Annotated in this window: 105 protein-coding genes and 3 pseudogenes (1 of these 108 only partly in view); 51 read left to right on the top strand and 57 right to left on the bottom strand. The window is 65.0% G+C overall.

Going from position 1 to position 112,578, the window contains the following annotated elements:
• Positions 1 to 37, bottom strand: partial view of a hypothetical protein gene (locus tag ACZ5ZX_RS36290; RefSeq protein ID WP_465506504.1) — the 5' portion only. It extends 830 nt beyond the left edge of the window; 37 of the gene's 867 nt are visible here — the first part of the coding sequence; its start codon is at positions 35 to 37; its stop codon lies off the left edge, out of view.
• A 600-nt stretch (positions 38 to 637) separates the two neighbouring features.
• Here ACZ5ZX_RS36290 and ACZ5ZX_RS36285 point away from each other — a divergent pair.
• Complete coding sequence (locus ACZ5ZX_RS36285) at positions 638 to 1,189, top strand: GNAT family N-acetyltransferase (protein ID WP_465506503.1); 552 nt, start codon at positions 638 to 640, stop codon at positions 1,187 to 1,189.
• 73 nt (positions 1,190 to 1,262) lie between these two features.
• Here the strand turns inward: ACZ5ZX_RS36285 and ACZ5ZX_RS36280 are convergent, their stop codons facing one another.
• Complete coding sequence (locus ACZ5ZX_RS36280; RefSeq protein ID WP_465506502.1) at positions 1,263 to 1,421, bottom strand: hypothetical protein; 159 nt, start codon at positions 1,419 to 1,421, stop codon at positions 1,263 to 1,265.
• A 434-nt stretch (positions 1,422 to 1,855) separates the two neighbouring features.
• Between ACZ5ZX_RS36280 and ACZ5ZX_RS36275 the strand changes: the two genes are divergently transcribed.
• Entirely contained in the window at positions 1,856 to 2,395 is a 540-nt protein-coding gene (locus ACZ5ZX_RS36275; protein WP_465506501.1) for an HAD domain-containing protein, read from the top strand.
• A gap of 436 nt (positions 2,396 to 2,831) precedes the next feature.
• Here ACZ5ZX_RS36275 and ACZ5ZX_RS36270 read toward each other — a convergent pair whose 3' ends face one another.
• From ACZ5ZX_RS36270 to ACZ5ZX_RS36250, 5 genes are all read right to left on the bottom strand, one after another.
• Positions 2,832 to 3,977: a cytochrome P450 gene (locus ACZ5ZX_RS36270; RefSeq protein ID WP_465506500.1), complete on the bottom strand. Its 1,146-nt coding sequence runs from the start codon at positions 3,975 to 3,977 to the stop codon at positions 2,832 to 2,834.
• A 14-nt stretch (positions 3,978 to 3,991) separates the two neighbouring features.
• Entirely contained in the window at positions 3,992 to 5,584 is a 1,593-nt protein-coding gene (locus ACZ5ZX_RS36265) for a hypothetical protein (RefSeq protein WP_465506499.1), read from the bottom strand.
• A gap of 297 nt (positions 5,585 to 5,881) precedes the next feature.
• On the bottom strand, positions 5,882 to 6,223 hold the full coding sequence (locus ACZ5ZX_RS36260) for a hypothetical protein (protein ID WP_465506498.1): 342 nt from the start codon (positions 6,221 to 6,223) through the stop codon (positions 5,882 to 5,884).
• 190 nt (positions 6,224 to 6,413) lie between these two features.
• Positions 6,414 to 7,775, bottom strand: coding sequence for a tetratricopeptide repeat protein (locus ACZ5ZX_RS36255; protein ID WP_465506497.1), 1,362 nt, complete (start codon positions 7,773 to 7,775; stop codon positions 6,414 to 6,416).
• Between the two features lie 104 nt (positions 7,776 to 7,879).
• Positions 7,880 to 8,899, bottom strand: coding sequence for a terpene synthase family protein (locus tag ACZ5ZX_RS36250; protein WP_465506496.1), 1,020 nt, complete (start codon positions 8,897 to 8,899; stop codon positions 7,880 to 7,882).
• 675 nt (positions 8,900 to 9,574) lie between these two features.
• Here ACZ5ZX_RS36250 and ACZ5ZX_RS36245 point away from each other — a divergent pair.
• Genes ACZ5ZX_RS36245 through ispG form a run of 4 tightly spaced genes read left to right on the top strand, consistent with a single transcriptional unit; the run spans position 9,575 to position 14,456 of the window.
• Positions 9,575 to 10,615, top strand: coding sequence for a family 2 encapsulin nanocompartment cargo protein polyprenyl transferase (locus tag ACZ5ZX_RS36245; RefSeq protein WP_465506495.1), 1,041 nt, complete (start codon positions 9,575 to 9,577; stop codon positions 10,613 to 10,615).
• 18 nt (positions 10,616 to 10,633) lie between these two features.
• On the top strand, positions 10,634 to 11,605 hold the full coding sequence (gene ispH, locus ACZ5ZX_RS36240; protein ID WP_465506494.1) for a 4-hydroxy-3-methylbut-2-enyl diphosphate reductase: 972 nt from the start codon (positions 10,634 to 10,636) through the stop codon (positions 11,603 to 11,605).
• A complete protein-coding gene (locus tag ACZ5ZX_RS36235) occupies positions 11,602 to 13,341 on the top strand; it encodes a 1-deoxy-D-xylulose-5-phosphate synthase (protein ID WP_465506493.1) in 1,740 nt (579 codons plus the stop codon). Before ispH ends, ACZ5ZX_RS36235 begins: the two co-directional genes overlap by 4 nt.
• On the top strand, positions 13,341 to 14,456 hold the full coding sequence (ispG, locus tag ACZ5ZX_RS36230) for a flavodoxin-dependent (E)-4-hydroxy-3-methylbut-2-enyl-diphosphate synthase (protein ID WP_465506492.1): 1,116 nt from the start codon (positions 13,341 to 13,343) through the stop codon (positions 14,454 to 14,456). The genes ACZ5ZX_RS36235 and ispG overlap by 1 nt, the downstream gene beginning before the upstream one ends.
• Before the next feature lie 398 nt (positions 14,457 to 14,854).
• Here the strand turns inward: ispG and ACZ5ZX_RS36225 are convergent, their stop codons facing one another.
• Positions 14,855 to 14,983, bottom strand: coding sequence for a hypothetical protein (locus tag ACZ5ZX_RS36225; RefSeq protein ID WP_465506491.1), 129 nt, complete (start codon positions 14,981 to 14,983; stop codon positions 14,855 to 14,857).
• Positions 14,984 to 15,116: 133 nt separating this feature from the next.
• A complete protein-coding gene (locus ACZ5ZX_RS36220) occupies positions 15,117 to 15,419 on the bottom strand; it encodes a DUF6355 family natural product biosynthesis protein (RefSeq protein ID WP_465506490.1) in 303 nt (100 codons plus the stop codon).
• A 458-nt stretch (positions 15,420 to 15,877) separates the two neighbouring features.
• Here ACZ5ZX_RS36220 and ACZ5ZX_RS36215 point away from each other — a divergent pair, with 458 nt between their 5' ends.
• From ACZ5ZX_RS36215 to ACZ5ZX_RS36205, 3 genes are read left to right on the top strand one after another with little or no spacing between them, the layout of a single operon-like run.
• Positions 15,878 to 19,693 carry an nSTAND1 domain-containing NTPase gene (locus ACZ5ZX_RS36215; protein WP_465506489.1) on the top strand — a complete coding sequence of 1,272 codons (3,816 nt, stop codon included), beginning with the start codon at positions 15,878 to 15,880 and terminating at the stop codon, positions 19,691 to 19,693.
• 50 nt (positions 19,694 to 19,743) lie between these two features.
• Positions 19,744 to 20,289 (top strand): phosphatidylglycerol lysyltransferase domain-containing protein, encoded by a 546-nt coding sequence (locus ACZ5ZX_RS36210; protein WP_465506488.1) that lies wholly within the window; start codon positions 19,744 to 19,746, stop codon positions 20,287 to 20,289.
• Positions 20,290 to 20,310: 21 nt separating this feature from the next.
• Entirely contained in the window at positions 20,311 to 22,029 is a 1,719-nt protein-coding gene (locus tag ACZ5ZX_RS36205; protein ID WP_465506487.1) for a hypothetical protein, read from the top strand.
• Here ACZ5ZX_RS36205 and ACZ5ZX_RS36200 read toward each other — a convergent pair.
• On the bottom strand, positions 22,004 to 23,992 hold the full coding sequence (locus tag ACZ5ZX_RS36200; protein ID WP_465506486.1) for a tetratricopeptide repeat protein: 1,989 nt from the start codon (positions 23,990 to 23,992) through the stop codon (positions 22,004 to 22,006). The genes ACZ5ZX_RS36205 and ACZ5ZX_RS36200 overlap by 26 nt on opposite strands.
• Positions 23,993 to 25,080: 1,088 nt before the next feature.
• On the opposite strand from ACZ5ZX_RS36200, the gene ACZ5ZX_RS36195 reads away from it, so the two are divergent.
• The 3 genes from ACZ5ZX_RS36195 to ACZ5ZX_RS36185 are packed head-to-tail and all read left to right on the top strand — an operon-like array spanning position 25,081 to position 27,718.
• A complete protein-coding gene (locus ACZ5ZX_RS36195) occupies positions 25,081 to 25,389 on the top strand; it encodes a type VII secretion target (protein ID WP_465506485.1) in 309 nt (102 codons plus the stop codon).
• The gene (locus tag ACZ5ZX_RS36190; protein WP_465506484.1) at positions 25,389 to 27,113 is read left to right on the top strand and encodes an alpha/beta hydrolase; all 1,725 of its coding nucleotides are present in this window, start codon (positions 25,389 to 25,391) and stop codon (positions 27,111 to 27,113) included. The genes ACZ5ZX_RS36195 and ACZ5ZX_RS36190 overlap by 1 nt, the downstream gene beginning before the upstream one ends.
• A gap of 38 nt (positions 27,114 to 27,151) precedes the next feature.
• On the top strand, positions 27,152 to 27,718 hold the full coding sequence (locus tag ACZ5ZX_RS36185) for an LppA family lipoprotein (RefSeq protein WP_465506483.1): 567 nt from the start codon (positions 27,152 to 27,154) through the stop codon (positions 27,716 to 27,718).
• Positions 27,719 to 28,234: 516 nt separating this feature from the next.
• Here the strand turns inward: ACZ5ZX_RS36185 and ACZ5ZX_RS36180 are convergent.
• Together ACZ5ZX_RS36180 and ACZ5ZX_RS36175 are read right to left on the bottom strand one after the other, a co-directional pair.
• Positions 28,235 to 28,681 (bottom strand): CBS domain-containing protein, encoded by a 447-nt coding sequence (locus tag ACZ5ZX_RS36180; protein WP_465506482.1) that lies wholly within the window; start codon positions 28,679 to 28,681, stop codon positions 28,235 to 28,237.
• A 38-nt stretch (positions 28,682 to 28,719) separates the two neighbouring features.
• Positions 28,720 to 29,925 (bottom strand): cation:proton antiporter, encoded by a 1,206-nt coding sequence (locus ACZ5ZX_RS36175; RefSeq protein WP_465506481.1) that lies wholly within the window; start codon positions 29,923 to 29,925, stop codon positions 28,720 to 28,722.
• A gap of 172 nt (positions 29,926 to 30,097) precedes the next feature.
• Between ACZ5ZX_RS36175 and ACZ5ZX_RS36170 the strand changes: the two genes are divergently transcribed.
• Positions 30,098 to 30,985 carry an SAM-dependent methyltransferase gene (locus ACZ5ZX_RS36170; protein WP_465506480.1) on the top strand — a complete coding sequence of 296 codons (888 nt, stop codon included), beginning with the start codon at positions 30,098 to 30,100 and terminating at the stop codon, positions 30,983 to 30,985.
• Positions 30,986 to 32,023: 1,038 nt separating this feature from the next.
• The gene (locus ACZ5ZX_RS36165; protein ID WP_465506479.1) at positions 32,024 to 33,316 is read left to right on the top strand and encodes an ArsB/NhaD family transporter; all 1,293 of its coding nucleotides are present in this window, start codon (positions 32,024 to 32,026) and stop codon (positions 33,314 to 33,316) included.
• Positions 33,317 to 33,327: 11 nt separating this feature from the next.
• Here ACZ5ZX_RS36165 and ACZ5ZX_RS36160 read toward each other — a convergent pair whose 3' ends face one another.
• From ACZ5ZX_RS36160 to ACZ5ZX_RS36150, 3 genes are all read right to left on the bottom strand, one after another.
• A complete protein-coding gene (locus tag ACZ5ZX_RS36160) occupies positions 33,328 to 33,492 on the bottom strand; it encodes a helix-turn-helix domain-containing protein (protein WP_465506478.1) in 165 nt (54 codons plus the stop codon).
• A gap of 207 nt (positions 33,493 to 33,699) precedes the next feature.
• Positions 33,700 to 35,202, bottom strand: a complete 1,503-nt coding sequence (locus ACZ5ZX_RS36155; RefSeq protein WP_465506477.1) for a polyketide antibiotic transporter — start codon at positions 35,200 to 35,202, stop codon at positions 33,700 to 33,702.
• A gap of 140 nt (positions 35,203 to 35,342) precedes the next feature.
• Positions 35,343 to 36,248, bottom strand: coding sequence for an ABC transporter ATP-binding protein (locus ACZ5ZX_RS36150; protein ID WP_465506476.1), 906 nt, complete (start codon positions 36,246 to 36,248; stop codon positions 35,343 to 35,345).
• Between the two features lie 348 nt (positions 36,249 to 36,596).
• On the opposite strand from ACZ5ZX_RS36150, the gene ACZ5ZX_RS36145 reads away from it, so the two are divergent.
• Complete coding sequence (locus ACZ5ZX_RS36145) at positions 36,597 to 37,001, top strand: hypothetical protein (protein ID WP_465506475.1); 405 nt, start codon at positions 36,597 to 36,599, stop codon at positions 36,999 to 37,001.
• A gap of 387 nt (positions 37,002 to 37,388) precedes the next feature.
• Here the strand turns inward: ACZ5ZX_RS36145 and ACZ5ZX_RS36140 are convergent, their stop codons facing one another.
• A complete protein-coding gene (locus tag ACZ5ZX_RS36140; RefSeq protein ID WP_465506474.1) occupies positions 37,389 to 37,553 on the bottom strand; it encodes a hypothetical protein in 165 nt (54 codons plus the stop codon).
• A 368-nt stretch (positions 37,554 to 37,921) separates the two neighbouring features.
• Entirely contained in the window at positions 37,922 to 38,356 is a 435-nt protein-coding gene (locus ACZ5ZX_RS36135; RefSeq protein ID WP_465506473.1) for a hypothetical protein, read from the bottom strand.
• A gap of 505 nt (positions 38,357 to 38,861) precedes the next feature.
• On the opposite strand from ACZ5ZX_RS36135, the gene ACZ5ZX_RS36130 reads away from it, so the two are divergent.
• On the top strand, positions 38,862 to 39,713 hold the full coding sequence (locus ACZ5ZX_RS36130; protein ID WP_465506472.1) for a hypothetical protein: 852 nt from the start codon (positions 38,862 to 38,864) through the stop codon (positions 39,711 to 39,713).
• 238 nt (positions 39,714 to 39,951) lie between these two features.
• Here the strand turns inward: ACZ5ZX_RS36130 and ACZ5ZX_RS36125 are convergent, their stop codons facing one another.
• Complete coding sequence (locus tag ACZ5ZX_RS36125) at positions 39,952 to 40,470, bottom strand: hypothetical protein (protein WP_465506471.1); 519 nt, start codon at positions 40,468 to 40,470, stop codon at positions 39,952 to 39,954.
• Positions 40,471 to 40,874: 404 nt separating this feature from the next.
• On the opposite strand from ACZ5ZX_RS36125, the gene ACZ5ZX_RS36120 reads away from it, so the two are divergent.
• Complete coding sequence (locus tag ACZ5ZX_RS36120) at positions 40,875 to 41,153, top strand: VOC family protein (protein ID WP_465506470.1); 279 nt, start codon at positions 40,875 to 40,877, stop codon at positions 41,151 to 41,153.
• Positions 41,154 to 41,180: 27 nt separating this feature from the next.
• On the opposite strand, the gene ACZ5ZX_RS36115 is transcribed toward ACZ5ZX_RS36120, so the two are convergent.
• Complete coding sequence (locus ACZ5ZX_RS36115) at positions 41,181 to 42,368, bottom strand: MFS transporter (protein WP_465506469.1); 1,188 nt, start codon at positions 42,366 to 42,368, stop codon at positions 41,181 to 41,183.
• 78 nt (positions 42,369 to 42,446) lie between these two features.
• On the opposite strand from ACZ5ZX_RS36115, the gene ACZ5ZX_RS36110 reads away from it, so the two are divergent.
• A complete protein-coding gene (locus ACZ5ZX_RS36110; protein ID WP_465506468.1) occupies positions 42,447 to 43,421 on the top strand; it encodes a LysR family transcriptional regulator in 975 nt (324 codons plus the stop codon).
• A 293-nt stretch (positions 43,422 to 43,714) separates the two neighbouring features.
• Here the strand turns inward: ACZ5ZX_RS36110 and ACZ5ZX_RS36105 are convergent, their stop codons facing one another.
• The 3 genes from ACZ5ZX_RS36105 to ACZ5ZX_RS36095 form a co-directional block, all read right to left on the bottom strand.
• Positions 43,715 to 44,095, bottom strand: coding sequence for a hypothetical protein (locus ACZ5ZX_RS36105; protein ID WP_465506467.1), 381 nt, complete (start codon positions 44,093 to 44,095; stop codon positions 43,715 to 43,717).
• A 107-nt stretch (positions 44,096 to 44,202) separates the two neighbouring features.
• Entirely contained in the window at positions 44,203 to 44,523 is a 321-nt protein-coding gene (locus ACZ5ZX_RS36100) for a hypothetical protein (RefSeq protein ID WP_465506466.1), read from the bottom strand.
• Positions 44,524 to 44,848: 325 nt separating this feature from the next.
• Positions 44,849 to 45,544 carry a hypothetical protein gene (locus ACZ5ZX_RS36095; RefSeq protein WP_465506465.1) on the bottom strand — a complete coding sequence of 232 codons (696 nt, stop codon included), beginning with the start codon at positions 45,542 to 45,544 and terminating at the stop codon, positions 44,849 to 44,851.
• A 576-nt stretch (positions 45,545 to 46,120) separates the two neighbouring features.
• Here ACZ5ZX_RS36095 and ACZ5ZX_RS36090 point away from each other — a divergent pair.
• From ACZ5ZX_RS36090 to ACZ5ZX_RS36075, 4 genes are all read left to right on the top strand, one after another.
• On the top strand, positions 46,121 to 46,741 hold the full coding sequence (locus ACZ5ZX_RS36090) for a (2Fe-2S)-binding protein (RefSeq protein WP_465506464.1): 621 nt from the start codon (positions 46,121 to 46,123) through the stop codon (positions 46,739 to 46,741).
• Complete coding sequence (locus ACZ5ZX_RS36085; protein WP_465506463.1) at positions 46,738 to 47,727, top strand: FAD binding domain-containing protein; 990 nt, start codon at positions 46,738 to 46,740, stop codon at positions 47,725 to 47,727. Before ACZ5ZX_RS36090 ends, ACZ5ZX_RS36085 begins: the two co-directional genes overlap by 4 nt.
• Positions 47,724 to 49,835, top strand: coding sequence for a xanthine dehydrogenase family protein molybdopterin-binding subunit (locus ACZ5ZX_RS36080; protein WP_465506462.1), 2,112 nt, complete (start codon positions 47,724 to 47,726; stop codon positions 49,833 to 49,835). Before ACZ5ZX_RS36085 ends, ACZ5ZX_RS36080 begins: the two co-directional genes overlap by 4 nt.
• 191 nt (positions 49,836 to 50,026) lie before the next feature.
• On the top strand, positions 50,027 to 50,491 hold the full coding sequence (locus tag ACZ5ZX_RS36075) for a hypothetical protein (RefSeq protein WP_465506461.1): 465 nt from the start codon (positions 50,027 to 50,029) through the stop codon (positions 50,489 to 50,491).
• A gap of 256 nt (positions 50,492 to 50,747) precedes the next feature.
• Here ACZ5ZX_RS36075 and ACZ5ZX_RS36070 read toward each other — a convergent pair whose 3' ends face one another.
• Positions 50,748 to 51,212: a hypothetical protein gene (locus ACZ5ZX_RS36070; RefSeq protein ID WP_465506460.1), complete on the bottom strand. Its 465-nt coding sequence runs from the start codon at positions 51,210 to 51,212 to the stop codon at positions 50,748 to 50,750.
• Positions 51,213 to 51,693: 481 nt separating this feature from the next.
• Between ACZ5ZX_RS36070 and ACZ5ZX_RS36065 the strand changes: the two genes are divergently transcribed.
• Entirely contained in the window at positions 51,694 to 52,080 is a 387-nt protein-coding gene (locus ACZ5ZX_RS36065; RefSeq protein ID WP_465506459.1) for a hypothetical protein, read from the top strand.
• 151 nt (positions 52,081 to 52,231) lie between these two features.
• On the opposite strand, the gene ACZ5ZX_RS36060 is transcribed toward ACZ5ZX_RS36065, so the two are convergent.
• Both ACZ5ZX_RS36060 and ACZ5ZX_RS36055 read right to left on the bottom strand, forming a co-directional pair.
• The gene (locus ACZ5ZX_RS36060) at positions 52,232 to 52,837 is read right to left on the bottom strand and encodes a DUF6801 domain-containing protein (RefSeq protein ID WP_465506458.1); all 606 of its coding nucleotides are present in this window, start codon (positions 52,835 to 52,837) and stop codon (positions 52,232 to 52,234) included.
• Positions 52,838 to 52,883: 46 nt separating this feature from the next.
• Positions 52,884 to 54,917, bottom strand: coding sequence for an oxygenase MpaB family protein (locus ACZ5ZX_RS36055; protein WP_465506457.1), 2,034 nt, complete (start codon positions 54,915 to 54,917; stop codon positions 52,884 to 52,886).
• 330 nt (positions 54,918 to 55,247) lie between these two features.
• On the opposite strand from ACZ5ZX_RS36055, the gene ACZ5ZX_RS36050 reads away from it, so the two are divergent.
• Entirely contained in the window at positions 55,248 to 55,952 is a 705-nt protein-coding gene (locus ACZ5ZX_RS36050; RefSeq protein ID WP_465506456.1) for a TetR/AcrR family transcriptional regulator, read from the top strand.
• A 29-nt stretch (positions 55,953 to 55,981) separates the two neighbouring features.
• Here ACZ5ZX_RS36050 and ACZ5ZX_RS36045 read toward each other — a convergent pair.
• Positions 55,982 to 56,234, bottom strand: a pseudogene (locus ACZ5ZX_RS36045) (organomercurial lyase); the annotation flags it as partial.
• Between the two features lie 198 nt (positions 56,235 to 56,432).
• Here ACZ5ZX_RS36045 and ACZ5ZX_RS36040 point away from each other — a divergent pair.
• From ACZ5ZX_RS36040 to ACZ5ZX_RS36015, 6 genes are all read left to right on the top strand, one after another.
• Positions 56,433 to 56,876, top strand: a complete 444-nt coding sequence (locus ACZ5ZX_RS36040; protein WP_465506455.1) for a hypothetical protein — start codon at positions 56,433 to 56,435, stop codon at positions 56,874 to 56,876.
• 1,007 nt (positions 56,877 to 57,883) lie between these two features.
• Positions 57,884 to 58,252, top strand: coding sequence for a hypothetical protein (locus ACZ5ZX_RS36035; RefSeq protein ID WP_465506454.1), 369 nt, complete (start codon positions 57,884 to 57,886; stop codon positions 58,250 to 58,252).
• 411 nt (positions 58,253 to 58,663) lie between these two features.
• Complete coding sequence (locus tag ACZ5ZX_RS36030; protein ID WP_465506453.1) at positions 58,664 to 59,653, top strand: S8/S53 family peptidase; 990 nt, start codon at positions 58,664 to 58,666, stop codon at positions 59,651 to 59,653.
• A 314-nt stretch (positions 59,654 to 59,967) separates the two neighbouring features.
• The gene (locus ACZ5ZX_RS36025) at positions 59,968 to 61,443 is read left to right on the top strand and encodes a S8 family peptidase (RefSeq protein WP_465506452.1); all 1,476 of its coding nucleotides are present in this window, start codon (positions 59,968 to 59,970) and stop codon (positions 61,441 to 61,443) included.
• A 101-nt stretch (positions 61,444 to 61,544) separates the two neighbouring features.
• Positions 61,545 to 61,898, top strand: coding sequence for a hypothetical protein (locus ACZ5ZX_RS36020; RefSeq protein ID WP_465506451.1), 354 nt, complete (start codon positions 61,545 to 61,547; stop codon positions 61,896 to 61,898).
• Positions 61,899 to 62,136: 238 nt separating this feature from the next.
• Positions 62,137 to 62,577, top strand: coding sequence for an MFS transporter (locus ACZ5ZX_RS36015; protein WP_465506450.1), 441 nt, complete (start codon positions 62,137 to 62,139; stop codon positions 62,575 to 62,577).
• Between the two features lie 10 nt (positions 62,578 to 62,587).
• Here the strand turns inward: ACZ5ZX_RS36015 and ACZ5ZX_RS36010 are convergent, their stop codons facing one another.
• The 4 genes from ACZ5ZX_RS36010 to ACZ5ZX_RS35995 form a co-directional block, all read right to left on the bottom strand.
• Positions 62,588 to 63,499, bottom strand: a complete 912-nt coding sequence (locus ACZ5ZX_RS36010; RefSeq protein WP_465506449.1) for a LysR family transcriptional regulator — start codon at positions 63,497 to 63,499, stop codon at positions 62,588 to 62,590.
• Between the two features lie 207 nt (positions 63,500 to 63,706).
• Positions 63,707 to 64,264: a hypothetical protein gene (locus ACZ5ZX_RS36005; protein WP_465506448.1), complete on the bottom strand. Its 558-nt coding sequence runs from the start codon at positions 64,262 to 64,264 to the stop codon at positions 63,707 to 63,709.
• A 516-nt stretch (positions 64,265 to 64,780) separates the two neighbouring features.
• Positions 64,781 to 65,653, bottom strand: coding sequence for a LysR family transcriptional regulator (locus ACZ5ZX_RS36000; RefSeq protein ID WP_465506447.1), 873 nt, complete (start codon positions 65,651 to 65,653; stop codon positions 64,781 to 64,783).
• 593 nt (positions 65,654 to 66,246) lie between these two features.
• Positions 66,247 to 66,636 (bottom strand): DUF3224 domain-containing protein, encoded by a 390-nt coding sequence (locus ACZ5ZX_RS35995; protein WP_465506446.1) that lies wholly within the window; start codon positions 66,634 to 66,636, stop codon positions 66,247 to 66,249.
• Positions 66,637 to 66,958: 322 nt separating this feature from the next.
• Between ACZ5ZX_RS35995 and ACZ5ZX_RS35990 the strand changes: the two genes are divergently transcribed.
• The gene (locus ACZ5ZX_RS35990) at positions 66,959 to 69,265 is read left to right on the top strand and encodes a helix-turn-helix transcriptional regulator (RefSeq protein WP_465506445.1); all 2,307 of its coding nucleotides are present in this window, start codon (positions 66,959 to 66,961) and stop codon (positions 69,263 to 69,265) included.
• A gap of 31 nt (positions 69,266 to 69,296) precedes the next feature.
• On the opposite strand, the gene ACZ5ZX_RS35985 is transcribed toward ACZ5ZX_RS35990, so the two are convergent.
• Complete coding sequence (locus tag ACZ5ZX_RS35985) at positions 69,297 to 70,178, bottom strand: SDR family oxidoreductase (RefSeq protein ID WP_465506444.1); 882 nt, start codon at positions 70,176 to 70,178, stop codon at positions 69,297 to 69,299.
• A gap of 60 nt (positions 70,179 to 70,238) precedes the next feature.
• On the opposite strand from ACZ5ZX_RS35985, the gene ACZ5ZX_RS35980 reads away from it, so the two are divergent.
• The gene (locus ACZ5ZX_RS35980; RefSeq protein WP_465506443.1) at positions 70,239 to 70,802 is read left to right on the top strand and encodes a TetR/AcrR family transcriptional regulator; all 564 of its coding nucleotides are present in this window, start codon (positions 70,239 to 70,241) and stop codon (positions 70,800 to 70,802) included.
• Here ACZ5ZX_RS35980 and ACZ5ZX_RS35975 read toward each other — a convergent pair.
• From ACZ5ZX_RS35975 to ACZ5ZX_RS35965, 3 genes are all read right to left on the bottom strand, one after another.
• A complete protein-coding gene (locus ACZ5ZX_RS35975; protein ID WP_465506442.1) occupies positions 70,771 to 71,127 on the bottom strand; it encodes a hypothetical protein in 357 nt (118 codons plus the stop codon). The genes ACZ5ZX_RS35980 and ACZ5ZX_RS35975 overlap by 32 nt on opposite strands.
• 918 nt (positions 71,128 to 72,045) lie before the next feature.
• Positions 72,046 to 72,915: an SDR family NAD(P)-dependent oxidoreductase gene (locus ACZ5ZX_RS35970; RefSeq protein WP_465506441.1), complete on the bottom strand. Its 870-nt coding sequence runs from the start codon at positions 72,913 to 72,915 to the stop codon at positions 72,046 to 72,048.
• Positions 72,916 to 72,918: 3 nt separating this feature from the next.
• Entirely contained in the window at positions 72,919 to 73,464 is a 546-nt protein-coding gene (locus tag ACZ5ZX_RS35965; RefSeq protein WP_465506440.1) for a nuclear transport factor 2 family protein, read from the bottom strand.
• 603 nt (positions 73,465 to 74,067) lie between these two features.
• On the opposite strand from ACZ5ZX_RS35965, the gene ACZ5ZX_RS35960 reads away from it, so the two are divergent.
• Positions 74,068 to 75,591 carry an AfsR/SARP family transcriptional regulator gene (locus ACZ5ZX_RS35960; protein ID WP_465506439.1) on the top strand — a complete coding sequence of 508 codons (1,524 nt, stop codon included), beginning with the start codon at positions 74,068 to 74,070 and terminating at the stop codon, positions 75,589 to 75,591.
• A 218-nt stretch (positions 75,592 to 75,809) separates the two neighbouring features.
• Here ACZ5ZX_RS35960 and ACZ5ZX_RS35955 read toward each other — a convergent pair whose 3' ends face one another.
• The 3 genes from ACZ5ZX_RS35955 to ACZ5ZX_RS35945 all read right to left on the bottom strand — a co-directional run bounded on the left by ACZ5ZX_RS35955 (position 75,810) and on the right by ACZ5ZX_RS35945 (position 78,004).
• A complete protein-coding gene (locus ACZ5ZX_RS35955) occupies positions 75,810 to 76,115 on the bottom strand; it encodes a DUF1330 domain-containing protein (RefSeq protein ID WP_465506438.1) in 306 nt (101 codons plus the stop codon).
• A 72-nt stretch (positions 76,116 to 76,187) separates the two neighbouring features.
• The gene (locus ACZ5ZX_RS35950; protein ID WP_465506437.1) at positions 76,188 to 77,075 is read right to left on the bottom strand and encodes an NAD(P)-dependent oxidoreductase; all 888 of its coding nucleotides are present in this window, start codon (positions 77,073 to 77,075) and stop codon (positions 76,188 to 76,190) included.
• 464 nt (positions 77,076 to 77,539) lie between these two features.
• A complete protein-coding gene (locus ACZ5ZX_RS35945) occupies positions 77,540 to 78,004 on the bottom strand; it encodes a DUF2000 family protein (protein WP_465506436.1) in 465 nt (154 codons plus the stop codon).
• Positions 78,005 to 78,011: 7 nt separating this feature from the next.
• Here ACZ5ZX_RS35945 and ACZ5ZX_RS35940 point away from each other — a divergent pair, with 7 nt between their 5' ends.
• Positions 78,012 to 78,806 (top strand): helix-turn-helix transcriptional regulator, encoded by a 795-nt coding sequence (locus tag ACZ5ZX_RS35940; RefSeq protein ID WP_465506435.1) that lies wholly within the window; start codon positions 78,012 to 78,014, stop codon positions 78,804 to 78,806.
• Positions 78,807 to 79,267: 461 nt separating this feature from the next.
• Here the strand turns inward: ACZ5ZX_RS35940 and ACZ5ZX_RS35935 are convergent, their stop codons facing one another.
• Positions 79,268 to 79,744, bottom strand: a complete 477-nt coding sequence (locus tag ACZ5ZX_RS35935; RefSeq protein WP_465506434.1) for a cupin domain-containing protein — start codon at positions 79,742 to 79,744, stop codon at positions 79,268 to 79,270.
• Between the two features lie 339 nt (positions 79,745 to 80,083).
• Here ACZ5ZX_RS35935 and ACZ5ZX_RS35930 point away from each other — a divergent pair, with 339 nt between their 5' ends.
• The gene (locus ACZ5ZX_RS35930; RefSeq protein ID WP_465506531.1) at positions 80,084 to 80,368 is read left to right on the top strand and encodes a winged helix-turn-helix transcriptional regulator; all 285 of its coding nucleotides are present in this window, start codon (positions 80,084 to 80,086) and stop codon (positions 80,366 to 80,368) included.
• Positions 80,369 to 80,991: 623 nt separating this feature from the next.
• On the opposite strand, the gene ACZ5ZX_RS35925 is transcribed toward ACZ5ZX_RS35930, so the two are convergent.
• Positions 80,992 to 81,318: a WhiB family transcriptional regulator gene (locus ACZ5ZX_RS35925; protein ID WP_465506433.1), complete on the bottom strand. Its 327-nt coding sequence runs from the start codon at positions 81,316 to 81,318 to the stop codon at positions 80,992 to 80,994.
• Positions 81,319 to 82,240: 922 nt separating this feature from the next.
• Here ACZ5ZX_RS35925 and ACZ5ZX_RS35920 point away from each other — a divergent pair.
• Both ACZ5ZX_RS35920 and ACZ5ZX_RS35915 read left to right on the top strand, forming a co-directional pair.
• Positions 82,241 to 82,657, top strand: coding sequence for a hypothetical protein (locus ACZ5ZX_RS35920; RefSeq protein WP_465506432.1), 417 nt, complete (start codon positions 82,241 to 82,243; stop codon positions 82,655 to 82,657).
• 73 nt (positions 82,658 to 82,730) lie between these two features.
• A complete protein-coding gene (locus ACZ5ZX_RS35915) occupies positions 82,731 to 83,048 on the top strand; it encodes a cytochrome P450 (protein ID WP_465506431.1) in 318 nt (105 codons plus the stop codon).
• A gap of 37 nt (positions 83,049 to 83,085) precedes the next feature.
• Here ACZ5ZX_RS35915 and ACZ5ZX_RS35910 read toward each other — a convergent pair whose 3' ends face one another.
• A complete protein-coding gene (locus ACZ5ZX_RS35910) occupies positions 83,086 to 84,498 on the bottom strand; it encodes an MFS transporter (protein ID WP_465506430.1) in 1,413 nt (470 codons plus the stop codon).
• A gap of 199 nt (positions 84,499 to 84,697) precedes the next feature.
• On the opposite strand from ACZ5ZX_RS35910, the gene ACZ5ZX_RS35905 reads away from it, so the two are divergent.
• The gene (locus ACZ5ZX_RS35905; RefSeq protein ID WP_465506429.1) at positions 84,698 to 85,582 is read left to right on the top strand and encodes a LysR family transcriptional regulator; all 885 of its coding nucleotides are present in this window, start codon (positions 84,698 to 84,700) and stop codon (positions 85,580 to 85,582) included.
• A 71-nt stretch (positions 85,583 to 85,653) separates the two neighbouring features.
• Here the strand turns inward: ACZ5ZX_RS35905 and ACZ5ZX_RS35900 are convergent, their stop codons facing one another.
• Both ACZ5ZX_RS35900 and ACZ5ZX_RS35895 read right to left on the bottom strand, forming a co-directional pair.
• Positions 85,654 to 86,115, bottom strand: a complete 462-nt coding sequence (locus tag ACZ5ZX_RS35900) for a nuclear transport factor 2 family protein (protein WP_465506428.1) — start codon at positions 86,113 to 86,115, stop codon at positions 85,654 to 85,656.
• 89 nt (positions 86,116 to 86,204) lie between these two features.
• On the bottom strand, positions 86,205 to 86,648 hold the full coding sequence (locus ACZ5ZX_RS35895; RefSeq protein WP_465506427.1) for a carboxymuconolactone decarboxylase family protein: 444 nt from the start codon (positions 86,646 to 86,648) through the stop codon (positions 86,205 to 86,207).
• A 127-nt stretch (positions 86,649 to 86,775) separates the two neighbouring features.
• On the opposite strand from ACZ5ZX_RS35895, the gene ACZ5ZX_RS35890 reads away from it, so the two are divergent.
• Entirely contained in the window at positions 86,776 to 87,408 is a 633-nt protein-coding gene (locus ACZ5ZX_RS35890) for a CGNR zinc finger domain-containing protein (RefSeq protein WP_465506426.1), read from the top strand.
• Positions 87,409 to 87,436: 28 nt separating this feature from the next.
• Here the strand turns inward: ACZ5ZX_RS35890 and ACZ5ZX_RS35885 are convergent, their stop codons facing one another.
• Together ACZ5ZX_RS35885 and ACZ5ZX_RS35880 are read right to left on the bottom strand one after the other, a co-directional pair.
• Complete coding sequence (locus ACZ5ZX_RS35885; protein ID WP_465506425.1) at positions 87,437 to 87,937, bottom strand: hypothetical protein; 501 nt, start codon at positions 87,935 to 87,937, stop codon at positions 87,437 to 87,439.
• Between the two features lie 77 nt (positions 87,938 to 88,014).
• The gene (locus ACZ5ZX_RS35880; protein WP_465506424.1) at positions 88,015 to 88,527 is read right to left on the bottom strand and encodes a hypothetical protein; all 513 of its coding nucleotides are present in this window, start codon (positions 88,525 to 88,527) and stop codon (positions 88,015 to 88,017) included.
• 203 nt (positions 88,528 to 88,730) lie between these two features.
• Between ACZ5ZX_RS35880 and ACZ5ZX_RS35875 the strand changes: the two genes are divergently transcribed.
• Positions 88,731 to 89,930 carry a vanadium-dependent haloperoxidase gene (locus tag ACZ5ZX_RS35875; RefSeq protein ID WP_465506423.1) on the top strand — a complete coding sequence of 400 codons (1,200 nt, stop codon included), beginning with the start codon at positions 88,731 to 88,733 and terminating at the stop codon, positions 89,928 to 89,930.
• A 63-nt stretch (positions 89,931 to 89,993) separates the two neighbouring features.
• Here the strand turns inward: ACZ5ZX_RS35875 and ACZ5ZX_RS35870 are convergent, their stop codons facing one another.
• The 4 genes from ACZ5ZX_RS35870 to ACZ5ZX_RS35855 all read right to left on the bottom strand — a co-directional run bounded on the left by ACZ5ZX_RS35870 (position 89,994) and on the right by ACZ5ZX_RS35855 (position 92,275).
• Positions 89,994 to 90,212 (bottom strand): hypothetical protein, encoded by a 219-nt coding sequence (locus ACZ5ZX_RS35870; protein ID WP_465506422.1) that lies wholly within the window; start codon positions 90,210 to 90,212, stop codon positions 89,994 to 89,996.
• Between the two features lie 850 nt (positions 90,213 to 91,062).
• Positions 91,063 to 91,464: a GNAT family N-acetyltransferase gene (locus tag ACZ5ZX_RS35865; RefSeq protein WP_465506421.1), complete on the bottom strand. Its 402-nt coding sequence runs from the start codon at positions 91,462 to 91,464 to the stop codon at positions 91,063 to 91,065.
• Between the two features lie 65 nt (positions 91,465 to 91,529).
• The gene (locus ACZ5ZX_RS35860) at positions 91,530 to 92,036 is read right to left on the bottom strand and encodes a SitI3 family protein (protein ID WP_465506420.1); all 507 of its coding nucleotides are present in this window, start codon (positions 92,034 to 92,036) and stop codon (positions 91,530 to 91,532) included.
• A 35-nt stretch (positions 92,037 to 92,071) separates the two neighbouring features.
• Positions 92,072 to 92,275, bottom strand: a complete 204-nt coding sequence (locus tag ACZ5ZX_RS35855) for a hypothetical protein (RefSeq protein ID WP_465506419.1) — start codon at positions 92,273 to 92,275, stop codon at positions 92,072 to 92,074.
• A 635-nt stretch (positions 92,276 to 92,910) separates the two neighbouring features.
• Here ACZ5ZX_RS35855 and ACZ5ZX_RS35850 point away from each other — a divergent pair.
• Complete coding sequence (locus ACZ5ZX_RS35850) at positions 92,911 to 93,675, top strand: hypothetical protein (RefSeq protein ID WP_465506418.1); 765 nt, start codon at positions 92,911 to 92,913, stop codon at positions 93,673 to 93,675.
• 38 nt (positions 93,676 to 93,713) lie between these two features.
• Here ACZ5ZX_RS35850 and ACZ5ZX_RS35845 read toward each other — a convergent pair whose 3' ends face one another.
• Positions 93,714 to 94,376 carry a cutinase family protein gene (locus ACZ5ZX_RS35845; RefSeq protein WP_465506417.1) on the bottom strand — a complete coding sequence of 221 codons (663 nt, stop codon included), beginning with the start codon at positions 94,374 to 94,376 and terminating at the stop codon, positions 93,714 to 93,716.
• Positions 94,377 to 94,491: 115 nt separating this feature from the next.
• A complete protein-coding gene (locus tag ACZ5ZX_RS35840) occupies positions 94,492 to 96,789 on the bottom strand; it encodes an ATP-binding protein (protein ID WP_465506416.1) in 2,298 nt (765 codons plus the stop codon).
• Between the two features lie 984 nt (positions 96,790 to 97,773).
• Between ACZ5ZX_RS35840 and ACZ5ZX_RS35835 the strand changes: the two genes are divergently transcribed.
• Positions 97,774 to 98,688, top strand: a complete 915-nt coding sequence (locus tag ACZ5ZX_RS35835; RefSeq protein ID WP_465506415.1) for an SDR family NAD(P)-dependent oxidoreductase — start codon at positions 97,774 to 97,776, stop codon at positions 98,686 to 98,688.
• A 629-nt stretch (positions 98,689 to 99,317) separates the two neighbouring features.
• Here the strand turns inward: ACZ5ZX_RS35835 and ACZ5ZX_RS35830 are convergent.
• Complete coding sequence (locus ACZ5ZX_RS35830) at positions 99,318 to 99,650, bottom strand: peptidase inhibitor family I36 protein (protein WP_465506414.1); 333 nt, start codon at positions 99,648 to 99,650, stop codon at positions 99,318 to 99,320.
• 176 nt (positions 99,651 to 99,826) lie between these two features.
• Positions 99,827 to 100,171 carry a hypothetical protein gene (locus ACZ5ZX_RS35825; RefSeq protein WP_465506413.1) on the bottom strand — a complete coding sequence of 115 codons (345 nt, stop codon included), beginning with the start codon at positions 100,169 to 100,171 and terminating at the stop codon, positions 99,827 to 99,829.
• Between the two features lie 1,427 nt (positions 100,172 to 101,598).
• Between ACZ5ZX_RS35825 and ACZ5ZX_RS35820 the strand changes: the two genes are divergently transcribed.
• From ACZ5ZX_RS35820 to ACZ5ZX_RS35805, 4 genes are all read left to right on the top strand, one after another.
• Complete coding sequence (locus tag ACZ5ZX_RS35820; protein ID WP_465506412.1) at positions 101,599 to 101,838, top strand: LuxR C-terminal-related transcriptional regulator; 240 nt, start codon at positions 101,599 to 101,601, stop codon at positions 101,836 to 101,838.
• A 195-nt stretch (positions 101,839 to 102,033) separates the two neighbouring features.
• A complete protein-coding gene (locus ACZ5ZX_RS35815; RefSeq protein WP_465506530.1) occupies positions 102,034 to 102,681 on the top strand; it encodes a class I tRNA ligase family protein in 648 nt (215 codons plus the stop codon).
• Between the two features lie 352 nt (positions 102,682 to 103,033).
• Complete coding sequence (locus ACZ5ZX_RS35810) at positions 103,034 to 103,441, top strand: class I tRNA ligase family protein (protein WP_465506411.1); 408 nt, start codon at positions 103,034 to 103,036, stop codon at positions 103,439 to 103,441.
• 74 nt (positions 103,442 to 103,515) lie between these two features.
• Positions 103,516 to 103,812, top strand: a complete 297-nt coding sequence (locus ACZ5ZX_RS35805) for a hypothetical protein (RefSeq protein WP_465506410.1) — start codon at positions 103,516 to 103,518, stop codon at positions 103,810 to 103,812.
• 164 nt (positions 103,813 to 103,976) lie between these two features.
• On the opposite strand, the gene ACZ5ZX_RS35800 is transcribed toward ACZ5ZX_RS35805, so the two are convergent.
• Both ACZ5ZX_RS35800 and ACZ5ZX_RS35795 read right to left on the bottom strand, forming a co-directional pair.
• Positions 103,977 to 104,222, bottom strand: coding sequence for a DUF397 domain-containing protein (locus tag ACZ5ZX_RS35800; protein WP_465506529.1), 246 nt, complete (start codon positions 104,220 to 104,222; stop codon positions 103,977 to 103,979).
• A gap of 153 nt (positions 104,223 to 104,375) precedes the next feature.
• The gene (locus ACZ5ZX_RS35795; RefSeq protein WP_465506409.1) at positions 104,376 to 105,251 is read right to left on the bottom strand and encodes a helix-turn-helix domain-containing protein; all 876 of its coding nucleotides are present in this window, start codon (positions 105,249 to 105,251) and stop codon (positions 104,376 to 104,378) included.
• 263 nt (positions 105,252 to 105,514) lie between these two features.
• On the opposite strand from ACZ5ZX_RS35795, the gene ACZ5ZX_RS35790 reads away from it, so the two are divergent.
• Entirely contained in the window at positions 105,515 to 107,086 is a 1,572-nt protein-coding gene (locus tag ACZ5ZX_RS35790) for a hypothetical protein (protein WP_465506408.1), read from the top strand.
• A 4-nt stretch (positions 107,087 to 107,090) separates the two neighbouring features.
• Here the strand turns inward: ACZ5ZX_RS35790 and ACZ5ZX_RS35785 are convergent, their stop codons facing one another.
• Positions 107,091 to 109,190, bottom strand: coding sequence for a hypothetical protein (locus tag ACZ5ZX_RS35785; RefSeq protein WP_465506407.1), 2,100 nt, complete (start codon positions 109,188 to 109,190; stop codon positions 107,091 to 107,093).
• Between the two features lie 762 nt (positions 109,191 to 109,952).
• Between ACZ5ZX_RS35785 and ACZ5ZX_RS35780 the strand changes: the two genes are divergently transcribed.
• From ACZ5ZX_RS35780 to ACZ5ZX_RS35770, 3 genes and pseudogenes are all read left to right on the top strand, one after another.
• Positions 109,953 to 110,420 carry a MarR family winged helix-turn-helix transcriptional regulator gene (locus ACZ5ZX_RS35780; RefSeq protein WP_465506406.1) on the top strand — a complete coding sequence of 156 codons (468 nt, stop codon included), beginning with the start codon at positions 109,953 to 109,955 and terminating at the stop codon, positions 110,418 to 110,420.
• Positions 110,407 to 110,840: pseudogene (locus ACZ5ZX_RS35775) on the top strand (OsmC family peroxiredoxin). The gene ACZ5ZX_RS35780 and the pseudogene ACZ5ZX_RS35775 overlap by 14 nt, the downstream one beginning before the upstream one ends.
• Positions 110,841 to 111,008: 168 nt before the next feature.
• Positions 111,009 to 111,560 (top strand): hypothetical protein, encoded by a 552-nt coding sequence (locus ACZ5ZX_RS35770; protein WP_465506405.1) that lies wholly within the window; start codon positions 111,009 to 111,011, stop codon positions 111,558 to 111,560.
• A gap of 7 nt (positions 111,561 to 111,567) precedes the next feature.
• Here the strand turns inward: ACZ5ZX_RS35770 and ACZ5ZX_RS35765 are convergent, their stop codons facing one another.
• Both ACZ5ZX_RS35765 and ACZ5ZX_RS35760 read right to left on the bottom strand, forming a co-directional pair.
• Positions 111,568 to 111,840 (bottom strand): hypothetical protein, encoded by a 273-nt coding sequence (locus tag ACZ5ZX_RS35765; RefSeq protein ID WP_465506528.1) that lies wholly within the window; start codon positions 111,838 to 111,840, stop codon positions 111,568 to 111,570.
• On the bottom strand, positions 111,809 to 112,117 hold the full coding sequence (locus tag ACZ5ZX_RS35760; RefSeq protein WP_465506404.1) for a GGDEF domain-containing protein: 309 nt from the start codon (positions 112,115 to 112,117) through the stop codon (positions 111,809 to 111,811). Before ACZ5ZX_RS35760 ends, ACZ5ZX_RS35765 begins: the two co-directional genes overlap by 32 nt.
• Before the next feature lie 90 nt (positions 112,118 to 112,207).
• On the opposite strand from ACZ5ZX_RS35760, the pseudogene ACZ5ZX_RS35755 reads away from it, so the two are divergent.
• A pseudogene (locus ACZ5ZX_RS35755) lies at positions 112,208 to 112,578 on the top strand (transposase); the annotation flags it as partial.

Below are 112,578 nucleotides of genomic sequence, written 5' to 3'. Positions count from 1 at the left end.
ACTTCGACGTGGAGATTTGCCTGCGATGCGTCCTCATCGAGCACGACCTTCCCCTGCGTGCTTGCCGGCCACTGCGACCGGATAGGTGCAAGACAGGTTAGCGCCAGCGTTGCGCAGCCGCGATTCAGGGCTGACGTAACAGCGAGACGAGGGGTACCCCCGGCAAGCCGGCGCTGTAGCGGGTCGACTCACTGGACGGCCCAGCCTCCCGAGTGACTCTCTGATAGCCGAGCGGGGGGCCAAAGGAATTCACCTGTTCGCAGTGCACGGGGAGACGCCGCGCCAGCACGCCATATGGCCGTCCGCTCGAAGAGTATGGCCGAGCAACCAAGCCAACCCTCGTGGCTAAGTAATGCACCATACCTATCGCGGAGGATTCGTTTGAGTGCAACGTAATTCGCTGGCGAGCCTGCCTTCACAAGGACGGAGCAGGGTGCCCACGAGCGCGGCGGTTTCCTCGTCGAGTGCGGAAGTGAGACCGGCTAGCTTATCGGCGGCGGCTTTCACCGCGGCAAGGTTTCCCGCCTGGTGCTCCACAGGGAGAAGGTTTCGATGGAGGAGTCGCTAACAGTTCGGCGAGGCACTCGACGACCTTCATGCTGTCCCTGTGAGTCCTCGACGCGTCATGATCTGACCTATGCCGATCCTGTCCCGACCGGAGCATCTGCTCGACAATCTCGTCATCCGGCCCGCGCGCCCCGGCGAAGAGGGCACTGTGCTCGACCTGCTGACCGAGGCCGCTGCCTGGCTACGGACCCGCGGCATCGAACAATGGCCGTCACGCTTCCCAGCCACCTCGGTTCAGCATCAGATCGCCGCCGCGGAAGCACTCCTGGTAACTCAAGAACACGACATCATCGCCACACTCGTCGTCGCCGAACAAGACACGGAATTGTGGGGAATCCAGGCCGAACCGGCCTACTACATCTCCCGATTGGCGGTGGCACGGCGTGTCAGCGGCGCAAACCTCGGACTCAAGATCATCGACTGGGTTGCCGTGAAGGCGGCGCGACGCGGTTGGCGCTATGTGCGGCTGGCCACCGCAAGCACCAATCCAGCACTCCGCCGCTACTACGAACAGGCCGGCTTCCAGCACGTCACCGACCCATCACACGCACGATGGCCAACGAGTCTCTACCAACGTCAAGTCAGCGCCACAGGACGCGAGCCACTGGACAGAAAGAAGTGACGTCGCGGTGGCCGACGTCCCGATGGACCGGCCGATCCGCATCACCGTCCCCTACGGCGAAGCCCGCGAGAGATCACCCCGTGCCGCCAGACGGGTCACGTTCGACCGAGCCGATACCGGCCCCGTGCGGACCGCCCGGCAGCTCGCCGAAACCGAACAGATCGCCGTGGCCCCGGAACTGGTGCTCTGGATCGAACGAGTACCTCACCGAGCGGCCCCTGAGCTTGGTCACACCTCGCTGCGCTCGGTCGCTCGCAATCTCTGTCGCCTGTTCTGCCGCGACTTGGAGGTCCACCATCCTGGTATCGACTCGTTGCGACTGACGCCCGACGTTGCACAGGCGCGGAAGGAACGGCTCGCTCAATTCAGGACGCCGACGACCCGGCCCGGTGGGGCCGTGGGTTGTGCCCTGCCCGATCACACCGTCCGAGGTGACTCGCAAGAAAGGCGCAGGCGCGGGTCAAAGCACGAATGGACCAGCGGACCAGGACACAGTTGCCATTGCTGCCGGTGTTGCTGCGAGCCGCCGCCCACGACGCGTCCACCTCAGCATGCCCGACATTCACTCAACGACTGGACGGTCGAGCGCGGGCTGACCACCCCAGCGGTGTTCCCGAGCGACACGCCCGGGAACACCGGCCCAGAATCGGCGGCTATCGTGCGGTCGTGACTGGATCCGGAGCACGGCCGCTGCTCTTCCTTGACGTCGACGGGCCGCTGATCCCATTCGGCATTCCGTCAGGGCAGTACGCGACATATCTCTCCGACCCGGGCTCCCCTGCCCCTGGCTCGAACCCGCTCCTGGAGAGGGTCGATCCCGGACACGGGCCCCGGCTGGCCGCGTTGCCCTGCGATCTGGTCTGGGCCACGACGTGGGCCGCCGACGCGAACGAGTGCCTGTCACCGCGGCTGGGCCTTCCGCAGTTGCCGGTGGTCGACTGGCCGGAGCCTTCCGAATTCGAGGAGCAGGACGGGCGAGACGGACTGCACTGGAAAACCCGCGCCCTCGTCGACTGGGCGGCGGGACTTCCCTTCGTCTGGGTCGACGACGAGATCACCGGCACCGACCGGGAGTGGGTGCGCGCACACCACCGGGCACCTGCGCTGCTGCACCGCGTCGACCCCCGGCACGGCCTCGTCGACGCCGACTACACCGCACTTGCCGAATGGCTGCGGAGGGCATTGGGGACGCCCAACGAGGCTTGAACTGCCCGAAGGGCCGGGCCGGCGGGACACGTCGAGGAACAGAATAACGAACCATTTTCTCGGTCACCCTCAGCAATGACACTGGCGGCGAGTGCCTATGGCTCGATTCAAGATCATTTCGGTTGAACCTTGCGTGCGCCGCCCGAGGTTACGCTTCTCACCCACCCAGCGACATCAGCGATCGGATCACCGAAGCCCACCTCAACGACTGGCTCGGCGAGGTCACTGGCCTACAGCGGCCCGCCATGCCGGTGAGAGTGCGTTTCGCCCTGCAAGAAATGATCGGTGATTTGTTTTTTGTGACGCGATTGTGGTCGACGGACGGCTACGCAACGCGCTGCGGCCCGGTTCTGGAGCAACGCGGGAGCATGAGCCAGGCGCCCCTGTGCTCGAGCGTTTGATCACCAAGTCTCAGCCGGGAGAACCGCCTCCCTTCTCAATCCGAAAAAACCAGCTCCAGTTTCGTGAGGCCTCGCAGCACCAGGGTTTCGCGGTACTCGGATGGATTGGGCGCCAGCACTGGAGCGCGCTTGAACAGCTTCGTGAGTGCGATCTGGCCCTCGAGCCTGGCCAACATGGCACCTAGGCAGAAGTGGATGCCCAGGCTGAAAGTGAGATGTCCCTTGCCTGACCGGGTCAGGTCGAGCCGGTCCGGGTCGGGGAAGACACTCGGATCCCGGTTCGCGGCGGCGAGCAGCAGCACGATCTGCTGGCCTGCTTCGATCTCCATGCCGGACAAGACGACGTCCTCCAGCGCGGTGCGCAGGGTCAGCTGCACCGGCGGGTCATAGCGCAGCAGCTCCTCGACCGCGCCGGCCGGATCAGCGTGCAGGTGCGGGATCTGATCGGGGTGTGTGAGCAGGGCGTGGGTGCCGTTGCCGATCAGGCTCACGACGGTCTCGTGGCCCGCGACCAGCAGGACCGAGCAGATGGAAAGCAGCTCTTGGATCGTCAGGCCCTCCACCCCGACCAGCGCGCTGAGCAGGTCGGAGGCGGGTTTGGCCCGGCGCCGTTCGGCCAAGTCGGTGAAGTAGTTCGCGAACTCTTCGCGCGCCCTGGTCCTGGCCTCCCGCTCCTCGGCCGAGAGGATGACGTCCGGGTCCTGTCCGCGGGCCAGCGCGCTGGACCAGCTGCGAAAGCTCGCCTGATCCTCGGCAGGGACTCCCAGGAGCTCACTGATGATGAGCACAGGGAGCGGGTACGCCAAGGCGGCAATGATGTCCACGGTGCCACTTAGACCGCTCAGGAGTTCGTCGGTCATCTCGGCGATACCGGGGCGGAGACGTTCGATGAAGGGGGCGGTGAAGGCTCCGCTCACCAGCCGCCGTAGCCGGGTGTGGTCAGGCGGATTCATCGTGGCGAATGATCGCTTGCTCCCTCCGGTGTCCCGCCAGCTCCGGTCGCCGTGACCGAACCGGGAGTCGCGTAGCACCTGCGCGCACAGCTGGTGGGAGGTCGTCACCCAGAGCCCTGCGGGCGTGCGGGCGAGCTGGTCCATCTCGCGGTACTGCCGGTACGGATCGGTGCGGAAGTCCGCGGAGAACGGATCGAATCCCAAAAGGTCGAACGCGGGTGAGGTCATGGCAGCACTCCCCCTCACCGGGTCGCCAGATCGACGTCGTCGCCGCCGGCTCCCAGCCCCAGGTTGCAGTAGGTCAGTGCTCCCCAGATGGTCACGGTGAGCACGCCGGTAGAGGGACGGTTGTCCACCAGCCCCTTGAACAGCTGGTCACCCACACACACCATGCAGTCGGTACTGACGTGGTTCTTCCCGACATCCACACCGGGGATCCGGCGGTGCTCGGTCAGCGCGTGGAACAGGCGGACGGTCAATTCGCGCATGTCTTCGGGCACCTCCCGACTCCCGTGCCGGGCGTAGACCACGCCCAAGGAGGCCAGACCCCAGACACCGTCGGTGTAGCGCCGTGGGCCCACTCCGTCGCTGCCGAGTGGGACTCCCGGCAGCCGTCCGCGGATCCGCGCTGTGGCCGTGACCTCGTTCAGGATCTCCTGCTGTCCCTCGGGCCGCAGGTGTCCGGTGCGGGCACGGCTCCACTGGGTGAGGCGGTCCACCAGTTCGGGGGTGATGTGCGGGCGGGTTTCCCGCAGCACGCCCAGCATGGCCCCCAACAAGCTGATTTCCACCACGCGGTCGTTGATGTCTCCCCGGCCACGCCACACGGAAGTGTGCGTGGACAACCATGATCCGACGCGGGAACGGGCCTCGGTGATCTCCTGTGGCGTCATGTCGCCCGCCAGTTCGACCAGCTCGTCGACCACGTGGTTCAGCCGGGCGTTCAGGCGCGGGGTGTGCGCTCCGAGAGCCAGACCGCGCATGCGGGCCTGGTGGGTCGATGGAGCTTGCGGGTTCACCCACGTGTTCACGTGCTGGGCCGAGCGGACGAGCAGTTCGGTCATTTCCTTCGGCCAGCGGCGCCAAGCGGCGAACTGCCGGATCGCGTGCTCTGTGGGAGCTTTGCCTCGCACAGCCCGGTCCCACCACTGATGCGGGTGTGGGCCTCGGTACGTCGTCCATACAGTGCCTGCCATGTGATGGGCAGCCACGACCGTGTGGATCCGATACAGCGCCTCGTCGTTGTCGGCGTCATCACCCGCGGCGTCGACAGCCAGGTACACACCGACAAGGCCCCACATGACCACGCCCTTGCACCAAGCTTCTCCCAGGGCCGGCAGCTCCCAGTCGTCCACACTGGCCGAACGCAGCCACTTGAAGCCCTGGTGCACCATCACAGCGCAGAGTTCCCCCAGTACTCCGATCCATTCAGCTCCACCGGGAGTGCGGCACAGCCCTCGGAACGCTCCGTGCCGATACGCGGCCTCGATGACCGCGAGCGCCGCGAAGTCGTCGCCGAGTCCCAGAATGTGCAGCGGTGCACGGCCGTGCGCCATCCGGTCCTGCTCGAAGGACAGGAAATCGCGAACACCCAGTACCCAGTCCCGCTCACTGCCCTCGATCACGTTTCCCAGCGTGGCCATCTTCTCGCCTTTGACCTTGGCGTCCGGCTCACGGTCGATCGCCGCACACGCGTCATAGACGTCGATCATGAACGCGTCCTTCCCCGCGCCGTACAACCAGTCCGACCAGATGTAGCCATATGTCGCCGTCGCCGCTCCTTTGCCTTGTCCGTGACCCCTGGTGCGACCGGAGGTAGGAGCGTTCGACGCCATAAGGACTCCTTTTTTGTTGTACGTCCGCTGCGCGGATCGACAGGGCACACTAGAGAGCGGGCGGGAATCAGCTGGCTCGCGTGTTCTCCGTCCTGTGTCACCGGCATAGCCGCCGGAGCGCAGCCGCCTGGGGGGCAAACAAGGAAAACGAAATCAGACTCACGATAGCGGAGTCACGGACCCGCGCCTGCGAAACGATTCAAGAATCCCCTGAACGCCGAGGTGCGTTCTCATACACACACCCTCGACCCGGTGGGAGCGCCGAGAAACCGGCCGACGGTCCTGGCCCGGCTCGACCTAAAGGAACGCCACCGAGCGGAAGGTGACCCGATCCGAGCCTTTGCCGCCTGGACGAAGACTGAAGGCAGGCGGCCCATCACAACCGCTCTTCTCATACACCTTCGCGATATGCCCTGTCCGGTTCACCGGGCGGAAGGCGGACCCGGTACCCGCCGCGACTTCCGGGATCTCGAAACACTCGGCGTCGGGCGGATCGACCAGAGAGCCCCTCCGTAGCTCCTGCTCCTCGTTGTAGTAGCGATAGATGAATTCGTCCTCGTCGGCGGCAGCGGTACCGGCCAGCATCAAGGCCAGCGCGAAGACACTCGCGAGTGCGACGGGAACTGTGTGTGAGCGCACGGTATATCCATTCTTACGGTGGCTTGGACGCGATCAAGACTGCTCGGTTTCCGACCGGCACGAATCGATCTCCACCCGTTTGCGTACCTTTGCGCCCTGCTCCGGGTGATTGTGCTCAGTGCCTGCGACGCGACCCGGTATCGTGTTCGCGCGCCCCGCACCTTTCGCCGCCCTGCGTTTCGGGGCGAGTTCACCTGACCGGCCCAAGACTCTCGGGGCCAGGGCCGTGTAGCGCGGCGCATCGCTGGATCAGGGCCCTGGCTTCCGGATGCCGTCCGAACGATTGGAGGCGCTTCCTCAACTCCTCCAACGCGGCCGTGACGCGGCCGGAACGCAGGCCCGGATACACATCGAGAAAACGGTGCGCCACGGTGCAGGCTCGGCTGAGCAGGCCGAGGTCCAGTTGCCGTTCGGCGAGTTCGGCCAAGGTCAATGCCAGTGAGCGACACTCGCCGGAGGGATAGTGGCGCAGCGCTCGCTGGAGTGCCGTGACCGCTCCTGCGGTATCGCCGTCGAACACGCGAATCGACGCGGCGTGATAGTTCAGCTCGCCTCGGTTGTACGAGCCGAAGACCGGTCTCGGCCCTGTCGCCCGGCCGAGGGTCTCGCGAGCACGCTGGTGAGCGGTCAGCGCGGCCTGACTTCGGCCGAGAACGGCGTAGCTCAGCGACACCTGCGCGTGCAGAAAGGCGCTGGTGTGGGGCACGACATGCCGATCCCCCACCGTGAGCGCCGCGAGTGCCAAGCCCAGTGCGGCGGTCCCGTGCCCGAGATGACATGCCTGCAGACTGAGCGCCCGGAGCACGATCGCGTACCGGACCGGGTCGAAGGTCAAAACCGCGAGATCGAGCGCGATCCGGTAGTACTGCTGCCCCAGTCCGTGCTCATTGCTGTCGAAACAAGCGAATCCCAACAGCAGCGTCAGGTCGAGAACAGCTCCCACGAGTTCGCGGCGATCTGCGTCGCTGTTCCCGGCCGCCAGCTGCGGGAGAATGTCGTCGGCGAGGTAGGTGGTCAGCGCGGTCCTGGCGTGGCCACTGCCGAACCGGTGGCTGGCCGCGGCGAAAACGCGCACCATGTGCTGCGCCATCCCGACCGTGCCGGATGTTGGCCGAACGGGGCTGCGGTGGCAGTGGACTTCCAACGTTCGCTCTGGCCACGTCGGTATCGCCAGCACATCGAGCCGGTACACAGAGCGCGCGAGCCGGCCACGGCCCGCGACGCTCAGATCGGTCCGGACGAGATCGGTCAGCACAGTCAGTGCACTGGCCGGCCTGACGGCCTTCTCCTCGATCATGGTCACGGCAAAACCGAGTTCGGCGACGGTGACCGCCCGGCCGAGCCTTCGCGTCAGCACCTCAGCGATCAACATCGGCACCTCGGCCCGCGGACAACTCCCCGAGAGCCAGTGCGCGACGGCGGTGCGGTCATAGCGCAGCCGTAAGCCGGACTCTGCGCCCGCGATGTTCACCGTGCGGGCCAGGTTGTCGTAGCTCCACTCAGCGGTGATCAGCAGTGCGCGTAACCGCTCATTCCGGGTGCGGCGCGGCATGTTTCACCTCACGGGGTCCGGGTGGGGCACTGCCGACGTTCAGTCTCGTCACCGACCAGAGTGCCACGGTCCCCCTCCGTTCTCGACCGCTCCGCCGGAAGACCTCAGTAACGTGCCGCTTTGACGTGCCACGCGAGTATTCCTGACAAGTAGTCACTCGCACCTTCGACCCAGACAGCGAGATCGGCACGTTCGGCGTCATTCAGGTTCAGCCGTGCGGCGGCCTCGGGAAGTTCCACGTCCATCGTGTAGGCGAACTGGCGCAAGCGCGCACTGACGAGGTCGTTGGCGATACTCACGGCCCGCGGCAAGGGAACGCCCAGGAAATCCTGGACGCTCAAGACCAGGTTGGTCATACATCCCTCGTCGTCGTTTTCCCGTTCGTACGAGAAGATGTCGTTGATCAAGGCCATGTAATCCATAAACGCGTCGAGCAGGACCTGGATCTCCCGGCTGTCCCTGATCTTCTCGGGAATCGTCACACCGGTGGAGATGTCCACGTAGAGCGCCGCGGTGTACGAGCCGAAGGTTTCCCTCCTGAGCTGTACATATTCCACGAGGTCGAGGATTCTGCCGGTCGAAAGGTGGACCAGCTCCTGGATCGCGCCGGCGCAGAACCGGGTTATCCCGGCTTTCCAGTCTCTACGCCAGCGCGCCGGTCGTGAGTCGATGAGCCGAGGCCACAGATCTGCCAGTCCTTCCTCCACGGCGTTCCTCGATGAGGGAACGGGCTCGTCCGGTGTCAACGGCATGAAGGCCGTCAGGCGTTCGACATGCTCTCGTGCGCCTTCGATATCCCTCGTGACCTTGTACTGGCGCTGGAAGTGATCGTCGAACGCGAAGTACCAGACCATGGTGTCGTGGAGCAGCGCGGCTTCATGAGGCGGCGCGACAGGCCAGCAATAGGCAGCCAGCTCAGGGGCGGCGATCATGTGGAACGTCGGCAAGCCGTCCCAGATCGCCCAGTGGCCGGGATGCGCGCCGCCGCTGAGCATTCCCATGGCACGGGCCCAGGATTCCGAGCGCTGGAGCAAACTGTCCAAGTGGGGATTCACCCGCGCCTGGAACGGCATCGGGAATTCGAGGGGTCCGGAGACGCCTTGATCATCCTGGCTCAGCCTCACAAGCCCTCCACGTTTCTCGGCCGTCGCAGGTTTCGGCAGGTGCCTCGACTGTTTCGCTCGGAGCACCGGCCTCCCGCCGAACCGCCTTTGCCACGAAACTACCTTCCGCTATCCTCCTCCGCGCCGAGGCCAACGACCTTTGACGTTAAGCCACTCTCACCGGATTCACGGGGAAGAATTCTTGGCTTCACCCGAATGAACCGTGCATGAACCGGTCCGCGGCAATGCCTTCCCCTCGTGCCGTCACTCCGCTCGGGTCCAACACGACGGGAAAACCGTCGAATCGGTCAATTCTCAAGTATCCAGCCGTTCAACATAATCAACACCCAGGTGAGCCCTACACCTATGCCACCAGACACGGTGGGGCGAGCGATCAGCACATTTTCGGTTGACGCCAACGCCAGGTCTCGGCGATCCCATCTCAGCCGACCTCGCCTGGCAACACCCCTTCCCAGGGAGGCAGGCGGTTCAACACGTTCAACACCCCAGGGTGCCGAAACCGCTGCGCCACCGGAAGCCTCGACGATGTACTGGGGAATCACACCGCACTGGGCTGGAGGTAGGTTGTGGCCGACCGTGCGCTTCGGCAAGCCAAGATCACCGAGATGGTCGGATCCTTACTCGATCAGGGCAGCGACACCGCGGTCGAACGCGATGTCGAGATCGGCCGTTGACATGACGCAACTCGAACCACGCACGACCGGATCGGCTCGCGACGCGCTGGCGTCCGGCCGGGCCACGATCGTCCCGGCGCTGCGGACGGCAGTGGACGCTTTGCCCGGTCCGATCCGGCGTATCGCCGGGTACCACTTCGGGTGGTGGGACGAAGACGGCCGCCCGGCCAAGGTCGGCAGGGGAGGCAAGGCGATCCGTCCCACGCTGACCCTGCTCTCGGCCGAAGCCGCCGGTTGCCGGCCGGCCGAGGCGCTCCCGGCCGCCGTCGCTGTCGAGTTGGTACACAACTTTTCCTTGCTGCACGACGACGTCATGGACTGCGACACCACCCGCCACCACCGCCGGACCGCGTGGAGCGTGTTCGGGGTCGGCGCCGCGATCCTCACCGGGGACGCCCTGCTGACGTTGGCCTTCGAAGTGCTGGCCGGGAGCAGGCATCCGGCCGCACCCGCAGGACTGAAAATGCTCGCCGCGACGGTCCAGCAGCTGGTGCACGGACAAAGTGTCGACATGACCTTCGAACACCGCGCGGTGGTGACACCGACCGAGTGCCTGCGCATGTCCGAGGACAAGACCGCCTCCCTGCTCGGGTGCGCCTGCGCACTCGGCGCCTCGTTCGGCGGAGACACTGCCGAGAACATCGAGCGGATGCGGCAGTTCGGCAGCCGTCTTGGCCTGGCCTTCCAGCACGTGGACGACCTACTGGGCATCTGGGGTGAGCCGGACAAGACCGGCAAACCGGCGTACTCCGACCTGCAGAACCGCAAGAAGTCCCTACCGGTGGTCGCCGCGCTGACCTCCGGTACGCCCGCGGGGCGGGAACTGGCCGACCTGTACGCGGGCGCCGCACCCCTCTCCGCGAACGAGCTGGCGAGGGCCGCCGAGCTCATCGATCTGGCCGGTGGCCGAGCCTGGAGCGAGCAGCAGGCCGAGCAACTGCTGACGCAAGCGCTGCGAAATCTACCGAGCGTGGCGTCGACCCAGCGCGCGGTGACGAGCATGACCGCGCTCGCCCAGTTGGTCACACGACGCGATCATTGACACTTCGCAGGAGGACGCATGATCGACATCCGTGACCCTGCCTGGCAGGCCGCCTTCGGACCGCGGACGGTCCTGCTCGCCTCTCCGCGCTCGTTCTGTGCCGGGGTCGAACGTGCCATCGAGGTCGTCGAGAATCTCCTCCGGCTGCGGCCACCGCCCCTCTACGTGCGCAAACAGATCGTGCACAACACCCACGTCGTGGCCGGCCTGCGGACTCGAGGCGCGGTCTTCGTCGACGAACTGGACGAGGTTCCCGCCGGCGCCACGGTGGTGTTCTCCGCACACGGGGTGTCCCCTGCGGTGCACGCCCAGGCCGCCGAACGAGGGCTGGAAGTGATCGACGCGACCTGCCCGCTGGTCGTCAAGGTACACACCGAAGCCCGCCGGTTCGCCGCTCGCGGCGACACCGTGATCCTGATCGGACACGCCGGACACGAGGAGGTCGACGGAACCCTCGGACAGGCTCCCGGCAACACGCTCCTCGTCCAGGACGTGGCCGACGTCGCGCGCCTGGACGTGCCAAACCCGGCCCGCGTGTCGTACCTGACCCAGACCACCCTGGCCGCCGGGGAGACCACCGAGATCATCGAAGCCCTGCGACGACGCTATCCCGCGTTGCGGAGCGCGGCATCCGATGACATCTGCTACGCCACCACCAACCGGCAGGACGCGCTGAGCGCGATCACGGCGGAGGCGGACCTGGTACTCGTGGTCGGCTCGGCCAACTCGTCCAATTCGGTGCGACTGGTGGAACTCGCCCATCAGCACGGCACCCCGGCCCACCTCATCGACGACGCCGGCGGCCTCCGCCCGCACTGGCTGGCGAAGACGACGTGCGTCGCCGTCACCGCGGGCGCGTCCGCCCCGCAACGGCTGGTCGACGAGGTGCTCGACGCGTTGCGGCTGCTCGGTCCGGTCACGGTGGCCGAACGGGAAGCCACCCGCGAGACCATCCGCTTCACCCTGCCCGTGCCCGCGAGGCTCTCATGACCGGTCCCGTCGAGCAGGCCGAGCGGATCCGCCACTTCCTGATCGAGAAGGTCTGCCAAACCGGCGGTCACCTGGGGCCGAACCTCGGGGTGGTGGAGCTGACACTGGCCATGCACCGGGTCTTCGAATCCCACCGCGACATCCTGCTCTTCGACACCGGGCACCAGGCCTACGTCCACAAGATCCTCACCGGCCGCGGCGACGGTTTCGACTCCCTGCGCCAGCCTGGTGGCCTGTCCGGTTATCCGTCGCGCGCGGAGTCTCCGTGCGACGTCGTCGAAAACTCCCACGCGTCCACCGCACTGTCCTATGCGGACGGTTTCGCGAAGGCGTTCGCCTTACGCGGCGACGATCGCCGGATCGTGGTGCTCGTCGGCGACGGCGCGCTGACCGGCGGCATGTGCTGGGAGGCGCTCAACAACATCGCCGCGGCCCCACACCGGCCGGTGATCATCGTGCTCAACGACAACGGCCGCTCCTACGCGCCGACTGTCGGCGGGCTGCCCCTGCATCTGGCCCGGCTGCGCCACGCCACGCAAGACAACCTGTTCACCGACCTCGGGCTGGCCTACCTCGGCCCGGTCGACGGCCACGACGTCGCGGCGGTGGAACAAGCGTTGCGGCGCGCGGAGTCCATGCACCGCCCGGTCGTGGTGCACTGTGTCACCCGCAAAGGCAAGGGATACCCGCCCGCCGAGCAGGACGACGCGGACTGCCTGCACGCGGTCGGGGTCGTCGATCCCGAGACCGCGCAGCCCAGGTCCCCGGGTGCGGCGACGTGGACGTCGGTGTTCGGCCAGGAGATCACCTCGATCGGCGCCGAGCGCGACGACGTGGTGTGCGTGACCGCGGCGATGCTGCGTCCCTGCGGGCTCGGCGAGTTCGCCGCGGCGTTCCCCGACCGGGTGTTCGACGTCGGCATCGCCGAACAGCACGCGGTCACCTCCGCCGCAGGCATGGCCTTCGGTGGGCTGCATCCGGTGGTCACGATCTATTCGACCTTCCTGAGCCGGGCATTCGACCAGGTCCTGATGGATGTCGCGCTGCACCGCCTGCCCGTCACCTTCGTGCTGGACCGCGCCGGGATCACCGGACCGGACGGCCCCAGTCACCACGGCATGTGGGACGCCTCCGTGCTGCCGATCGTGCCGGGACTGCGCCTCGCCGCACCCCGCGACGCCACCCGGCTGCGGGATCTGTTGCGGGAAGCCGTCGACGCCACCGACACCCCGACCGCGATCCGCTACCCCAAGTCCACTGTCGCGCCGGACATTCCGGCGCTGCGCCGGGTCGGCCACGGCGACGTTCTCCGCGAGGACGCGGAATCACGGGTGCTGCTGGTCGCGGTCGGCCCGCTGGCCACGGCCTGCCTGGCCGCCGCCGACGAACTCGCCGCGCACGGCGTGCCGACCACCGTGTACGACCCACGCTGGATCGCGCCGCTCGACCCGGCCCTGCTCGCATTGGCCCGCGTCCACGACGTGGTACTCGCGGTCGAGGACACCACCACGACCGGCGCGCTCGGCACCCGGATCGCCCAAGCCCTCGCCACGACGGCCACGGCCGCCGAGCCACCCCCGCGGGCCGCGGCTTTCGCCTTGCCGCCGAATTTCCTGCCGCACGGTCCCCGAGACCAGATCTTGCGCGCCCACGGCCTCGACGCCGCCGGGATCGCGGCCACCATCCTCAAACGCCTCACCAACGCCACCGGCTCACCGCTGCCCGAGGAACGCTGATGACCTCCGTCCTGCTGGGTACACCGGTCCCGGCGCCGCGTCGCCGGGCTTCCCGCCCGCTGATGATCGGGTCCGTGCCGGTCGGGGGCGACGCGCCCGTCTCCGTGCAGTCGATGACCACCACCCGCACCTCCGACATCGACGCCACACTGCGGCAAATCGCCGAGCTCACCGCTGCGGGCTGCCAGATCGTGCGGGTCGCCGTCCCCGCACAGGACGACGCCGACGCGCTCCCGACCATCGCGGCGAAGTCACAGATCCCGGTCATCGCGGACATCCATTTCCAGCCGCGGTACGTCTTCGCCGCCATCGACGCCGGCTGCGCCGCGGTCCGGGTGAACCCCGGCAACATCAAGAAATTCGACGACCGGATCGCCGAGATCGCGGCCGCCGCCACAGCCGCCGCGACGCCGATCCGGATCGGCGTCAACGCCGGTTCGCTGGACCAGCGGCTGCTGGCCAAACACGGCAGCGCGACCCCGGAGGCACTGGTGGAATCCGCGTTGTGGGAATGCTCGTTGTTCGAGGAACACGGATTCCGTGACCTGAAGATCTCGGTGAAACACCACGACCCGTTGGTGATGGTCTCGGCGTACCGGCTCCTCGCGCGCCGCTGCGACTACCCGCTGCACCTCGGCGTCACAGAAGCGGGACCACGGTTCCAAGGGACCGTCAAGTCCGCCGTCGCCTTCGGCATCCTGCTCAACGAAGGCATCGGCGACACCATCCGGGTGTCACTGTCCGCGCCACCGGTCGAGGAGGTCAAGGTCGGCGCCCAGATCCTCGAATCACTCGGTCTGCGCCCCCGCCGACTGGAGATCGTGTCCTGCCCGTCCTGCGGTCGTGCCCAGGTAGACGTCTACACCCTCGCCGAAAAAGTCACCGCGGCCTTCGAAGACTTCCCGATCCCGTTGCGGGTCGCCGTCATGGGCTGCGTCGTCAACGGCCCCGGTGAAGCACGCGAAGCCGACCTCGGCGTCTCCTCCGGCAACGGCAAAGGCCAGATCTTCGTCCGCGGCGAAGTCGTCAAAACCGTCCCGGAAAGCGCCATCGTGGAAACCCTGCTCGAAGAGGCGCTTCGGCTCACCGAGCACATGACCGCGGACGGGAATTAACAGTTTTCCCTGCTCGAGTTCTGGGCCTTGAGTTCGGCGGCACGTTCAGACGTGCCTGGTTGCCGAGCTCGGGTGTGCGGGTCCTCTGCACGCGAGCGCGGTGCCGCACGACCAGGTTTGCCTTGCCCCTCAATAACCCGAATCCCGCTCACCACCCCGTTCCTCTCCCCCAAGAAATGCCTGAGTTCTGTTCGCTGCCGAACATTTCGCCTGTTCGGAGCGGTGCCACCCGACAACCTGCCCGAACCAGTGGTCGGGGTCGTCCGCGACGGCGCGGCTCGCCGCCGACGAGGCATCCGAACGGTCCGGCGGTGCTAGGGCGACACCCCCGCCCGGCCAGTCGTCACGTATACAGACGGCAATCCGCTCCTCACCGCTTCCGGAATGACCCACCACTATCACGGGCATTTCCCCAGCTGCCGCTGAGCGATCACGTGCGCGTGCTGGTCTCGACGTCCTCGAACGGGAACGGATTCGTGCGGACCCAGTCGCGGACCGGCCGTACCGCCGTCGAACGAGCTCGGCATCCGAGAATGCTATCGCCGGATGCCGAGCTCGCCTGATCAGTGGATTGCGCTGGTTCGCTGTCGCGAAGCCGCAGGTGTCACCGGCGGCCGCTTGGCGCGGGCCGTGACGAGGGTCCTGCGGCCGTGCGCGGAATCAGCACAGATGGCCGGTGAACACCGACTCGAGAACGCGGTCAGCCGGCCCGACAGGGATGTCGACGAACGGCTGCGTGTCGCAGAAGTTGTAGCCGCCACCGCCGTAGTAGTTCACGCGAACCTCAACGTGGGTGTTCCAGTCGCAGTGCTTGTAGTAAGCCGTGTTGGCGTCCTTCCATTGACCGCAGGGTGAGGCGATCAGGCTCGCCTCGTCGAGCGGTGCCGCCTGGGCGACGGCGGGCGATACGATCGTCGCGAGGGCGATTCCGCCAGCCGCCAATACGCCGGTCAAGGATCTCATTACTGCACCTTTCGATTGAATTTGCAGGAAATTTCACTGAAACCGCATTTGATACTCTTCTTCGCCTGGCCGGCAGGCGGCGAATAAAAGACCACCTCCTCATGCGCCGCGACCAAGCATTGCCCGCAGACGATGCGGTGAACTCGAGCGGTAACCCTGAGTCACAAGATCCAGTCTCGGGTCGCCGCACTGGCCCACACTTTCTCGGCGGGCCTGATTGTGGATTCTGACTGAAAAGCGACCATTGGCAGGCTGGAATGCGCCTCCATGAGCACCTATGCGCTCCTCTCGTCGAAGGCAGGCCGAGTGCTCCGATCACCGTTGGATGAAATTCGCGCCGTCTGCGATCCGTGATTGCCACCGGTGCTTGTCTAGTGCGGATGGGTTGTTTCGTGTCGGCCCCTGGACGGTGAACAATCAATTCCTTAACAATATTGAGGCGGGAGGGGGACGGCGTCATGGCACGACGGGAGCGGCCGCTCGACGCAGGGGACAGTTCACTTCTGCGGTTTGCGGCGGATCTGCGCGGCCTCCGGGAGAAGGCTGGTAGTCCGACCTATCGGCAACTCGCCCTGCGCGCGCACTACTCGACGGCTACGTTGTCCGGCGCCGCGGCAGGCCGGAAGCTGCCGAGCCTGGCAGTGACCCGGGCCTACGTGCGCGCCTGCGATGGCGACGTCGCCGAGTGGGAGCGGCGCTGGCATGACCTGGCGGCCGAGCTTGCGGCGGCCGACACGGCCGGTTCGCCGACCGCCGCCGAGGAAGCCTCCTCGTCGCCCTACGTCGGCCTTGCCGCATTCCAACCTGAAGACGCCGATCACTTTTTCGGCCGCGACAACCTGGTGGCCGAGACCGCGGAATGCTTGAACCGGCACCGGATGATCACCGTGTTCGGGGCGTCAGGCGCCGGCAAGTCCTCGCTGCTGCGGGCCGGGCTGATCCCCCTGCTGCGGGACGCCGGACATCTGGTCGTGCTCCTGACACCGGGGCCGTCCCCACTGGAGGAGTGCGCGATTCACCTCGCGCGACTCATCAGCACCACACCGGGGCCTGTCAACGCAGACCTGCGCACAGACGTGCGTGCCCTGCACCTGCTGGCCAAGCAGATACTGGCGGACCAGTCGGACGGCGCCGAACTGGTGCTGGTGATAGACCAGTTCGAGGAAGTGTTCACGCTGTGCCGCGACAACGCAGAGCGGACCCGATTCATCCACGAGCTGACAACGGCCGCCGCTACGCCGGACAGTCATTGCCGGATCGTGCTGGGGATTCGCGCCGATTTCTATACTCACTGCACCGGCTACCCCGACCTGTTGACCGCGCTGCGGGACGCGCAGATCGTGGTCGGTCCGCTGAGCACCGAGGAGTTGCGGCAGGCGATCACCCAGCCCGCGATCCGCAACGGTGGCGCGATCGAGAGCCCGCTCCTGGCCGAACTGGTGGCACAGACCGACGACCGGGCCGGGGTACTGCCGTTGCTGTCGCACGCACTGCGGGAAACCTGGCAACGGCGGCGCGGAAACACCCTCACGCTCAGCGGTTACCAAGCCGCGGGCGGCATCCACGGGGCGTTGGCGCAGACCGCCGAGTCCATCTACACCGATCTGGCCGAACTCCAGCGGCACCGGGTCAAGGCCCTGTTCCTCCGTCTCGTCGCGCTGGGCGAAGGAACCGAGGACACCAAGCGGCGCATCACCATGGGCGAACTGGACACCACCGACCCGGATACGACAGTGGTGCTGGAACGCCTGGTCAGTGCCAGACTGCTCACCCTTGGCGAGAGCAGCGTGGAGATCGCCCATGAGGCGCTGATCGCGTGCTGGCCGAGGTTGCGTAGCTGGATTTCCGAGGACCGTGAAGGACTCCGGGTGCACCGCAGGCTTACCGAGGCTGCTGGGACATGGACGACGCTCGGACGCGACCCCGGCGCGTTGTACCGAGGCGCCCGGCTGGAGCAGGCACGTGACTGGGCGACAACCGCCGATGTGGTGCTCGGCCCAGCGGAACGCGAGTTCCTCGACGCCAGTCTGGCCGCCGAGGCCGCTGAACAGGTAGCCGCCAGACGCCGGGCCCGCGGGCTACGGCAATTGGTGGCGCTGCTCAGCGTGCTGCTCGTGGTCGCCGCCGCGACAACGGTCGCCGCGGTGCGGGCGCAGCGCACGGTGGTCGACGGGCGCAACGTTCTGTTGTCGCAGCAGGTGGCGGCCGGGTCGGTCGCGCTGCGCGCCACCGATCCGGCGCTGGCCGCCCAACTCGGCCTGGCCGCCTACCGGCTGGCGCCCACCAGCCAGGCACGCAACAGTGTGCTCAGTACCTTCGGCACCAACTACGCCACACGGCTGACCGGCCACACCGGTGCCGTGGAGTCGGTGGTCGTCAGTCAGAACGGCCGGACCGTCGCCACCGCGAGCGACGACCACACCGTTCGGCTGTGGGACATCACCGATCGGCACCATCCCGCGATGACGGCGGTGCTCACCGCGCATACCGACCGGCTGTGGTCAGCAACGTTCAGCCCGACCGGCACCGTACTGGCAACCGGCGGTAACGACCGGACCGTACGGCTGTGGGACGTGTCCGATCCGCGACGGCCGGGCGAGCTCGCCACGCTGAGCGGGCATACCGACAGCGTCATCGGGATCGCGTTCAGCCCGACCGAGCCGGTACTGGCCACCACGGGCAAAGACCGCACCACGCGACTGTGGAACATCAGCGACCCCCGTCATCCACGAGAGCTGGCCGTGCTGACCGGGCACAACGATCTGGTGAACACGCTCGCGTTCAGCCCAAACGGCCGCACTCTGGTCACCGGCAGCTGGGACCACACCCTCCGGCTCTGGCAGGTAACAGACCCCACGCGGCCCAGCCTCCCGGTAGTGGTGACCACGGACGACGGAATAGACCGAGTCGTATTCAACCCCGGCGGTACGGTCCTGGCCACGCTGAACCATGACCATGTCATCCGATTGTGGAACCTCACGAGTACCGGGTCGCTGGAAAACCTGGTCACCCTGACCGACAACTCGGACGCGCATTCACTCTCGTTCAGCCCACGCGGCGACACGCTGGCCATCGTCGGCCTGGACCGCACGGTCTCCTTGGTGGATGTCACCGATCCTCGGAACGCCAAGCAGCTCACGGTGCTCGGCGGGCACACGGGCCCGGTGGTCGCGGTGGCGTTCACCCCCGATGGCCGCACCCTGATCACCGGTGCGGTGGACCGTTCGGTCCGGCTATGGGATCTGGCAAGGCAGGTACTCGCGGGGCACTCCGACTCGATCTACGCTGTGGCCTACAGCCCCGACGGCCATACCCTGAGCAGCGCCGGCTACGACGGCACCGTCCGGCTGTGGGACCTCACCGACGCCCAAAACGCCTGGGAACTACCGACGCTGACCGGGCACCGCGGCGCGGTGAATGCGGTGACCTTCAGCCCGAACGGCCACACCGTGGCGACTGCGGGCTACGACCACACCGTGCGTTTGTGGGACCTGACCGACCCTCGACGCCCCGCCGAGCGGTCGGTATTGACCGGCCACACCGACTCGGTGAACTCGGTGGCGTTCAGTCCGGACGGCCGCGTCCTGGCCACCGGAAGCGCGGACCACTCCCTACGACTGTGGAACGTGGCCGACGGCAGGCAACTGACCACGCTCACCACCGAAAGGGACGTCGAGAGCGTCAACTCGGTGGCATTCAGCCCCGACGGACTCACCTTGGCCTCCGCGGACTCCGGACTCAAGGTGCGGCTGTGGGACCTGCACGACTCCCAGCGGCCGGTGGAACTTCCACCACTGACCGGACACACCGACAACGTCAAGTCGGTGGCGTTCAGTCCCGACGGTCGCACGCTGGCCAGCGGAAGCGCAGACCACGAGGTGCGGCTGTGGGACATCACCACGCCGGGACGGGTCAGCCCGCCCCGCATCCTGTCCGGTCACACCGACATCGTGTACACGGTCGCCTTCAGCCCCGACGGCCGCACCCTCGCCTCAGCCAGCGCAGATCGCACCGTGCGACTGTGGAACACAACAGATCCGCATACGCCACAGGAACTCGCGACCCTGGCCGCACATACCGACCGCGTCTACGCGACGGCGTTCGCCCCCGACGGCCACACACTGGCCACCGGCGGACAAGACCACCTGGTGCGCCTGCTGGAATCCGACATCGAACAAGCAGCCGGCCGCATCTGCGCAATGACATCCCCGCCGATCAGCGACGAGGAATGGCACCGGTACTTCCCCGACCTCACCCGCGATCTCCCCTGCTGACCCAGCAGGCAGCCATCCTCGCGACGATCCCGCACGCCCGGCTTGGCCCTTTGGCGCTGCATCAGCCGCAGTCCGTTCCCACAGGCCGTCCGGAACTGCGCCTGCGGATCCTGGGCCCGGCCGACGACCTTCCGTCGTGGAATTCGGCACAGGTCGCCGAAGAGACCCTCATTCCACTGGAAGGCCTGGAGTTCAAGGGAAAGAAGTGGCAGGACATCCGGACCGCGATGAACAAGGCGAAGAAGCCCGGCGTCACCGCCGAATGGGCATCCTATGTGGACACACCGCCATGGATGTCCAGATCAAGGCGCTGTCCTTTCGGCGCTGTCGATCGATCGCGAGAGCACAGGTCACAACATCACGACTCGACCGTGTGCACTCCCGCCCTGCATGTCTACAATGGACAAAAGGTTCGCTCGCGCCGGCACATCCAAGGCGTCGAAGTCCGTAGTCGCGGTCAGGCAGGCCACGCGACGACTGATCAGAAGTGTGGACGGTCGACCGACTGGAAGATCACATCTACTCATCCCCTGGCTGTCAGGGTCAACCGCCGGGCAGAGGGGTCGAAATCACTTCGACGCCAGCCCAAGATCTGATCGCCGGTGGCTATGCTCCCGATGACCGACAGCGATCAGAACGGAGAATCGCCCAGGCCTTCAACACTCTGGGTAACCGAAATGCTACAATCAGACAATGGCCGGGAGCCGGGGCCCTGGGGCACTTTTCAGTGTGATCGCACTGTTCTTGTCGTCGCCCGAACTCTGACCTCGGCCTATCGCCTGCTCGATGCTTGGACACTGTTCCGGGACGACTTCCGCGTCAGGCTGTTGTTCACGGTCAACGACACCTCGGCGTTCAGCGACGGCGTCGAGGACGTGCTTCGCCAGGCCGGAGTCCGGCTGGTCCCCTGGCAAGCCGTCCAGAAGAAACGGATCGCCTACGATCTCGTTCTGTCCGCGAGCGAGAACATCGATTTCCAGGACGTCACGAAACATACCGTTGTGCTTCCGCATGGACTGGGATTCAACAAGTACGTGCCTGACAGCAACGGCGGCGGGACACGGCTTGCCGGGCTCCCGCCGGAGGCTGTTCTGCGCGCGGGCGATGCGACCGTGGTTCTCTCACACCCGGAACAACGGCGGCAGCTGTCGGAGGTTTGCCCGGCCAGTGAAGGGCGAACGGAGGTTGTCGGCGACCCCACTCTGGCCCGGTTGTCGGCAAGCCAGGGCTTGCGAGACCGATATCGGGAGGCGTTCGGGACCGAGGGCCGTACGTTGGTGGTGCTGGCCTCGACCTGGAGGCCGGATTCACTGCTGGGCCGGTGGCAATCCCTGCCGTCCCGGTTGCTGGCAGAGCTACCGGCTGATCTGTACCAAGTGGTCGCCGCACTCCACCCGAATGTGTGGTCCTTTTACGGCAGGGCCCAGATTTCGTGGTGGTTCTCGTCCGCGCTGGATGCCGGGCTGCTCCTGCTGCCGCCGGACTCCGGATGGCAAGCCGCCCTGATAGCCGCGGATCAAGTGATCACAGATCATGGGTCTCTCGGTTTGTTCGCTGCCGCACTGGACAAGCCGATCCTCCATGCCGGCTCTTCCACGGAGATGGTCGAGGGCTCCCCTCCCGACGAGTTACTGAGTGAAGCGACGGAACTCGATGGGAACACGGCGCTTCGAGAGCAACTGGATCACTGTCGGCGCGATCATCGGCCCGGCCGGTTCTCCCCCATCACCGACCGCGTGTTCGCCCGAACATCGGAGGCGGATGCCAACCTCCGAAACCTGATCTACCGGAAGCTCGGGCTCACCGCACCGCCGGCTTCATCATCGCCGCGCAGATTTCCCCTCCCGGAGCCCGAACTTCGGCCTGTCCTGTCGTATGTGGTGGACACGGTGGAGATCGAGGACGGCACACTGCACCTGACCCGGTATCCGGTTGCCGTTCAGCCGGACAGGACCGGCAGGGAGACCCACCTGGTGGCCGACGAGACCGAACCCGATCTGAAGATCCTCGAACGGGCTGCCGTGATCGTGAGAGACCGGACGCTCGACGCCTCCGAAGCCCACCGGTGGACCGCCTCCGCGTTGGCAGCCAACCCGGGTGCCCGGGTCGCGATCACGGCGACAGCACAGGGAGCACTCGCAGCAGTGCGCAGCGGCGGAGTTGTTCGGATCGACATGGCCGACGGTCGACGATGGGTCTCGTCCGTGGGCTCAGCCGTCTACTGCTGCTGGCTTTCCGGTGACCTCCGCGAACGCCAGGTGCTCGTACACGCGGGTCCGCGATCGACCTCTGTCACCCTGACGTGGAGTTTCAACGCCGGCGAAGCAGCTCCCTGAATTCGTCGGAACGCCCGCTACCCAGGCGCTGGTGAACGTCCATCAAGGCCCGCAGGCAAGACCGCGTTCGGTCGTCGTCGGCATCAAGGAGTGGGAGAAGGCTCTCCCGCGCGGCCGCCTCATAATACGGCTGGCCGTCGCGGTACAGCGTCTCGATCGCCTCGTCCAGCGCCTGATACGCCTCTTCCGTTCGCCCCCTGGCTCGCAGAACGTTCCCGAGCTCGGTGAGACATCTTCCGAGCATGCGCGCGTCGCCGACTTCGCGGATCTGCTCCAGTGCGTTCCGCAGGATGTCTTCAGCCTGCTCGTACAGGCCGGCACGATGGTGTGAGCATCCGAGGAAGAACGACGTGAAGGCGACACCCCGGGTGTCCGATTCCTGTGAGAACAAGGCAATCGCACGCTGATACGCCTCGGCGGCGTTATCCGGATCTGTGTGGTCGCGGAATCTGCCCAGCATTTCCCAGATCGAGGCGATCAACCGTGTGTCAGTCGTTTCTTCTGCCAAGGTCCGGGCTCGGTCGAGTTCTTCGCCCGCCCGATCGAGGTCGCCCAGGTCGGTCCATGCGCGGGACACGAAGCTGCGAAGCCGCGCCTCGGCTCGCACGTTTCCGGCGACGCGGGCAGACGTCGCTCCCAGGGCACTCGACTCGGTCCAATCGACCAGATAGCGTCGGGTGACGTACAAGGCGGACAGGGCTTCAGCCAGCCTCCACGACTCGTCGTGCATTTCGAGTTCCGCGGCGGCACGTTGGACCGCCAGCAGATTCGCCCGTTCACGATCAAGCCAGGCCAGTGCTTCCGTTTTCGCGGCATCACCGACAAAGGGCGACTTCGACCGGCCGGTCACCGTGTCCGGATCGACCCGGTAGCGGCGGGGTCCCAGCACCGCAAGGTCCGCGAAGGCCGCGGTGGTCACCAGATAGGTGACCACTCGCCGCACCGCGGTCTCACTTTCCTCGGCTCCGTCCTCGGCGAAGGCCAGCTGCCGGGCGTGTCGTCGTACCATGGCGTGCAGCGAGAGCCGGTTGTCCGAGTCCTCGTTGAGCAATCCGGATTCGATCAAGGTCTCCACCGCGGCGCTCAACGCGTCCCCGCGAACGTCGACAAGTCGCGCCAGCGTGTCCAGTGTCAGGTCGCGGCCGGCGAACATCCCGAGCAACCGATAGATCCGGGCGGACGCAGAATCCAACGCGTCATACGCCACGGCGAAAACGGCCGAGACCTTGTCTTTGCCTCCAACCGCGAAACCCGAGCGGCCGCCTTCGATCTCAGCTACCAGATCCCCTACACGCAGGCGAGGCCGAGCCAGAAGTCGTGATGCCGCCACCTTCAAAGCCACGGGCAGGCCGGAGCACAGCTCCACGAGCCGACCGACCGCCTCCGGTTCGGCCTCTGCCCGTTCCCCCACCAAGGTGACCACCAGGTGGGCTCCGCTGGCATCGTCAAGAGGCTCGAGGCGAATCGCCTCGGCACCGTCGGCCAGCAGTTCACTGAGCTGAGCGCTGCTTGTCACCAGAACGGCGCTGTCCGCGCCGTTGGGCACAAAAGGGAGCACTTGCGCGGCGTCGGTCACGTCCTCCAGGACGATCAGCACCGGTTTCTGCGCCGTGATACTCCTCAGATGGTTCGCTCGCCCGGCCAGCGTGGACGGCATCACGTCCTTCGCCACACCCAAGGCGAGCAGGCACGAGGCGAGAGCGTCCGCGACCGAAGGCACGATCCCGTCGACCGACGCGAATTCGACATGCAGGTCTCCACCGGAGAACACCTTGGTGTCACGAAACCGCTGGACGCAACGCCGGATGAAGGCGGTCTTCCCCACCCCCGGCAAGCCCGTGCAGACTCCGAGCTGGGCCACTCCAGGCGAACGCGAAGCCCAGAACCTGTCCATCCGGGCGAGATCCGCCTCGCGGTTCACGAAATCGCGCGGCCCCAGCGGAACCTCCTGCGGCACGACCATACAGCTCTCCCCACCCAACAGCCGACCAGCGACAAACTCATGCCAGGCATCTGACGGCATGAGCCTATCGTGATCAACGACCGGACAAGCGATTCGCGAACCGCGCCTGAAGAAGTTCGTCGAACCCGTCAAGCGGTACCCACTGAGACCGCGTCACCCGTCGAGCCGAGTCATGATCCCGTCCCGTTCGATCTCGGCACCGTCGCCGGGTCCTCCACTTCATCGTGATCCTGAGGGGCCCTGTCGGTACCCTTCACCGCCTGTCGCGCTCCAGTACGGGGCGGCTGGGCGAATCGGAGGAATCGCCGGGGCGGCCCTGTGGCTGCGCAGTCCGGCTTCGAGCTACATCACCGGTGTCACCTGCCTGTCGACGGCGGCTTCACCCCGAGCGTCATCTCTCCCACGTTCGGGTGATCGAAAGGGTGCGCAGGATGGAGACGACGACGCCTCGCAGTCCGGATAGAACTCATGGCGCGTTCATCGAGGACGGTGAACCGGTCGATGTTCGGCGTCTCAACCGGAACAAGCCGAGCCACTCGATCAACAATTGTGATCAAATGCGAAGGCAACCGAATTCGCCGGCATGATCTATGAACCACCGACCCCATTGGTGCCGCGATGCGCGCCCGACACCGGCACAGCTGACGCCGGGGCCCCTGACGCCGCCAGTACGTTGTGTTCGGTAGCGAACACAACGCACCGCAACACTCGACGTGTCGATTCTTGGCAGGCAAGAAGCTCCACATTGAGCGGTTCCTTAAAATGCCCTACACCACGCATCCCCGAACGGTTTCCGCTGTTTTCCCAGTGCGGCCAAGCAAATTTCACACTGCACCCGCCGGCAACGCGGCCACACTGGAGCCACGCCAGGAAGTATGGAGGTGAACTCGAAGATCAGAAAGCGGCGTCCACCGTCGGCTCGTTGCGTGAATGCAAATGCGTTTTAATGAACATCGAAATCTTCCGTCAAACGGATTAATTCGCCAGTACTGAATCGATCATGACGGCCATTGCCGTTGCCGCACCCACCCTCGATGCTTAGCGTTATCCCACGGTCACGTACGGCACACTTGGGGAGGGTGTTCGCCATGTCCGGATACCAGGTTGTCATCGACAGAGTGGCTGCGGTCGCCGACGCGGCTGACCGCGTCTCCGAACGAATGCTGACTTTGGAGGTAGCCGCGGCGCTGCCCTCAGGAGACGCCGGAATGCCAGGCGGTGGCAGCCCCGCCAAGTTGTCGGAGGTGCGGGCCTCGTGGCAGGAGTGCCGCGACGCCCTGATCGCCAAGCTCGACCAGCTGGCGGAAGGTACCCGTGCCGCGGCGCGCCGCTATCAGGACAACGACGCCGACGCCGCACGGGCACTGACCACGTTGCCGCGTCCTCGGGCAATCTGATGGTGACCTGGGGCCAACTCCGTCAGTGGCGGTCCATTCCGCTGGCGGACTCCGTCAGTCCATTGAACAATCACTACAACTCGATCGTCGCGGCATCCGACGATGTCCGCGACCTCAACACCCCATATGGGTGGTATGGCGACGCCGCAACGGCGGCCACCGTCACAGCCAACCAGCTCATCGACGGATTCGAGGAATGGGCGGCGGAAGTCGCCGCCGGCCGTCGGATCCTCGCTGAGGCGAGTGACGCTCTCACGGGCGTCCAGCACGCCGTGCGCGAGGCCGAGAATCTCGCTGCCGCGCACAATTTCGCCATCGGCGACAACGGCGAACTCCACGATCACGGTCTCCCACCGGACATACCGCAGGAACAGCGTCAGGACGCCACTCGCGAGCGGACGCGTGTCGCCGATGAACTCCGGGATCGGATCGCTCAGGCGCTACGCCAGGGGCACGACATCGACACCGACATCTGCACTGTCCTCGACCGTATCCTCGCCCACGACATCATTTCCGCTGCCGGCAACGACAACGAGACGACCAATCTGGCGTGGGCGGGGTCTCTCGGTCAGTCCCGCGCGGGCCTGAGCATCGTGGAGCCACCCGCCGGTCAAGCCACCACCGCACAGAACGCCGGATGGTGGTCGGCTCTGTCCCCCGCCCAGCAACAACGCCTGATCCGGGAGAAACCGGAACTCATCGGCAATCGCGACGGCATCGCCGGCTGGGCGCGCAACCAGGCGAACCTGGCGCTGATCGACCGCGAACGCACCCAGTTGCGACAGCTGGCGGACGACCTGCGCCGCGACCCCCGCTCGCAGCACAACAGCATCAACGTTCCCAGCCTCAAGTACGCCGAACTGCAACGCGTCGAAGCAAAACTCGCCTCGCTCGACACGATCGACCGGATCATGCACTCCAGTGACGGAAGCGCCAGATCCGACCGTCAGCTCCTGCTGCTGGACATGTCCGGTGACAGGGCCAAGGCCGCGGTCGCGGTAGGGAATGTCGACACAGCAGATCACGTCGCGATCTTCACGCCTGGGATGAACTCCGCGGTGGACAAGAACTTCGCCGGATACGTCAACGACATGGAGCAGGTGGCGACGACCGCGCACAACCTCCACGTCCGCAGCGGCGAGCCCCACGCCACAGTCGCCACCGTGACCTGGCTGGGCTACGAACCGCCCACCACGGGTAATCCCCGGGACTACGGTGATCTCGTCACCGGCGACAGCGCCGAGTCCGGAGCCCGGAAGCTCGCGCAATTCGATCAGGGTCTCAACGCCTCCCGGCCGGTCGACCCGCACATGACAGCCCTCGGCCATTCGTGGGGATCCCTCACCACGGGCATCTCGCTGCAGCACAACGCCGGCGTCGATGACGCCGCCTTCTTCGGCTCACCCGGCATCTTCGACAAGCCAGGAGACCCCAGCGAGCAGCTCAAGCAGCTCCAGCTCCCTACAGGCCACGCCTACGCGCTCGCCGCTCCCGACGACCTCGTCACCGAGGTCGGCCCCCTCAGCGGCGGCCGCTACGGCACAAGTCCCACCGACATACCCGGTATCAGCACGCTGTCCACCGACCCTGTCACCCAGCCAGGAGCTCGCCCGTTACTCGGATCCAACGGACACAGTGAATACCTCAAACCCGACACCACCAGTCTTCGCAACATAGCGGCCATTGTCGGCGGGACGCCTCAGTTCGCCATCGCGGGCAAATGACCACTTCCAGCAGGAGATCCAGCTCCGCAATCCGCGTGATGGTCATCCTCGCCGCGCTTGCATCGATCAACGCCTGCGGCGCCCGGCCTGCCGACACCCAGCCGACCTCGGAAACCACCATGACATCGCAGCAACACCAATTCGCCACACTGGCACAGAGACCTGACATCGAGCAGATCACCCAGCGTTACAGCGACCTGCTGACCCAGATCCGCGACGCGCTCAGCTCTACTCTCAATATCCGGGCATGGCAAGAACAACCCGAGACCCGGACCACAAGCAACTGTCTACCGGAGTTCGCCGAACTCGACTCCTACGACACCGCGAAAGCACACCTGCCCCTCTGGTTCGCCGAAAAAACCTTGGCCCCAGAAGATTGGGCGACGACGCGCAGCACCGTCAACGATCTTGCCGGCCGAGCCGGTTTCACCCGCATAGCATTCTCCAGTGACACCCCAGGCAATTACGAGATCACCCTTACCGACGCGTTCGGCGCCACGCTCAGCGTTGGAGCCGCCACAAACCTGGTACTCGACATCACCACCGGTTGCCATCTCACGCCCCAAGCCAAAACCCGCACAACACCGATACCACCGACGACCTAGCACGACACATGCCTTGCACAAGATCTGGACGTCGTATACAAGAGCGAGATCCACCTGGTCGCGGGCCAACCCACAGCGAGCAGTCTGCTCAGTTTCATATTCACGACGTGCCTGGACTGTCGGCCAGTTAACGAATACGTCGAGCGCAGCAGGGTGGCCAGCGATGCCGGCATACCGGGCCTGTCCGTAGTCCGGTCCCGGTATGCCCGTCACCGTCATGACCGCGCCTTGCACAGAGCGGCAGCGCAACCGGTGCTACTTCACTTCTATTGAGGGGTAAGTCGAACGTGTCGTGATGGTGGGCGGCCTGTTCGCCAGGGTGGCGGGGTGGCGTAACTCGCGTGCTCGAACACGGAACTGGCATGCTCAGAGGCGTAACTCGGGTGCCTGGATCGCGGGGGCATCGGCGTTCGCGTGCCGATCATGTATCGGACCGCGATATCCGGTCCATCCAGCAACTTTCGCGCCGACATCCGCACCGAAGCACCAACTGTCCGGCAAAGGGCCACGTCGCGATCAGTGGGGCTTCAGGGCCAGCTGCAAAAGCCGCGACGCGGAGATCACGCCGAGCAGGGTCTTGCCCTCCATGACGGCCACGAGCGGGCAGCGCAGCCTGGCCATGATCGCGGCGACCTCGATGATGGTGTCATCCGCGTTCACTCTGGGCAGTTCCGCGGGTTCGCTGGGCAGCAGGGAACGGACCTTCTTCCCGCCGAGTTTGCTCGCGACGCTGTCCGCCATGGATTCGTTCAGCACGCCGGCGAGCGACGGATCGTCCTGCACGTAGGTCGGCACAAGGAACCGCACGACCTGGGACGCGGGCAGCACGGACTGCGGGCAACCACCGCTGTCGGTCACGACGATGCCCGGCAACCGGTGTTCGGCCAGCAGGCGGGCCGCGTCGAGCGCGTCGGAATCCAGGTCCACGACCGGGAACTCCTCCGCCATGTCACTGGCATGCATCTTGTCAGCTTACGACCACGATGACCGCTCCGCCGAACTCATCCGGCGCTCCTGTCGGGTTCTTTACGACCTGTCGGCAGGTTGTCCGGCGGTTCGAAGCTGAGCGCCTTCGCCACCGGCACGTCGGTCGACGAGTGCAGCACGATCGACAGCGCGATCGTGACCGCCACGAGGTCGAACACCAGCTCGTTGTCCGGGATACCGGACTGGAGCGCGAGCAGACCGTAGACCACGGACGCGAATCCCTTGGGCCCGAACCAGGCGGCGGCGGAACGTTCCCTCCGGCTCATCGGGGTCCGGAGCAACGACAGCATCATCGCGGCGGGGCGCACCAGCACGATCGTGACGACCGCCAGGATCCACCCGCCGACGGTCAGGTGCGAAAGCCGGTCGGGGGTGATCAGTGCGCCGAACACGAGCAAAGCGGCGAATTTGGTGATCTCCGACAGCAGGTCGCCGAGCGGTTCGAAATGCTCGGCGGCCACCCGGTCCATCGTGGCCAAGGTGGCGCCCGCGGCGAAGGCAGCGAGATACGGGTTCGCATGGGTGAGGTGGCAGGCGGCGAAGACCATGACCGCGATCGCGAGCGGCCCGAGCGCCTGCAGCCGAGGCTCGGCGGTCAGCAGCTTCAGCCGCCGCGCCAAGGTGACCAGGGCCGGGATCACGATTCCGATCACCAAGCCGAGCACCAGCTCGAGCCCGACCTCCCCCAGGTCCGACGAAGTACGGGACGCGGTCGCCAGGAAGATCAGCACGAACGGAAGCGCCAGCCCGTCGTTGAGCCCCGACTCGACGTTGAGCAGCCGCCGCAACCGCAGCGGCACGTCGGAACGGCCCACGATCGCCGCGGCGAACACCGGGTCGGTCGGCGACAGGATCGCGCCCAGCAGCAGGGCCGTCGGCCAGTCGACCCCGACCAGGAAATGCGCCGGCACCGCGATCCCGATCATGGTCAACGGCATGCCGAGGCCCAGCGCACGGCCGGACAACTTCCAGCCCTCTTTCAGCGCCGGCAAGCTGGCACGCTGACCGTCGGTGAAGAGCACGGTGAACAACGCGATGTCGGCCAGCGCGGTCACCAGCGGATCGCCTGGATTGATCTGGACCAGGCCGAAACCGCCCTGCCCGATCAGCGCACCGGCGAGCAGGAACAACAGCGCCGTCGACAGGATCGTGCGGGCGGCGACACCGGACAAGGACACGCTGACCAGGAGAACCACACCGAACGCGAGCACCAGTGCCATGAAAACCGTCCCCAGAGTCAGTGACTCCGCCCCGACGTCCGGGGCGAAGTGCCGACCAGGCTTCCCGGCACACCGCGCGTAAAGATGCCGCAAAGGCCGCCCCGAAGCAAATCGGCCGCCGTCCCGATCTGCGATCGTGATCCACGACGGCAAAGTCGAGGAGGGCCAGGCGATGGGCACAGGAGCCGATCAGACCGCGTTCGGACCGATGATCATCATCGCCACCGATCAGTACGAGCCCATTCCGCTGGTCGAAGACGACTGGGCCCGCCGGCTCCTTCCCGCGGGTGGACGGGTAGCCGTCTCGCTGGCGAAGTACCGGCCGGTGCGGCGCCTGCTGATCTCCGCGACCGAAAAGCAGGCACACGGCCTGTGGGCGAGCATGCTGTGCCGCAAGCGCTACATCGACGACAAGCTCATCGAAACCGTCGAGTCGGACATCGACGCGGTCGTCATCCTGGGCGCGGGCTTCGACACGCGCGCCTATCGCCTTCCTCGGCTGGCAACTCTCCCGGTCTTCGAAGTCGACCTGCCTGCCAACATCGCTCGCAAGCGGTCACGGCTGGAAAAGCATCTCGGCCGCGTCCCCGCGAACGTCACGCTCGTGCCTGTCGACTTCGAAACCGCTGACCTGCGCGAGGAACTGACCCGGCACGGCTTTGTCCCCGGCTTCCGGACATTCTTCATCTGGGAGGCGGTGACCCAGTACCTCACCGAGGACGGCGTTCGCCGGACATTCGAATTCCTCGCCGACGCCGAGGCAGGCAGCCGGCTGGTCTTCACCTATGTCCGTCAGAACTTCTTGGACGGGACCACCTCGTACGGAGCCGAGAAGGCTTACGCCCAGTTCGTCCGCAAGCGCGGGCTATGGCGGTTCGGGATGTCTCCGGACGGCGTCGCGAGCTTCCTCGCGGAGTACGGCTGGAGGGAACTCGAACAGGCTGGGCCGGCGGAGTTCGCCGCTCGATACCTTCGCCCCCACGGCCGCGACGTTCCGGTGTCGGCGATCGAACGCTCGGTCTACGCGGAGAAACCGGTGCCACGGAAGAAGTCTTCATAGTGAGGGACGAGGCGATGAGCCCTTCAGGGTGCCGGGAACTTAAGGCCGATGGGGCGGTCGCGGGCCGGACATGTTCGCCCAGGTCGGGTGGCCTGACTCCGGTAGTGTCATCCGTGCGAATGGGGAACATTCCGGACGTTGAGCGTCCGGAATCTTCCCCGCTCGGCCGCCGGTCCACAGTTCATGATCGGCACGAGCTGGTGAGAATCGGACGCATCGACCCTCGACGGATCCCTTATGAACGACTGAAGAGCCTCAGGAACCGCCGCTTATGGAGGGGTAGGGCAAACATGGCGTGCCCCGGCGCGGGACCGGGCTGACCGACGGAAGCCGGGCCGCGCCCCATCGTCCACAAAGGACATCTTCCCGAAGAAGACTGTCCGACTTGAGTGGTTTGCGTGGTTTCGAATGTGGGGTCGTGAGTGGCAATGAGGGTTCTAACCCTATTCGCCACTCACGACCCCACACGGAACCACGCATAGCGTCATCAATCGGACACGGAGTACTCGAAAGGTGTCCCTTGTGGACAGTCGTGCGACGCCGCACCTCACCGGGAGCTCCTCGCCTGCGACCGGGCAGCGAGCCGATTACGCCAGGTTTGCCTTACGGATCAACAAGTTCCTGGCATTGTCCCCAAAGGGTCTGTCGAGGGCGCCCATGGGATCAGCGCCGGCCCTGCCGCTGATGCATCACCCTGAGCAGGGCGACGAGGACTCCGAAGGCGAGGATGAGGCCAAGCGGAGCGAGAAGGTGCGACATGATCACTCACCCCAGCGTAGACGTGACGACGGTCACTTTCCCGCCAGTGTAGCCCACGCCGGATGCTCGCCGACCTGACCTGACTGCGACCGGCATCACACTCTAAGCCCCCCGTTTGCCCCGCTGCTCCTCTTACGGCATCTTTACGCGAGGAGCGCCGGGAAGTCTGGTCGGCAAAGCCCACCCCGTCCGGGGCTGGGCGACACTGACGACGGCAGGAGTTCTGGTGCGGGTGGATCGTGACGTGCGTTCGGCCGAGCGCGCGGGACGGTGTCCGGCATGAACACCGTGATCGCTGTCGGTGTCTTCGCCGTGGCATACCTTTTCATCGCCACCGAGAAGATCCCGAAGATGGTCGCGGCGCTCGCGGGCGCCGGGATCGTGCTCGCGCTCGGCGTCGTCGGCTCCGAAGACGCCTTCTACTCCCAGGAAACCGGGGTCGACTGGGACGTCGTCTTCCTGCTGCTCGGGATGATGATCATCGTCGGGGTCCTCCGCAAGACCGGGGTCTTCGAGTTCACCGCGATCTGGGCCGCGAAACGCGCCAAAGGCTCACCGCTGCGCGTGATGATCCTGCTGGTCCTCATCACCGCCGTCGCGTCCGCGTTCCTCGACAACGTCACCACTGTCCTGCTGATGGCGCCGGTGACGCTCCTGGTCTGCGACCGCCTCGACGTCAAACCCGTCCCGTTCCTCATCGCCGAGGTCTTCGCCTCCAACATCGGCGGCGCCGCCACTCTCATCGGTGACCCGCCCAACATCATCATCGGCAGCCGCGCGGGACTGACCTTCAACGACTTCCTGCTCAACATGGCGCCGATCGTCCTCATCGAACTGCTCGTGTTCACCCTCGTGCTCCCCCGGCTCTTCCGCGGCTCCTTCACCGTCGACCCGGACCGTGTCGCCGACGTCATGGCGCTCAACGAACGCGAAGCCATCCACGACAAACTCCTGCTGATCAAATGCGGCATCGTGCTGGCCGCCGTCTTCACCGCGTTCATCGGCCACTCGTTGTTCCACATCGAACCCTCGATCGTGGCGCTGCTCGGCGCGGGCGTCCTCGTCCTCATCTCCAAGGTGAAGACCAGCGACTACCTCGCCAGCGTCGAGTGGGAAACGCTGCTGTTCTTCGCCGGACTGTTCATCATGATCGGCGCACTGGTGAAGACCGGCGTGATCGAAGACCTCGCGAAACTCGCCGCCGACGCCACCGGAGGCAACGCCCTCCTCGCCGTCATGCTCATCCTCGTCGTCTCAGCCCTGCTGTCCGGGATCATCGACAACATCCCCTACGTCGCCACCATGAGCCCGCTCGTCCTCGCGCTCACCAACGACATCGCCGACCCCACCCACTCCGAAGCCCTGTGGTGGTCCCTCGCCCTCGGCGCCGACTTCGGCGGCAACATGACCGCCATCGGCGCCAGCGCCAACGTCGTCGTCCTGGGCATCGCCGCCCGCGCCGGCAGCCCCATCTCCTTCTGGGAATTCACCCGCAAGGGCGCGATCGTCACGGTGATCACCGTCGCGGTCGCTGCGCCCTACCTGTGGCTGCGGTACTTCGTCTTCGGCTGAGCCGATCAGGGTCAGTCCGCCGGTGGCAGCGCGCGGTCGGGCCAGTCCAGCAGCCGTGCGCCGAGCACCGCGGCTTCCAAGGTGAACCGCTGTGCGGAGTCTCGGGGGTCGTATCCGGTGCGTTCCATGATCCGGCCGAGCCGGTAGCTGACGGCCCGGACACTCAGGAACAGCACACGAGCCGCCTCCGCGCGCCTGGTTCAACGGTCCCAGGACATGTTCCACCAGTTCGATGAGGGCGGATCTGTCCCGGGACAGGACTACGCCGACCGTCTCGGCGACCCCGCCACCTACCCGAAGATCCTCGACCTGCTCATCGACCTCGTGACCACTGGACTCACTCCACCCGGGCCTGACACCGGCAGCGCGGGCCCACGTGCCCCTCACGTATTCAGGTCGCGGCGGTGATAGCCGAGGAAACCGAGCCCTGCCAGCGCCACGGCGACCACGAGGAGGACGAACGTCGCCGTCCAATCGGGAGAAACCTGTGGGACAGCCGCAAGATGCATGAACGGTGACAGTTCACTCAACCACCGGGGTGCCTGCACGCTCTGCAGGATCACCTTGAGGAGAAACCCGCCGACGACTGGGAGCGCACCGAGCGCCGCCACCGCCCGTGGTGCCCAACCTAGCGCGAACATCGCGGCACCGAGGGACAGCAACGCGACCGGCGCGACATTCCACGCTCCCGTGAGCGCGGGCACCAGGCCGAGCCCGGCGCTCGCGACAGCCGTTCCCGACCACAGCGCGAGCGCCGCGGCGGTGAGCAGGACGAGCACTCCCACCGCGATGACCACGACCTCGGTCGCCGCGAGCCGATGGCGGGAAAGAGGCAACGCCAGCAAGGACGTCAGCCTGCGGCCCGTCTCGTCCGCGGCGAAGGCGGCGACCCGGGTCGCCGCGTAGAGACCTGCCGGAATCGCGAGCAGGCTGAACATCGCGGCCGCGAATCCTTCAATGGTCCCCAGACCCCCGAACCCCGCTCCCGCGGCGAGTTCGGCGAACCGCGGATTCTCCCGCAGGAACCGGACTACCGAGACCACGAGTACACCGACCAGGAAGAAATACACTCCGAGACCGACCGCCCAGCCGACAGTCGAACGCAGCGCACGACGGACGGAGAAGCCGGTGATCGTCCGCAGCAGCCGGGTCCGGGGGCGGCGACGACCGGCCGGATTCGCCAACCCTCTGCCGATGTCACGACGGGAACACGCGACCAGCGCCGCGACGGTGAGCACCACCGGGAACAAGGCCAGAACCAGCAAGGGGCCGATTCTGTCGGCCGCATACGGCATGCTGCGGGCGGTGAGGCCGAACGGGGTGATCCACCCCGCCCAGACCAAGGCGTCGATGCCGTCGGTGATCATGCGCAGCAGCAAGCTCGCCCCGAGGACGGCCACGGCGAAGCCGGTGGCCGTCGCGCGCGTGGGCATGAGCTGCGCGGCGAACGCCCCCACCGCTGCGAAGGTCAAGGTCATGCCGAGGATTCCTCCGGCGTGGACGAGCGCTCCGATGGGCCGGGTGCCGGTGGCGACAAGGGCCAGTCCCACGGCGCCCGCGATCACCACCGCCGCCGCTGCCAGCACCGCCGAGTACCTGGCCAGCACGTCAACCGCGCGGAGACGCCCCGCGAGCAGCAGGTCGGCGCGACCGGCGTCCTCTTCGCCGCGAGTGAGCCCGGTGGCTGCCAGCAGCGCCCACACGGCGGCCAGGATCTGGACGAACGTGCCGGTCCGCCATACGGTGAACCCACCGGGGTCCTCGAGCGCGACCGGCAGGCCGAACAGGATCCGGATGGCCGGGTTCTCCGCCAACGCCCGCAAGGCCGTGCCGTCGAGAGCACCGGCGAAGGTGGACTGATACTGGCCCGCCACGACCGCGGACATACCCGCCGATACCAGCGCGACGATCAGCGCTCCACGTCGGATTCGTCTGGCGGCGTGGCGGGAGACGGCCGCTCCGGCACTCGTCCGAGGTGAACGGGTCGGTTCTCCCCGTGGTGTGATCGCTTTGATGGGCGTCGTGGTCATCGCGCGTTCTCGCCGTAGTAGTCCAGGAAGATCTCTTCCAGTGTCGGTTCACGCAGCGCGATCGACGTGATGTCCGCGCAAGCGATCGCCCGCAATGCCGGCGCTGGCGGCCCGGACAAGGTGAAGCGCAGCCGCCGGCCCTCCAAACGCTCGACGTCCACCACGCCGGGAATCCCGGTGAGGACAGGTTCTGTGCCGTCGTATCCCACTTCCACCGTGCTGCGACGCAAACGGCGAAGCTCGGCGATGCCCGCGATCTCGACGAGCCGGCCCGCGCGCAGGATCCCGACGCGATCGCAGACGGCTTCGACTTCGGCGAGCTGGTGAGACGAGAGGAACACCGTCTGCCCCCGGTCCCGCGCCTCGGCGACGCACGACCGGAACACCTGCTCCATCAACGGATCCAGGCCGCTGGTCGGCTCGTCCAGCACCAGAAGTTCGGCTCGGCTCGCGAAGGCGGCGACCAACGCGACCTTCTGCCGGTTACCGGTCGAGTACGTTTTCGCTCGCTTGTCCAGGTCCAGGGCGAACCGCTCCACCAGCCGCGAGCGGTAGCCGATGTCGCTACCCGGACCGACACAGGCCAGCAGCTCCAGGATCTCGGCTCCCGTCAGCTCCGGCCACAACGCCACGTCACCCGGGACATAACTCAACAGGCCATGCGCCCGTCGCACATCGGACGCCGGGATACCGAACACCTCGGCCATCCCGGCGGACGGACGGATCAAACCGAGCAACAACCGAATGGCCGTGGACTTCCCCGCACCGTTCGGCCCGAGAAAACCGAACACCTCACCGGCCGGGACCGAGAGAGAAAGATCATCAACGGCGAGCGTACGGCCGAACCGCTTGGTGAGCCCGACGAACTGGACGGCGGCACGGGAAGACACGGTGCTGGACATGGCGGCCTTTCGCAGACGGCACTAGCGACTGCCGACCAGGCTTCCCGGCGCACCTGGGAAAACGGTACTCCCGTTGCCGCGCCGGCACCAGCCTTCCCCCGGCTCGTCCGGAACCCGACGCGAAACCTTCGCTTCTCCGTACGCGAGGAAGCACCGTGCATCGCGCCGGCTCTGCTGTCGCGCCCGGATGGCGTCGCACCTGCACGTTCTCTCCGTCGCACCAGTGCGACCCCTGGCGATTTGCATCCCTAGTCTCCGTACGGCATCTTTTACGCGCGGAGCGCCGGGAAGTCTGGTCGGCACAACTCATCCACACGGGGTGGGTTGTTCGACGTGGATGGGACCGGGATGGCACTTGCCCTGGCGTGCGGCGCGGTCCCGTCGATCCGCAGACCGGCCGGTCGGCCACAGACCATCGAACTTTCCGATCGGACGAAACGACGTCAGCTGTCCGGCCGCTTCCAGAACAATTCCGTTCCCGTCCGGGCCGATTCAGCCGATCGTAGACGCGGCACGCATCCGCCGCGCTGTCGCCCGTACCTGTTCATGGTCCTGCTCGGCGCCATCCCCCGGCGCTACTGGTACCTGCAACTTCCGGCGGTTCTCGGCTGGATCCTCGTTTGGATCGACGGAAAGTTCGACGGCGCCTGGACCGATACGCTCGGCGTGACCATCACGACCTTCGCCCTGTTGTGGCTGTTCCTCACCGGGAAGCGAAGCAACGCTAGCCCACCCGACAACGAAGGCGAATAGCTGTCATAGCGAAGAGAAGGACTTCGCGGCCAGTTTCGGACCAGGCGAAGGGACTCTGCCACGCATTGACTGTCCACATGGGACAGTTTTGGTCAGCTGACGTCCGGCTGATGCCGGGTGCAGTTCCAGCGGGTCGCGAGCGCCAGGGAGAGGCTGAAACCATTCATGCCCCTTGCGGGCTGTTCGCCCTGCCGCAACACGGCCTGCCGCAACCGCACTATCGCGCATCCGCTGCGCGCTGATTCTCGCCGAGGACATCGTGACGCAGGATCAGCGCGATCGGACGGCAAACGACTGATCCATCCAGGGCGGAGGATGCGGGACCCAGGGGCGGCTTCAAGGCCGGCGTCCACCTCGCCCGGCGAGCCGCTGGCCCGGCTCGCCGGATCAAGCACGCTTTCGCCAGTAGAAGTAGTGCCTGGTGAAACGCCCGTCATAGACCACGTTGGCGCTCACGAGTTCCCAGCCCTCGGCTGCCAGCTCATTCATGTGGCTATCGACAATGGAGTCAGTCGACATCTGGCTGTGGCGATAGATCCAGCGATCGGTCATAGCTCCCTTATAGCGGAGCGCGCTCCAGCACTGCCCGGACGCCCGCACCTGCTGACAGCCAGAGCCGTTACACGCGCACGTCGAGATGCGACATACCCGTGACCCACGGCAAGGAAGGAGGCCGCATGAGAACCGATCGCGATTTTCCGATGACCTGTTTCGCCAAAGCCGGGCCGCTCTTCAAGGTCAGCAGAGTAGTTCCGGCGTACACCGACTGCTTCGCCGCGGGAAGGTGAAGACGCCGGAGCACTCGTCCATGGTCGCGTCGGCACGAGCGCTCTCCGCGACGTCGAGTGCGTTCAGCGTTCAGCAGTCCGGCTGTGAGACAAACAGCTTGCCAACTTCCGTCACACGTCTTCAGTATCCGTTTAGCAGTATCCCCGCACTTTCTCTCGGCGTGGATGGAAAAACAAACCCACGACGCCCGGGTTCCCCGGAAGGGACCAGTGACCTCCGGGCCAATCGACTGCCGCCGGGCGCCAGCCGAGCAAGGTCTTCCTGAAGACCAGCTCAAGCTCCCCATCAACCAGTGCTCGCGTGAACGACTCGAACTCCTCGACGTCCTCCGGCAAAGTCTCGTCCACTTCGAAAGGATCCAGATCGTCGAGGAACAATTCCCCGACGCTTCCGACCATGCGTAGCTCCAGGCGCGGCGCGCCTGAGCCAGCCGGTTCAAGTCGGACGACCGTCTCGGCATCGCCATGGTCGACGGTGAGTGAGACCGCCCCATCCTCGATCAGCCCTCGATAAGCAGTTCTGATCACTCCCAGGAACCGGTCGGCTGACGGCTGCGAGTAGCCCATCGTCCTCCCTTGACCATGTGGTAGTGGACGTGGACATTGATCCGCTTGCCACGCCATCGCACCTAGCGCCCGCGGAATCCAAGGTACGAACGCTTCGATCCCACACGCGGCGCCAGGCTGTGGTGGCCTTTCTGCGCGCTGCCCTTCCATGTCAGCCGAGTCTGAGCTTGTCGTTCCGGTTGAAGATATCGATCTTGTGCCTGCCGAACAACTTGCTCGACGCGCCGAAGATCTTCGACTTCCGGCTCGACACCCCACGTCGTCGGTGAGCCGTCCGCGGGATCGAACCGAGGCGAGCGAGCGCTGCTTTGCCGTGGTGTTCTGGTGTCCCGGGCAGCCTGCGACCGCCAGATGGCGCTGCGCGTGGCAGGAGCGAATCGAAGACCGAGCTCGGCATACAGCCGACGACGGCGGTGGCCTTCCCCAGCGTGCTGCCCCGCCTTCGGAATCATGTCACCCGGTTCGCGGTCAGTGCGGTGGCGAAGGTGCCGCCAAGATCGAGGGTATGCCGCAGCCGCCGGGAAGTCGCACGCCGTTCGACGGGGTTTACCACCAGTCCGATCCCCGTGCCTTCTTCAGCAGTCTTGGCCGGTTCGGGTACCAGACCCCGCACCACGCCCAGGCCGTCTTCCGCCGCCTGGTGGCGGAGCGGAGACGATCGGGGCCGGTGACCGTCCTGGACCTGTGCTGCTCCTACGGCATCAACGCCGCACTGCTCAACCACGACCTCAGCTTCGACGACCTCTATGCCCACTTCACCTCGCCCCAGGTGGCGGAGCTGGAGACCATCGACCTGATCGACCACGACAAGGACTTCTACGCGGCCCACCGCCGCGACGACGCGGTCCCGGTGATCGGACTGGACATCGCGACCCCCGCGATCGGCTACGCCTTGGCTGTCGGGCTGCTCGACACCGGCTTTACCGAGAACCTGGAGACCTCTCCCGCGTCCGCGGCCTTGCTGCAGGCCGTCGCCGCCGCCCGCCTGATCACGGTGACCGGTGGCGTGAGTTTCCTGTCCGCCAACACCTTCCGCCAACTATTGAGCGCCATCGGCCAACCGGCGTGGGTCGCCGCGTACGTTCTGCGCACCGGGTCCTACCAACCCATCTCCGACGCCCTCGCCGAGCACGGCCTGATCACCGAGGTCGACCACGAGCGCACCGTGGTGCAACGCCGATTCACCGACCCGGCCGAGCAACGCTACGCGGTCGCCGCCGTGACCGCGGCCGGGACCGACCCGACCGGACGGGAAACCGAGGGCAACTACCACGCCGCGCTGCACCTGTCCCGGCCACCACACGACCTGACCACCGCCTACGCCGGCCTGATCACGCCCGCACCAGGGAAGAGTTGACCCGCCGGGTACCCGGCGTACATCGCTCCAGCGACACAATCGCTCGACCCGTCGGGAGCGCGCTGCTACCGCACCGATCTTGCTCAACCCAACCCTCCGCGGGCGGTGAACTCACCCCAGACGAACATAGTGGCCAACGGCGAACAGAGAAGAACGGCACCACTGAACGACCCGCCCATCGGCATGAGCGGATGTTCACGATGCGAGGGCACCGGGAATGGCCTTCGTGTGACCGTGTTCAGGACTCGGGATGTCCCGCGGCGGGTAGAGCCTTCGCTGGACAGGCGCCGCACACGCATGAGTTGACGCGTGGCCGGTCTGCGGGACGCGGCCGGCGTGGTCGCCACGGCCGTCGTCGGGGAGACAGGCCACAGCTGATCAGAAAGGCTCGGTCATCGGGCTGGAGGTCGGTGTAGTAGCTGACGCCGAAGTGCATGGCCAGGTCCTTCTTCAGCTGGGTTCGCAAGAGGGATATCTGGCGGATGATCGCGAGCCGCGGACGAGGTGAGGATGCCGTCACCGTCGTCGAAATACCACTGCTCATGTCGTCGTGGAGCTTCGTCAGCTCTGCGGGCTCCAGCGGAGTAGCGCGGAACGGGGCTGCGGGCGCGGTCAGCGCCCAGAGTCGCACGTACGCCCCGACCTGACGTTCAGCGAGTTTGAGCCGGATCTGCCGCCGATAGTTGTGTGCGAACCAGAGTCCGACCAGCCCCAGCAACACGGTCCCGGCCGCCTGAACCCACGTCGTGATCACCATGTCGAGTCAACTCCCAGCGGTCAACGACCGCATCGATCACCAGACCCTCTGCAGCAGCGGCTACCAGTGTGAGGTGTGGCAGCAGGCCAACAGGGATTTCCGCCGTGGCCGGCCCAGGGAATGACGTCGCCCGGCGTTGCGCTGACCGCAAACCCGGATCGGCGTCTCACCGCTCCCCACCTTGGACTCGACACGGCTGCTGGCCAGAGCCGCGTTCGAGGTTTCCGTCGGTAAGCGCGCACTCCCCACTTGGCGCGGCGGTGAACGCCCGCACCGAACGGTCCGGCCTGGTCACTGACGCACGACGGAACTCCGGACCTGCTGGAGTCCCACCGCAGCGGTTGTGACGAGGAAGCAGAAAGGGTGCTACGCCACCAACCGGCTCCGGGGAGCAGTCCGCGTGCGTGGTGATCAACGACGCGGTCAACGCGTTGCTGCTGTCGGAGTCGCACTTCCGCGAGTTCACCGACGAGGAGATCGCCGACACCCGCAAGGTCAGCGCCGCGATCTTCGCGGTGAACGTGGCGAGCCGGGCCGAGGTCGACGAGGTGGCCGACCGGGCCCTGGCGCTGGGTGGGTCGGAGTCGAAGGAGCCACAGGACCACGGGTTCATGTACGTGCGCAGCGTCGCCGACCTCGACGGCCGCCACGGGGCGCTGGCCACCTTCGCCCCCGCCGAATAGGCGGGGGCAAAGGTGGTGCCGTGTCGCTCAGGCGGTGTGCTGGGCGTCGCGGTGCGAGCCGAAGGCGGTCAGCAGCGCGGCCACGGTCAACGCGACGCCGAACCATACCGCGCCGGTGGTCCCGAAGCCGTTCGCGAACAGCCCGCCGAGCAGCGCGCCGAGCGCGATGGAGATGTTGTACCCCATGGTGTTCAGCGACATGGCGGCCTCGAAGGTGTCCGGCGCCGCGGCCAGCATCATGTTGACCTGACAGAGGTTCGCGGCGCCGAAGGACACGCCCCACAGCACCACGGCGACCGCCAGGCCCGCCGGACTGCTGCCGATCAACAGGATCAGCAGCAGCGAGGCGACGAGCCCGGTGCAGGCGACGATGAAGGTCGCGCGCATGTTCGTGTTGACCGTGTGCCCGGCCACGAAGTTCCCGGCCGCGCCGCCGACCCCGAAGACGATCAGCAGCCCGGTCACCCACACGGGCGAGACTCCGGCGTTCTGCTCCATGAAGGGGCGGATGAACGTGTAGGCGCCGAAGTGCCCGAGCACGTACAGCGCGACGGTGATCATCACGATCCGCAGCCGTCCGTTCCGGAGCGGCAGCGCGAACACCTCCCGCACCGGGATGGCGCTCCGGGACGGCAGCGACGGAAGGGCGAGCACGACGGCGAGCAGCACCACCAGGCTCAGCCCGCTCCAGATGAGGAACGTGGTGCGCCAGTCGGTGAGGTTCTCGATGAACGTGCCGAGCGGCATGCCCACGACGGTGGCGATCGACATGCCGGAGAGCACGACCGCGGCGGCCTTGCTCGCCTTGTCGCCGGGGACGAGCCGCATCGCCATGGCGACGCCGATCGCCCAGAACACGCCGTGCGCGAACCCGGTGACGAGCCGGGCGGCCAGGACGATCGCGAAGTTCGGCGACACGGCCGTGACGAGGTTGCCGACCGCCATGATCACCAGCAGCGCGGCGAGGAGTGCGCGGCGGTTCACCGTGCGGCTCCACGCGACCAGGAACGGCACCCCGACCCCGGCGGAGATGCCGTACAGCGTCACCATCATGCCCGCGAGACCGACGGAAACGGACAAGCCCGCGCTGACCGGGGTGAGCAGCCCGACGGGCATCAACTCGGTGGTGACGAAGACGAACAGGCTCGCGGTGATGGCCGCGACGCCCAGCCACGCTCGGAACGACGAGCGCGGTTCAGTACTGGCAGTGGTCATACGCCGAGTTTCGCGACGCAGCATCAATGAGTCCAACGCAATGTTGGAACTCCAGCGATGCCCTACGATCATCAATCCATGGAGCTTCAGCAGATGCGCTACGTCCTCGCCGTCGCCGAGACGAACAGCTTCACCCGCGCCGCGGAGCAGTGCATGGTCGTCCAGTCCGCGCTGAGCCGTCAGATCGCCAGGCTCGAACGGGAACTTGGCACCCGGCTGTTCGACCGCACCAGCCGCCACGTGCGCATCACTCCGGCGGGCGAGGTCTTCGTGGCCGCGGCCCGTGAGAGCCTCAACGCCGCCGAGCGCGCGATCGCCGACGTCGGTGCGGTGACCGGCGAGGTGCGCGGCCGACTCGCACTGGGGCTGATCCCCACCGTGGCCGCCGTCGACATCCCGGACGCGCTGAGCCGGTTCCGCGACCGGTACCCGCAGGTCCGGCTGAACATTCGCGTCGGCGGCAGCGAAGACCTCACCGAGCAGGTCAGACAGGGCAGGATCGAGGTCGCCTTCCTCGGACTGCCCACGAGTGCACGGCCCGCGGGCGTCAACGCCCGTGAGCTCACCAGGGACCGGCTGGTCGCCGTCGTCGCCCCCGACCACCCGCTCACGACCGAGCCGGTCGTCGACCTCGCCCGGCTCTCGACCGAGACCTTCATCGACCTGCCACCGCACACCGCCGCGCGAGCGCAGTCGGACGAGGCGTTCGCCGCCGCCGGTCTCAGCCGCGAGGTCGCGTTCGAGGTCACCACCGCGGACTTCATGATGGCCCGCCTCGTGCGGAAAGGCCTGGGAATCGCGCTGCTTCCCTCGACCTACGTCCCCCACCTGACCGGGCTCGCCACCATCGAGATCACCGACGCGCCCATGCGCGTCGAGTACCTCGTCTGGAGCGGCGCGGGGCGCACGCCCGCGGCGACCGCGTTCCTCGACATGCTGGACCTGCCGGCTACCGGGGATTCCCGTGAGCTTGTCCGGGTTGGTCACCGAGTAGATACCCAGCACCCGGTCCCCGGCCGGGGTGAGGTCGAGTACCAGCACGGCGAACGGTGACTCGCCGGAGAACAGGACCGCCGACGGGTCGCCGTTCACGTGGCGGTACCGGATGTCGAACGCCCCGGCCGCGTTCGCCGTGACGCCCGTAGCCGCCTCGCCTGCCGTCCAGCCGAGGTCAGCGCCGGTCAGGTCTGACACTCGGGCCGCGCTGTGTCGCTCTGCTTGGATCTCCTCGTTGAACCCGAATGGGTGACCTCTCTCAGAGGATCCACTGGATCGCGGGTCAAGCAGTCTTCCTTGCCCGTGAGACGGATGACTTCGTGATGCCACTTGCCGTCGTTACTGTTGAATCACGACACGACCTCAGCGCGATCCTTGCCAGTGAGGCCCAGGGATGCGCCGCTCCACCTGGCGCGCGAACAGGTATTCGTCACCGCTGTCGTCACGGAGCCAGCGGCCGCTGTCGTCTTTCTCGAAGTGGCGAGGATCGCCCTGCCTTTGTCGGTCAACGTGGCCAGGACCGACTCACGCGGCTCGACCGGAACATCGGGGACGGCGATCCAGCCATCCCGGAGAACCTCGTCGAGTGCTTTCTCGGGCACGCCCTCGGACAGCATCTCCGCGCGCTCATACGGCGGAAAAGCGACATCCCACCCGAGGGCGGACCGCCGCACGAGGCCTTGGTCGATGGCAGCCAGCGCCTGCAGGCGCCCTTTCGAGGGTTGACGCACCAGAGTCCTTTCACCAAGCCCGGCCTTCACACCGCCAAAGCACGAGACACCAGCCCCAATTCTGGCGGGCCCGCCCCCCAGATCGATCGTTTCCCGAACAGAAAAGGTCAGTCCTTCCGGAACTGCGTGAGTATGGCGCGACCCTTGTCTGTCAGCGTCGCGACGACAGACTCACCCGGGGCGGTGGGGACGTAGGGAATGGCGATCCACCCATCCTTGTGAACATCTTTGACGGCTTTGAGCGGCACAGCGTCGGAGGTCATCGCCGTGTCTTCGTCAGACGGCCACTCGCAAGCCCACGCGATGCCGTACCTGCGCACGAGGCCCTCATCGACAGCGATCAACGCTTGCATCTGCCCCTTGGAGGGTTGACGCACCAGAAATCCTTCCGCAAAACCTGGTCCTCGCACCACCACGGCACAGGACATCTGCCCTGATTCTCCCGAGCAGCACCCGCCCCAGTCGATCGTTTTCCGAACATCCCTTGGTCCCGCTGTCGATTCCCTCGACATGTCTGATAGCTCGACATCAGCTCGACATACCATGCTGGGATGACTTCTCTGAACTGCGCCTGCGCGCTTCCGTGCTCCTCGTAGGGCCGAACCGACACCGGCGCGTCCCTCGGCCCTTCGATATGGACTGAGCCGGTCAGTTCTGATGGTCCCCAGGGCTTGGGTTCAGGGCGCGAAGTCCCTGCAGGCTCCATGCGTGAACTGTTATCAATGCACGTCAAACAGCATCTCCGGGTTGAATCTACTCGACGTACCAGATGACTTGGACACTGTCGTCCGACTTGGCGCGGAGCTCCGCACAAGAAGTGTGTGGAATCACGAGTCCGTTCACGCGACAGACCCGTTCATGCCCGTCGAGTGTCATTTTCCGAAAGAGGTAACCCTTTTCGACCAAGTGATCACGCAGTACGCCGTAAGCGTCCCAGCCTGACACTTCGAGACTTCTCGCGCATCCGCCGGATCCGCAGATATTCCCTTCGTGGGAAACTTGCAGAGCCGACGGAGGAGGTACCACTGACTCGTCTTCAGGTGGCGCCTCCAGGCGCAGGAAAAGGACACACCCGGTGATGAACAAGCCACCGAAGACCATCGCGAGCAGGCTCCCCGCACCGGTCGGGCCGCGCCGCTGGGCGAGAATACCGGTGCCACAGATGACGGCGGCACAGATCGGGTAGAGCCAGAGCAGCTCGAGCTCCGACGGCACCCACCGACCTGCCGTCCCCAGCTCGCGGGGCACCACAAACCACCCCAGGACAGCGATCAGGCCCGCGCCCACGATTATCCCGATACGCGGGGACGCGGCGAGACTCGCGGACCACACCACCACCGGAATCGTGCCGAGCCATGCGAGGGAGACAGTCGTCCAAGGATACGTGCTCACCGTCAGAGCGAGCACCACCAAGACCACGCGCCACCAATGCGCACCCCAGAAAGTCATTGCTTCCCCTTAACGACCCGCCTACAGCGGAGTTGACCTCCAGCCGAGAACTAACTATGGATCCGAGTATCACGTCGGCTGATCAGCTGACCAAAGCGCCCATCGAACCCCATTGAGAGAACTGTCGGCTCCAGTCGCATCGATCATCAAAAGCTACCTCATCGTCATCCCCGCCGCCGCGCCCGGTTTCACTTCCAGCCTGACCTGCCTGGCGCACATCGACCTCCAGCGTGGACGCGCGTGCGTCATGCCTTGACTGCCGCATCCCTCTTGCCGTGCAAGGGCATCCGTATCGGCATGGATCACGACGGAAAGCGCATCGCCCGAACCTTGCGCCGTCGTTCCTCGGTCGGTCAGGATCGAAGGGTGAAGCAGTCTCTCCTTCGAGACGCTGACTCCTGGGGCGCAAGTTCAGGTGGCTTCGGCGGCTCGTTCCGCGTAAGAAGCCTCCAAGCAAAACGGTCGAACATGGAACTCGATGCCGGTCGGCTCTCACCGAGATCCGAGTTCCCTTGATCCCGCTGGTCAGCTTGGACTCCTCCAGCTTGTGGCCCCCGCGACTAGAACGACGCCGAGATGACCTGGTCTCTGCCCCAGTCGTGCGCCGAGAAGTCGGTCTCTTTCCCGGTATGCCAGTCGTTTTCGGCCGTCGTTCCCGACCTCGACAGAGTTCCCACCCCTCCCACCACGAGGAGCATGCAAGTGACCGGTACCTATGAGCGATCGGTGTCGATAGTGGTCAACGATTCCCCCAGAACAACCACAGTGGACACCAGGTCGACCCTGGTCGACGCACTTCGAGACCAGCTCGGCCTTACCGGAACCAAAAAGGGTTGCGATCGCGGGGAATGCGGTGCCTGCACCGTTCTTCTCGACGGTCGACGGATGCTGTCGTGCACGATGCTGGCCTTGGCCGCGGACGGCAGGAAGGTCACCACCATCGAAGGTCTCGCCGGTGAAGACGGGGCCCTTCATCCCGTCCAGCGGATGTTCCTCGAAAAGGACGCCTTCCAATGCGGCTTTTGCACGCCGGGGCAAGTGATGTCCGCTGTGGCGTGCATCAGGGAAGGCCATGTCTCGTCCGGCGAGGAGATCAAGGAGTGGATGAGCGGCAACATCTGCCGTTGTGCCGCCTATGTACAGATCGTCGACGCCGTCTCAGAAGCCGCTTCCGAGTTGGAGACCGACAACCGATGAAGCCCTTCGAATACGTACGCGTTTCGACCGTCGATGACACGCTCGCGTACTTGCGCGCCCCTGGTGCACACCTGATGGCCGGCGGTACAGAACTCGTCAACTGGATGAAGGAGGGAATCGAGTCCCCTCTGCTGGTCGTCGACATCACGAACCTGCGGCTCGACAGCATCGAGGCCGACACTGCCTGCCTCCGGATCGGCGCCCTGGCGACGATGAGTGACGTCCAGGCGGACCCCGTCGTCAACCGTGACTTCCCGGTCGTCGCGCAGGCGCTGTTGCGCTCCGCTTCCGCGCAGCTGCGGAACATGGCGACCATCGGAGGGAACCTGATGCAGCGCACCCGGTGCCCTTACTTCCGCGCGGATGCGTCACTGCCGTGCAACAAACGGGTCCCCGGGTCCGGCTGCGCCGCTTTGGAGGGCGGCGGCACCACCTCTCACGCCATTTTCGGCGGCAGCGACCACTGTGTGGCTACCCACCCCTCGGATCTCGCGGTCGCCTTGGCCGCCCTGGACGCGTCGGTCGTGATCCGCGGCGGGCAGGGCACCCGGCGGTTACCGGTCACCGACTTCCACCGGCTACCTGCCCACCAGCCGGAGCATCACACGGAACTGCGGCCTGACGAGCTGATCGTCGCGGTGGAAGTGCCCACAGTCCCTCTTCCGCGCAGATCACACTACGTGAAGGTCCGCGAGCGGGCGTCGTACGAATTCGCCGTGGTCTCGGCCGCCGCGGTCGTCGGCATCGAGGGTTCCGTGATCAAGGAGGCCCGCATCGCCATCGGTGGCGTCGCACCTCGCCCCTGGCGGCTGTGGCGTGCCGAAACGGCGTTACGCGGCTTGAGCCTCGACGACACCCAACAGGTGCGGGCCGCGATCGCGGAGTCGTTCACCGATGCCCGGCCTTTGCAGGACAACTGGTTCAAGGTCGAGCTCGCTCAACGGACGGCGGTCCGGGCGTTGCGGACGGCAGGAGCGGAAGTATGAGTGCGACAAGAAGGGGTGTTCTCCGTCCCGATGGGCCGGAGAAGCTCACCGGAGCGGCACTGTACGTCGCCGACAAACCGCACCCGGAGGCTCTGGTGGCGGCACTCGTCCTGTCCACTGTCGCCCGTGGACGGCTCGTCGGACTCGACGTCTCCGCCGCGGAAGCCGCGCCGGGCGTCCACCGGATCCTCGGTCACGAGGACCTGCCGCGGCTGACTCCCCTGCCGTCGCCTCCGATGGGACACACCGTACTTCCGATGCAGGACCCAGTAATCCACTACGAAGGACAGCCGATCGCCATCGTCCTGGCCGGCACCTGGCATCAGGCGCGATTCGCGGCGAGCCTCGTCCGTGCTCATTACGATTCCATTGAGCGACCGGTCTCCTTCGGGGAAGCGGAAGACATCCCCGCGGCCGGACCCTCCATGCTGCGCGAAGACGCGGACGTCCTGTCCGGGGACATCGAGGCAGGTTTCGCGCGGGCCGACGTGGTGATCGACGAGGTCTACACCACGTCCGACCGGCACGCCAACCCCATCGAGCCTCACGGGACCGTGGCCTGGTGGGACGAAGAACAGCTCGTCGTGCAGACCACGACGCAAGGCATCGCCCTGACACAGCAGACCTTGGCCGGCCTCTTCGGTCTGCCGCCGGAGGACGTCCGCGTCGAGTCGCGCTACGTCGGTGGCGGATTCGGGTCCAAGGCCTATGTCTGGCCGCACATCCCCTTGACCGTCGCGGCGGCGAAAGTGTGCGGCCACCCGGTCCGGCTGGTACTGACTCGCGCGGAGATGTACACCCTTTGCGGTCACCAACCGGCGACGTGGCAGCGTATCCGCCTCGGCGCGACCGGTGAGGGCCGATTGACCGCATTGGAACACAGTGGCTCGCACGCGACCAGCCGAGCGGCGGACTATCACATCGAGAACATGACACAGGCCGCCGTAGCGCTCTACGCCAGTCCAGCTATCGCTCTTCACGCCCGTGTCCAACAGGTCGACCGGCCCGCGCCGACACCGATGCGCTCGCCCAACGAAGCGGTCGGGATGTTCGCGGTCGAGTCCGCCATGGACGAGCTCGCCCATCGGCTCGACCTGGACCCTGTCGAGTTGCGGTTGCGTAATGAGCCGGCCGCCGATCCGATGACGGGCAAACCCTTCTCCTCCCGGACGCTCGAGGCCTGCATCCGTGAGGGAGCACGCCGGTTCGGGTGGTCACCCCGACCACCGATCGCCTCCGTTCGACAGGGTGGCGACCTCATCGGCTGGGGCATGTCCGCGTGTGCGATGGAGGTCCACCGTGGGCCCGCGTCGGCACGGATCCGCGCCCACGCCGATGGGCGGATCGTGGTGGAGACCGGGCTGGAGGAGATCGGGACGGGGCTGCCCGCGATGGTCCAGGCTGTCGCCGCGGAGGTACTGGACCTCGCGCCGGAAGACGTCCACGTCCATCACGGGGACAGCACGCTGCCTGCCCACGTCGGCGGGTTCGGTTCGATGTCGACGATGGGTATCGGTTCCGCAGTGCACACCGCGGCCTTGGAGCTCCGCGAAAAACTCGAAGCGGCGGGCGGCTTCGAAGGGCTCCGGCAGGCCGGAATCATCGAACTCGGCGCCGAAGGAGCCTGGGCCCCGGAGCCGACTGCGTCGGCTACAGGCGCGTCACGCGACTTTTCGACCCACGTCTACGGGGCCGTATTCGTCGAGGTCCGGGTGGACGCGGAACTGGGCGTCGTCCGGCTGAATCGCTGCGTGGGCGTGTACGGCGCCGGCCGGATCATCAACCCACTGGCCGCGCGAAGCCAGCTCACCGGCGGGATCATCTGGGGCTACGGCCACGCTCTGCTCGAACGATCGGTACTCGAGAACGACCGCGGAAGGTTCCTGTCCAAGAACCTCGCGGGCTACGTCGTCCCAGTCAACGCCGACATCGGGCACATCGACGTGTCCTTCATCGAGGACGATGACCGCCGCACGAGCGCGCTGGGCGCCAAGGGCATCGGGGAGATCGGAGCGAACGGTGTCGCGCCCGCCATCGCCAACGCCGTGTTCCACGCCACCGGGCGTCGCGTCCGTGATCTCCCGATCCAGATCCATGACCTGCTCTGACAAAGTGCGGGCCGGGACGTCACTCGGGAGAGTCGTCCCGGCCCGGGCCGATGCCCACAACGCATGGCCACAAGCCTTGGACCAGAGGAATCACCCCGGTGTCTCCTTGGCAGTGACGCGCTGCGCTGGTGGTCGTGGCGCCACCTTCGCGCGGCTGTTCGCCCGCCTCAAGGACATTTCAAGGAGAACCGATGACATACACCTACCGGCTCACCGTGCTCGCACTACTGTTGTCAGCCGCCGCCTGTAGTGCGGAGTCGACGGCCCCGGTCGCGAGCCGGACGGAAGCCCCGCCGGCGGCACCCGCACCGCTGTCCGGATCGGATCGAGCCACCGCCCCTGGCATCGCGCAGAAGTTCACCGACGCCGCCAACAGGGGAGACTCCCAAGGTGTGGCGGCGACATTCGCGGTTCATGCCAGATTCGACAGCGTTGGCCGGATCTTCCCGTCACGCCAGGCCATCATGAGCAGGTTCATCGATCCGGAAGTCATCGGAGTGGGCGGCCGATACGAGGTCACCGGCACCCGATGGGCTGGAGACCGGTATGTCGTCGACTACCGATTCACGACACGCTCCGGCGGCGAGGAGATCTTCTACTACGCGTTCCTGATCCGCGATGGTCTCATCCGGGACGTCCTCGGCCGGTACCGCTGATCCCTTGCCACGGGGACTGACCGGCGAGACGCACGAGTCCGTCGATCAGTCCCCGGCACGGCGAGCAGGACAGCCACGAGATGTTCGGGCTGAGAGGCGCATGTTCTCTCACCAGCATGCGGACGCGGACTGGGTAGCGTGGTCGTCACGGCGCCGGCCGAACCGGGGAGTGGGCCGACTACGACATCCCCATCTCCGGCCGACCTCCTCTCACGGGCCGTTCGAGAGACTACGGGTGTTGTCCGAGCAGTTCAGGTCATGCGGCCTTTACCGCGGCCGAATCTCGTCGCTCCAGTGCCCCGCCGTGCTCCGGCGGAGCTGATCGATCATCTTCGGCGTGCAGGCAAACCACACAAGTACATTTGATCTCGCGCCCGACATTCCCGCAGGCGTCCACCACACCGACAACGCCGATAGTATTCGCTACGGTTGTTCCCTGCCGCACCTGAGCCGGGTGGCAGAGCTGTTGCTCGAAGGGACAACCGCTTCCGGTGAGCATGATCTGGTCCGGCCACTGCGCGTTGGTGATCTCCCCGTGCAGCCGAGCAGGGTTGGTGTCGTTGTTCCGCCACAACTTGATGTGCCGTCCGTGAAACTCGACCTCTTGCACCAAGGTGAACCCCGTGACGGATGCCGCATTGACCGCTGGGGCGGTCCAGGTTGACGCGAGTGTCAAGCACACAGCACCTACGCCGACGATGACACTCTTTCCTTTTGTCATGATTCGCACCGAGTTCGAACCTTTCGTTCTTTGAATTCAGAAAAAGGTAAGTCAAGGGGCCGGAAAGTCATGCCGGACTCGACAGCTTCACCGTCGGCCATTTACCTCCGAAGCACAACCCGCGGGTAATGCGAATATCACCGGCGCGACACCTTTCTGTTTATCGGCCGCACTCCGACACCACGAGTGGCTCAGTCTGGCCACAAGGACAAACTGAACCCAGGGGCCATCGGCGCCACACCCAATCGCATCCTCTACACCGGTGCGGCGTAACGAACCCTGGCGAGTGGACGAGCAGGTCCATGTCGGTGCGGCCTACCCTGAAAACCCGATCGCTCACCCGATAGGGACGCCTGACGCTAACTCCCTGGATGAAGCACGGATGAAGCCGGATCGAATGCCGGTCAGACCAGAATGCCTGCTCATCGGCCCTCCTGGTCGATGTTGTGCTTTCTTCCTACCACAATCAAGGATCGCTGAAATGCTCAAGAAAGTAGCCACCGTGCTGCTTGCCACTCTGTCCGCGGCCTCCATCGCTGCCGTTAACGCCCCCAGTGCGTCGGCGACCACGTACACCGAACTGCAGTTCGCGACCAAGCTCCTGACGAGCGCTCGCCTGTGGCTCAATGACCAGACCCGGGCAATTCACGCCGAAGGGCAGGTCCTCCGGCCTGGCTGGATCGTTCGCCTGGACATCGGAGAGGGATATCCCGGGCGCGAGAGCATCACCGCCACAGCGACGCGGGCCACCGCCAGCCTCAGCACCCGGCCGCATCGCGAGAACTACGCCTGGTATAGCGCCTGTGCGGGAGACCCCGTACTGAACGGGCCGTTCGTCTGCACGCGTTTTCACTATCACCGGACCTGATTCGTGCCATCCGAGCGGGTCCGGTGAGATGAAGCGCGGCTTCGCTGTCCGAACATGACGAATCTGCTCGCAGAAGAGGTCCGCTGTGTCACGACACTCATGCGTGACACAGCGGACCGGCAAAGCTCGGAACGGCCTCTGAGGTGAGCTCTCAGCCGACGATCTGGGTCGTGCCGAGCAGCGTGTCCTGGGTGGGCGGCGCGAGTACGAGGTTGAGGTCGAACTCCCCCAGGTCGCTGTCGGTCACGATATGCGATGTGGCCTTCGGTTCCACATTGACCTTCGTCTCACCGGTGGGAACGCCGCGGGGAACGGTGAACTTGAGCCCGCCCTTGGCCTGGAAGGTCAAGGGGCCTTGGGCCGGCACCGGGGTGTCCGGAATCGGGAGCCGGACGGCGAGCGGAACACTCAGGCCGTTGCTCACCGTGATCCGCGCGGCAGACCTGATCTCACCGGAGATCTTCTTGGCGCCGACCAGGCGCAAACCGTCCGCCGCGGCGTCTCCACCGTTCACATCCAGCGTGAACGGGACATCGAGAGGTCCGCCGAGCGTGACGTTCGCGGGGATGTCGACGTGGACGACCACCTTCACCGTCTGGATGCCGATGATGGGGAACTCGCCCTCGAAGGTCAGTTCCTTGTCCGCGGCCGCGGCCGTCCCCGCGGTGAGGACGCTCGCCGCCACCACGGCGGTCGCCGTGACGGCAGCGGCTTTCACCGCGCCGCGTGCGCTGTCTCTCAAGGCTTTCACAGACATTCCAATACCCCTTCTTCGTGGATGATTCCTTTGTCGGGTAACCGGATCAGCGGGCACCGAGGACCGGCTCGGACTCCACCAGGCCGACGTCGTCGGGCGCGCGATTCTCCTTGAACACCCGTTCACGCTGTCTGGCCCTCAGCTCGAGGTGTGCCAGCGCGGGCGGTGCGTAGCCATACCGTTCACGAGCTTGAGCGGGTGTCAGGGTTTCTTCCGTGGCGGGCGCGATACCGAGCAGCACCGGCGCCACGATCGGCAAGGTCGATGGTGACAGCAGGCGCAGGGCGGCCAGCTGGAGCCAGCTGCTCATGCGGATGAGCCGGAACGACAGCCGCATGACCGGTACCACCAACGCGTCCAGCAGCCGGCTCTGCCGGATCCCCGCCAGATCCCGCATCCAATGCGGCATCGACGCGATGGTCGCGACGCGCAGAGTACGAGTGATGACCAAGACGGCGGGCCAGTACGCCGGCGGCATCGGGGGCAACATCACCTCGGCGTGCAGGAGGTGATCCATGGTCGAACGCGCGACGGGTGAGCCGACCAACTGGGGACGCATGCGTTCGAAGTAGGCGCGGACGCCTTCACGGTCGCGGGGGACCTCTGCCGGGTCGCAGGTCTGAAGTTCGGCCGCCGCGGCGCAATCCGCCCAGTAACGAGCCTCTTCCTCAGCACTGAGCCTGCCCGGCCCGTACTTCTCGTAGGCATAGAGGATCGAGTGCCATGCCGTCAGATGGATCCACAATTGTGACGCTGGATCGTTGGCGTCGTAACGCTTTCCAGTGACCGGGTCGACACCCACCCCCGTCGAATGGACCTTCACCAAGATGTCCGACGCCTTCATGGTGACGCGGGTACCGGCGAAGGCGACCATCGCGAAATAGCGCAGGGTTCGGTCATAGCGCGTATGCGAGCGGGTCCTCAGGGCTTTGGTCTTGTCGACGGCGGCGACCAGCGCCGGGTCAAGCTCCTCGACGACGACAGCGCGCTGGAAGCCCACGGTGAGCGAACTCGGGTAGGTCCACACCTTCCAGGTCACCGACCCCGGGCCGAAGAAGCCCCGGTCGTCATGAGGCGTGATCTTCGACCGGATGCCCCGTGCGAGTTCCCACGCCGATGCCTCCGACGGCGGTTGGCCTGGCTTGCCGGTGGTCACCGCGGTCAGCACCGGACGCACGACACGGGCCAAACCCAGCAGAACCAGCCCGAAGAAGCCGGTGCCGAGCAGCAAGACCATGGCCGAGACGACGATCAACGCCCCGGGCGATCCCCACCGCAGGTCACCCACGTAACGCAGGACTCCCCCCAGTGCCAGCAGACCGAAGACGACCAGCGCAGCGAGCCCTACCGCCGCCTGCCGGAGATCACCGACGACCGCGGCGTACAAGATCAGCAGCCCCAAGGTGATCGACCAAACCGACAGTTCGCGCAGATCGAACGCGCTCACCGGCCACGGCCACCACGCCACGTAGGGGCCGGGGCGGACCGTGGCGCCGATGCCGGCGACGAGCAACCCCATCCCCTCGATCCCCGCGAAAACCCGTGCCCACCCAGGGATCGGTGTCGCGGCCGCGACACCGTCGACATCGACACGGCGAAGAAGCTGAGCAGGCACTGTCAGCACGGTGAGCAGGATCGTGATCCCCAGGGCGATCAACCAGATGTCAGGGACAGGCACGCTGAAAGCCGTCCCCGCGATGGCCAACTCGCGGGGCGGGTTCAGCTCCGCCTGATAGTGCTTGGTCACGACGAGGCTTCCGGCGGCCATCACCAGCGGCGCGAAACTCGCTATGCGGGCGTTCGTCCATCCCGGTTCCAACGCGGCGAGGAACAAGAGCACGACCGCGGCACCGAAACCGGCGCCGACGGTAGTGGCGGTGAGGGGGCTCGCCATGGTCCACGCGAACCACACGTCGGTCGCACCACTACCCAGGTACAGCACGAGGAACACCACCACACAGGCCAGGACGAGTGGCGCGAACAGGCCGTCACGTACCGCGGGATGCAGGTTCTTGCCCGGTGCCTGTGGCGCCTTCAGCCGGCTGTCGATGCTTTCCGCCGCCGGATCCGACGTGTCCATGACGCCTCCTGAAGGTGACGTGATTCGGTTCAGCACAGCGCCGCAACCGACCGAAGTGGGTCTGCGCGCAAGGGAACCCGGACTCGCCCGCGCAGCGCGAATTGGTCCGGAGGACGTCTCCGAAAGAGTTTCAAGTACTAGTCAGTACTCTGCGTACGCTAGCGTTCTCCAAAAGTCCCGACAAGGGGTGCCGATATGCTTGGCCACGATCTCGGACAGCGGACACAGTTTCCCGGTCTCGCGATGTCAGCGACGGCACAAAACAACGATGAGCGTCACGATCCTGCCGGGTCCGCGCTCGCTCGACGCGCGCGATGAGAAGGTGGTGCCATGAGTGAGCGGCCGGCCTTGACCGGTGTGGAGGCCCTTGCCACGGTGGGACAGCGGCTGCCGAGCCGGCACGGACTCACCGCGGAAGAGGTCGCGGCGTCGCAACGGGCCCGGATCCTGGTCGGCTTCATGGAGGTCGCCGCGGAGAAGGGGTACGGGACGACCACGATCGCCGATATCGTGGAGCGAGCCGGAGTGTCGCGTCAGACTTTCTACGCCCTGTTTCCCACCAAACAAGCGTGTTTCGTCGCTGCTTTCCGGGCTGGAGCGTCGACAGCTCTGGGGGAGATCACGAAACCCCTGAGCGAGCTCTCCTATCTGGATTGGCGTGCCGCCGTGACGCTGACGATGGAGCGATACCTGGCGAAGATGGCCTCCCAGCCGAAGGCGACCTGGACGCTGCAGATCGAATGCCTGGCCGCAGGACCGGAAATCGCCGCGATGTACCACCGGCGGGTCGCCCGTATCGCCGAGTTGTACCGGATCACCTACAAGCACGTGGTGCGAAAGGAAGACCCGACCAGGCCGGAACTACCCGACGAAGCGTTCGACCTGCTGGTCGGAGGCATGTCCGACCTGATCCGTCAATGTCTCTACACGAAAGGCGCCGAGGCGATTCCCGACCTGGCGCCCGTGTTCCTCCGCACCCTCATGGCCCTCTTCGGCGAGCGCGACGTACCTGCCGATCCGGCTTCGGGCTCCTGACCGATGCGGAGATCCGCCGAGCTTGATCGCGGCGGCTTCAGCCCGGCCTGTTCGAAGTACGCGGCCGCGGAGGCCGGGTCCCGGCGGGTGTAGCCGTGGTCGAGCCTGCCCCGTTTCCGCTAGCCAATCGTCCACACAGGACTCGCCGCAGAGCATGCGCTGGTTCCCGCAGGTGTGCACCACGTCGTCCCACATCCGGGCCGCCGGGACGAGGAAATGCGCGACCAGATCATCCTTCGGTGGCACCTGGTCGTTCACCAGCAGGGCCCGCGGTTCGCCGCAGCTGACGGAACTGACCGCGGCGCTGAACAAGTCGCCTAGGACCACCCGATGCTCCACAAGGAGGCCGACGACACAGAAATGAAGCCGGGGGGAATCTCACCGAACTTACCATTATCCCGTCATGAAGTGACAACTCGACCTTCGAGTCGATTTTCCGATCGATCACGGAGGCCAGACTTTCACGAAGGGATACAAGAGATGACTCCTCGCTCCACCCCTGGCTTCGTTCTCAAACTGGCACTCACGTTCGCCACGATCTTCCTGGGACTGTCCGGACAGACCGCTCTCGCATCCGCCGCACCTGCTTCCACCCAAGGCAGCGAGACCGTGGCTTGTGAAAACTGGATCAACGTCTTCAACCCCGTCCGCATAGGACGTAACATCGCAGCAAGTGGCGATTTCCGGAACTGCGGCGGCTACAGCAGAGTGTGCATCGAAGTGGACTACTTCCACATCATCTTCCCGAGCGGGGGGATGTGGGTTCCACTGGGCATGAAGTGCGATTCCGACTCGAGCGGATACCTGACCGGCATCTTCGCCGAGGGTGAGGTCTCCTACGCTCAGGCCTACGCGTGGATCACTGCTTTCGATCATTCGGGTCGGCCGGTCTGGACGAAAAAGAGCGCCGTGGTCGCCGTATAAGTAACACCATCCGGATCGACGGCTGTCGGTGCCGGCTGATTCCCACGAGACAGCGGTACCGACAGCCGCCACGCTGCGATCAGCCCTATCCGAGGTTCGCGTCCAACGATCGCGACGATGTGGTTGTCGACGTAGACCACCTGCGACGCCGCGTGGACGCGCGCTGGGTGATCTGGTGAGCGTTCTCCGCCGTCGGCCGCCGCGCGAGAAACCGCACAACACGCGCCAGGAAGCTTGCGATTCGACCGCGCCAGGCCCGCGCGGCGTCGTACCCCCGCGATGCTCGCACGGGCCGGATCCGCCCCGGTCCGCACGGCTTCTTCGGCGAGCTCGACGCCGACTATCGTGGTACCTGCGGCCCGCTCCTTCGTCAGCCAGCCCGGCAGATCGTGCACCCAGTGCACGCATGCCGGCCGTCGCAAGGTATTCCCACGCCGGAGCGCCTCTGGCACCGATGGAAACCGCGGCACGGCGAGACAAGCACCGACCGCGTCACAGGTCCGCAAGAGTGTGCCGAGATTGGCGCCGTGCAGTGGCCACAACGGCGCGACGACGAGGCGACCCCAGCAGGAGTGGGCTTTTCTCCGCCGGTTCGCACGCAGCTCCGCACGTGTGCGAACCCTGATCGACGGCCTCAGCGGAGGTGAGGCGTCGCGCCTCCCAAGGATTCATTGATCATGAAGACCACGGTACCGGAAGTCCTGCTACCGCGGGCGACGGGGAAGATCACAGGAGCCTGTTCCGTTCGACGGTGACGCCGTCGAGGATCCACAACTTCTCGACGGTGAGGAAGCCGGTCTGACCCCCGCGTTCTCCCATTAGAAGTTTCTCGCGAATTAATAGGCGGCGAATTCCTTCCAACCATTCAGGCAAGGTTAGATATCATAACCATTCATAGATCAATGACACTTGATTTAACAATGCGTCGATCATTGACCCCGCCGAGATTCGGACGTTAGTTTTACTCGGAACGGCCATATCGGGCCGCGATTCCACAGGAGTGAAAAATGCCCAGAACTCGTCGGCGCGCGGCGATCACCGCGACCCTGACCGCCCTGGCCGCCTCGTCGGCGCTGCTGTCCCCGGCCACGGCCGCGGCCGGAACCGCGGGAGTGACCGCCTGGGAATGCCAGGGACTCTATGGATGCCTGTACGAGGACGCCGGAGGCCAGGCCTCCCGCTACGAGCTTTACGCCTGCGGCACCAAGGACCTGCCCACCGAATGGAAGTACCGCGTCTCGTCGATCCAGACCAAGTCCAGGACGGTGCGCCTCTACAAGAACGACGGGGTGATCGGGGACTTCGCACCCAATGTGCGGCGTGACCTGTTCCGCGGCGACAACGACCTGGCGGTCAAGTACAGCATCCCCTGCTGACGGTCACTCTCGGACTTACGAGTGGTCAGGACGGTTTGAGCCGTCCTGACCACTCGCGGCCCGACCCATGGCCGAATGCGATCCAGGCGGGCTTCCCACTCCCGATGAATCGCGGACTGCCTCCCGATTCCGGCTCATGAATATCGGCAGCGAACCTCACTTTGTCGCGCCGATAGACGTGCGCAGAATTCTCTGCTTTCAGGGTGCCGCATGATGGGGATACATCGCGGCAGCGTTGACCTATCGTGGCACCTCCCACGGTCCTCCCTGACCGTATAGCCGCTGATCAGCACCTCTTCCGTCGTCATGACGAAACCTCGACCCGTTCATGAAGCCCACCTGAAGGTGAGGCTGGCTACTCTTCGCGATGATCATTGCCCGAACGGCAATCAATCCGAGGAGTTCGATCGCATGACCACGCACAAAAGGTTGAGACGCAGCGCCCTCGTCGCCGCTTTCCTGATGGGTGCGAGCGCCCTTTCCTCCCAGCAGTCCGCCGGCGCGGCGGTCCAGGACAAGCACATCGACACAACGCACCCGCTCGCGTCGGGAATCCAGGCCGGCCCGACCGAAGAGCTCGATCGGATCGACCAGCGAAGCTATCCCCTTTCGAAGACCTACAGCTGGACGACCTCTGCCGACAACGTGCACGCCTACGTCTTGGACGCAGGAATCAACGTGACACACACAGACTTCGGCGGACGCGCCGTCCAGGGGGTCGACCTTGTCGGCGGCGCCATCGCCAAGGACTGTTGGCAGCACACCGCCACCGGCTCGGCGGCGCAGATCGGCGGCACCAAGTACGGCGTCGCCAAGGGGGCGCACCTGGTTTCTGTGCGCGTGCGCGATTGCGCCTGGAGAACGACGTCCTCGCGGGTGGCCGCCGGCATCAAATGGGTAACCGCGAATGCGGTGCGTCCCGCCGTGGCCTTGATTCCCTCCAACCTGCCTGCGAGCGTTGAGGTCGACCAAGCCATCCGTGATTCGATCAAATCGGGGGTGACCTGGGTTACCAACGCGGAACGTTCACCCGAGCACGACAGCGACGTCTGCGTAGATGCCTCACCATCGCGCGTCCCCGAAGTCATCACCTCCACCGGAGTATTCACCGGCTCGAACTCCGATTCCGTTCATCCACTGACGCACTCCGGATCCTGCGTCGACTTGGCCGCCCCTGCGGACGCTCCTACCGCCATCGGCCCCGGCAGCGACGAGAACATGTGGGGAGCCTTCGACGGAGGCAGTGGCTTCACCGCAGGCGCCGCCGCTTTGATCCTGGCGGAGCACCCGGCCTGGACACCACAGCAAGTGCATCAGGAGCTGGTCGGCAAGGCGACCCCGGTCAAATTCATCCCCTCTGGGGCCAAGCCAGACCGTCTCCTTTTCACCGGCACCAGGTAGCAGGACATAGGTCACCTGAACCGAGCCGGTGAGGGCGAGGGGATGTCGTCCTCACCGACCCGGCCGCCCGAATCAGGAAAACGGGAAGCACCTCTCTCCAGAATCGAGCCCAAGGTTTCTTCGTCGGCGAGGAGAGCATATACAGCCGGCTATCAACGCCCGGCCACTGCGCATGATCGAGACCTTGTATTCGAGCACTCAGTACTGTCAGGCTGAATCGACCGCGTATTGCCGTCGTACTGTCGCACGGCCGCGGCATCGTAACTGGGGAATTAATCCTGGAGGTTTGCTTCCGTATGTCCATTTTCCGCCCGATGAGGCGCGCCAAAGGGCTCGCCGTCGCCGGAACACTCGCGGCCGGGTTCGGCCTGGCGGTGATCCCGTCGGCCGACGCCGCGCCGTCGCTCCCGATCGACACCACCGGTGGCGCGCACTTCGCCGTCCTCGTGCCGAAAGGCTCGTCGTTCGATTTGGCCGAGATGGCGATCGGCGCCCACGAGGGCTCCATCGTGCAGCGGTGGCCACAGATCGGGGTGATCATCGCCCGCTCCAAGCGAGCGGACTTCGCCACGAACGTACGCAAGGAGAACGGTGTCGTCGGAGTCGGCGCCACCAGGAACAAGGCCGAACTTGCACTCCGCGGCCAAGGTTCCGAGCCTATCTCGCCAAGGATCGAGGAGCACGCCACCCGCGGTCAGCGCACGTCGGCCGCCGAACCCTTGGCCGCCAACCAGTGGAACATGAAGCTCATCGGCGCGGATCAGGCCAACGAGATCAACCAGGGCAGCCGTGACGTCCTTGTCGGCATCCTCGACAGCGGCATCGATTCGTCACATCCCGACCTGAAGGACAACATCGACAAGTCCGCATCGGTCAACTGCGCCAACGCCGGTGTTCCGGACCAGACGGAGTCGGCCTGGCAGGACGAAGTCGGGCATGGCACGCACGTGGCCGGCATCGTGGCGGCGGCCAAGAACGGGGTCGGTGTCGCAGGCGTCGCGCCGAACGTTCGACTCGCGTCGATCAAGGTCGGCGGAAAGGAAGGCTTCATCTATCCCGAGTCCGCGATCTGCGGATATCTCTGGGCCGCCGGCCATGACGTGGACATCGTCAACACCTCGCTGGCGATCGACCCGTGGTATCTGTGGTGCAAGGCGGATCCCGACCAAGCCGCGGTCACCGAGGCGGTTCGCCGGTCCGTCGCGTATGCCACCAGTCATTCGGTCACTCCGGTCAGCTCACTGGGCAACAACAACTGGGACCTCGCGCACGACATCGTCGACTCGAAGAGCCCGACCAACGGCCCCACCGTGACCCGGAACACCGACGCCTCCTGCCTCACCCTTCCCGCCGAATTGCCGGGAGTCGTCGGGGTTTCCTCGGTCGGCTCGGCGAAGTCCCGTTACTACAACTCGAATTACGGCACCGGAATCGCCGATCTCACCGCTCCGGGAGGTGACAGGAGGTTCCAGATTCCGGCGACTCCGGACGCGAACGGACAGGTGCTCTCCACGTTGCCCGGCGGACAGTACGGCTACCTGCAGGGCACTTCCATGGCCGCGCCCCATGTCACCGGTGTGCTGGCACTGCTCAAGAGCCGCAATCCGGCGTTGTCCGGGAACACCCTCAAAGCCGCCGCCGAGGCCGGGGCGGAGGTACTCCCCTGCCCCGCCGGAGGTGTGCACGACCCGGGTGGCACGGGCGAGTTCAGGGCTGTGTGCGAAGGCGGCTCGACCGGCGTCGGCTTCTACGGCAAGGGACTGGTCAACGCACTCAAAGCAGTTCGCTGAACCATCGACCCCTTTGAACAAAGATAAAGAGGCAAATTGATTGAACCCGATCGGCTGATGGAATTCCCGTGTGGCGCCATCAGCCGATTCGGCATGCCTGGATGACAAATGTCACCGGCTCCTACGCGATCGGCGCCGCCTTGGCGGCATGTTACGCGCTGGGCGAAGCAGTATCGGCTCCTTGGCGTGGCCGTTCCCTCGACAACTGCGCCCCGCGGACCGGGATCGCGCGCATGGCCTGGGCGCTGCTCGGTTCCGCCGCCACGCTCTCGACCCTCGCGTGGGCAGTGTGGGACAAGTGGCCGGTCGTATGGCTTTTCGCCTTGACCGCGGTGGCCGCCATCCTGCCGTCCGGCCTGCCCGGAGGCTTCCGTGCGATGCTCACCGGTCTACTGGATCCGGTCCGGTTGCGCGTCGCTTTCGGCTGGGACGCGGCGATTCTCGAAGCGGAATGATTCTTGGCGCCGCTGATCGTCAGCCTCATCCTCTTGGCTGGTCAACCCGCGCTCGCGCTGGCGGCGATGGCAGGCTGCGCTCTCGCGGGCGCGGCGATGACCCGCGGGCTGAGCGGTGTCACTCCCGCGAACACACCTCCGTCCGCGACCAGATCACCGGGAACCGAGGAGGCTCGCCGGGCATGGAGGTCCCCGGCAGCCTGGGGACCTCCTCGGCGATCGCGGCGTTTTCGCGGCGGTGATCTCGGCGGGCAGTTTCCTCGGAGGCATCTCGCTCGCGGCCCTGACGCACAGACTCGCCGGCCGTGCCTCGACACAGGCGGACATCGCGCTCGTGCTCATGGGCCTGTTCCTGCTTCCCGCCATCGTCCTGTCATCGGCGCCATGGCTGGTGGCACCGTTGGTCGCCGGAGGATTGTTCATCGCTCCGGTCAACGCGTTGCGCAGCCAGGCATTGGAGAGCGCCCTTCCGATGAAGTCCCGGAGCGAAGGCTTCTCCATCCAGTACGCCGCTCACGGGCTGGGTGTCGCGCTGGGGTCGTTCCTCGTGGCGATCCTGGTGTCCACGAACCCGCAGACAGCGCTTGCCGCGATCCTGCTCGTCCCGAGCACCCTCGCCGTCGTATCCCTCACGATCCAGCGATCCGGCAAACGTGAGGCCTTGGCCGCGGTCGACTGACCCCAGACGCTCAGAAGCCGGCCGGATACAGCTTCGCGGCTGCTTGCCGGAGAGCCATGACAGTGGGGCGCTGGCTCCCGTTGACATGCCAGGCGAGCGCCGAGGTACAGGGAGGGATGTCCACCACGTCGAGAAACACGATCCCCGGCCGGGGGAAGAACCTTCTCGCCGCCGACGGCAGGAACGCGATGACCTTGTCCTGGGCCACCGTGGCGAACAGTGACTCGACATCCCGCACGACCGGACCGTATTTGACCGGGGAGCCGTCGGGTCGTGGGTCCACGGCCCAGAAGTTCCTCCACTCCGGTGGGCATTCGAGAGGAAAGTCGATCACCACGTGGTTCCGCAGCTCCGCGAGCGACACGTCGTGCCTGTCCGCCAGCGGATCGTCCGCCGGCAAGCACACGATACGAGGCTCGGTCGACAGATGATGCGTCTGAATTTGCTCCGGGGCCGGCGGCCGGCAGAAGACGACGTCCACCTCTCCGGTGTAGAGGCTCTGAAAATGCTCTGTGACACTCAGTAGCCGAACCTCGATTTGGAGGTCAGGATGCTGCTCGAGTGCCTCAGCCAGCACCCGGCGTGTGTGATCCATCGCGGCTTCGGCACCGATCGTGCCCACGACCACTTTCCCCGTCGCGGCTCGGGTGTACTCGGTTGCGACACGATGCAGCACCTGCGTCGCCGTGACTATCGACTGCGCCTCGGCCAAGATCGCCTTGCCCGCCGCCGTCAGCTCCACGGTGCGATTGGTGCGGGTGATGAGCTGGATGCCGAGACGTTGTTCCAGGGCGGTGAACTGCCGGCTCAACGCCGGCTGGCTCATGAACATCCTCGTGGCCGCACGGCCGAAATGCAGCTCTTCGGCCAGCACGAGGAAGATACGTAGCTGGTGCACCGTGGGCGCGGTCCAATGGTCCATCTCTGCCTCATCCCCAGTTCGCCCCGCTCCGGCCAGTGCCGAGCGGGACCCAGAAAGCAACTATCCGTTGTTCGTCCGGCGTGGCGAGGAGGGCCTTCCGGATTCGCCGGCGGTTTCGTCCGATGCCGTCTTCTGCTCCTGTGACTGACAGGACGCCGGAGCGCTCAGGAGCAATAGACGAATACAAGTCAGATATATTTGTTCCGCTCAGCAGCGTCGCTCAGCCCAGGCTGAAACGAACTTACGGGCCACTTCCGACGCGACCATCGACGCCTCTTCGGGAACAGCCGGACCCATACCCGAGAAGCCCTTGTCAGACCCGTCGTACTGGACCGAGACGAATCGCTTACCGGTTTGGACGATGACCGTGACCGAGGTGACACGCATGATCGGCGACTTCGCGAAGTAGCACCTCAGCGCAGCGTCGACGCTGCCGAAATCTCGGACACGGACGGTCAATTTCTGGTCCCGTGATCTGCTTGCCCCTTTGAGGGTGACGTAGTCACATGAAATCTGCCGCTCCTCCGCGCCGGACAGGACCATGGCCACCGTCGGATTCGTGGTTCCAGCCGTTTCCAGCAGGCTGCTGCCAGGAATCTGACATTCGGGGGCGACCTGGAGGTTCGTGGGGTCGGCGCCGATCGGACCGGCCGGCACCATGATCCTCGTGGTCGCATAGGCCACGAACAGAACGAGCACTATTGCGGCAGCGATTGTCGCGACAATGAAACCAGTGCGCCGCTTCCTCACCTGCGGGTAGTACATCGCATTCCTTGTCATTCTTGCCTGACCGTCCGCGGCTCGTGAACAACGGTCCAACTTCGGCAGATAAGAATGCGGCCCCGGAGACCGTGAAGGGGAGAGTCACCGGGACCGCCGCCCGAAACGGCACACGGGAAGATTTCGGCCGCTTCGAAGTATTCAGAGCACCGAGCGATCACTCATATCAGGCCGCTCAATAGCCGGGAAACACGAATAGTTCTCACCCTTGTGGTCATCACGTCTTTCAGCCCCCAAGATTCACGACCCATCGGCCCGCTACGAAACAGGCCTGATTTCGGCGCGCTGAACGCCATGAATCACAACCTACTCTTCCTTGCCTGACGAGCGCATGAAGTTGACGGGTACAAGCGATGCAAGAGGGCGACTGAATGATGACGTTTCGGATATGGACCGCAAAGGCAACGCGGATGCGCCGAACGCGATATCGGCCCCAAGCCCAATCCTGCCTCCAGCCCGAAGGAGCCGTGCATGCACTGGCTGTCAAAAGCTACGCTCGGTTCACCCTTTCGGTCGCCAGACGGCGAGCGCGGCCTGGCGAACGGCGATGACGACCGGCCGGTTCTCCGCGGTGACATGCCAAGCCAGCGCGGAGGTGCACGGACTCAAGTCCACGACGTCCAGGTACTTGATTCCCGGACGCGGGAAGAGACTTCTAGCCGCCGAGGGCTGAAATCCGATCATCCCACCCCTGGCGATCGACGCGAACAGAGACTCGACATCGGAGACGACGGGTCCATATCGGACCGGCACTCCACTCGGACGCGGATCGGCCGCCCAGAAGTCGCGCCAGACCTTGGGGCACTCCGGAGGAAACGAGACCACGACCCGGTCGTCCAGATCAGCGAGCCGCACACTGCCCTTGTCCGCCAACGGGTCGTCCGCCGCTACACAAACCACTCGAGGTTCGCTGTTGAGATGCAACGTCCGGATGTCCTCCGCCGCGGGCGGACGACAGAACACCAGATCCGCTTCACCGGTACTCAAACTCAAGTACTGGTCCCCCAACCCCAAGAGCCGTACGTCCAGTTCCAGCGCGGGATGACGCCTGCGTACCTCGTCGAGGATCGTGACGGTATGCGTCATCGTCGCCTCCGCGCCGACCGTGCCGATCACCACTCTGCCCGCCAGCCCGCGGGTATGTTCCCCGGCCAAACGCTGGAGCCTGCGCATCGCGTGTACCACCATGCGGGCATCCGGCAGGATGGACAGGCCGGCCGCCGTGATCGAAGTCGACCGGCTGGTCCGGGAGACCAGCTCGACACCCAGCCGTCGTTCCAGCGCGCTCAGCTGACGGCTCAGCGCCGGCTGACTCATGTACAGTCGCGCCGCGGCCCGGCCGAAATGCAGCTCCTCGGTAAGTACGAGAAACATTCGCAATTGGTGCACGGTGGGAGCCGACCGATCCCCGACATCACCTGTCATGTTCGCAGGCTACTCCAACGACCAGCGGATACCGGCACGACTCAATTCACTGCGCACTTCGGTGACATTCCCGCTTGCCGAAATTCCCGTTCACCACGAATATTGTTCAGCTTGTCAGCCGTGCACGGTCGCCGCTGAACCGGTCGTCACCATGAGCGCGCCGGACGCGGCGATGCTCACGGTCGGCCCCAAGCGGAAGCGTGTACACAGACCGCCAAGAGACCAACCATCGCGACACGGGCCAGATCGCCGGCCGCCAGAAGGGCGCGGCGCGAGTATCGGTCGGCCACGCCCGCAGTCGCGGGCCCGCTACCGCGGACCGTAACGTCAACGCGCAGGTCAGCCCGGCGAGCACCGCCGACCCCGCAAATCGCGAGAGCCATCAGCCGGTCACGCGACTCAGCTTGATGCATCACTGCGACCCTCTTCACATGAAGCAGCCCCAGCACTGTGCTCCTGCATTGCACCTGTGACCGGAAAAGTGTCACGAGGCCGACACCCGGGAAGGCATCTTTTATCACGTTGCCACGAACGGCCGGCGGTTACAGCTCATAGCCGAAGACGTAGGTGTGTTCGCCCTCCGGCGAACGCCGGATGTCCATCTTGGCCCTGAGCCCCTTCAAGTCACCGCCGGCCGAGTCCGCGACGACTTCGATGATCGCGACCCCGCCTCCAGCGTTCCCATAGGCGGTGTGGCGCAGTACGAAGTCACCTTCGCGATGGTCGATTTTCGCGCGTACCCGCTCCATTCCAACATACGAGACCGAGCCATTGTGAGCCAGCACTTGAAGCAGGTTCGCTTCGCTCACGCCCTGAATGCCGCCCTCGAAGGTCTTGGTGTTCCGTACACGAAGCAAGCTTACGCCGTCTTGCTCGTCGTAAACTTCCTCTTCCCAGCTGCCCAGGTCGAACCGGCCGGTCACTTCGTTCATGGACTCTCATCATTTCCGTGAGTGCAGGCACCGCTGTGGCGGTGCGCGATCCCCTCTGGGGGAACAGCGCTACTTTGCCGCCACGCGTTCACAACAGGCAAGACCGGCATAATGCGTTTGTAGTCGTGATCCATATCCTGACAGTTATCCGCCGGGGCACCTTGCTACCCAGCGAAATGGATCAGTCACCCATACACTCCAACCCTGACCTCGGATCGCGAGTTGCGAGTGGCCGGACGCCGTCAGAACATTGCCACTTCACCGCGGGGCGAAAGCACCAGGGCTCCACCGAGTGGTGGGCACGACTGCGAGGAGGAGAGGGATGAGCCCTACAGGGACCTCCGGCGCGGTGGGTCGGATTCCGGCGGAGTTGACGACCTTCGTCGGCAGGACCGCCGAACTGCTTCGGCTGACAGAGGCAGGCCACAACGGCCCGCTGGTGACCTTGACCGGCACTGGAGGAGTCGGCAAGTCACGCCTCGCAGCGCATTTCGCGACTTCGGCACAGGCGGAATTCCCCGGGGGCGCATACTTCGTGGCACTGGCCGATCTCAACGACCCGGAGTTGCTGGCGAGCACCGTCGCCGAGACGCTGGGGCTGGCGGATCGCTCGGCCCGTCCGGCGATCGAGGTGCTGACCGATTGGCTGCGAAATCGACGCGTCCTGCTGGTCCTGGACAACTGCGAACATCTGGCCGACAGCTGCGCCCTGCTGGCAGATTCCCTCCTGACCCGATGTCCGGGCTTGACGATCCTGGCGACCAGTAGGCATCCCCTGAAGGTGACCGGTGAGCAGGTGTTGCCGGTGCCGCCTCTCGCCGTGCCCCGGCCGAGGATGGGCCTGCGGGAACTGCTGGGTGTCGAGGCTGTGCGCTTGTTCGCTGACCGGGCATCTGCCGTCCTGCCCTCCTTCGAGATCGACGAGAGCAACGCCGAAGACGTCGCCCGGCTATGCGAGGCCTTGGAGGGGGTGCCGCTCGCCATCGAGCTCGCCGCCGTGCGAATACGGGCGCTGTCGGTCGGGCAGATCACCGAACGCCTGGACAGGCAGCTCGCGCTGCTGACCACGAGCGCGACAAGGGACGGTCCGGAGCGGCACGGAACGCTCCGGACGATGATCGACTGGAGCCATCAGCTGTGCTCCGGGCCAGAACGCCTGCTCTGGGCCCGGGCGTCGGTGTTCTCCGGAGGTTTCGAGGCCGGAACCGCCGCGTCGGTGTGTTCCGGCGCCGGGCTGACGACCGAACAGATACTCGAACTCATCGAGAGCCTGGTCGAAAAATCGATCCTGCTGCGCGCTGAGCGTGACGGTGTCGTGTGGTACGGCCTTCTGGAGACGATCCGTCAGTACGGTCACGAGAAGCTCGCCGCCGCGGGCGACGTGGCCCGTATGCGACGGCGTCACAGTGATTGGTATCTGGCCCTCGGCCGGCAGTGCGGGCAAGCATGGATCGGCCCGGATCAGCTGAGCTGGAGCCGGCGTCTGCACCGCGAGCACGCCAACTTGCGGGCAGCGCTGGACTTCTGCGGCGAGAATCCGGACGATGCCGTCGACGGGATGTCCATGGCGTTCCAGATCAAGGAGTTCTGGCTGATCCGAGGCCTCACCTCGGAGGGCAGGTTGCACCTCGGCAAGCTTCTCGACGCAGCTCGCCCGGATGCCCCGGGACGCGCGTACGCGCTGCTGACCTACACCTTTCTCGCCTTGATCCAAGGGGATCGCCCCGCCTACGAGCGGGCACTCGAACAGACAGAGCACGCGGCCGAGACGGAACGCGATTCCTCCGTCAAGGCCTACCTTCTGCTCGTTCGCGGCTACGACGCTCTGACGGCGGACAGGATGATCGAGGCCGCCGACCTGTTCGCGCGATCGGTTGCGCGACAGCACGACCTGGGTGATCTGAGCGGCGAACTGTGGGCGCGCTTCAACCACGGCATCTCGACCGGGCTTTCCGGTGACCTCGAACGCGGGCGCCGGATACTGCGTGAATGCGTCGCCGAGTACGCCTCCTGCGGCGAGATCTTCTGGCGATCGTGGGCGCTGTGGTCCTTGGGCGCCACCGAGTACCTCGTCGGCGACCTCGATCGAGCACGCGAAGCCTGCCAGGAGACTCTTCAGCTCGAACAAGAAGTACAAGACAAGGCCATCCTCGCCTTCGTCCTCACGGTCAGCGCGGGCGTCGCCGCCCGCACTGGACAGCACCGGCGGGCGGCGACGGTGTTCGGTGCGGCGACAGCGATGTGGGCGGCGATCGGCATGTCCCCGGCCCGGTACGCGGCCTTCACCGACCCGATCCAGAAGGACACCGAAACCGTCACCACCCAGCTCGGTCTCGACGCCGCAGCAGCGGCCTTCACCAGGGGATACACCATGCCCCCGCACGAAAGCATCGCCTACGCCCTCGCTGACGAGAGTCCTTCGCATACCGGCGCTCGTCATCCCTTGACCACACGCGAAACCCAAGTCGCCAACCTGGTCGCCCAGGGCATGACCAACCGTCGGATCGCCGAGGCACTGTCCATCAGCCAGAGGACCGCCTCCACTCATGTCGACCACATCATGACCAAGCTGAACTTCACCAACCGGACTCAGATCGCCACCTGGGTCATCACCGCCGCGCCTGACTGACGGCGCACCCTGACCGCGAACGCCGCCGCGGTCAGGGTGCCCACGACGCGCGAACCGTCGCGGCCTCGTCCCGCAGGAACTCGTCGAACGTCCGAGGCGGACGACCGGCGAGATCAGCGACAGCAGTCGTCGTCGCGGCGAGTTTGCCGTCGGCGACCTCTGTGAACAACGCGGCGACGTCCTGGGCGAACGCCTCGGGCAGCCCTGCCGAGGCCAGCCGGTCGGCGAAGGCCTGGGCGGGCAGATCGACATATCGGATCTCCCGGCCCGCCACCATGGACAACCTGGCGGCGATCTCGGCGTGGGTCAGCGCCTGCGGTCCTGTGAGCACGAACGTCTCGCCATGCCGCGGCTCGCCGGTCAACAGCGCCGCCGCGCAGGCGGCGATGTCCACGCAATCGACATAGGACACCCGGCTGTCCCCGTACGCACCGAGGATGTTCCCCTCCTCGGTGAACACCCCGGCACCGGTGCGGAAGTTCTGCATGAATCCGCTCGGCCGCAGAAGGCTCCAGCCGACACCGGATGCCTTCAAGTGTTCTTCGATGACCCAGTGCGCACCTTCCGCCAGCTTGCCGCCCTCGCGCGCATGCCAGACCGACACCTTCACGATGTGTCCGACACCGGCCTCGACAGCCGCGTCGATCACGCTTCGTTGCTGCCGGATCATCGGCTGCTCGCCGTCGACGGGCTGGGCACCGCCCGCGTTCAGGAACACCCGGTCCACGCCTTTGACCGCGGCCGCGATCGAGCCTGGGTCATCGAAGTCTCCGACGACGTAACGACAGCCCAGCTCGTCACCGGTCGCCGCATCCCGCACCAAGGCGGTGATCTTGTTGCCACGCAGGCTGCGGACGAGGTGGCGGCCGATGCTTCCGGACGCTCCGGTGATCAGGATCATCGTGGTCTCCATCTAAAGTGAGGGTGCCTCGAATAATAAGTCGAGGGTATCTCAAGTTAGACGGGAGCAAGAGTGAATCCCACCAGGCGGCCGAGAGCCGACGGGCTTCGTAACCGTGAGCGGCTACTCGCAGAGGCTGACACGATGTTCCGGGAACGCGGCGTCGGCGCATCGCTGGACGGCGTCGCCCGGCGGGCGGGCGTGGCGATCGGAACACTCTACGGGCACTTCCCGGACCGCAGGGCGCTGCTCGGAGCGCTGCTACGGGAGCGGAACGAGGCGTTGTTCGACGCCGGGGAGAAGCTGATCGACCAACCTCCGGAGGCCGCGCTTCGCCGCTGGGTCGGTCTGGTTGTCGAGCACGCGGCCACCTACCAGGGCCTTGCGGCCATGCTGGCGGACGGGGCCGACGACGAGGCGTCGGACCTCCACGCGTCCTGCGCCCGGATGACGGCGATCAGCGAGCTCCTGGTCGCCGGCGCGGTCGACGCGGGTGTCGTGCGCCCGGATGCGACCGGCGCGGATGTCTTCGCCTTGATGAACGCCGGGGCGTGGACCCGAGAGCACGCGTCCGCTGAGCAGGCGGACCGCCTGGTCGGCTATGTCATCGACGGAATGTCGAAGACCCGTCCATGAGCGTGAACCCTTCGACGGTATCCCGCTCGTCTTCGTTCGCCCGCCCGGCTTTGAGCAAAACGAACAGGTGGCGAGAAGCGTCGAGAAGATCGCTTCGCAGTTCGTCCGTCCGGTCCAGGGCCGCGTGCGCGAAGGCCGCCCGCAGGTAGTCGAGGATCACCGGATCTTCGGCCGCCAGCAGTCGCTCCAGGCCGATCGCCGAGCCCGCGAGCCGTCGCATCGGTATCCGAACGTCTGCCGGGCCGGAAGCGACAGTGAGCACCACCACGAGTTCCTGCAGTTGTTTGTGCAGGAGAAAGAGACCGTCCAGTTTCGACCGGGTCATGTCGCCGTCCTTCCGCACCACGGTTCCAGGAGGGTACGTACGAGATGACGAACACACCCTCGGCGCATGACGGGAAGGCCGGCCGGTTCGACCAGAACCCCCACCGGTCGAACAAAAATCGAGTGCCCCACTCGATCACAGGTGGACCATTTCATAAGACAGTTACACCTACGTGGTTCGCGACACAGTCGCCAGCTTCGGAAACGCTTCGACACGGTGATTCAACACCCGGTGCGTCGCCACGACAGGGAAGAAGTCGCGATTCGGCCATGACTCTTGATCGATGATCCATAACCGGCCGCACATCGATCCACGCCGGAGCCGTGCAGCGTCAGGCCGAACCAGGCTATTCCGGCCTTCCACAGTAACTGCCATGACGTGGAATCGTTCGCGTGCGAAGCGCACGAACACGCGTCGGCGCCAAGGTTCTCCACCGCGCACGGACGGACCGAAAGCACGTTAGATCGCATCGAGCGATGCCGAACTCCGACCGGCGCGACCGCTCGATTGCCTCTTCGGTAACCCCACTCGAATCGGGAAATCATTGCGGTCGTGTTAACACTTATGTCCAGCTGGCTGGTCGACTGCTCGCCTAAGCGAATCCGTACCATGATGATCCGTACCGATCGATCAGTCCGTCAGTGTGATCACCGTGACCTACAGGGAAACCTCCGGCGAGTGGAGGGTCTCACTCACCGTTTCGGACGTCGGCGGCACTTCCGTTCACTTGATCGACGGTAGCGCCGTGGCATTCACACGCGCCTACTTGACGGCGAAATTCCAGACCGGTGACGGCGTCGCGCTCTCCGCCGAACGATGACATCGGCCAGCGCCGCGAAGTATCGGTCGTGTCATGATGTCATCGAAATGAGCGTGCGCCCCGCGAGCAAGACGGCGGTTCACGGCGATGACAAGGCGTCACCCGGTCAGATAGCCGCCGCTGGCGTCGACATCGGTTCCGGTCACAGCACTCGACTCGGGCGAACTGAGCCACATCACCACGGCCGCCATCTCCTCGGGCCGCACGATGCGTTTGATCGGATAGTCCTGTGCTATCTGTTCATAGGTCACCCCGAACGCTTCGGCGGCACGGCGAAGCATGGGAGTGTCCACCGCACCGGGTGCGAACGAGTTCACCCGGATGTTCTTGTCCGCGTACTCGAGGGCGGCGACCTTCGTCAAGGACGCGACCCCGTGTTTGCTCGCGTTGTACGGCGCGATCGTGGCGAACCCGACTTCCGCGGAGATCGACGCGGTGTTGACGATGACCCCGCCACCCCGCGCCAGCATGTGCGGGATTTCGTATTTCATTCCCAGGAAGACACCGGCGGTGTTCGTCCGCCAGACGTTCTCCAGATCGGCGAGCGTCTGTTCGGCGAGAGGTGCCGCCCGTGGACTCTCGATACCCGCGTTGTTCACAGCGATGTCCAGTCGGCCGTATCGACGCACACAGCCCTCGACGAACGCACGCACCTCCGCCTCGACGCGGACGTCCGTCCGATGGAACGTGGCTTCACCGCCACTGACCTGGATGCTGTTCGCCACCTCCCGGCCCAGCTGTTCGCGACGGCCACAGAAGTACACCTTCGCGCCCTCCGCGGCCATCGCGCGTGCCGTGGCGGCACCGATGCCCGAGGTGGCTCCGGTGATCAGGACGACCTTGCCGTCGAACCGGCCTCTCCGCGAGGTGACCGCGGAAGCGGTGGCGGCCGGCCCCAGGGTGCCCGCGGCGAGACCCAGCGCTCCCGCGGCCAGTACTCGGCGTCGTGACGTCGATCCTTCGTTCATGTCTCAGTCCTGTTCCAGCCGGGCGGGGATCCGCGCGAGGGGGTACTGCCGCCAGAAGTACCGGTCCGCCGCATGCTGGTCGCCGGCGAAGTTGATCGCCTCGGCGATCTTCCGGTCACGGATGCGGTAAGCCAGCACCCAGGTGATGTCGAGGCCCGCAGGAGTCGTGCTCCATCCGCGATGGAGGTCGACCACCCACTCGCCGTCGGCGGCCAAGTACAGGATCTCGGCCCGAAACCCGGAGCGGCCGAGCTGTTCGAAGAAGGCGATCACCTCGTCCTGCCCCGTCTTCGTCCCCGCGAGCGGGTGATGGCCCGGAATCGTCCATCGGATATCGGCAGCGAAGAACTGCCTCAGCACGTTGAGATCTCCAGAACCGTAGGCTTGGTAGTAGCGGCGGATCAGGCTCACGTTCGGGTGTTCGCGCGCCTGCTCCGGCGCGGCCGAGGCGGTCCCGCCGGTCAACGATGCGGCCAAGAGCGAGGCGGCCCCCATCCCGCCCGCGCGCAGGACCGCTGCCCTGTCGATGGGTGTGCTTCGATTTTCCACAGTCTGCTTCCTTCCGGGGTGGCCTGCCCCAAGACAAACACCGGCACACCAGCGGGTCCAATACTCACGTTCATACCTACGGGGCATCGCGGGAACACTCGGCACCGGACCGGCGACCGAAGTGGACAATTCCCTACCGAACGTGAGCCGAAGTCACCGTGAAGCCGCTTCGACCGATACTTGCCCCGCACCCGTCGAACACTGGCTTGACGTCGACTTCCTTCTGTCGGCAGCCGCGGCCAGGGCGGGACCGCACCTTACCGCCCGGGTCTCCCAGCCGGGCGGGGAAGGTATGCGCCGCCTCCGACAGAAATCGCTGTTGGCCGCGCAGTTCTGGTCTCCGCGGCCGCTCCCGTCCCCAGCGGGGGGCCGCGGAGACCAGAACACCTCCTTGGTGGCGCTTCACCTGGCGTCAGGTAGAGGCCTGCTCATCCCACTGGGCCATGTCTTACTGTGCATCGGTCATCCCCGAAGAATCATCGACTTCATCTTGCAGTGCCCTCGTCGACCGATGAGAATCGACTAGGACCGCCACAGATCTGCCCGACTTCAGGGATGGCGGAAACTTCTCGTAAATCGGAAGACACAGGAGAAGCTTGTCTTATGCTGGGGGTTGAAGACAGCTCATGCCATTCGCGCGAGCGTGTGGTCCAGGACTTCGAGTTCGCGATCCTCGGAACCCTGACCGTGAAGTACGGAGATCAGCCGGTCAGGATCAGTAGTCCAAAATTGCGAATATTGCTCGCATCACTTCTCTTGCTCCCCAACAGGCCCGTGACGATCAGCCAGCTGACCAGCCGGCTGTGGGGTGACGACCCACCCGAGTGTCCGCGCCGGGCAGTCCAGCTCTACGTGACCCGGCTACGCGCGGCCCTCGGCCCGTCGCGGGAGCTATTGACCACCGTGCCCAGTGGATACCAGCTGACGATCGCACCGAATCAACTCGACCTCCTCCTATTCGAGGAACTGGTGGCGGCCGCCGCGAACAGCCGTGACGACTCCGAACGTGCACGACTGCTGTCCGCGGCGCTCGAGCAATGGCGCGGCGATCCCTGTGAGGACGTAGATTTCGACAACTCGTCATCGGCGGACCTCCGCCGACTCACGGAATCACGCTTGCAGGCCGAGGAAGATTACGTCGACGCCAAGTTGCGCCTGGGCGAGTACGGCGACCTGGTGGGCCGGCTTCGCAGATTGACCACGGACGCGCCGCTCCGCGAGCGATTCTGGGTGCAACTCATCGCTGTCCTCCACTCCTTGGGTCGGCAGGCCGAAGCACTGGCGACGTACGCGGCGATCGCGAGTCGGCTCGCCGACGAACTCGGGGTCCATCCCGGGGAAGAGCTGCGCGCGGCCCACCTGCGAGTACTGGCCGACGACATCGACCCAGTCGTGCCGAACTGCCGGTCGGAATCCGCTTCGGCGGTCGTGCCACGGCAGATGCCTCCGGGCACAGCGAAATTCACCGGTCGCGACGCGTATCTTGCACAGTTGGACAAGTTCGCGTCCCCTGTGGACAGTGGGACGCGGACGCTCAGACTGGTGACGGTGGACGGCGACCAGGGCGTGGGCAAGACAGCCCTCGCCATACATTGGGCCCACCTCAGGGACCACCTGTTCCCCGACGGTCAGCTCTTCGTCAACCTTCGGAGCACACCAGGGGCGTTGCCGACCGATGCAGAAGATGCCTTGGGAACGATGCTGCGCTCTCTCGGGCGATCACATTCAGAAATACCTGACGAACTCGACGAGCGCGCGGCTCTCTTCCGAACGATCACCGCCGGCCGTCGAATGCTGATCCTGCTGGACGACGCCGAAACCTTCAGCCAGGTGGCCCCTCTGTTGCCCGGGCCTGGAAACTCCGCCATCATCACGAGCAGAAGAAGATTGCCGGAAGTCGCCGCAGTCTGCGGCGGAGAGCGCATCACAGTGGATGTACTCATGCATGCCGAAGCAATGGAACTCTTCGGGAAATTCGTGGGTGCCGAACGCGTTGCGACAGAGCGAGCTGACGCGGCCGCCATTGTCGGCTTCTGCGGATACCTTCCACTTTCTTTGGCCACCGTAGCGGAACGCGTCAGCGATAGCGCGACCATGTCGCAATTCACCCAGAGGCTCCTGACCTGACCGGCGAGCAAGTTGTCATCATCACCGGTGCCGGGGGCGGAATCGGCGCAGCGACTGAGTCCGGCCGCGTTGGTCAACGCGGCCGGACTGTGGGCGGATCGGCTTAGCCGACGGGAGCAACGGCGAACATGTGGCGATGCCCACCCCCACGACCACGTCCAGACGCCACCCAGCATGCCTGTCCGCTGGATCGGGCACCCTCGGCGACGCCGTCCAATTCACGACCCGTTCGGCGGCAGCCCCTCGACAATCAGCCGCCTGCTGTCTGTGTTGCGGCTGCGCAAGACGGCGATCTCCTGATAGGCGGCTGACTCGTTCCATGCCCGAGCGGCCTCGGCGCTCGGAAACTCGACCACCACCAGCCGCCCGGGCTGCCATTCGCCTTCGAGGACGCTGAAAGCCCCTCCGCGCACCAAGTACCGCCCTCCGAATGGTTCGAAGGTGGCGACGACCTTCGACCGATACTCGGCCAACTCCGCCGCGTCACCCGTCAACGTCACATCCGCGATCACATAAGCAGTCATAAGGGCGGACCATACCGACAACGCTCTTGATGCGAGATCAATCGCCCCGGGTGAACGTTTCCGGTCACAGCACTAGACGGCCGTCGGCTTCCTCAGCGCCTCCGTCACCGCCGAGATGCTGTGCTCCCCATGTCCCAGCTCAACTGCTCGTTCGAGAAGCTCCTGCAATGGAGCCCGCCAGGAGACGTCGATATTCGACTCCTTGCCGAGCTCCTCGTCGTGTGCGGCCGCCGCGAGAAAGAGATTCACGGTGGACATGGGTTCGCTGTAGTCCCCCTTGTCGATTTCGCTCGCGAAGATCGGCAGCACGGAATTGATCATCTCGAACCACTTGACGGTGAATCTCACGAGTGTGGCGGCCTCCAGACCACGAGCTTGGACAGCGGCTGCTCCCTGGAAGAATCCGACCAGCGCCGGCAACAACGTGCCGCCGACAGCCATCTCGTACAGGGCCGCGAGATCGGATTCGTCACCGACGTGGACCGTGTCACCACCGAGCACCTTCAGTGTCTCGAGGTATTCGTCGAAGACCTTCTTGTCACCCGCGTAGTAGAGCAATGTGTCCGCGGCTCCGACCGCGGACGGCACGTTCTTGATCGCGCCGTCGAGGAAACGTGCTCCGTTTTCGGCTGCCCAGGCGGCCATTCGGCGGGCGTCCGCGGGAGACCCGGTGTTCAAAGTGACCAGAGCACGGCCGGTGACAGCCTCGGCGGCCGGTTCGAGGGCCTCGAGCGTATCGTCGTAAGTGGTCAGGCAGGCGATGACCAGAAGGCCGTCCGTTACGGCGTCTTCCACCGTTTCCGCGTGCCGGGCTCCCTTGGCCACCAAGGGCGCGGCCTTCGCCGCGGTCCTGTTCCAGACCGTTGTGGGGTGCCCGGCCTCGATGAAGGCCTCTGCCAAGGCAGCACCCATCGAGCCGAGACCGATGACAGTCACCGGTGTACGGCCGTCTTGAGTCATGTTCGTGCTCCAGTCGATTCGAGTTTCGGAAAGGCGTGAACTATTGAGGGGTGAGGCAAACGTGGCGTGACCGGCTCACCGCCTGGCGGCAGGCGAGGAGCTCCCCGCTGAGGCGGGACGCGTCGCGCGACTGTCCACAAGGGACATCTTTCAGGGACTCGCTTGTCCGATTGATGACACTATGCGTGGTTCCCCGCGCAAAACCGCACAAACTGCCCAAATCAGACAGTCTTGTTCGGAAGAGTGTCCCTTGTGGACGATGGGGCGCGGCCCGGCTTCCGTCAGCCAGCCCAGTCCCGCGCCGGGACACGCCACATTCGCCCTACCCCTCAATAATGTCAAGATGAAGTTCCAGCGCCTAGAACATGGTCACGGCTCACAGAAGTTCTATCAAGTACTTACTAATATTTCGGGTACTTACAAGAATGTTCGTAGTGGTCACACTTCACGGGCCGGGCCAGGCGTCAGGCGCGGTACATCCGGGATCCTTTGAGGACTTTGTCGACGGCGTTCTTCGGGCCGTGCAAGGCCAAGCCGACGAGGTCCAGGTCATCCCGCCGGACCGCACGGACCGCCGCACGGTTGTCCCGGTCATTGCCCGTCGAGAAGAGGTCCGAGGTGAACACCGACATCGGAAGACCGCGCGTCACCGCGCGGGAGTGCGCCGAGGCCAGTACTTCCTTGCCACCGGAGAAGACCAGGACGGGCTGCCGGAACATGGCGAGGTACGAGGTGCCGTCCGCGTCCTCATAGGGCTCGCCGACGAGGTCAGGAAGGGCGGCCGCGATACCGCTGACCAAGAAGGCCGACACGTTGAGGCTCTGCCAGGCGAGCAGGTCGTCCCGTAACAGGACCGCGATCTTGGTGTCGAAACGAATGGGTTCCACCTCCCCCACCGTGCCCGCCTCGCGTGCCTGCGTCTTGTACATTCTTTGCATGTCATCCGGTCCGCAGATCGCTGCGTGGCGGCCCTCGATCAGCGGCCTGATAGAGGTGTTCCACGCCCGTTTCTCCGAACACCGGTACCCCATGCACACGCACGCCGCCTGGACGCTCCTGATAGTCGACCAGGGGGCGGTGAGCTACGTCCTGGATCGTCACGAACACGGCGCGGCGAGGTCCGTGGTGACCCTGCTGCCGCCCCACGTCCCGCATGACGGACGCGCCGCGAACTCTCACGGGTTCGGCAAGCGTGTCCTGTATCTGGATCCCGCACTGCTGGGTCCGGAACTCATCGGGGCCGCGGTCGATCGCCCGGCCATCCCTGATCGCTTACTGCACACCCGCATTCACCAGCTGCACCAGGTCCTGAAGCTTCCGGACGAGGAGCTTGAGACCCAGAGCAGGCTGACGCTGGTCTCCGAGCACCTTCAGCGGCACCTCCGGCGCCAGGAGAGCAGACCAACCGAACCATCGGACGCACCCCTGGCCAGGAGTCTTCGAGACCTTCTGGACGCCAGGATCCGTAAAGGTCTGTCGCTGTCCGATGCGGCCTCGCTGCTGGCCGCGCATCCCGCTCACCTGGTCCGGACCTTCACCAAGGAATACGGCATCGCGCCACATCAGTACCTGACAGGCCGGCGCGTGGACCTCGCGCGGCGGATGCTCCTGACCGGAGCACAACCGGCAGACGTGGCAAGTGCCGTGGGCTTCTATGACCAAGCTCATCTGAGCAGGCACTTCAAACGACTGGTCGGCATAGGCCCAGGCCGGTACGCGCGCCACCGCTGAGCGGCGATGGCCTCATCTGCTTGCTACCACCGCGGCATCGAGCGTCCGGTGCCAGACAAAGACGCGGGTGATGGAGAGGATTCCCTCTCCATCACCCGCGTTTCTCCCGCCTGGACCGAGCGGGCCCCGTCAGACACAGGACGAAGTGATGCACCGATTCACCGTTACCACAAAGACCGATACCGCCTCCGTCACCTCGTACACGGTGCGGCATCCTGATTCCAGGACTCGCGCCCTCCGCAGCCTCCGGATCATCGCGCTCTATTTCGATTACCGCAGGTCTCGCCGACTATCAATACTCACGGTTCCGCATCGCACACCCCCTATCCAGAGTACGTGCTCACACAGCACGACATGCGCTATCACTTCTCGAGTATCACGAAGGAAAGGTCTTCATTCAAGCTGTGGACAATGCGAAGAGCCATCTGGCGATACCGTTCAAGATATAGAACTTCGCCGGGTCAGACACCTTCGACAGCCCCTGGCGGGAGGAAGTCCACACCGTACTGGCTCGCCACACTCAGCCCCTCCTCCATGTTCTCGGTCTTGTCCAGCTTGTCGAACAAGGAAGCCAGCTGACCGGCAGGGCTCACCCAGAACAACGCTCTGGTCGGCACATCGCCGCGGTTGTAGTACGCGTGTGGAAGGTTCTTGGGCATCCGCACGGTGTCACCCGGGCCGGCTGTTTCCCATTTCCCATCGATGTAGAGGGTGAAGACCCCGTTCAGAACGTAGATGTGCTCATCCTGTCGCGGATGCACGTGCGGTGGCACCCCGGTTCCAGGCGGGTCATACGTCTCGAACGCGAAACTCGACTCACTGGATGATTTCATCGTGTAGGTATGGCCGAACACGTTCCACACCTTCGACCCCATGGCCTCGTTCGCGGGGGTGATCCCTTTCGGCAGCGGGCCGAGCACGATCTCTTCGTCTGACATGGCACCTCCTGATGAACGTACCCGCCACTATGCCCGGTCCATGCCGGGCTGCCAACGGACTCCGCCTGCGTGAAGCCGGCTTGAAGTCCCGCGCGTCAGACCGCGGACCGGTCGCTGGTTCCACACGATTCTCGGCACTCCGGCCGACTTGGGACGCGATGTGACCCACACCGGAGCACTTTGGCGATACTTCCCTGTCCAGGACATAATCGAACCTTGGCGCGCGTTCTTGCAAGAACTTGACAATTTTCGAGTACTGACAACGAGGCAAGGAAGAAGCCGGTGCAGCCAACCCAGAAGCGCAGGTTCACCTGCGGTCTCGATGCAGCGATCGCCGTGATGGGCGGAAAATGGAAAGGACTGATCCTGTTCGCGCTCCAGGACGGGCCGCTACGGTTCGGGATGGTTCGGCGCGCGGTACCCGGCATCAGCGAACGGGTGCTGATCCTTCAACTGCGCGAGATGGAAGCCGCCGGCCTGGTCCACCGCGAGGTGTATCACCAGGTCCCACCCAAGGTGGAGTACTCACTGACCGATTTCGGCGAGACACTCAACGACGCGATGGCTCCCCTCGGCTCCTGGGGTGAAGAAAATCTGGAACGCATCGAGGAGATCAAGTGGTAGCAGATCACCAACTCACCCTTGCGGGTGATGCAGCTGAGAGCGTGCACTCATCCTTGCGCCGAAAGAACGATTTTCTGTGACGAAGGCGCGAAACTCGTCATCGGATTCGTTGCCGAACCCACTTGTCGAGCACCTCCCACGTCATGCACATAACCGAAACACTTCGATCACCGAGTCTTGGTTGACTCCTCGAAGATCGCCTACTTAGCTGCTTGGATCACCGTCCCGAAGACAAGCATCATGGGAGGCGCACGGTAAAACACGCTTACCGCGGCCGATTCGCGTCATCGCCCGGCCACCGATCGAGCACCTGTCCCGTCGGCACCGAAGAGCGGCATGACTTGGACACCCGGGCCTGAACCAGGTCGACTTCTGCAGCTCCACCTACGCGCGTACCTGAAAGTGAAACAGCTGATTCTCACCAAACGAAACGCTTTTAGCCTTCATCGAGATGGGACGTCCCCGAGAGCCGATCGTATCCTCGACTCGCTGCTCGGAACGTCACGTCACTCCCGGTTGGCACACGGTGGCCACAACGTGGTCGAGGACGGGATGGTCACGAACCCGGCGACAGTCGATCGTCGTCCGCACCTTGGCAACGGACCTGTGGATCAGGGCATCCATTAAGGGCCCTGCACCTGAACTCGCGATCTCTCATCTACCGCCTCGATCCCGGTGAACCTGCGCTTCGCCGCTTCCAGCAGATCCGCCCAGCTGGAAACATCCGGCCGCCGCCGCAGCAGCGCCCGCCGTTCCCGTTCGGTCATACCTCCCCAGATACCGAAGTCGATCCGGCCATCGAGCGCTTCGGCGAGACATTCCGTCCTGACCGGGCAACCGAGGCATACCGCCTTGGCCCGGTTCTGTTCCGCTCCCCGGACGAACAAACCGTCCGGATCGGTGTCGCGGCACGACGCATTGACCCGCCAGCTCGACTGGCTGGTTTCCATACCCCCAGCTCCCTACCCTGGTGTTCGACACACCACGGGAGGACGAAAAGCCTGCGCTCCTGCCCCCATGAGCGTGTCTCCCTCTGTGCTCACATCGGTTGAGCCGACACCTCCCCGGCGCCTCCGTTCGTCGGAACGACCGGTCTCGAAAGCCTCGTCACCGACGAGATACCGATGACGCTGAAAGAGTGTCATCGGCGGGATTCCGGTCGCCGAGGCCAGCCGCCACAGCTCCCGAGCTCGCACGCTGGCCGCACAGAGAAATTTTTTGTCACCCGCAGACGATCTACATCTGATGTTTTTTGTCTCATCCATAAACAGCATGCGCTCCATCGGCCCCAGGGATCACACCTTGAAAGCAAGGCGTATCAGCCTTCTTTTTTCGTGTCAACACTCAACACCGACCAGCCCTTGCTATCACAATCCGGGGTCGCTCTCAAGAAATACGGTTTCATTCCGGCTTCAGCCACATGACGCGGACCGCGATCCCCAGGTCAGAGGAAGGATGAAGACTCCGCACACAGCCGATGTGGTGTCCGTTATCGAACTCCCGTATTTGTGCATCTCGCGCACCTTGCCGTTCGTGGACGAAGATGAAAATCTGCGGTCGCCTGAACCATGGGTCTCTTGACGCCACTGGTCAGTGTCGTCGACCCGCAAGGCGGCTTCGACCCCCTGGGCCGAAGGGCCACTGGCTGGCCGGCAACACGTTCGAGTACGACCGAGACCGCATGGGGTTCCTCATGCGGTGCCATGACGAATACGGCGATGTCTTCGCCACGACAAGAGGACGATCGTCGTACGCGATCCGGATCTCGTGCACACACTGCTGACCCGGACCAACGATGACTTCTCCAGCGAGAGCTCCCCGGTCGCCACCCGATTCGACGCCACCCGTAGTGCGGCGGACTCACGGTTGTGGATGACCGCGCGGCGCTCGGGGTGGCGAGGACTGAACCAGGACGCCGCGACGGCCCACACCACGAGACTTCGTCTGCTGTTCGAACGGCGGGTGAACGGCACGGCGGGCCGCGAGGTCGACGTCCTCACCTTGATGGAGGCATATTCCGGCTACGCGGCAGCAGACTTCTGCCTTGGCCCCGATGCCGACGGCATTCCCGAAGTCGTCGTCGAAAGCACCAAAGCCATCGCACCGCTTTCCGGTAGGTCCGAAGTGCTGCCTTCCTGGTTCCCCTCCCCGACCCTCAGACGTTTCCGGCTAGCACGCAAGAAGACACTCGACGTGCTGACCGAGAAGGTCGCCCACAGGAAGTGGGCCACCGTTCCCGAGCACCTCGTGATCTTCTCGATGTCCTCCTGGCTGCGCGGCCCGCGCTGAGCGAGATTCAGGCGCAGCGACTCATCAGAGGCATCCTGCTGGCCGCGTATGGCGTGCCGGCCGCGTCGATGGCATGGAACCCAAAACCCAGATCATGTTCAGCCCTTACCTGATGCACCGCGACAGCCGATGGTGGCCGTCCCCCGATTCCGCGGACCCCGAACGTTGGTTGAACGGCGGCAAACCGATCCACAAGTACGCCTACATCCCCTTCGGCGCCGGACCTCGGGTATGTCTGGGCACGCGTCTCGGCGTGACGCAGCTGGTGCTCACGATGTACTGGCTGACCAGACACTATCGAGTGATCGCGCCAGACGCCTTGGCGGTCAAGCCTGTTTTCCACAACCTGCTCGCGCCATACGGGTTCCGGGCGACCTTCGTCCCGAAGTAGAGCCAGGTGGCCGCCGGTTTCCGGCGGCCACCGCGGCTCACGAAGCCCGGGTGCCGCGCAGGAGTGCGGCGATACCGCCAGAGCTCACCAACAGGAGTACGACAGCCGCGTAATAGGCGGCGTGATAGCCGGCGAGTGTGGACGCAGGCGTCTCCGTCGAGCCGACCGACGCCGCGAGTGTCACCAGCGCGGCGACTCCGACGCTGCCCCCGAGCTGCTGCGCGGTGACGTTCAGCCCTCCTGCGACACCGTGATCACCTTGCGGAACACCTGTCAGGGAGGCCGCGGTCATCCCGGCGAAAGCGATGCCCTGGCCGATACTCATCACGACCACGGCAGGAAGAACGTGCGCCCAGTAGCTGCCGTCCAAGGGGGTCAAGGCCCACAACGCCACACCCGCCGCTATCAGCAGTAATCCGGTGATCAACAGCCTCCGCTGTCCGACCCGGACCATCACGCGCCCCGCCATGGTCGAACTCAGGACCACGACCACCCCCATCGGAAGAATCGCCAAACCAGACTGCAGCGGCGAATACCCCAGTAGTCCTTGGAGGTACAGCGGCGCGAAGAACAGCACCGCCAGCACGGCGGTGAAGAACGCCACCGCCGCTACGGTGGCGGCCGACACGGTCGCCTTGCGGAAGATCGCCAGATCCAGAAGCGGGTTCGCGGTGCGCGCCTCCCAGATCACGAACGCCGACAACAGCACCGCCGAGATGACCAGCGACGAAAGCGTCCACTTGTCGTCCCAGCCGGCGTGCCCGGCCCGGCCCAACCCGAACACCGCCAAGAGGAGTCCACTGGTGACGATCGTGGCGCCCACGATGTCCAGGGGTTCACGGTTCCCCTCGGAGCGAGGGATGACAAGGCGAACCGTCATCAGCACGCCTATGCCGATGACGAGGTTGAACATGAACACCGCGCGCCAACTGAAGAAATCGGTCAGCACACCTCCGACGACGACACCCGCGCTGAAACTGGAGGCCCCGACCGAGGTGTACACGGCCAAGGCCCGGTTCCGCGCGGCTCCCTCGGGGAACATCTCGGTGACCAGCGCGAGTGACGCGGGGCCCGACAGCGCGGCTCCCACCCCCTGCAGCGCCCTCGCGAGCATGAGGATCCCTGCGGTGGGGGCAGCGGCGGCCAGCACAGTGGCCGCCGTGAGCAGCCCCACGCCCAGGATGAACACACGACGACGCCCGAGAACGTCCGCCGCCCTTCCGCCGAACAGGAGGAATCCGGCGAAGGTGACCGCATAGGAGGTCATCGTCCATTGGAGGTCCGCGTTGTCGATACCGAGGTCCTGCCCGATAGCGGGAAGCGCGGCGTTGACGACGGCCACACCTCCCGCGTCCAATGCCAGCGCGGCGGCCAGGACGACGATCGCGAGCCTCCGGCGCCGGGCCTCATGGAAGTCCGGCCGCGACACCGGCTCGATTTCGGAAACCATCGTGATGTACTCCTGTGCGTGGACTGGACGCACCCCCGCGCACGGATGATCGGCCTACGGGTGTGCTGGATGAGGGGCCGGCACGAACACGCTCGCGATGGGTGCCGTCCGCGTCAGCAAAACAGGGAAGAACCCCACACGTCCAAGGCTTCTCGCCATACGCTGCACGTATAGGTCACCTGGTCAAGAGAGGCACGAGATGGACGTCGACACCCGTGTCCTCCGGTATTTCGCCGCGGTCGCCGAGGAACTCAACTTCACCAGGGCCGCCGAGCGGCTGTACGTCACCCAGCCGTCACTGAGCAGGCAGATCCGGCAACTCGAGACCGACCTCGGCGTCACCTTGTTCACCAGGACCAGCCGTGAGGTGCTCCTCACCGCCGCCGGTGAGGCACTCGTGCCGCTCGCCACCGCACTCGTGTCCGACTGGCAGACCGCGCAGCGGACGGTACGCGGAGTAGCCGCGCTGGAAGGCCGGGTGCTGCGCATCGGGTTCGAAGCATCCGGGGCTGGCCCCCTCACGAACAGGGCGCGTGCGCGGTTCGCCCAGCGTCTTCCGGATGTCGTCATCGAACCCAAGCGGTTCGATTGGGGCGGCGAGGTCGCGGCGGTCCGAGACGGCCTCGTCGACGCGGCCTTCATCTGGCTGCCCGCCGACACCGAGGGTCTGCATACCGAAGTCGTCGCGCGGGAGCAGCGGATGGCGGGACTCGCCGCCGGTCATCGCCTGGCGGAGCGGAACAGTGTGACCATCATGGACCTGCGGACCGAACCGGTCATGTGGACGAGCAAAGCACCCAGACCCTGGGTGGACTGGTGGGCGGTGAACCCGCGCCCAGATGGCTCAGAACCGGTGTGGGGACCGCAGAACGACAATGTCGAAGAGATGCTCGAGCAGGTCGCGAGTGGCTTGGCGATCTGCATCGGGCCCTCGTCGATGGCGACCTACTACGCCCGGCCGGACCTCGTCTGGCTGCCGATCACCGATATCGAGCCGTTGCGGATCGCGTTCGCCTACCCGGTGTCGAGCACCAATCCTCTGGTCGCCGCCTTCGCCGCGGTCGTCAGAGAACTGGCCGCATAACCACATAATGGCGTCACCAAAGGAGTTTCCCGGCGGCGGGTCGATCGACCCGCCGCCGTCGGGGATTCCGGCTACCGGACGGGGATGTCGACTCCGTGCTCATGGGCCGGACGCGGGCCGACGATCCGACGCTCCGCCTCGCTGATCGCCAGATCGTTGATACTCGCCTCCCGGCGCGACATCAGTCCCTCGTCGGTGAACTCCCACAGTTCGTTGCCGTAGCTGCGCCACCATTGGGCCTCGTGGTCGTGCCACTCGTACTGGAAGCGGACGGCGATCCGGTTGCCGCGGAAGGCCCAGAGGCTCTTGCGCAGCGCGTAGTCCTGCTCGCGTTCCCACTTGGCGGCGAGGAACTCCACGATCGCGTCGCGGCCGGTGACGAAGGTGTCTCGGTTACGCCACACGGAGTCGGGCGTGTACGCGAGAGCGACACGGTGCGGGTCACGGGTGTTCCAGGCGTCTTCGGCAGCCTGGACTTTATTCAGGGCCGTTTCCTCATCGAAGGGCGGGAACGGCGGACGGGACACGGGCATGAGGTTTCCTTCGTGGTGTGGGGCCATGGCCGCGAGGGGACGAAGGCGGGCGCGGGGCGGGGCGGCCGGTCGCACCATCGCCGCTGCGCTCAGGCCTGGGAACGAGGGGTGACGGTGACCGGCCAGTCGTTCTCCACCTTGGCCAGCACGTTGAAGTAGTTCGTCAGCACGTTGAGCGCGAGGTGACCGACGACCTCGCCGATCTCCGCGTCGCTCACACCCTCGGCTCGCGCGGCTGCGATCGCGTCCTCGGCGACCGAACCACGGGAACGCAGGATCTCGTCGGACAGCCTGAGCAGAGCAGCGGTGTGCGGATCAGCCGACTTCACGTCACGGGCGGCCTCGAGCTCGGACTCAGGAAGCTTCGCCAGCGCGCCGGAGAGGGCAAGGTAGCCGCGCAGCAGAGCAGGGCTGTTCGCCATCGCCTTGGTTATGTTCGGAGTGGTGCCGAGGGCCTCTTGGACCTGATCGAGCAGCTCCTTCGCGGCACCTGTGGCGGTCGCGGGATCGATCGGAGCGAACGTGATGGGCACGGTGGACCTCCTGAACCGTTTCTAACGGGTAGATAAGCTATTTACCGTTAGAATTCAACCGCACTCCTCTTCGGACGTCAAACGCTTGGAAGGTGCTCCATCCGTTAGAAGACGCTAGACTGGACACATGCCCACCCCGCAGCTCCCCACCGCCCCGCTCCTGGGACAGGCGCTGCCGATCGAGCTGATGAACACGATCTGGGCCGACCGGCACGGCGTTCACGACTCCCTTGCTTCGATCGAGGACGCTCGGCGGTGGCTCGTCGCCCTGCGTCAGCATCGACAATCCGTACCCGAGTGCGCCGACGAGCTGTCCAGTCAAGGACTGGTGCGTCTGCGACACCTGCGCGATGCGCTGCGCCGGCTCGCAGCCGAGCGGACCGGCGATCCCCGAAAGCCGGCAAAGTCCGCGATCACGAATCTCGGAACGGCCATCCAGACGATCAACCAGAGCGCCCGGCTCGCACAAACCTGGCCGACTCTCGTAGTCACCGACGACGGCGTCGTCACGGAGAGGCCCCAGACAGCAGGCAGACCGGACGAAGCGCTGATCAGCACACTGGCCACCGAAGCCATCGGGCTCCTCGGGAAGTGGAACGACCTCGACCTGCGAGCCTGCCTCGCCCCGGGCTGCGTGCTCTACTTCGTCAAAGACCACCCACGCCGCGAATGGTGCTCAGCCGCCTGTGGCAACCGCGCCCGCGCAGCAAGGCACTACGCCCGCCACGGCCGAGCCGACAACGCCGAACAGACCCACTGACGGATCCCGCCATCCCATGCCCAGGCGTTCAACGTGATCTTCCGAGGAAAAGCTTCCCGTAAGCATCCGGGCCCTTGAGCAAGCGGCTCGGTTCTCCGCCCGCCGAGGGCCATATCTGCAGGAGGTGCACTTCTTCACCATCCGGCGCGTGGTTCCTGCGCCGACGGCTCATACGCCCGGAAGCATGAACCCGGATCGCATGCCAACCCGGGGAGAACACGGGCAAGGCGGCTTGCAGGGCTGAGGTGCCGGAGAGCAGGTTGACCGTCTGCCCGGCGACACGGAGCGAACGTTCCGCGATCGCCTCCCACCCCGGCGCGATGTTCTCCGGCGGCCCGTCGAGCATCTCGACGATGACGTCCAGATCTCCCCACTCCATCCCGGTGAGGACGACCATCCAGCCCTCTTCACCGGCGGTCAGCCCGTCCGCGGAGTCGACCCAAGCCGACGCCACCCCGAACGGGCCGGAATCTTCGACGCGATACTGACCATCGCCGGTCACCACCACGACTCGCCGTACGTACACCATGTCCGCGGCCAACTCCTTTACCCGCTCGGTACGGCCGAACGCCTGCCGCGTTCGGCCGTACCGAGCGTCAGCAAAGGTCAGGCGTCCTCGTAATAGTGGACATCACCGTCCGGGCCGTGGGTGAAGAACGGGGCGACGGGCCCGATCTCCGGCGGCGCGTACTCGGCATAGATCTCATAAGGTGCCGCGGGTGAACAAATCGGGTTGATCTGAACGATGCAGTTGCGAAGCGAACCGCTGTACTTCGCCTTGACATGCCGCGGCCGCTGATCCTCCACAATGGCCGGACCGGTGGTGACCTCCCAGCCTGTCGCCGCACCCGGCCCCGTCGTGCCGACAGTCTGCGTCGGCACCGCCGAGCTGACACCCACATCGTCGAAACAGAGTTTCAGCGCCACATCCACATAAGCGACGCGGAGGGTGATGGTGCTACCCGAACCGAGGAAATAGCGCTTGGTGTAAGTCAAGCAGCTCTCGGCCTTTTCGTCCGCGTGCACGACCGTCGGCGCCAGCGCCGACGCCATCACGGCCGCGGCGGTGAGCAGTAGTGCCTTGCGTATCTTCATCCCAACTCCCGAATCGAGTTCCATCCAAGGGCAACGCGATGCTATCCGAGTTTGTTACTTGCCAACCACGTTTTCGGATTTTCGCCCGCAAGAGAGCACGCATTTCAAGATAAATAATCCTGCATCAATGAAACTCGACTATGCATGGAAGAAAAGGCTTCACGGTCGATAGGTCACATTTCACAATTCCAGGAGAGCCTCGCCCGCTATTGAGCTAGCCTCGAGACGTGCGAATCAAAATGATCTTCGTGGTGCTACTGACCGGCTTGCTGGCTACCGCGGGAACGGCGATCGCCGGAAGCCGCGCCACCGACGTCACCATCGAATGGTTCGACGCCACCGCCGAGGCCTTGGCACCTCACCCCGACCCGTACGTCACCCAGAGCAGGAACTGGGCCGTGACTTGGCTCGGTGCCGCGAGAGCCGTCCGCGAAACGCGGTGCCCGAGCCCGTTCGCCGAAGCGGCGGTGGCGTCCGCCGTTCACACATCGCTGCGCAGGCTCGCCCCCGAGCACGCCGAACGCCTCGATGCCCGGCTGGCCGAAACCCTTCAGCGACTCCCCGACGGGCCGGGCACTCGATGCGGAGTCGAAGCGGGCCGCGCGCAGGCGGCCAAGGTGCTCTCGGAACGCGAAAACGACGGCCTCGACCCCGCTTCGATGAACGCGCCGTTCCCGACTCCTGCCCCAGGACCCGGTGTCTGGCAGCCGACACCACCCGGGTTCCGCGAAGCCAAACAGGCGGGTTTCCGTAAGGCACGTCCTTTCCTGCTCGACCATGCGAACCAGTTCCGCCCTGGACCACCGCCGGCGCTCGACTCGCTCCTCTATCGCCAGGACCTCGCGGAGGTCGCGCGCACAGGCGCCGTCGACAGCGGGGTACGAACACCGGCACAGACCGACACGGCGGCGTTCTGGTACCAGTCCTCGGTCCTGGGATTCACCGGAGTGCTGAGGGCCGCCCTCACCGAATCGAAGGGCTCACCAGCCGACCGGGCCCGGCTGGTCGCGACGTTCCATGTGGCCGCCGTCGACACCGAGATCGCCGTCTCCGACGCCAAATACGCCTACCTCTTCTGGCGTCCCGTCACCGCGTTGCGGTCCGGTGACACCCCGGAGTGGACGCCCCTGCACGTCACTCCCGCCTTCCCGGAGTATCCGAGCGGGCACTCCGGCTACGCGGGTTCGGCCGAGCGGGTCCTGACCGTCCTGCGCGGGCCGATCGCCGCCCGAGAGTTCCAGCTCACCAGTCCGACGGCGCCTTCGGTCGTGAAAACCTACAAGGCATGGTGCGAGCTGACCCGGGACAACATCGACGCCCGTGTCTGGTCCGGCATCCACTTCCGTCACTCCGACAACGTCGGGGCCGGCCTCGGGAGCCGCGTGGCCTCCAACACGTTGGCCGGGTTCGAGCGGCTGCTTTCGTGATACGGCACTTGCCATCCACCTGGCTGGGCGGCACCTCGATGCACCGCCCAGCCAGGTTTCCGCTCAACTTGACCGTCCACGGCGAACCACATGAGCCTGCTCGGCGACCCGCCTGCCGAGGTGTGCCGCGGTGAGCAGATCGGACTTGTGCACCTTCTCCGGCCCTTCGTCGACGTTCGACTGTGCCGCCGCGCCGAGCCACACCCCGAGCCGGTTCAAGTCGTTTTCCGAGGTCGTGCCGGCGTTCCATCCCGGCGGGAGGCCGAGGTTCACCCAGTTCATCCCATGTTGAGCCGCCAGCAAAGCGCCCGCCGAGCCGGGCCTCGCCGAGCCAAGGGACGCCCACATCGACTCGCCGGGCCAGTGACTCCATCTCGGCGCTCGTGATCCCGCCGGCTCCCTCGGCGGTCCCGTGGCTCATCAACGGCGATCGGGCGCAGTCTCCGGTCATCATCACCACCGCGCGGTGCACGACGAGTTCCGACAGAACATCCGAAAAACGCTCGAGCATTTCGGGTAACGGTGCTGCCAGCAGGGTATTGGCCGCACGTAGAGCTCGCCGTGGGTCGGTCCAGTCAGATATAGCCATGTTCAGACAATTTCACCAAGCCGCGCTCGACGGGAACCCGAGGAAACGAACAATGACCGGTACGAACGCGCGCGGAGCGGCACCATTGCGGCGCCGCCCCGCTCAGGCGTGCGACCTGTGGACGTGACGTCACCAATCCCGGCTGCGCATCACTACCCCCTCTGTATCGGACAATGCCGTCATCATCCTCGGCCGTCGCCCGACGAACAAGAGCGCTGCCATGAGAAATCCGGTATCTCCATAACCGATCCAGTATCACCGCCGAACGGACGCCATCCGACCAAGGAAGAAAGTACTCGATTGATTGCATACCTCCCTCGTATGGAGAGCGCGGACAGAGTTCCCTCGGACGAGGCCGTGCCGCGATGTGCACGGTCACAAGAAGGCAGAATCAAACTATCGATCATTCCCAGTACCTGACCCGACGGACTCGCGGTCCTGCCGCTTCTCGCGTTGGCGATCGGCGAGGCCCACCACAGTCGGTGCGTAACGGACCTTCGCACGGCGCGATACCGGCAGCCGGTGGAGGCGACGCTCCACCGGCTATGTCAGGTCTTCGGCGAGCAAGTCCATCAGCAGGCCGTCGGGATCGATGACCAGACGGTGATGACCGTGGTCCCGCACGAGATGGCGAACCAGTGTGCGGGCAGTGTCCGTGCCGAGCCCGCGGCCGTGTGCCGCCGGGTCGAGGAAGATGTCGACCGACGCGTGCCGGTACATCGGGTCGGTCTCCTCCCCGTACTGCACGAGGCCCCGGATCTCGGTGTCTTCGAGAACGACGAAACACACCACGCCGGGTTCGTCGAACGGCCAGGTGGGCGAGTCGTCCACGCTCCCCCAGCGCTTTTTGACTTCGGCGGTTGAGACGATCCGCCGCAACTCTGGAACGTGTTCTTCGGTGACCGGAGCAAGCACGACGCTCTCCCCGCGTAACTCGATACTCACGTCCGACTCCGTTCATCCATACCCGGCTGCCACCCGGATTCGACCAGCACACGTGATCGGCGGTCTCATTCCCATGTGTACCAATGCCTTCCCCGCCGATATGGAGGCCTCACCATGGCCAGACGGCGGAGTGTCCACAAATCCTGGCGATCACTCAAACTCAGCACCCCGTCGCGCCGGACGAGCCAGACTGTCTCGTTGTCGAAATGCAGTACCGCGTCACCGGGGACCACGTCGAGCAGCCCCAGCGTCAACCGGATCATATGGTCTTGCTGCGTCGACAGACCATCGCTGGCGGCGCCGGGTTTGCGGAGACGGAAATAGACCCACGCCGTCGGATCGAAACCGAGCCCGTCCACGAGGAGATCCCAAGCTCTTCCACGGCTCTGCTCGATCCGTCCACCCGCTCTCATCCAAGTGCCCTGCGGGGTCACGACACCCTCTTCCAGCAGTTGATCCGCCGACGAGTCGCCCCCGAGCATGCCCAGCGCCGCCGCGCATTCCCTGAGAGCGAGCGCGACCTTCGAGGCCGACAGAGGGGTCGCCAGGTCAAGACTGTACGAAATGGCCACTCCATGTCCTTACCGACGTTGCGACGAATGAGCCATCAGATCGCCGACAGTGCGCCGCGGTCCCGGATTTCGCCACGGGAATTCCGGAAGGCACGGGGCCCCGACGCCGACCGCACCCGGGAAATCCGATGATGGCGGAGTTTCAACTGGTCGATGCCGCTCTTACCCGCCGGGTCGGCGTCATGTGTCATCGGCTCCGACGACCGCGGTAACGAGTCCTGCGCGACCGACATCTCCACGAGCCCTCCGTGATCTGGCCCCGCCAGGTGCACTGCCCGGCAGATCATGCCCGGCAAGCACCGGAATTGGCGCTCATCTCACCGCGGACCGGATTCAATTCAGCTTCACCGCGACTTCGAAAACGCAAGATTGAGCCAGTGAAATGAAACCGAAAAGAAGCTTTTGGCCACTTTATTCCTCAGTCAAATCATCCGTTAGCATCCGGCTCCACAGTCCATCGACATCGCGAGGTAGAGATGAAACGTATTTCAGCCATGCTGACCGTTGCGACGGCAGGGGCGCTCCTGGCCGCGGCGCCGGCATTCGCGTCGGCCGAGTCCGGATCCCCCGCTCCGCAAGTGCGTCCAGGAGAACTACATGATCGACCCATGGTTGCTGTACGCGGATTAAGACAGGGCTCCCGCCAGCAGGTCGCACCGCTCTTTGAAACCTTCCAAGGAAATATTCAGCGATCCGACCCACCTATCACCGCCGCGACAGTCGAAACACCGCAATCACCGGCCACGGTGACAATTTCCTCGGCACTCGAAGTGGCTCACGAGCCCTTCCTTGCTACCGGAAACCGGTCCAGGTACGGTGCGACCGAAGCGCGATCACGCTAATCGCTCCAGCGGACGCAAAGGATTCGATTCCCATGCCCCTCGTGCGCCGACGCCCCATCCAAGCACTCGTCGTCGGCGCGGTTCTGACCCTCGGCGCTTTTTCACTGAGCTCGGCCTCCGCCCTGCCAAGACAGGCCGAAGTGAACAATCCGGCCCCCTCAGCCGAGGTTGCCGCCGCGGCGGCCGGCTTGACGGCGTCGTACCACGTCCGGGACACGGTTTCCCACATAGCCAAGCTCCGTTCGGAAATGGCTACCGGAGCAGGGCGCTACGACGGTGCAGTCGACGCCGTGAAAAAGACTCTCTCGGGCACCATCACACTACCTCCCACAAAAGACGCCTATTTCGTGGCATTCGGTTTCATGCCGACGACCAGCACCGTGGAACTGACAGCGGACGGCGACCAGGGCGGCCAGTTGCTGAAGAACCCCGGTGACGCGGGCGAGGTGGCGTCGAGACCCTTTCCGGACGGGAAGAAGTACATGTCGGTGATCGCGGACCTCACTCTTCGGCTGAGCATTCGAGTGAGTGACACCAAGGTCGACGGCAAGGTCTTGGACGTAGGGGCCGGCTGCAAAACGGAAAGACCGGTCATAATCAAGACCAAGGGGCTGATCGGCCTGGACAAAGCAGCGCCGCCAACCGCGATGAAAAGCGATTTCGAAATTTCCCCATTTACCGGCTGCGGCGTCCGCGAAAACCTCGACAAACTCATCACCGGCCTGATTTCCGGCCCAGGCAACGAGATGCGAACGAGCATCGCCGTACGCTGCATCGGCACCTGCCCTCCTGACTAGTCAGGGAGCCTTCGGGGATCACTGCCCGGACCAGAAGATCAGTAGCGCTGTGCGATGAACGTCGCGGCCAGGTCCACGCTCCCATCCCGCCCATAGGTTAGATGGCCTACACCTGGTCCTCGGGTGCCCTGCCCGCCGCAGACCGTGTCCCCGGGATTGCAGAGTTCGAGTGCTTTCGGCCCATAGGTGGGACTGGTGGATTTGATCGTCTGTCCGTAGACCCCGCCCAGAGGATTACCGAAAGTCACCACGGCCATCACACGCTCGGCCAGCTCGCTCGGGACGACTTCCCCGGTTCCGAGGCCCGACTTGATCCCGATGGCGCTATCGGTGACGCTGGCGCCCTGGGATAGGCCGCCCAGGACGAACTTCGTGTCCGGGCAGGCGGCCGCGCGCTCGGTGACCTGGCGGGTCATGTTCGTGGCACCGGGGCCGACGCTGCTCTGATCGAGCGATGCCGCGTAGTCGACGGCGTGCCCGGTGATCGCCGTCCCCGGCAAGGCTCGTTGCACGGCGGGAAGCAGCGGAGTGCCGACGACGCCGAGGCCGGGAGATTCGAGTGTCCCGCGAGCGAAGACGATGTCGACATCCGGGCATCCGGCGGTCTCGGCGGCGGAGGCCACCGGTGCCGTGCCGAGCCCCGTCGCCGCCCCGATGGCCAGTACGCTTGCGACGGCGAAGTGTCCTGTTCGTCGGCTCATCAGCTGTCCGCTCCTTCACGTGCGCCTCGTCTGACGATCTTCAGCTTGGCCAACCGGCGCCGTTGTCTCCATACGCCGAAATACGTACTCCGTTCGGACGCACGCCGACTCGATGTCAGGCCCGCCTGCTGGTGACCCAGGTCGCGAGCCGGGCACGTGAGGCGAATCCGAGCTTGGTGAGAATGTGGCCGATATGGGTGTCCGCGGTCCGGGGCGCGATACCCAGTTGGCCGGCGATCTGCCTGTTCGTCAGGCCACGCGCGACCAGCTCGGCGACCTCGTATTCACGCGGGGTCAGCGGGTTGTCCGGCCCGGTGGATGCACGGGGCGTGGTGGCCTGCTTCCCGAGGACGTAGCGCGTGGCCTCTCGGTGGGAGAAGGCGCGGCCGAGGCGGTGGTGCCGCTTGAACGTGTCCAGTCCAAGGGCGTCGATGACGCGCGCCGTAATCTCAGCTCCATGTGCGGAGAACCGGCCGTAGTTCCTGGGGTCCGTGCCGATGGCGGTCCACATCGTGGCGCTGATTCCGAACAGGGTCGCCGACCGCACCATGTCATGGCGGTGGGCCACCGCGCATCCGAGGGCGAAGACCATATGCGGCTCGGCCGAGCGATTGCCGAGGACGTTCTGCAGCCGGAACGCTTCCAGCGCGGCCCGCTCGGCGACTTCCGGGTCACCGTGGGTTTCTTCGATGACGCTCAGCGCCCACCAGTCCCATGATCGCCAGAACAGTTCGCCGACCTCTTCCGCTGCCGCGATGCTCACGGCCAGCAACGCCCTGGCTGTGTCGGGATCGCCGTTGAACGCGGTGGCCTGCCGGTGATGGACTTCCGCGTACACCTCGGCCGTACGAATCCCGTGCCGCCGGAACACTTGCCGTGCGGAGTCGAAGCCGTGGACGGGCCCATCCCCGAAGTAGAGGGCGGCCGTGGCCCGGATGGTCTCGCCGTAAGCCTGGGTGACCTCGTCCGGGAAGGTCCTGACCAGCTCTTCGCCGGCACGCGCGTCCGCCGCGGCGGCGTCGATGTCGCCCCCGAGGACGTCGTACCAGACCCTGAGCAAAAGGCCCGAGGCCCATTCCGGCGTATCGGGCGGAGCGGCGGCCATCTGTTTGACCAGCCAGGTGCGTGCTTCGTTGAGCAGTCCGCACACGGACCAATAGACACCGAGCCGGGTGACCATGCGCAGGCCCGCGACGCCTTCGCCTGGCGTGGTCGCGCAGTAGTCGAGTGCGCCGCGAAGGTTCGCGTGCTCACGGGCCACTCGCCGCAGCCATTCCACCTGGTCGGGGCCGATCCAGCCCTCCGCGTAGCGAGCGGCGAACTTCGCATACCAGTCACGGTGCAGCCGGGCCACCCGCTCAGTGCCGCCCAGCTCGGCCAGCCGCTCCGCAGCGTATTCACGCACCGTCTCGAGCATCCGGTAGCAGAGTTCGCCGCCTGCCTCCTCGGCACTGACCAGCAGCGACTTGTCGATCAGCTCGTGCACCAGGTCGAGCATGTCTTCGGCCTCGACACTGTCGCCCGCGCACACCTCCTCGGCGGCCGCCAGCACGAACCCACCGGAGAACACCGAAGCGCGCGCCAAGACCAGCTGCTCGCTTTCGGAGCAAAGGTCGTAACTCCATTCGATCATCGCACGCAGGGTCTGATGCCGGGCAGGGCCGCCTCTGTTCCCCCTGGTGAGCAGGGACAGCGGATCAGCGAGCCGTGCGCGCAGCTGTGTCACCGACAGCACGCGCAGCCGGATGGCTGCCAGCTCGATGGCGAGCGGCAGACCGTCCAAGCTGCGGCAGATCGCGGCGATGTCGCGGAAGTTGTGCTCGGTGATCTCAAAGGAGGGCAGTACGGCGAGTGCTCGGTCGGCGAACAACCGCGGAGCCTCGTAGCTCTCCAGTTCCTTCGCCGAGCCGACCTCGTCGGCGCCGGGGACCGAAAGCGGTGGCACCGCCAGGACGCGTTCACCGAAAACGCCAAGAGACTGACGGCTGGTGGTGAGCACGCCCAGCTTCGGGCACGCTGCCACCAGTGCGGTCACGAGCCGGGCACACGCCGCCAGGACATGCTCGCAATTGTCCAGTACCAGCAGAAGCCGCCGGTACCGCAGCGTCTCGGTGATCACTTCCAGCTGCGGCCGCGCAGACTGATCGTAGATCCCGAGCCGTTCGGCCACCAAGTTCGCCAGCAGATCCGGGTCCCGCAACTCGCCCAGTTCGACGAACGCCACCCCGTCGGAATAGTCCTGGTCCACGGCGGCTGCGACCATCCCGGCGAAGCGGGTCTTGCCGACCCCGCCCACACCGGTCAAGGTGACGACCGGCCCGACATCGAGCAACTCAGTCGCCTCGGCGACCAGCCGCTCGCGGCCGACGTAACTCGTGCGATGGGCCAGTGACGCGACCCACCGTGGTGTCACACCCTCCACTAGCGGCCCACCCGTTCCTGCGTGAATGATCACTCGGCCGACCAGCCTAATCGCGTTCAGTTCGAGTGGCGAACCGCCGGGCGTCCTTCGGGTGCGCGAAGTCCGCCCACCAACGTGCTCCAGCGGATGACCTGACCTCACGGGACGAACGGATCAGGCCTATTTGCTCCGGCGCCAGCCGATCAGATCCGGTTTCACCACTGGGAGCCGACTGCGCCCACGACCGCTCCGCTTCGGCTGGAGCACGAAGCGATACTCGCGGCGTCGAGGCGGATGAGCCCCGGCGGGTACAGCGTTCGGGGCGTGGCGGGAGGGGCAAGCCTTCACTGCTCACCCAGTTCTTGATCAGCTGATTGGACGGGCGAGACTCGTCGAGGAGCTCTTTCGCTGTCTCGACGCCTGCCACCGGCAACCCGGAAACCAAGAGATTTCCCGGTCTTGGGTGAAGCAGGTGATGAACTCGTCCACGACGCGGTTCACGCCGATGGTCCGGGAAATCGGAAGGGAAAGAACGCCAGCTACGGTCGCCATCCGAGGGAGGGCTTTGCGAATCGGCGTACGTTCACGATTTCAGATTTGCTCGGCGATACACCAAGGTGCCGCATGACGGCACCGACGGTACCGGCTCGCACAAAGGCGCGCGCGAGGGGATCGCGGACGCCGATTTCGACGCCTGCAACACTGACGAAGCAGAAGGAGCGCAGATAGCTGCTTCGCCCCCAGGCACAGCAACTGCTCATCGGGATGCGGAGTGCGACGGATACCCGCGCGGTCGCGATCGGGTCCCGAGCCAGAACCCACATGTCCGTCAGCATCGATGCATCTTTCGTCATCACTGATATACATTGGACAATGAAGACGAGCTGAATTCACACGGTGCGCCACGACCAATGGGCCGCCCTATCGTTCACTGAGATTCTCTCAGTTTGAATCCGTTACTTTTCGCTGGAATTGACAATTACACCTGGAGGGACTGTGAGCGAAAAATTGGGGCGGCGAGCCGTTCTCGGAGGTGCCGCGGCGGCCGGGATAACCATCCTGGCCTCCGAGACTTCTGCGGCCCAGGAGGATCAGCGAGGCAAGGGGCGGTTCGCCGGCATGGTCGTGGTGATCACAGGCGCGACGTCCGGGATCGGCAGGGCCGCCGCCCTCGCCTTCGCGTCGGCCGGTGCCAAGGTCGGCTTCTGCGGCAGGCGAGAAGAACTCGGCCGAGAGGTTGAGCGGGAGATCCGGCGAACGGGCGGCGAGGCGATGTACTTGAAGGCGGATGTCCGGGTGCCCGAGCAGGTACAGGCGTTCGTCGACGGCGTCGTCCAGCGGTACGGCAAACTCGACATAGCGTTCAACAACGCCGGGATCTACCGTGGCAAGCCCTTGCACGAAGTGTCGCTCGAAGAGTGGGAGGACATGCAGCGCACGAATGCGCGCGGAGTGTTCCTCTCAATCAAGTACGAGGTGCCACATCTGCTGAAGGCCGGTGGCGGGGTCATCGTCTGTACCGCGTCCGCGCAGGCACAGCAAACACGCCCGGGGAACGCTGCTTACAGCGCGAGTAAGAGTGCTGTACAAGGCCTGGTGCGCGCGGCCGCCCTGGATTATGGGGCGAAAGGGATTCGCGTCCTGTCGATCGACCCCGGTACGACTGACACGGGCCTGGCCCGTCCGCAGGGCATTCCAGACGACGTGTGGGCCAAGTTCAAGCAGGCGTGGGGCCCTCTCAACGTGCATGGTCTACCCAGGATGGGCGAGGCCAAGGAGATCGCTTCGGCCGTGCTCGCGTTGGCGTCACCTGACTTCGCGTATTTGACAGGTGCTTCCGTCCTCGTCGACGGCGGGCTGAACGCCGGGCGGCCTATGGTCATGCCGCCGGGATTCACCCTCCCCACCTGACGTGGCGGAGCCCTTGGCGTTTCTCAGCGGTGGGGCGACTTGAGTTGAGGCGGAAAGCCTCGTTACGGCCGGATTGACGAAGATCAGGTCCGGCAGCGAAAGCTCTCCACGATCAGTCCACGTCTTCCCACCGCGATTCAAGGCGATCACTCGGGAACGGCTCAGGCTGGTCGCTTCACGAATACCACCCTCCGGAATGGTTTCCGCCAAAACTTCGAACGAACCGTCCGCCGGTGCACGGGTTTCGTCCGGCACTCACCTGAACCCACAACAGCCGGACCGTTCGACCGAAGCTCTCATGAAGCAAGCCCATGGAACGTGAATCCGGAGCCGTTCGACGGCGCCCGCCGGCAGGTCGCTCCTCCCGCCGGCGGACGCGCACTCTGGTCTCCGCAACGCGCAGTCCCCAGACGACTGTTGCGGAGACCAGAGCTATGGCACTTCGACGTCGCAAGGCTGCCAGCGAAGAACCTTCACCGCTCTTGTACACGGGTACGCCGCGACCACAGGGCCCCCGCCGGAACCGATTCCGGCTGGGGAACCGCACGAGGACCGAACCTGGCCAACACCGAACCCTCAACCCTGGGCAGGAGTTGAGGATTCAGGTCTTTCGCCAAAGCCAGGCCCGGTCAGCACTTCCTCAGGGAACTGTAGGCGTTCACGTTGCCGAGGAAGTTCCCAGTGGTACCCGGCTGGTAGGTTCCCGAGCCGCTGCTGTTGTCGTAGTTCTTGTTGACATACGCGCAGAAGTTGCTCGAATTGTTGTTTCGTTGACTCTGGGCTCTATTGTCGAAGTTCTGCAGTGCCAGATCCGGCGAGCCGGTCTGGAAATACGCCATGACCCCAGTGCCGTCCCAGCCGTCGAACAAACACATGTACCCCTGCGGACAGCGATCATACCCGGTTGCGGCTTGCGCGGCCTCAGGAGCCACCGCAAAGACCGAGAACGCAATTGTTGCCACCGATAACACCCTCGCAAGCATGGACATAAGCCATTCCCCTTAATACTCCGTCAATTTCCAATGGAAACAGATCCGGCCGCCGAATCGGCAGATGGTTCTACGACAAAAGTAAGCCTTGTCCAAGATCGCGCGTTTCACAACGGAATATTCATGCGTTTTAGATGACGATTGATGCTTTAACTCGCGGGGCGTCGGTTCTGGACCCGCCACGGCATCCGTCGCCCAACGGGTATGGCAACGTAGGAGCCGAAGTCGTCGTAGGAGGTCACCCGCGAGATCATGGTGTTCGGGATGTTCCGCTGGCGCACCGTGTCCCAGACGATGCCGAAGAGCGCGTATCCCATCCCGGCGACGAAGGTCGCCATGGCCAGGAAGATGAGGTTCGAGCCCGCGCCGACCAGTACAAGTGGGATCGCGGTCGCCGACATTGCGACCAGACCTTTCAGGAGTGGCCGCCGGACCGCGGCTTTGATCATCACCAACCTGGCGATCACCAGCTCTGCCGCCTTGACACTGGCCACCAGCCCCCCAACCTGTCGCGCCGATAGTCGTCGAGACTATCGAGGGGCCGAGTACCTGCCAGACGCCCATCTGAATCGCGTTCAGGAAGGCGAAGGAGAGGGTGATCGGCCAGATCCACGGCGTCGAGCTGAAGTAGGTCCAGCCCTCACGGAGGTCTTGCAGCAGGTTGGCGGAGGACGACTTCGGCCTCGTGGGCAGGACGACGCGGGTCATGCATGCCGCGGCGACGAGGAACGTCGCCGCGTCCAACACGATCGCCCCCCCGCGAGCGCGACGAAGACACCGGCCGCCGAGGGACCCAGGATTCTGGCGGTGTTCCGCGAGGCGCTGAGCATCGAGTTCGCCTTCTGGATGTTCACACTCTCGACAAGCTGCGGGACGATGCCTTGCATCACCGGGCTGATGAAGGCCTGCAACTACCGTTGACCAGGGCAATCAGAACGAATGGCCGAGGTTTTTCTGACGTGAGCGGCTCGTCGGCGGAAACTTGCTGCCAGGCAACTTGCTGAAGCGGCCGACAGCCCACAACCGCAGTGCGTCACAATCGGAATCAATACCTCGTACATACAGTGAAATCTCGTCGGTATGAAAGCAGCAGCCGTGGCCACAGTGGGCACTCCCCAGAACCGCTTGAGGTGATTGGCTGGGCGAGGAGGTGAACTCTCGGCATTGTCCAGGGGCGAACGGCTCGCAACGCCGCGCCGTCTTCAGGTTCGTCGGCGACCCTGGATTGGGGAAGACCGCCCTGCTGGACGGCTTCTTGGCGAAAGCTGCCGAACAAGGCATCGTGGTCGCCCGCTATTCCATGCTCGACAGAGTCAGAACTCCATATTCCCTACCACGCGGCGCCGTCGCTCTCGCCGATGACCTGCACCGCACACGCGAACGTTTCCGTCCGTGCCAGGTGCCGGCCCGGCTCTCGGCCTTGCTGTCCTCTCGGAACGACGCCCCGCTGAACCTGGACCCGCTCAAGCCGCGGCAGGTCGACGAAATCCGCGGAAGCGAACTTTCGGGCGTTGACATTCAGGCGCATGAGCTCTCGGCGGGGATCCCCGGTACCCCGAGATGCTCGTCATCGCTACCCCGAGACGGGCCGCCGCCGAGACGCGGGCGAGCGAACTCCGTGTGCTGTCACCGGCCGCTCGAACCCCGGGACGTCCGGCAGCTGACGTTTGTGCTCGTAGCTCCCCGGAGCGTAGCCGGCGACCTGACCCCGCTCCCGGAAACCACGCGCGGCTGCGAACCCACATGACGGCTCGCAGCCCGTTCAGGACCGGACCCTACGCACCCAAGTGTGGTACACGGCGCCCCCGCGAAGCCCCACTTGCGCGTTACCGCACGGCGTTCATTACCGGGGTTCGCAAAGGCCGTTGCGGAGGTCGGGCATACTCTCGAGGACCGCACGAGCCGCTGTCCGCGAGCGACGGTGAGCCACCGCGAGTTCGAGATCTCGCTGTTGATCGAGGCAGGCGAGGCGAACCGGCGAACCACCCACCCGCTCGACTTCAGCCGCAAGACGGTCGAGACCTACCCGACAAGTACCCTCACCAAGATCGACGTCTCTTCGCGGACCCGAGGTCGGCCGGATACTGTCCATGGTCTGGCCGCCTGGGAGCTGTCCCTGACTCGTGCGATCCAGGTCTCGAAGGCTCGGGTCTCGCACTAGGAAACCTTCCCGCCGTACAGCCGTTTCACACCCCGAAGGAGCACCCATGAGCGGGCCTTTGAACCTTCCGTCACTCGAGTCGGAAGTACTCGATTTCTGGGCGAAGGCCGACGTCCCCGGCCAATTCGCGCAGCGCAACGAGAACGGCCCACTCTGGGGCCACCTTCGAGGGCCCACCGACCGTGAACGGCGCGCCTGCCCTACATCACGTCTGGACCAACACCTACGAGGACGTCTAACGGGCGGTTCCAGACCCTGCTCGGAAAGCATGTGGAACGCAAGGGCGGCTGGGATTGCCAGGGCCTCCCTGTCGAGATCGCGGTCGAACGCGCACTCGGTCTGAAGAACAAGCGCGACATCGAGCGGTACGGCGTCGCCGAGTTCGTACGGAAGTGCCGTGAGCTGGTGGACGGCAACATCACCGTCTTCGAGCAAGTGCTGTCGCGGATCGGCTACGACAACGCCTACAAGACGATGGACGACTCGTTCCTGGAGTCGGTGTGGTGGCAGCTCAAGCAGATGTGGGACCAGAACCTGGTGTTCGAAGGTCACCGGGTCGTACCGTACTGCGCCCGCTGCGCGACCGCGTTGTCCTCGCACGAACTTGGCCAGCCAGGTGTCTACCAGGAGGTCATCCACCAGTCACTGATCACCGGGCTGCGGCTGAGTGACTCGGCCTACGAGCTGGCGGTCTGGACCACCACACCATCGACGCTCCCCGCGAACGTGGCAGTGGCCGTGTCGCCCGAGGCTGTGTACGGCCGCTACCGGCTCGACGACCGTGTCCTCGTTCTCGGGGTGGAGCGGGCGAAGACGTGCTCGGCGAAGAGGCCGAAGCGCTAGAGACGTTCCCCGGCAGCGAACTCGTCGGCCGCGGTTACGAACGGCCGTACCCAGACGTCGAACTCGGCGAGGGTCGCGGCGGCGTCGTGGTGGGCTGGGATGAGGTCGCCCAAGACGTCGGCACCGGGCTGGTACATATCGCGCCGGCGTTCGGCGAGGCAGACAACGCGTTGGGCCGCAGCGAAGGCCTGGCCATCGTCGGCCCGGTCGACGGCAACGGGTACTACGTGACGGACCGGTTCAGCGGTTTGTCGGTAACGGAAGTCTCGGCCAAGGTCATCGAGGACCTGACCGGACACGGCGCCGCTGTCCGCGTCCAGTCTCACCGGCACCGGTACCCGCACTGCTGGCGATGCGGCTCGGCGCTGATGCACTGGGCGAAGCCGAACTGGTTCATCGTTTCGGTAACTGGCTCAATGAGAACGTCGACCTGGTGGTATCGCGCGACCGGTTCTGGGGGACCCCGCTGCCGATCTGGCGCTGCGAGACCGGGCACAGCACCTGCGTCGGCTCCCGCGCGGAGCTGTCCGTCTCTCGACTACGCGAACCAGTCCAGAGAAGCTTGAGCAGCATGGTCCTCGACGCGCTCGAAAGGCAGTATCCCGAGGGTGTACAACCGGGTCGACAGCACACGGTTCGGCTTACTCGGAGAGAACGACGTGCTTCAGGGCGCCGTCACCCCGGTGGTCCGCAACGATCACGTCGTTCTTCCCAACGGGGAGTTCGCCCTGGCGCTCGGAGACGCACACGCCGTCGTTGATCCACTCATAAGACAAGGATCGAATGCTGTGTCGTACAGCGCCTTCGCCATCAGGGAAGGCGATTGTGGACGATTTGGACTTCGACCACGAGTTCTGCCGCGACGTCGCGGCCGTGAGGTCCGAGGTCATCACGGGCGCTACATCCTTGACGAACCTCATGCTGGACTTTCCCCGTCAGCTCAAGCTGCTGCAAAGCGCGTGCGCCCGCAATCAACAGATCGCAGACGCGCTGGACCGCGCTTACGCGAATCTTGTCGACTACTGGAAGATCATCGCGACTTCACGGAGGGTCATCAGCTTCCTCACCGCGTTCCCCCGGGAACCGGCGACGTCGTCCCGGCCACCTTCCCCGGTCGATACGCCCGCCTGATCACTCTGTCCATGAGAGACCTCACTTCGACTTTCGGGCAGCACCGTCTCCGCGTCATCGGCCGCGAAGCCGATCAGCTGGCCCACCGCGACCAGCGACGCCGAAACCAGCTCAGCCGACCGTGCCCCAAGCGAACCGTCTCGTTCGACCGACGGCCTCGAGAGTCACTCCCGCCCAGTCTTGATAACCATCAGAAGGCATGACCACGCTTCCGACGACATTTGCAAGTGACCCCCGTAGCGGTCCTTGGAGTCGCGCACCTTGACGATCTTCCCGAAGATGCCGATCTCGACGCAGTTGGGATCCGTAGCGGCACAGTACGAGCTTCTACGCCATTGCCCGCCGGATGATTCAATTTCCACGATTATCGCAGTTTGCCGGTACACCACTGGGCCCCCTCCATCACCCATGCGGCCGCAATAGCGATACCGACCGCCATAAAGCACTTCGAGAATAGCGGATTCCGATCACATCAAGCACACTGAACCAACACCACACCCGGAGTGCAGTCACACACCGTCGCGTCACTAGGCCGGAACGACCATGGTACGGCCGGAAGCCTTTCAATCCTTCGTGCTATGGACAAATTGGGGTTCTTCCAGTACGAGATTCAGTACCTCATCAAGTTCGGACGCAAGGCGAGCACGGTCGGACAGCGCACTGAACACGCGTCGAAAACGGCTGACTTCTTCGACTTCCCGCCTGGGCAAGACCATTTGACCAGGCTGATCGAGATAGACGACATCATCTTGACCATCGTCGTCGAACCCGAAGAACGTGAAGGAAGCCTGCATGCCATCGACTATTCCTCGGTCGAAAGTCAAGACCTGAATGGATATATTTTCCCTGTTTCCGAGTTCCTTCAGGAGCTCGAACTGCTCTCGCATGACGTCGACCGAGCCGACACGCCGACGAATGGCCCCTTCATCCAGCACGAAGTAGACTTCGGGCCCGTCGGCGGCAGTCAATGCCATCTGCCGTTCGGCGCGCATCTTCACGGCGCGATCAACGGATTCCTTGTCCGCCGTGAAAATGCCGGCTAGCTCACGAGCATAGGCAGGCGTCTGAAGGAGACCGGGAACGACGAGCTTCTGATACTGGCGAATACTCGCCGCGGCGGACTCCATGGCGATGAAGTTGATCAATTCGGCGCCGCAGACGGCGCGGTATTCGTCCCACCATCCCCTGCCGCGGGCCGCCTTGGCCATGGAAACGAGCTCGGTGACCTCGGCCTCATCCGCGATGCCGTACAACTGCAGAAGCGCACGGAGGTCCGAGGTCGAAATGCGCACGTTCCCCTTCTCGATGCGGATGACCTTGGAGAGCGACCAGTCCACCGCTTGAGCGACCTGCGTCTGCGTGAGCCCTATCTCGTCTCTGGCCCTCCTGAGGCGACTCAGCAGACGGCGTTGCTCCGCGACCGGATTCGTTCCCCTCATTGTGCCCGCCTTCCGCTCTGTGCCACAGTGCGCTCAGGCAGGTAGCATATCGCCAACTGGTGGATAGCCATATGTCACATCTCACGATAGATACTCTTCGGTAGCTTCAAACGATCATTCAGCCACGAGACGGGGCAGCGTGACGGAGTACGGACACCCGCGAGGTCAGAGTGGGTAAAGGGCCACCGCGAGTCGCGCGCCGGTCCCTGCACAAGGTTCTGGTGGTCGTCCGTACTCACACTTCGTTCAATCGTCTACTCGGCGTGCTGGACGCGCTCGGCCCCGGCCCGGAGATCAAGTTCGCGCTGGACAAGGGGTCCAACTTCAACCGGGGGCTCCCGAGGCACCTCATCCAATTCGGAGCCGAGCTTCTCTCGTGGAATGCCGCGAAAGCCTGGCCGGCGGACTTCGCCCTTGCGGCACACGCGACCGAGCGTCTCGCTGACCTGAGGTGCCCTGTTGTCGTCATCCCACACGGCGCGGGCTACAACCGCCTGGTCCCCGAGGCCACCGGCGATGACCACTCCGCCGCGGGCCTCGCCCGGAGCCAGCTCATGCGAGGAAACCAGGTGATCCCCGCCAGGATCCTCGTCTCGCATCCCGCCCAGATCGAGCACCTGCGGAAGACCTGTCCGGAAGCGGTGGAGAGAGCGGTCGTTCTCGGCGATCCGGTGTTCGACCGCATCGTCGCTGGCAAACGCCGCCGTGCTCGGTACCGCGACCACCTCGGCCTGACAGCTACGCAACGCCTGGTTCTGGTCACCTCAACGTGGGGAGAACACTCGATCTGGGTAAAACAGCAGAACCTGGTGCAGAGGCTGCTGAGCCAACTGCCCATGGACGAGTATCGGGTCGCCCTGGCCCTCCACCCGAACATCTGGTATGGGGAATCACCCGTAGAGGTACGTCAGACTCTTCGCGACGAGCTCGACAGCGGACTGCTGTTGGCCGAGCCGAACAGCTGGGAAGGTTTCGTCGTGGCCCAGGACGTGGGCATCGGCGACCACGGCTCCGTGTCGCTCTACACCGCGGCGACAGGGCGTCCCTTCCTTCTGGCCAGCAACGGAACCTCCGAGGTGGTTCCGACGTCACCGATCGCCGAGCTCTGCGCCCAGGCGGAGTACTTGGACGTGGACGGCAACATCTACGAGCAACTCGAATCCGCGCGGCTGCGCCACGATCCGGAGCAGCTGAAGGACGTGCTCGGCAACATGTTCGCGCGACAGGGGCAATCGTGGGAGATCTTGCACCGAACGTTCGAAGAGCTGCTACCTCGTCCAACGAGGAGGCCGGTACCCCGGCAGTCGCCGGTCAGGAACCCCGAACCCGTCCGCGGCGAACCGGTCACCGCCTTCCAGGTGTCTGTTGTCCTCCACGAAATCTCCAGCACCTCGGCGACCGCCATGCTCAGGCGATTCCCCGCTATCGTCCATCGGACACCAGTGGACGACGAGTTGATCAAGGTCGTCGACCACGAGGAGCTCGATGACGTGGCGAGGCATGAAGCCGAGCTCCTGGTTCACTCGAAAGAGCTTTCGTTCGAAGACGCCGTCGCGTGGATCGCGACCGAATCTCTCGAAGCCGCCCCCGCCCGATCCGCCGGGGTATTCGCTGCCGCTACAGAGCGTGGGTGTCTTATTCGTTTCAGCGACGGAGCCTATGCTCAAACCGAAGGGGCGGGCGTTCTTTGCGCCGCCGCCGTCTATCAGTGGCGGCACGAGGTCGGTCCGATCACCCAAGACATCGAGCTAAGGATTCGTAGCGGTGGCAGTCCCGACCGGGTTGTACTGGTTCACCCAGTCTCGATGACCCACCCCGCACCGCAAGCGACCTGAGGCGTCAGTCGCCCTCGGGACGCGTCCCGTTAGCAAGCCATACGCGTACTAGATCGCCGCGGGGGCTTCCCACGCCTTCATACAACTCGACCAGTCGGCGGGCGGATTCGCGGAACAGCTCCCGATCACTGGTCCGCTGAGCGACCCCGACAAGAACTTCCAACGCCTGCGCTTCCTTGACCGGCTGCCTGCGTTTCCTGGTGGCCTGTATCGCAGTCCTCAACACCTGACGTGCTTCTGTGTCCCGATGGAGCATTCCATAGGCTTTTCCCAGCACTATGCAGACACGCGCTTCGCCCAACTCGTCACCGATACCCCGAGCACGCGCCAATGCGTCGCTCAGAACAATTACGCCATCATCCGCCCTGCCTGCCCGGACAAGCACGTCTCCCAATTGGTAATTTTGCAGCATCACCCCACGTTCACTGCCGACCTCTTCATTGAGCGCGCGCGCCTTGCGTAACATGTCTTCAGCCTGAAGATACTTATGTTGTTCACGATAGAGAAGACCGAACGACTCGAAAATACTCGCATTCAGCTTTACATCCGCCGAACCAAGACTGAGCGCCGCCTCCAACTGCTCTTCGGCGCGACCGTATTCCCGTAGCTCTATGTGCGCCCGGGCTAGCTGATTCCACATTTTGAGTTCGGCTGAAACATTACGAAGATGCTGCGCTGCGGCCAGCCCGAGACGATGCGCTTCAACCCAGTCGGAGTAATTCTTTCTACTATGATAGAGCGCCCACAACGCTTCGCAGAACATCCAGACACGGTCATACCATTCGTACTGATAAGCAAGGCGAACCATCGCGAGCAGATTCACCCGTTCCGACTCGAGCCAGACCATCGCCGAGGCAGCGTCGAATCTCATCGGCTGGCGGCCGACATCCGCTTGCGCCAGCCGCCACCGCCCTTCACCGAGCACCGCGCGGTCCGCCGCCATGGCGCCACGCAGATACCAGTCGACCATCTCCCGCAGTGCGCCTTCTCGGCCGTCATCCCCTTCGTCACGCGAAGCCATAGCCTGGGCATGCAGCTTGATCAGTTCATGGAAGCGGTACCGCTCACCATTCAATTCCTCGAGCAGACTCGCCGCGACTAGCACGCCCAGCAAGTCGTCGGCAACATCCCCTGACTCCTGGACAACCGCGGCGGCCAATGACGACGAGAACTCTCGCCCGGGATGAAGCCCCATTAAGCGATACATCCTGCGTGTCGCTTCGGGCAGATCCGCATAAGCGACGTCGAAGATGCGCTCCACGGCGTTTTCACCCTCCATGGAAAGCCTACCCAGCCGTCGGTGTCCATCCGACAGATGCTGCACCAATCTGGTGACAGACCAACTCGTTCTCTCGACCAAACGTGCACCGGCTACACAAAGCGCGATCGGCAGGCCACCACACAACCTCGCGAGGTCTCCGATCTCATTTACGTCGGGGACACGCTCACCCGAAGGCAACATACGCATCATCAAAAGCGTACTGTCCGATACCGTCAGCGGCTTCAGGTCTACGAATTCGGCCCCTTCCATCACCAATCCACCCAGGCGACGTCGGCTCGTGACCACGACAACACTGTCCGAAGACCCAGGAATCAGCGGCCGAACCTGGGCCGCTTGATCGGCGTTGTCGACAAGAACCAGTACGGGCACATCAAGCGTCCGATTACGAAAAAGTACGGCGCGCTCAGGAAACGAGTTGGGAATATAGTCACCATGGACGCCCAAAGCACGTAAGAACGCGCCAAGAACCTCTGAAACATCGACACCTCCCCGCTTCCGGTATGCGGAAAGATCGACATACAACTGCCCACCCGAAAAATTTTCAGCATGCTCGTGCGCCCAGCGAACGGCTATTGCGCTTTTGCCCACCCCGCCAAGACCGCTCACAACGACGATGGCGGCACGGTCACGTTGCGTATCCCTTTCAATGCACTTAGTGAGGATCTCAAGCTCGCTCGCACGGTTGACAAAGCACGACGGAGGTGGCGGCAGCTGCCGGGGAACGAAGCCACTCGTCTCTCGACCTGGATCAACCTGCGACGAGGCGCCATTGATGCCGCTCACGGCGCAAAAAAGGCTATTTCGCCTGGTTTCAGCGTTCATTCGCTCGCTCCCCGACCGAGTGACCACGCCGCAAAGAGGACACCACCGTATCCGCCGCCGCCCGTTCCGCAGACAAGTATTCCACTTCGCCAATGATCTGCTAGCGCAAACAGCGTAACTTTCCGTCTTTCCGGGCTCATTTCAACCACTGGAACAAGGTCGAGGCCCAAGGCGACTGTCACCCATCCGGTGGTGCACATACAACATGTCAAGGCGGCGTCAAACCCGCCGTACTCTTTCACCCGCCGGCACTACCCGCTTGGATGCCGGGTCACCCTTTGGGTTCAACTGGCCATTACAACACTACCTCTCCGTAGATTAGACCTTAGTACGCACACGCGAATGCACGTGCACGCGGGTCAAGGAACCCCGCCACCTGCACTTCAGCGGCTCCGCCAGCACAACAAGTGCGCAGGTGCAATGCAACTACGACAACCGGCCACATAGACGGAACTTCCCTGTCGGCGAGCCATCATGGTCGATCGTTGAACACCGTTCATGCGCAACAAACGCGGGTTGGACTCGATGGACCACTTGGTCCGGCGCATAGGCACCTCGGTCGCCGACTCCTGCCTCTTATTCGAACGCGAAGTACCTCGCCCCCAGCCAACCTTGGGTCTGCAACGACTCGAATCCACCATGCCGTCCGGGTACCGCACCCTACGGCGAGATCGACAACCTTGGGCACATCACAGACACACGCGCGAGTGAAGCCCGCCAAATAACATTGTGCACGATGTAATTGCGCCCTACCCTTGTCGCGTGCCGGACGAGTCTCTTCTTGAAGAACAAGCCTGCTTCGCGCTCTATGCAGCGTCTCGAGCCGTGACGGACACCTACCGTCCCCTGCTCGGCGAACTGGGTCTCACGTATCCGCAGTACTTAGTACTGCTGGTGCTGTGGGAAACGGACAACCGAACGGTCAAGGAGATCGGCGAGTCACTTCATCTGGACTACGGCACTCTTTCACCGCTGCTCAAACGACTCGAAACCAACGGGCTGGTGACGCGGACGCGTCTCGTCACCGACGAACGCACGGTAGTGATCAGTCTCTCTGACAAAGGGCGGGCGACGCGCACACGCGCGGTCGGCGTCCCGTCCGCCATCGGATGCGCATTGGGTCTCGACGACCTCGAGCGACGGCAGCTCATCACCATCCTGCGACGGCTGACATCTTCGGCCACCGCATACTCCTCCATTACCAAGGAGGCACCGAATGCCCAGCCGTGACGCGACCACCCATTGGGTCGGCGGACTACAGAACGGACAGGGCGAGGTCGCACTGGACTCGTCCAATGCCTGCACCTTCTCCGTGTCGTTCCCGACCCGGGCAGGCAACCCGGACGGCCAGACCAGCCCAGAGGAACTGATCGCAGCAGCACACTCTTCATGCCTGGCGATGAATCTGTCCGGAGTTCTGGAGGCACAGCAACTGACGACCGGGTCGATCGACGTCAGCGCGGAAGTCACGCTCAGCCCGGCCGAGGGCGGCGGCTTCGAGTCAGTGGTATCGCGATCACCTTGCGTGCTTCGATACCAGGCGTGACCGCAGAGCAATTCGCGGAGTACGCGGAGACGGCTGAGAAGACCTGTCCCGTTTCGAAGGCGTTGGCGGGCACGACGATCACTCTCGACGCTTCCCTCGCTTGACGGACGCCCGACGGTCACTGAAATGTCCCTTGTTTCGAAGTAACGCTGACGGGTGCGAAGTGACCGCCGGGCGGCACCAGCACGAACGGCGGCTAGGCTCGACGTCTCAGCGGGCGACGAGTGATGGGGACGTCAGCGATGAGCAACAGTTCAGGAGTCACTCCGAGTGTGGTCATCGCGGTGCTCGCGCTCCTGTTCACCGTCGCCTCGTTCTGGTGGATCCATGCTCGCCGCGGACGCATCGTCATTTACCCGCCATCGACGTACGCGGCTTGTTTCACACCTCAGCGCTTGATCGTGGTCCTTCCACTGGTGCTGTACAACAGCGGGCCGGCACCACACGTAGTACTCTGCCTTCGGATGAAGATCCACGCCAGTGCGGACGCCGGATCACCAGCCGAGCGAACATTACCTGCCACGATCTATTGGAAGGCGACGCTGTCCCGGCTGTACAACCCCGAAGATGGCAAAGGTTCCCGCGCTTTCGCGTCGCCGTTCGCACTGGAAGGACGGAAATCCATCGACCGTTTCATAGAATTCCAATGGGCTTCCCCCGGCACAAAACTGGAAGACGGACCGTACGAGGTCACTGTCGAGGTCAGGACCGCGCACCGTCGCGGCTGGCGTCGAGCTGTGACTTTCCAGTGGAACACGCAAATCGGTGCTGGGAACCGTGACTTGTTGATCGTGCGCCCGAACGACCCTGACTGGCAGCCCTGACTCACTCTCAGCACGTGAAGACGGGTAGTTTGTCGAGACCGCGCATGAGTGTGCTGTGCCGCCAAGTCAGTTCGGCCGCCGGGACGGCCAACTTGAGGTCCGGGAAGCGGCTGATCAATTTCCCGAGCGCGACCCGGGCCTTCAGCCTGGCCAAAAGTGTCCCGCGGCAGTAGTGGATGCCTTGACCGAAAGCCACGTGCCCGTGGGCGGGCCGAGCGATGTCAAGCGTATCGGCGGCCCCGAAGTGGTTATCGTCGCGGTTGGCGGAACTGAGTGACACCGCCACGAACTCGCCCGCGGGAATACGGACACCCGAGATCTCTATGGGCTCTGTCCCCGGCGATGTGTCCGTAGGTGTCGTTAACCGACTTGAACTTGTCGACATCTATCATCAGCACGCCGATCGGCGCATGGTGATGCCGAGCTTTGGCCACCTCGTTCTCCGTGAGGGTCTTCCAGGTCTCGGCGTTGAGCAAGCCGGTCTTCCTGTCCGTCGTCGCCGCGGCCTCGAGCTGCCGAACGAGAACGCTGCGCGTCAGCACGTACAGCGGAAGCATGACGAAGTGAACCGCCCCGGGTTCGGTAGCGACTCGTTGCTGGGGCTAGTCCTGCAACGGCACTTGGGTGGTGTGTGGTAGATCATCGTGGTGGTGGTCGATGTGGTGATGGATCAGCTGGGTCGGGTGCATGATCGGATCGCGGGTCGGTTCACGCGGTCGGAGCCGCGGGTGAGGGCGCGGGAGTATGTGTCGGGCCTGGTCGCGGGTTTGGAGCGGAAGAACGGCTGGACGCTGGCCGGGCAGGCGGGTGACATGTCCCCGGACGGGATGCGGCGGCTCTTGCGCTGGGCGGACTGGGACATCGATGGAGTCCGTGACGATGTGCGCGATTACGTGATCGAGCATCTCGGTGAGCCGGATGGCGTGCTGATCGTGGACGACACCGGGTTCCGGTCGGCGGGCGGGGGTGCAGCGGCAGTACTCCGGGACGGCGGGCCGGATCGAGAACTGTCAGATCG

Source organism: Amycolatopsis sp. NPDC033938, assembly GCF_055575975.1.
This window is presented reverse-complemented; position numbering and strand designations above follow the sequence as displayed.

Excerpts from the sequence above, each read along its gene's own strand:
- ACZ5ZX_RS35945 (WP_465506436.1), bottom strand. The coding sequence starts at position 78,004 with ATGTACAAGACGCAGGCACGCGAGGCGGGCACGGTGGGGGAGGTGGAA.
- ACZ5ZX_RS36215 (WP_465506489.1), top strand. The coding sequence starts at position 15,878 with ATGGCACGACGGGAGCGGCCGCTCGACGCAGGGGACAGTTCACTTCTG.
- ACZ5ZX_RS36050 (WP_465506456.1), top strand. The coding sequence starts at position 55,248 with ATGAGTGAGCGGCCGGCCTTGACCGGTGTGGAGGCCCTTGCCACGGTG.
- ACZ5ZX_RS36100 (WP_465506466.1), bottom strand. The coding sequence starts at position 44,523 with ATGTCCTGTGCCGTGGTGGTGCGAGGACCAGGTTTTGCGGAAGGATTT.
- ACZ5ZX_RS36080 (WP_465506462.1), top strand. The coding sequence starts at position 47,724 with ATGAGTGCGACAAGAAGGGGTGTTCTCCGTCCCGATGGGCCGGAGAAG.
- ACZ5ZX_RS36125 (WP_465506471.1), bottom strand. The coding sequence starts at position 40,470 with ATGGTGATCACGACGTGGGTTCAGGCGGCCGGGACCGTGTTGCTGGGG.
- ispG (WP_465506492.1), top strand. The coding sequence starts at position 13,341 with ATGACCTCCGTCCTGCTGGGTACACCGGTCCCGGCGCCGCGTCGCCGG.
- ACZ5ZX_RS36150 (WP_465506476.1), bottom strand. The coding sequence starts at position 36,248 with ATGTCCAGCACCGTGTCTTCCCGTGCCGCCGTCCAGTTCGTCGGGCTC.
- ACZ5ZX_RS35940 (WP_465506435.1), top strand. The coding sequence starts at position 78,012 with ATGTCATCCGGTCCGCAGATCGCTGCGTGGCGGCCCTCGATCAGCGGC.
- ACZ5ZX_RS36225 (WP_465506491.1), bottom strand. The coding sequence starts at position 14,983 with ATGCCGAGCTCGTTCGACGGCGGTACGGCCGGTCCGCGACTGGGTCCG.
- ACZ5ZX_RS36075 (WP_465506461.1), top strand. The coding sequence starts at position 50,027 with ATGACATACACCTACCGGCTCACCGTGCTCGCACTACTGTTGTCAGCC.
- ACZ5ZX_RS35950 (WP_465506437.1), bottom strand. The coding sequence starts at position 77,075 with ATGACTCAAGACGGCCGTACACCGGTGACTGTCATCGGTCTCGGCTCG.
- ACZ5ZX_RS36170 (WP_465506480.1), top strand. The coding sequence starts at position 30,098 with ATGGGCACAGGAGCCGATCAGACCGCGTTCGGACCGATGATCATCATC.
- ACZ5ZX_RS36025 (WP_465506452.1), top strand. The coding sequence starts at position 59,968 with ATGAGGCGCGCCAAAGGGCTCGCCGTCGCCGGAACACTCGCGGCCGGG.
- ACZ5ZX_RS35810 (WP_465506411.1), top strand. The coding sequence starts at position 103,034 with ATGCGGCTCGGCGCTGATGCACTGGGCGAAGCCGAACTGGTTCATCGT.
- ACZ5ZX_RS35880 (WP_465506424.1), bottom strand. The coding sequence starts at position 88,527 with ATGGAACTCGATTCGGGAGTTGGGATGAAGATACGCAAGGCACTACTG.
- ACZ5ZX_RS35990 (WP_465506445.1), top strand. The coding sequence starts at position 66,959 with ATGAGCCCTACAGGGACCTCCGGCGCGGTGGGTCGGATTCCGGCGGAG.
- ACZ5ZX_RS36115 (WP_465506469.1), bottom strand. The coding sequence starts at position 42,368 with ATGACCACTGCCAGTACTGAACCGCGCTCGTCGTTCCGAGCGTGGCTG.
- ACZ5ZX_RS36270 (WP_465506500.1), bottom strand. The coding sequence starts at position 3,977 with ATGACCTCACCCGCGTTCGACCTTTTGGGATTCGATCCGTTCTCCGCG.
- ACZ5ZX_RS35975 (WP_465506442.1), bottom strand. The coding sequence starts at position 71,127 with ATGACCCGGTCGAAACTGGACGGTCTCTTTCTCCTGCACAAACAACTG.
- ACZ5ZX_RS36155 (WP_465506477.1), bottom strand. The coding sequence starts at position 35,202 with ATGTCCGCGGTCGTGGCGGGCCAGTATCAGTCCACCTTCGCCGGTGCT.
- ACZ5ZX_RS35930 (WP_465506531.1), top strand. The coding sequence starts at position 80,084 with ATGGGCGGAAAATGGAAAGGACTGATCCTGTTCGCGCTCCAGGACGGG.
- ACZ5ZX_RS36005 (WP_465506448.1), bottom strand. The coding sequence starts at position 64,264 with ATGTACTACCCGCAGGTGAGGAAGCGGCGCACTGGTTTCATTGTCGCG.
- ACZ5ZX_RS36285 (WP_465506503.1), top strand. The coding sequence starts at position 638 with ATGCCGATCCTGTCCCGACCGGAGCATCTGCTCGACAATCTCGTCATC.
- ACZ5ZX_RS35960 (WP_465506439.1), top strand. The coding sequence starts at position 74,068 with ATGCTGGGGGTTGAAGACAGCTCATGCCATTCGCGCGAGCGTGTGGTC.
- ACZ5ZX_RS35870 (WP_465506422.1), bottom strand. The coding sequence starts at position 90,212 with ATGAACTGGGTGAACCTCGGCCTCCCGCCGGGATGGAACGCCGGCACG.
- ACZ5ZX_RS36070 (WP_465506460.1), bottom strand. The coding sequence starts at position 51,212 with ATGACAAAAGGAAAGAGTGTCATCGTCGGCGTAGGTGCTGTGTGCTTG.
- ACZ5ZX_RS35925 (WP_465506433.1), bottom strand. The coding sequence starts at position 81,318 with ATGGAAACCAGCCAGTCGAGCTGGCGGGTCAATGCGTCGTGCCGCGAC.
- ACZ5ZX_RS36235 (WP_465506493.1), top strand. The coding sequence starts at position 11,602 with ATGACCGGTCCCGTCGAGCAGGCCGAGCGGATCCGCCACTTCCTGATC.
- ACZ5ZX_RS36040 (WP_465506455.1), top strand. The coding sequence starts at position 56,433 with ATGACTCCTCGCTCCACCCCTGGCTTCGTTCTCAAACTGGCACTCACG.
- ACZ5ZX_RS35985 (WP_465506444.1), bottom strand. The coding sequence starts at position 70,178 with ATGGAGACCACGATGATCCTGATCACCGGAGCGTCCGGAAGCATCGGC.
- ACZ5ZX_RS35905 (WP_465506429.1), top strand. The coding sequence starts at position 84,698 with ATGGACGTCGACACCCGTGTCCTCCGGTATTTCGCCGCGGTCGCCGAG.
- ACZ5ZX_RS36060 (WP_465506458.1), bottom strand. The coding sequence starts at position 52,837 with ATGTCTGTGAAAGCCTTGAGAGACAGCGCACGCGGCGCGGTGAAAGCC.
- ACZ5ZX_RS35970 (WP_465506441.1), bottom strand. The coding sequence starts at position 72,915 with ATGAACGAAGGATCGACGTCACGACGCCGAGTACTGGCCGCGGGAGCG.
- ACZ5ZX_RS36065 (WP_465506459.1), top strand. The coding sequence starts at position 51,694 with ATGCTCAAGAAAGTAGCCACCGTGCTGCTTGCCACTCTGTCCGCGGCC.
- ACZ5ZX_RS36010 (WP_465506449.1), bottom strand. The coding sequence starts at position 63,499 with ATGGACCATTGGACCGCGCCCACGGTGCACCAGCTACGTATCTTCCTC.
- ACZ5ZX_RS36265 (WP_465506499.1), bottom strand. The coding sequence starts at position 5,584 with ATGGCGTCGAACGCTCCTACCTCCGGTCGCACCAGGGGTCACGGACAA.
- ispH (WP_465506494.1), top strand. The coding sequence starts at position 10,634 with ATGATCGACATCCGTGACCCTGCCTGGCAGGCCGCCTTCGGACCGCGG.
- ACZ5ZX_RS35795 (WP_465506409.1), bottom strand. The coding sequence starts at position 105,251 with ATGAGGGGAACGAATCCGGTCGCGGAGCAACGCCGTCTGCTGAGTCGC.
- ACZ5ZX_RS35995 (WP_465506446.1), bottom strand. The coding sequence starts at position 66,636 with ATGAACGAAGTGACCGGCCGGTTCGACCTGGGCAGCTGGGAAGAGGAA.
- ACZ5ZX_RS35845 (WP_465506417.1), bottom strand. The coding sequence starts at position 94,376 with ATGAGCCGACGAACAGGACACTTCGCCGTCGCAAGCGTACTGGCCATC.
- ACZ5ZX_RS36220 (WP_465506490.1), bottom strand. The coding sequence starts at position 15,419 with ATGAGATCCTTGACCGGCGTATTGGCGGCTGGCGGAATCGCCCTCGCG.
- ACZ5ZX_RS35850 (WP_465506418.1), top strand. The coding sequence starts at position 92,911 with ATGCCCCTCGTGCGCCGACGCCCCATCCAAGCACTCGTCGTCGGCGCG.
- ACZ5ZX_RS35785 (WP_465506407.1), bottom strand. The coding sequence starts at position 109,190 with ATGAACGCTGAAACCAGGCGAAATAGCCTTTTTTGCGCCGTGAGCGGC.
- ACZ5ZX_RS36090 (WP_465506464.1), top strand. The coding sequence starts at position 46,121 with ATGACCTGGTCTCTGCCCCAGTCGTGCGCCGAGAAGTCGGTCTCTTTC.
- ACZ5ZX_RS35800 (WP_465506529.1), bottom strand. The coding sequence starts at position 104,222 with ATGGGTGATGGAGGGGGCCCAGTGGTGTACCGGCAAACTGCGATAATC.
- ACZ5ZX_RS36175 (WP_465506481.1), bottom strand. The coding sequence starts at position 29,925 with ATGGCACTGGTGCTCGCGTTCGGTGTGGTTCTCCTGGTCAGCGTGTCC.
- ACZ5ZX_RS36145 (WP_465506475.1), top strand. The coding sequence starts at position 36,597 with ATGGCACTTGCCCTGGCGTGCGGCGCGGTCCCGTCGATCCGCAGACCG.
- ACZ5ZX_RS36055 (WP_465506457.1), bottom strand. The coding sequence starts at position 54,917 with ATGGACACGTCGGATCCGGCGGCGGAAAGCATCGACAGCCGGCTGAAG.
- ACZ5ZX_RS36255 (WP_465506497.1), bottom strand. The coding sequence starts at position 7,775 with ATGCCGCGCCGCACCCGGAATGAGCGGTTACGCGCACTGCTGATCACC.
- ACZ5ZX_RS35955 (WP_465506438.1), bottom strand. The coding sequence starts at position 76,115 with ATGACTGCTTATGTGATCGCGGATGTGACGTTGACGGGTGACGCGGCG.
- ACZ5ZX_RS36020 (WP_465506451.1), top strand. The coding sequence starts at position 61,545 with ATGACAAATGTCACCGGCTCCTACGCGATCGGCGCCGCCTTGGCGGCA.
- ACZ5ZX_RS36205 (WP_465506487.1), top strand. The coding sequence starts at position 20,311 with ATGACCGACAGCGATCAGAACGGAGAATCGCCCAGGCCTTCAACACTC.
- ACZ5ZX_RS35890 (WP_465506426.1), top strand. The coding sequence starts at position 86,776 with ATGCCCACCCCGCAGCTCCCCACCGCCCCGCTCCTGGGACAGGCGCTG.
- ACZ5ZX_RS36190 (WP_465506484.1), top strand. The coding sequence starts at position 25,389 with ATGGTGACCTGGGGCCAACTCCGTCAGTGGCGGTCCATTCCGCTGGCG.
- ACZ5ZX_RS36135 (WP_465506473.1), bottom strand. The coding sequence starts at position 38,356 with ATGGGCTACTCGCAGCCGTCAGCCGACCGGTTCCTGGGAGTGATCAGA.
- ACZ5ZX_RS36035 (WP_465506454.1), top strand. The coding sequence starts at position 57,884 with ATGCCCAGAACTCGTCGGCGCGCGGCGATCACCGCGACCCTGACCGCC.
- ACZ5ZX_RS36130 (WP_465506472.1), top strand. The coding sequence starts at position 38,862 with ATGCCGCAGCCGCCGGGAAGTCGCACGCCGTTCGACGGGGTTTACCAC.
- ACZ5ZX_RS36085 (WP_465506463.1), top strand. The coding sequence starts at position 46,738 with ATGAAGCCCTTCGAATACGTACGCGTTTCGACCGTCGATGACACGCTC.
- ACZ5ZX_RS36245 (WP_465506495.1), top strand. The coding sequence starts at position 9,575 with ATGACGCAACTCGAACCACGCACGACCGGATCGGCTCGCGACGCGCTG.
- ACZ5ZX_RS35915 (WP_465506431.1), top strand. The coding sequence starts at position 82,731 with ATGGAACCCAAAACCCAGATCATGTTCAGCCCTTACCTGATGCACCGC.
- ACZ5ZX_RS36140 (WP_465506474.1), bottom strand. The coding sequence starts at position 37,553 with ATGACCGATCGCTGGATCTATCGCCACAGCCAGATGTCGACTGACTCC.
- ACZ5ZX_RS36095 (WP_465506465.1), bottom strand. The coding sequence starts at position 45,544 with ATGACTTTCTGGGGTGCGCATTGGTGGCGCGTGGTCTTGGTGGTGCTC.
- ACZ5ZX_RS35935 (WP_465506434.1), bottom strand. The coding sequence starts at position 79,744 with ATGTCAGACGAAGAGATCGTGCTCGGCCCGCTGCCGAAAGGGATCACC.
- ACZ5ZX_RS36185 (WP_465506483.1), top strand. The coding sequence starts at position 27,152 with ATGGTCATCCTCGCCGCGCTTGCATCGATCAACGCCTGCGGCGCCCGG.
- ACZ5ZX_RS36000 (WP_465506447.1), bottom strand. The coding sequence starts at position 65,653 with ATGTTTCTCGTACTTACCGAGGAGCTGCATTTCGGCCGGGCCGCGGCG.
- ACZ5ZX_RS36180 (WP_465506482.1), bottom strand. The coding sequence starts at position 28,681 with ATGCATGCCAGTGACATGGCGGAGGAGTTCCCGGTCGTGGACCTGGAT.
- ACZ5ZX_RS36195 (WP_465506485.1), top strand. The coding sequence starts at position 25,081 with ATGTCCGGATACCAGGTTGTCATCGACAGAGTGGCTGCGGTCGCCGAC.
- ACZ5ZX_RS36110 (WP_465506468.1), top strand. The coding sequence starts at position 42,447 with ATGGAGCTTCAGCAGATGCGCTACGTCCTCGCCGTCGCCGAGACGAAC.
- ACZ5ZX_RS35910 (WP_465506430.1), bottom strand. The coding sequence starts at position 84,498 with ATGGTTTCCGAAATCGAGCCGGTGTCGCGGCCGGACTTCCATGAGGCC.
- ACZ5ZX_RS35760 (WP_465506404.1), bottom strand. The coding sequence starts at position 112,117 with ATGCTTCCGCTGTACGTGCTGACGCGCAGCGTTCTCGTTCGGCAGCTC.
- ACZ5ZX_RS35920 (WP_465506432.1), top strand. The coding sequence starts at position 82,241 with ATGACCGCGCGGCGCTCGGGGTGGCGAGGACTGAACCAGGACGCCGCG.
- ACZ5ZX_RS35900 (WP_465506428.1), bottom strand. The coding sequence starts at position 86,115 with ATGCCCGTGTCCCGTCCGCCGTTCCCGCCCTTCGATGAGGAAACGGCC.
- ACZ5ZX_RS36200 (WP_465506486.1), bottom strand. The coding sequence starts at position 23,992 with ATGGTCGTGCCGCAGGAGGTTCCGCTGGGGCCGCGCGATTTCGTGAAC.
- ACZ5ZX_RS36165 (WP_465506479.1), top strand. The coding sequence starts at position 32,024 with ATGAACACCGTGATCGCTGTCGGTGTCTTCGCCGTGGCATACCTTTTC.
- ACZ5ZX_RS36030 (WP_465506453.1), top strand. The coding sequence starts at position 58,664 with ATGACCACGCACAAAAGGTTGAGACGCAGCGCCCTCGTCGCCGCTTTC.
- ACZ5ZX_RS35885 (WP_465506425.1), bottom strand. The coding sequence starts at position 87,937 with ATGGTGTACGTACGGCGAGTCGTGGTGGTGACCGGCGATGGTCAGTAT.